93 protein-coding genes, 2 tRNA genes and 1 pseudogene (2 of these 96 cut by a window edge) are annotated in these 115,343 nt (G+C 64.8%); 60 read left to right on the top strand and 36 right to left on the bottom strand.

The window, feature by feature from the left end:
- From FA85_RS04895 to FA85_RS04815, 17 genes are all read left to right on the top strand, one after another.
- Nucleotides 1-1,453 carry the 3' portion of a methyl-accepting chemotaxis protein gene (locus tag FA85_RS04895; protein WP_036111308.1) on the top strand. The gene continues 581 nt to the left of window position 1, outside the view, so 1,453 of the gene's 2,034 nt are visible here — the last part of the coding sequence; the start codon falls outside the window, past its left edge; it ends in the stop codon at nt 1,451-1,453.
- Between the two features lie 4 nt (nt 1,454-1,457).
- The gene (locus FA85_RS04890; RefSeq protein WP_036111311.1) at nt 1,458-8,111 is read left to right on the top strand and encodes an Hpt domain-containing protein; all 6,654 of its coding nucleotides are present in this window, start codon (nt 1,458-1,460) and stop codon (nt 8,109-8,111) included.
- Nucleotides 8,104-9,819: a chemotaxis protein CheB gene (locus FA85_RS04885; RefSeq protein ID WP_036117236.1), complete on the top strand. Its 1,716-nt coding sequence runs from the start codon at nt 8,104-8,106 to the stop codon at nt 9,817-9,819. The genes FA85_RS04890 and FA85_RS04885 overlap by 8 nt, the downstream gene beginning before the upstream one ends.
- Nucleotides 9,816-10,307, top strand: a complete 492-nt coding sequence (locus FA85_RS04880) for a chemotaxis protein CheW (protein ID WP_036111313.1) — start codon at nt 9,816-9,818, stop codon at nt 10,305-10,307. Before FA85_RS04885 ends, FA85_RS04880 begins: the two co-directional genes overlap by 4 nt.
- Nucleotides 10,308-10,479: 172 nt before the next feature.
- Nucleotides 10,480-10,617 carry a hemin uptake protein HemP gene (gene hemP / locus FA85_RS04875; RefSeq protein ID WP_051944201.1) on the top strand — a complete coding sequence of 46 codons (138 nt, stop codon included), beginning with the start codon at nt 10,480-10,482 and terminating at the stop codon, nt 10,615-10,617.
- 89 nt (nt 10,618-10,706) lie between these two features.
- Nucleotides 10,707-11,270, top strand: coding sequence for a hypothetical protein (locus FA85_RS04870; protein WP_051943389.1), 564 nt, complete (start codon nt 10,707-10,709; stop codon nt 11,268-11,270).
- A gap of 162 nt (nt 11,271-11,432) precedes the next feature.
- Nucleotides 11,433-12,704 carry an efflux RND transporter periplasmic adaptor subunit gene (locus FA85_RS04865; RefSeq protein ID WP_036111315.1) on the top strand — a complete coding sequence of 424 codons (1,272 nt, stop codon included), beginning with the start codon at nt 11,433-11,435 and terminating at the stop codon, nt 12,702-12,704.
- A gap of 34 nt (nt 12,705-12,738) precedes the next feature.
- Nucleotides 12,739-13,449, top strand: a complete 711-nt coding sequence (locus tag FA85_RS04860; protein WP_036111317.1) for an ABC transporter ATP-binding protein — start codon at nt 12,739-12,741, stop codon at nt 13,447-13,449.
- 32 nt (nt 13,450-13,481) lie between these two features.
- Complete coding sequence (locus tag FA85_RS04855; protein WP_036111318.1) at nt 13,482-14,789, top strand: ABC transporter permease; 1,308 nt, start codon at nt 13,482-13,484, stop codon at nt 14,787-14,789.
- Between the two features lie 10 nt (nt 14,790-14,799).
- Nucleotides 14,800-16,014 (top strand): ABC transporter permease, encoded by a 1,215-nt coding sequence (locus FA85_RS04850; RefSeq protein ID WP_036111320.1) that lies wholly within the window; start codon nt 14,800-14,802, stop codon nt 16,012-16,014.
- 15 nt (nt 16,015-16,029) lie between these two features.
- Complete coding sequence (locus FA85_RS04845) at nt 16,030-17,331, top strand: ABC transporter permease (protein WP_036111323.1); 1,302 nt, start codon at nt 16,030-16,032, stop codon at nt 17,329-17,331.
- Nucleotides 17,332-17,338: 7 nt separating this feature from the next.
- Nucleotides 17,339-18,550, top strand: coding sequence for an ABC transporter permease (locus tag FA85_RS04840; protein WP_036117242.1), 1,212 nt, complete (start codon nt 17,339-17,341; stop codon nt 18,548-18,550).
- A 75-nt stretch (nt 18,551-18,625) separates the two neighbouring features.
- Complete coding sequence (locus FA85_RS04835; protein ID WP_036111325.1) at nt 18,626-19,960, top strand: sigma-54-dependent transcriptional regulator; 1,335 nt, start codon at nt 18,626-18,628, stop codon at nt 19,958-19,960.
- A 37-nt stretch (nt 19,961-19,997) separates the two neighbouring features.
- The gene (locus FA85_RS04830; protein ID WP_239739762.1) at nt 19,998-21,362 is read left to right on the top strand and encodes a sensor histidine kinase; all 1,365 of its coding nucleotides are present in this window, start codon (nt 19,998-20,000) and stop codon (nt 21,360-21,362) included.
- 52 nt (nt 21,363-21,414) lie between these two features.
- Complete coding sequence (locus FA85_RS04825) at nt 21,415-22,389, top strand: SPFH domain-containing protein (RefSeq protein WP_036111329.1); 975 nt, start codon at nt 21,415-21,417, stop codon at nt 22,387-22,389.
- A 4-nt stretch (nt 22,390-22,393) separates the two neighbouring features.
- The gene (locus FA85_RS04820; RefSeq protein ID WP_036111333.1) at nt 22,394-22,846 is read left to right on the top strand and encodes an NfeD family protein; all 453 of its coding nucleotides are present in this window, start codon (nt 22,394-22,396) and stop codon (nt 22,844-22,846) included.
- The gene (locus FA85_RS04815) at nt 22,839-24,122 is read left to right on the top strand and encodes a threonine/serine exporter family protein (protein WP_079522574.1); all 1,284 of its coding nucleotides are present in this window, start codon (nt 22,839-22,841) and stop codon (nt 24,120-24,122) included. The genes FA85_RS04820 and FA85_RS04815 overlap by 8 nt, the downstream gene beginning before the upstream one ends.
- 4 nt (nt 24,123-24,126) lie before the next feature.
- Here the strand turns inward: FA85_RS04815 and FA85_RS04810 are convergent, their stop codons facing one another.
- Nucleotides 24,127-24,507: a tautomerase family protein gene (locus tag FA85_RS04810; protein ID WP_036111338.1), complete on the bottom strand. Its 381-nt coding sequence runs from the start codon at nt 24,505-24,507 to the stop codon at nt 24,127-24,129.
- 1,024 nt (nt 24,508-25,531) lie between these two features.
- Nucleotides 25,532-25,855: an H-NS histone family protein gene (locus FA85_RS04805; protein ID WP_036111342.1), complete on the bottom strand. Its 324-nt coding sequence runs from the start codon at nt 25,853-25,855 to the stop codon at nt 25,532-25,534.
- Nucleotides 25,856-26,047: 192 nt separating this feature from the next.
- Between FA85_RS04805 and FA85_RS04800 the strand changes: the two genes are divergently transcribed.
- Complete coding sequence (locus FA85_RS04800; protein WP_051943391.1) at nt 26,048-26,953, top strand: hypothetical protein; 906 nt, start codon at nt 26,048-26,050, stop codon at nt 26,951-26,953.
- A 67-nt stretch (nt 26,954-27,020) separates the two neighbouring features.
- On the opposite strand, the gene FA85_RS04795 is transcribed toward FA85_RS04800, so the two are convergent.
- Nucleotides 27,021-28,721 carry a proline--tRNA ligase gene (locus tag FA85_RS04795; RefSeq protein ID WP_036111345.1) on the bottom strand — a complete coding sequence of 567 codons (1,701 nt, stop codon included), beginning with the start codon at nt 28,719-28,721 and terminating at the stop codon, nt 27,021-27,023.
- Between the two features lie 59 nt (nt 28,722-28,780).
- Entirely contained in the window at nt 28,781-29,194 is a 414-nt protein-coding gene (locus FA85_RS04790; protein ID WP_036111348.1) for a DUF4124 domain-containing protein, read from the bottom strand.
- A gap of 159 nt (nt 29,195-29,353) precedes the next feature.
- On the opposite strand from FA85_RS04790, the gene pssA reads away from it, so the two are divergent.
- From pssA to rimI, 3 genes are read left to right on the top strand one after another with little or no spacing between them, the layout of a single operon-like run.
- The gene (gene pssA, locus FA85_RS04785; protein ID WP_036111350.1) at nt 29,354-30,145 is read left to right on the top strand and encodes a CDP-diacylglycerol--serine O-phosphatidyltransferase; all 792 of its coding nucleotides are present in this window, start codon (nt 29,354-29,356) and stop codon (nt 30,143-30,145) included.
- The gene (locus tag FA85_RS04780; protein WP_036111353.1) at nt 30,145-30,609 is read left to right on the top strand and encodes a hypothetical protein; all 465 of its coding nucleotides are present in this window, start codon (nt 30,145-30,147) and stop codon (nt 30,607-30,609) included. The genes pssA and FA85_RS04780 overlap by 1 nt, the downstream gene beginning before the upstream one ends.
- A 7-nt stretch (nt 30,610-30,616) precedes the next feature.
- Nucleotides 30,617-31,090 carry a ribosomal protein S18-alanine N-acetyltransferase gene (gene rimI / locus FA85_RS04775; protein WP_036111354.1) on the top strand — a complete coding sequence of 158 codons (474 nt, stop codon included), beginning with the start codon at nt 30,617-30,619 and terminating at the stop codon, nt 31,088-31,090.
- 6 nt (nt 31,091-31,096) lie between these two features.
- On the opposite strand, the gene FA85_RS04770 is transcribed toward rimI, so the two are convergent.
- A complete protein-coding gene (locus tag FA85_RS04770) occupies nt 31,097-33,580 on the bottom strand; it encodes an ABC transporter permease (RefSeq protein WP_036111356.1) in 2,484 nt (827 codons plus the stop codon).
- Nucleotides 33,577-34,263, bottom strand: a complete 687-nt coding sequence (locus FA85_RS04765; RefSeq protein WP_036111359.1) for an ABC transporter ATP-binding protein — start codon at nt 34,261-34,263, stop codon at nt 33,577-33,579. Before FA85_RS04765 ends, FA85_RS04770 begins: the two co-directional genes overlap by 4 nt.
- Here FA85_RS04765 and FA85_RS04760 point away from each other — a divergent pair.
- The 3 genes from FA85_RS04760 to FA85_RS04750 all read left to right on the top strand — a co-directional run bounded on the left by FA85_RS04760 (nt 34,262) and on the right by FA85_RS04750 (nt 36,739).
- On the top strand, nt 34,262-34,873 hold the full coding sequence (locus tag FA85_RS04760) for an arylesterase (protein ID WP_036111362.1): 612 nt from the start codon (nt 34,262-34,264) through the stop codon (nt 34,871-34,873). The genes FA85_RS04765 and FA85_RS04760 overlap by 2 nt on opposite strands.
- 118 nt (nt 34,874-34,991) lie before the next feature.
- On the top strand, nt 34,992-35,720 hold the full coding sequence (locus FA85_RS04755; protein WP_036111366.1) for a response regulator transcription factor: 729 nt from the start codon (nt 34,992-34,994) through the stop codon (nt 35,718-35,720).
- A gap of 26 nt (nt 35,721-35,746) precedes the next feature.
- Nucleotides 35,747-36,739 (top strand): sensor histidine kinase, encoded by a 993-nt coding sequence (locus tag FA85_RS04750; RefSeq protein ID WP_036111369.1) that lies wholly within the window; start codon nt 35,747-35,749, stop codon nt 36,737-36,739.
- A 46-nt stretch (nt 36,740-36,785) separates the two neighbouring features.
- On the opposite strand, the gene FA85_RS04745 is transcribed toward FA85_RS04750, so the two are convergent.
- Genes FA85_RS04745 through FA85_RS04735 form a run of 3 tightly spaced genes read right to left on the bottom strand, consistent with a single transcriptional unit; the run spans nt 36,786 to nt 40,238 of the window.
- A complete protein-coding gene (locus FA85_RS04745) occupies nt 36,786-37,367 on the bottom strand; it encodes a response regulator transcription factor (RefSeq protein ID WP_036111373.1) in 582 nt (193 codons plus the stop codon).
- Nucleotides 37,364-38,644 carry an ATP-binding protein gene (locus FA85_RS04740; protein ID WP_239709097.1) on the bottom strand — a complete coding sequence of 427 codons (1,281 nt, stop codon included), beginning with the start codon at nt 38,642-38,644 and terminating at the stop codon, nt 37,364-37,366. Before FA85_RS04740 ends, FA85_RS04745 begins: the two co-directional genes overlap by 4 nt.
- A gap of 58 nt (nt 38,645-38,702) precedes the next feature.
- Entirely contained in the window at nt 38,703-40,238 is a 1,536-nt protein-coding gene (locus tag FA85_RS04735) for a peptide MFS transporter (RefSeq protein WP_036111376.1), read from the bottom strand.
- A 285-nt stretch (nt 40,239-40,523) separates the two neighbouring features.
- Between FA85_RS04735 and FA85_RS04730 the strand changes: the two genes are divergently transcribed.
- From FA85_RS04730 to FA85_RS04715, 4 genes are all read left to right on the top strand, one after another.
- Entirely contained in the window at nt 40,524-40,898 is a 375-nt protein-coding gene (locus FA85_RS04730; RefSeq protein ID WP_036111379.1) for a diacylglycerol kinase, read from the top strand.
- A 68-nt stretch (nt 40,899-40,966) separates the two neighbouring features.
- Nucleotides 40,967-41,617 (top strand): LemA family protein, encoded by a 651-nt coding sequence (locus FA85_RS04725; protein WP_036111381.1) that lies wholly within the window; start codon nt 40,967-40,969, stop codon nt 41,615-41,617.
- Nucleotides 41,617-42,519, top strand: a complete 903-nt coding sequence (locus tag FA85_RS04720) for a TPM domain-containing protein (protein ID WP_036111383.1) — start codon at nt 41,617-41,619, stop codon at nt 42,517-42,519. Before FA85_RS04725 ends, FA85_RS04720 begins: the two co-directional genes overlap by 1 nt.
- 5 nt (nt 42,520-42,524) lie before the next feature.
- Nucleotides 42,525-43,019 carry a TPM domain-containing protein gene (locus tag FA85_RS04715; protein ID WP_343122851.1) on the top strand — a complete coding sequence of 165 codons (495 nt, stop codon included), beginning with the start codon at nt 42,525-42,527 and terminating at the stop codon, nt 43,017-43,019.
- Between the two features lie 518 nt (nt 43,020-43,537).
- Here the strand turns inward: FA85_RS04715 and FA85_RS04710 are convergent.
- The 5 genes from FA85_RS04710 to FA85_RS04690 all read right to left on the bottom strand — a co-directional run bounded on the left by FA85_RS04710 (nt 43,538) and on the right by FA85_RS04690 (nt 53,712).
- Nucleotides 43,538-43,798, bottom strand: a complete 261-nt coding sequence (locus FA85_RS04710; protein ID WP_036111387.1) for a hypothetical protein — start codon at nt 43,796-43,798, stop codon at nt 43,538-43,540.
- Nucleotides 43,799-44,358: 560 nt separating this feature from the next.
- Nucleotides 44,359-45,222, bottom strand: a complete 864-nt coding sequence (locus FA85_RS04705; RefSeq protein ID WP_156108690.1) for a hypothetical protein — start codon at nt 45,220-45,222, stop codon at nt 44,359-44,361.
- A 276-nt stretch (nt 45,223-45,498) separates the two neighbouring features.
- On the bottom strand, nt 45,499-48,531 hold the full coding sequence (locus FA85_RS04700) for a TonB-dependent receptor (protein ID WP_036111392.1): 3,033 nt from the start codon (nt 48,529-48,531) through the stop codon (nt 45,499-45,501).
- A 256-nt stretch (nt 48,532-48,787) separates the two neighbouring features.
- Nucleotides 48,788-51,667, bottom strand: a complete 2,880-nt coding sequence (locus FA85_RS22625) for a TonB-dependent receptor plug domain-containing protein (protein ID WP_036111393.1) — start codon at nt 51,665-51,667, stop codon at nt 48,788-48,790.
- 95 nt (nt 51,668-51,762) lie between these two features.
- Nucleotides 51,763-53,712, bottom strand: coding sequence for an alpha/beta hydrolase family protein (locus FA85_RS04690; protein WP_051943393.1), 1,950 nt, complete (start codon nt 53,710-53,712; stop codon nt 51,763-51,765).
- Between the two features lie 131 nt (nt 53,713-53,843).
- Between FA85_RS04690 and lgt the strand changes: the two genes are divergently transcribed.
- Complete coding sequence (gene lgt / locus FA85_RS04685; protein ID WP_036111397.1) at nt 53,844-54,671, top strand: prolipoprotein diacylglyceryl transferase; 828 nt, start codon at nt 53,844-53,846, stop codon at nt 54,669-54,671.
- Nucleotides 54,672-54,684: 13 nt separating this feature from the next.
- Complete coding sequence (locus FA85_RS04680) at nt 54,685-55,479, top strand: thymidylate synthase (protein WP_036111400.1); 795 nt, start codon at nt 54,685-54,687, stop codon at nt 55,477-55,479.
- Nucleotides 55,480-55,511: 32 nt separating this feature from the next.
- Here FA85_RS04680 and FA85_RS04675 read toward each other — a convergent pair whose 3' ends face one another.
- Complete coding sequence (locus FA85_RS04675; RefSeq protein WP_156108691.1) at nt 55,512-56,420, bottom strand: hypothetical protein; 909 nt, start codon at nt 56,418-56,420, stop codon at nt 55,512-55,514.
- A 133-nt stretch (nt 56,421-56,553) separates the two neighbouring features.
- Between FA85_RS04675 and FA85_RS04670 the strand changes: the two genes are divergently transcribed.
- A complete protein-coding gene (locus FA85_RS04670) occupies nt 56,554-58,674 on the top strand; it encodes a TonB-dependent receptor (RefSeq protein WP_239739764.1) in 2,121 nt (706 codons plus the stop codon).
- Nucleotides 58,675-58,761: 87 nt separating this feature from the next.
- Entirely contained in the window at nt 58,762-58,977 is a 216-nt protein-coding gene (locus tag FA85_RS04665) for a hypervirulence associated TUDOR domain-containing protein (RefSeq protein WP_036111405.1), read from the top strand.
- A 109-nt stretch (nt 58,978-59,086) separates the two neighbouring features.
- Here the strand turns inward: FA85_RS04665 and FA85_RS04660 are convergent, their stop codons facing one another.
- Nucleotides 59,087-60,145 carry an SDR family oxidoreductase gene (locus FA85_RS04660; RefSeq protein WP_036111409.1) on the bottom strand — a complete coding sequence of 353 codons (1,059 nt, stop codon included), beginning with the start codon at nt 60,143-60,145 and terminating at the stop codon, nt 59,087-59,089.
- A gap of 83 nt (nt 60,146-60,228) precedes the next feature.
- Here FA85_RS04660 and FA85_RS04655 point away from each other — a divergent pair, with 83 nt between their 5' ends.
- From FA85_RS04655 to FA85_RS04645, 3 genes are all read left to right on the top strand, one after another.
- A complete protein-coding gene (locus tag FA85_RS04655) occupies nt 60,229-60,612 on the top strand; it encodes a winged helix-turn-helix transcriptional regulator (RefSeq protein WP_036111412.1) in 384 nt (127 codons plus the stop codon).
- 108 nt (nt 60,613-60,720) lie between these two features.
- The gene (locus FA85_RS04650; RefSeq protein WP_036111413.1) at nt 60,721-61,209 is read left to right on the top strand and encodes a dihydrofolate reductase; all 489 of its coding nucleotides are present in this window, start codon (nt 60,721-60,723) and stop codon (nt 61,207-61,209) included.
- Nucleotides 61,209-62,141 carry a Nudix family hydrolase gene (locus tag FA85_RS04645; RefSeq protein ID WP_036111417.1) on the top strand — a complete coding sequence of 311 codons (933 nt, stop codon included), beginning with the start codon at nt 61,209-61,211 and terminating at the stop codon, nt 62,139-62,141. Before FA85_RS04650 ends, FA85_RS04645 begins: the two co-directional genes overlap by 1 nt.
- A gap of 86 nt (nt 62,142-62,227) precedes the next feature.
- Here FA85_RS04645 and FA85_RS04640 read toward each other — a convergent pair whose 3' ends face one another.
- From FA85_RS04640 to uvrA, 4 genes are all read right to left on the bottom strand, one after another.
- Nucleotides 62,228-62,983, bottom strand: a complete 756-nt coding sequence (locus FA85_RS04640; protein WP_036111420.1) for an enoyl-CoA hydratase/isomerase family protein — start codon at nt 62,981-62,983, stop codon at nt 62,228-62,230.
- 14 nt (nt 62,984-62,997) lie between these two features.
- Nucleotides 62,998-64,458 carry a DUF4139 domain-containing protein gene (locus FA85_RS04635; RefSeq protein WP_036111423.1) on the bottom strand — a complete coding sequence of 487 codons (1,461 nt, stop codon included), beginning with the start codon at nt 64,456-64,458 and terminating at the stop codon, nt 62,998-63,000.
- A gap of 65 nt (nt 64,459-64,523) precedes the next feature.
- Complete coding sequence (locus tag FA85_RS04630; protein ID WP_036111425.1) at nt 64,524-64,949, bottom strand: acyl-CoA thioesterase; 426 nt, start codon at nt 64,947-64,949, stop codon at nt 64,524-64,526.
- Nucleotides 64,946-67,933, bottom strand: coding sequence for an excinuclease ABC subunit UvrA (uvrA, locus tag FA85_RS04625; protein WP_036111427.1), 2,988 nt, complete (start codon nt 67,931-67,933; stop codon nt 64,946-64,948). Before uvrA ends, FA85_RS04630 begins: the two co-directional genes overlap by 4 nt.
- A 201-nt stretch (nt 67,934-68,134) precedes the next feature.
- Here uvrA and FA85_RS04620 point away from each other — a divergent pair, with 201 nt between their 5' ends.
- From FA85_RS04620 to cgtA, 4 genes are all read left to right on the top strand, one after another.
- Nucleotides 68,135-68,653 carry a DUF2059 domain-containing protein gene (locus FA85_RS04620; RefSeq protein WP_036111435.1) on the top strand — a complete coding sequence of 173 codons (519 nt, stop codon included), beginning with the start codon at nt 68,135-68,137 and terminating at the stop codon, nt 68,651-68,653.
- A 355-nt stretch (nt 68,654-69,008) separates the two neighbouring features.
- Nucleotides 69,009-69,323: a 50S ribosomal protein L21 gene (gene rplU, locus FA85_RS04615; RefSeq protein WP_036111437.1), complete on the top strand. Its 315-nt coding sequence runs from the start codon at nt 69,009-69,011 to the stop codon at nt 69,321-69,323.
- A gap of 20 nt (nt 69,324-69,343) precedes the next feature.
- Nucleotides 69,344-69,601, top strand: a complete 258-nt coding sequence (rpmA, locus tag FA85_RS04610; protein WP_036111438.1) for a 50S ribosomal protein L27 — start codon at nt 69,344-69,346, stop codon at nt 69,599-69,601.
- Between the two features lie 90 nt (nt 69,602-69,691).
- The gene (gene cgtA, locus FA85_RS04605) at nt 69,692-70,759 is read left to right on the top strand and encodes an Obg family GTPase CgtA (RefSeq protein WP_036111440.1); all 1,068 of its coding nucleotides are present in this window, start codon (nt 69,692-69,694) and stop codon (nt 70,757-70,759) included.
- Between the two features lie 214 nt (nt 70,760-70,973).
- Here cgtA and rpsT read toward each other — a convergent pair whose 3' ends face one another.
- Nucleotides 70,974-71,237, bottom strand: coding sequence for a 30S ribosomal protein S20 (gene rpsT, locus FA85_RS04600; protein WP_036111443.1), 264 nt, complete (start codon nt 71,235-71,237; stop codon nt 70,974-70,976).
- 210 nt (nt 71,238-71,447) lie between these two features.
- Between rpsT and murJ the strand changes: the two genes are divergently transcribed.
- From murJ to FA85_RS04570, 6 genes are all read left to right on the top strand, one after another.
- Nucleotides 71,448-73,055 carry a murein biosynthesis integral membrane protein MurJ gene (murJ, locus tag FA85_RS04595; RefSeq protein WP_036111446.1) on the top strand — a complete coding sequence of 536 codons (1,608 nt, stop codon included), beginning with the start codon at nt 71,448-71,450 and terminating at the stop codon, nt 73,053-73,055.
- 100 nt (nt 73,056-73,155) lie between these two features.
- Nucleotides 73,156-74,112, top strand: coding sequence for a bifunctional riboflavin kinase/FAD synthetase (locus FA85_RS04590; RefSeq protein ID WP_051943394.1), 957 nt, complete (start codon nt 73,156-73,158; stop codon nt 74,110-74,112).
- Between the two features lie 48 nt (nt 74,113-74,160).
- Complete coding sequence (gene ileS / locus FA85_RS04585) at nt 74,161-77,019, top strand: isoleucine--tRNA ligase (RefSeq protein WP_036111448.1); 2,859 nt, start codon at nt 74,161-74,163, stop codon at nt 77,017-77,019.
- Nucleotides 77,020-77,094: 75 nt separating this feature from the next.
- Entirely contained in the window at nt 77,095-77,601 is a 507-nt protein-coding gene (gene lspA / locus FA85_RS04580) for a signal peptidase II (protein ID WP_036111449.1), read from the top strand.
- Nucleotides 77,602-77,649: 48 nt separating this feature from the next.
- Nucleotides 77,650-78,591, top strand: a complete 942-nt coding sequence (gene ispH / locus FA85_RS04575; RefSeq protein ID WP_036111451.1) for a 4-hydroxy-3-methylbut-2-enyl diphosphate reductase — start codon at nt 77,650-77,652, stop codon at nt 78,589-78,591.
- A gap of 43 nt (nt 78,592-78,634) precedes the next feature.
- Nucleotides 78,635-78,710, top strand: a tRNA-Thr gene (locus tag FA85_RS04570).
- Nucleotides 78,711-78,811: 101 nt separating this feature from the next.
- Here FA85_RS04570 and FA85_RS04565 read toward each other — a convergent pair.
- Together FA85_RS04565 and FA85_RS04560 are read right to left on the bottom strand one after the other, a co-directional pair.
- Nucleotides 78,812-79,249, bottom strand: a complete 438-nt coding sequence (locus tag FA85_RS04565) for a hypothetical protein (protein ID WP_036111453.1) — start codon at nt 79,247-79,249, stop codon at nt 78,812-78,814.
- A 96-nt stretch (nt 79,250-79,345) separates the two neighbouring features.
- The gene (locus FA85_RS04560; RefSeq protein ID WP_036111455.1) at nt 79,346-80,110 is read right to left on the bottom strand and encodes an SDR family oxidoreductase; all 765 of its coding nucleotides are present in this window, start codon (nt 80,108-80,110) and stop codon (nt 79,346-79,348) included.
- Between the two features lie 113 nt (nt 80,111-80,223).
- On the opposite strand from FA85_RS04560, the gene FA85_RS04555 reads away from it, so the two are divergent.
- The gene (locus FA85_RS04555) at nt 80,224-80,649 is read left to right on the top strand and encodes a winged helix-turn-helix transcriptional regulator (protein ID WP_081907396.1); all 426 of its coding nucleotides are present in this window, start codon (nt 80,224-80,226) and stop codon (nt 80,647-80,649) included.
- Between the two features lie 36 nt (nt 80,650-80,685).
- Nucleotides 80,686-81,234 (top strand): GNAT family N-acetyltransferase, encoded by a 549-nt coding sequence (locus tag FA85_RS04550; protein ID WP_036111459.1) that lies wholly within the window; start codon nt 80,686-80,688, stop codon nt 81,232-81,234.
- 160 nt (nt 81,235-81,394) lie between these two features.
- Here FA85_RS04550 and FA85_RS04545 read toward each other — a convergent pair whose 3' ends face one another.
- A complete protein-coding gene (locus FA85_RS04545; protein ID WP_051943396.1) occupies nt 81,395-81,655 on the bottom strand; it encodes a hypothetical protein in 261 nt (86 codons plus the stop codon).
- A gap of 113 nt (nt 81,656-81,768) precedes the next feature.
- The gene (locus tag FA85_RS04540; protein WP_036111460.1) at nt 81,769-81,951 is read right to left on the bottom strand and encodes a hypothetical protein; all 183 of its coding nucleotides are present in this window, start codon (nt 81,949-81,951) and stop codon (nt 81,769-81,771) included.
- Nucleotides 81,952-82,131: 180 nt separating this feature from the next.
- On the opposite strand from FA85_RS04540, the gene pilV reads away from it, so the two are divergent.
- From pilV to FA85_RS04495, 9 genes are all read left to right on the top strand, one after another.
- Nucleotides 82,132-82,641: a type IV pilus modification protein PilV gene (gene pilV / locus FA85_RS04535; protein WP_051943398.1), complete on the top strand. Its 510-nt coding sequence runs from the start codon at nt 82,132-82,134 to the stop codon at nt 82,639-82,641.
- Between the two features lie 11 nt (nt 82,642-82,652).
- The gene (locus FA85_RS04530) at nt 82,653-83,786 is read left to right on the top strand and encodes a PilW family protein (RefSeq protein WP_036111461.1); all 1,134 of its coding nucleotides are present in this window, start codon (nt 82,653-82,655) and stop codon (nt 83,784-83,786) included.
- A complete protein-coding gene (locus FA85_RS04525) occupies nt 83,783-84,472 on the top strand; it encodes a PilX N-terminal domain-containing pilus assembly protein (protein ID WP_081907398.1) in 690 nt (229 codons plus the stop codon). The genes FA85_RS04530 and FA85_RS04525 overlap by 4 nt, the downstream gene beginning before the upstream one ends.
- Before the next feature lie 20 nt (nt 84,473-84,492).
- On the top strand, nt 84,493-89,988 hold the full coding sequence (locus FA85_RS04520) for a pilus assembly protein (protein ID WP_036111463.1): 5,496 nt from the start codon (nt 84,493-84,495) through the stop codon (nt 89,986-89,988).
- A 2-nt stretch (nt 89,989-89,990) separates the two neighbouring features.
- Nucleotides 89,991-90,413 (top strand): type IV pilin protein, encoded by a 423-nt coding sequence (locus FA85_RS04515; RefSeq protein WP_036111464.1) that lies wholly within the window; start codon nt 89,991-89,993, stop codon nt 90,411-90,413.
- A gap of 1 nt (nt 90,414) precedes the next feature.
- Complete coding sequence (locus FA85_RS04510; protein WP_036111465.1) at nt 90,415-90,849, top strand: DUF4124 domain-containing protein; 435 nt, start codon at nt 90,415-90,417, stop codon at nt 90,847-90,849.
- Nucleotides 90,849-91,454 carry a GspH/FimT family pseudopilin gene (locus FA85_RS20760; protein WP_051943399.1) on the top strand — a complete coding sequence of 202 codons (606 nt, stop codon included), beginning with the start codon at nt 90,849-90,851 and terminating at the stop codon, nt 91,452-91,454. The genes FA85_RS04510 and FA85_RS20760 overlap by 1 nt, the downstream gene beginning before the upstream one ends.
- Before the next feature lie 70 nt (nt 91,455-91,524).
- Nucleotides 91,525-91,599: transfer RNA gene (locus tag FA85_RS04500), tRNA-Val, on the top strand.
- Nucleotides 91,600-91,697: 98 nt separating this feature from the next.
- A complete protein-coding gene (locus FA85_RS04495; protein WP_036111467.1) occupies nt 91,698-92,030 on the top strand; it encodes a lipid-A-disaccharide synthase N-terminal domain-containing protein in 333 nt (110 codons plus the stop codon).
- Between the two features lie 24 nt (nt 92,031-92,054).
- Here the strand turns inward: FA85_RS04495 and metH are convergent, their stop codons facing one another.
- Genes metH through FA85_RS04480 form a run of 3 tightly spaced genes read right to left on the bottom strand, consistent with a single transcriptional unit; the run spans nt 92,055 to nt 96,768 of the window.
- On the bottom strand, nt 92,055-94,754 hold the full coding sequence (metH, locus tag FA85_RS04490; RefSeq protein WP_036111469.1) for a methionine synthase: 2,700 nt from the start codon (nt 94,752-94,754) through the stop codon (nt 92,055-92,057).
- On the bottom strand, nt 94,751-95,833 hold the full coding sequence (locus FA85_RS04485) for a homocysteine S-methyltransferase family protein (RefSeq protein WP_036111476.1): 1,083 nt from the start codon (nt 95,831-95,833) through the stop codon (nt 94,751-94,753). The genes metH and FA85_RS04485 overlap by 4 nt, the downstream gene beginning before the upstream one ends.
- On the bottom strand, nt 95,830-96,768 hold the full coding sequence (locus tag FA85_RS04480) for an ArsR/SmtB family transcription factor (RefSeq protein WP_036111480.1): 939 nt from the start codon (nt 96,766-96,768) through the stop codon (nt 95,830-95,832). Before FA85_RS04480 ends, FA85_RS04485 begins: the two co-directional genes overlap by 4 nt.
- A gap of 165 nt (nt 96,769-96,933) precedes the next feature.
- On the opposite strand from FA85_RS04480, the gene FA85_RS04475 reads away from it, so the two are divergent.
- On the top strand, nt 96,934-98,100 hold the full coding sequence (locus tag FA85_RS04475; RefSeq protein WP_309868540.1) for an acyl-CoA dehydrogenase family protein: 1,167 nt from the start codon (nt 96,934-96,936) through the stop codon (nt 98,098-98,100).
- 128 nt (nt 98,101-98,228) lie between these two features.
- Here FA85_RS04475 and FA85_RS04470 read toward each other — a convergent pair whose 3' ends face one another.
- The 3 genes from FA85_RS04470 to FA85_RS04460 are packed head-to-tail and all read right to left on the bottom strand — an operon-like array spanning nt 98,229 to nt 103,441.
- Complete coding sequence (locus FA85_RS04470; RefSeq protein ID WP_081907401.1) at nt 98,229-101,555, bottom strand: multidrug efflux RND transporter permease subunit; 3,327 nt, start codon at nt 101,553-101,555, stop codon at nt 98,229-98,231.
- Nucleotides 101,556-101,567: 12 nt separating this feature from the next.
- Entirely contained in the window at nt 101,568-102,788 is a 1,221-nt protein-coding gene (locus tag FA85_RS04465) for an efflux RND transporter periplasmic adaptor subunit (protein WP_036111486.1), read from the bottom strand.
- Nucleotides 102,785-103,441, bottom strand: a complete 657-nt coding sequence (locus FA85_RS04460) for a TetR/AcrR family transcriptional regulator (protein WP_036111488.1) — start codon at nt 103,439-103,441, stop codon at nt 102,785-102,787. The genes FA85_RS04465 and FA85_RS04460 overlap by 4 nt, the downstream gene beginning before the upstream one ends.
- Before the next feature lie 270 nt (nt 103,442-103,711).
- Between FA85_RS04460 and FA85_RS04455 the strand changes: the two genes are divergently transcribed.
- From FA85_RS04455 to FA85_RS04445, 3 genes are all read left to right on the top strand, one after another.
- The gene (locus FA85_RS04455) at nt 103,712-108,631 is read left to right on the top strand and encodes an NAD-glutamate dehydrogenase (RefSeq protein WP_036111489.1); all 4,920 of its coding nucleotides are present in this window, start codon (nt 103,712-103,714) and stop codon (nt 108,629-108,631) included.
- 202 nt (nt 108,632-108,833) lie between these two features.
- On the top strand, nt 108,834-109,592 hold the full coding sequence (locus tag FA85_RS04450; RefSeq protein WP_036111490.1) for an NAD kinase: 759 nt from the start codon (nt 108,834-108,836) through the stop codon (nt 109,590-109,592).
- A 63-nt stretch (nt 109,593-109,655) separates the two neighbouring features.
- Nucleotides 109,656-110,591 carry a 5'-nucleotidase gene (locus FA85_RS04445; protein ID WP_036117261.1) on the top strand — a complete coding sequence of 312 codons (936 nt, stop codon included), beginning with the start codon at nt 109,656-109,658 and terminating at the stop codon, nt 110,589-110,591.
- A 507-nt stretch (nt 110,592-111,098) separates the two neighbouring features.
- Here the strand turns inward: FA85_RS04445 and FA85_RS04435 are convergent.
- From FA85_RS04435 to FA85_RS04415, 5 genes and pseudogenes are all read right to left on the bottom strand, one after another.
- Complete coding sequence (locus FA85_RS04435) at nt 111,099-112,049, bottom strand: hypothetical protein (RefSeq protein ID WP_081907403.1); 951 nt, start codon at nt 112,047-112,049, stop codon at nt 111,099-111,101.
- Nucleotides 112,045-112,221: pseudogene (locus FA85_RS22345) on the bottom strand (Smlt3024 family type IV secretion system effector); the annotation flags it as partial. The pseudogene FA85_RS22345 and the gene FA85_RS04435, both read right to left, overlap by 5 nt.
- Nucleotides 112,221-113,042 (bottom strand): hypothetical protein, encoded by an 822-nt coding sequence (locus FA85_RS04425; RefSeq protein ID WP_036111496.1) that lies wholly within the window; start codon nt 113,040-113,042, stop codon nt 112,221-112,223. The pseudogene FA85_RS22345 and the gene FA85_RS04425, both read right to left, overlap by 1 nt.
- 289 nt (nt 113,043-113,331) lie before the next feature.
- The gene (locus FA85_RS04420; RefSeq protein WP_051943401.1) at nt 113,332-114,570 is read right to left on the bottom strand and encodes a hypothetical protein; all 1,239 of its coding nucleotides are present in this window, start codon (nt 114,568-114,570) and stop codon (nt 113,332-113,334) included.
- Nucleotides 114,570-115,343, bottom strand: the end of a protein-coding gene (locus tag FA85_RS04415; protein WP_036111499.1) for a hypothetical protein. Its footprint extends 1,593 nt past the window's final position; the window shows 774 of its 2,367 coding nt (coding positions 1,594-2,367); its start codon lies beyond the right edge, outside the window — the gene reads right to left on this strand; it ends in the stop codon at nt 114,570-114,572. Before FA85_RS04415 ends, FA85_RS04420 begins: the two co-directional genes overlap by 1 nt.

The following is a 115,343-nucleotide window of genomic DNA, read 5'->3' as shown; positions in this document are numbered from 1 at the left end:
GCAGGAAATCCTGCAGGGTGGCGACGGTGCGCAGTCCGCCGCTGACGGCCTGTCGCGCGATGCGCAGCTGTACGGTTCGGTGCTCAAGGGCCTGATCGATGGCAACCCGGACGGCGGTGTCCGTGCCATCTCCGACAGCAATGCACACAAGATCCTGACCGACATGCAGACGTCGTGGGGCGACCTGGTCGATCCCGTCACCCAGCTGGTCTCGGCGTCGCCGAACCTGCAGGACGTGAAGCGCGCCGGTAACCAGGCGTCGCTGGATTCGCAGACCGTGTTGCTGCGTGCGAACGAGTCCGCCGACCAGATCGCCAGGTTGCCGCTGACCCGCCTGTTCCCGAACGTATGGTGGGGCCTGATCGGCGCCATCGGCGCGGTGGCGTTCGCCCTGTTGCTGGTCTACAACCTCGTGCGCGATCAGCGTCGCCGCCTGGAAACCACGTCCGAACTCAATCAGCGTAACCAGACCGCGATTATGCGGCTGCTGGACGAGATGGGCTCGCTCGCCGAAGGCGACCTGACCATCAAGGCCACGGTGACCGAGGACATCACGGGCGCCATCGCGGACGCCATGAACTCCGCGGTCGACGAGATGCGCAACCTCGTCACCACGATTAACGAAACGGCGGTGCGGGTCTCGGCGGCAGCGCAGGAAACCCAGGCCACCGCGATGCACCTCGCCGACGCGGCGGAACAGCAGGCGCAGCAGATCACCTCGGCGACCTCCGCCATCAACCAGATCGCCACCTCGATGGATACGGTGTCGAAGGATTCGGCCGAGTCGGCGGACGTGGCGCAGCGCTCGGTGCAGATCGCATCGCGTGGCGCGGAAGTGGTGCGGGAAACGATTCAGGGCATGGACTCGATCCGTGACCAGATCCAGGAAACCTCGAAGCGAATCAAGCGACTGGGCGAGTCTTCGCAGGAAATCGGCTCGATCGTCGAACTGATCAACGACATTGCCGAGCAGACCAACATCCTCGCGTTGAACGCAGCCATCCAGGCGGCGTCGGCCGGTGAAGCGGGTCGCGGTTTCGCGGTCGTCGCGGACGAAGTCCAGCGACTCGCCGAACGTTCCGCCAGCGCCACGAAGCGAATCGAAACGCTGGTCCAGACCATTCAGTCCGATACCAACGAGGCGGTCAGCTCCATGGAGCAGACCACCGCCGAGGTGGTGGCGGGTGCGCGACTGGCCGAGGACGCGGGTACCGCGCTGGGCGACATCGAGCGCGTCTCGAACGATCTGTCCGCACTGATTCAGAACATCTCCGCCGCTGCCCGCCAGCAGTCGGCCGCGGCAACGGATACCTCGGCGACGATGAACGTCATCCAGGAGATCACCTCGCAGACCTCGCTGGGTGCGAGTCAGACGGCCGAGTCGATCGGAAACCTGGCACAGCTGGCGAACGACCTGCGACTGTCCGTCGCGAACTTCAAGCTGCCGGGCTAATGCAGTGAGACTTCAAGACCATACCGATTTCACTACGCTGCACTGGGTCAAGGCGGAGCTCGACGACGCCTTGTCCAAGGCACGCCAGGCCCTCGAGTCCTACGTCGAGGACTCCCGCGACGCCTACGTCATGCACACCTGTGCCGCGGACCTTCACCAGGTCCACGGCACGCTGCGTATGGTCGAGTTGTACGGCGCCGCGATGGTCGTCGGCGAAATGGAGCAGCTGGTCGCCGCGCTGATCGACGATCGCGTGGCCCATCGCGACGACGCCTATGCCGCGCTCATGCGCGGCATGATGCAGATGCCCGACTACCTCGAGCGTCTGCAGAGCGGTCACCGCGACGTGCCCATCGTGCTCCTGCCGTTGCTGAACGATCTTCGCTCGAGCCGTGGCGAGCAGTCGCTGCACGAGTCGGCACTGTTCACGCCCAACCTCGACACCATGCTGCCGGCCATTGCGCCCGGTGCGAACGATCCCGCGGCGGCGGAAAGCCATCGCGCCGAGATCGCCGAACTGCGCGTGCGTTTCCAGCAGCAGCTGCTGGCCTGGTTCCGCGGACAGGGCAACGAACGTCAGCTGCTCGGCATGCGTGCGACGCTCGACGGCATCGCCGCGCGTTGCTACACCATCGCCGGCCGTCGCCTGTGGTGGATCGCCGCCGGTGTGCTCGAGGGCCTCGAGCGTGGCGTGCTGCGCGCCCACGAAAAGGACGTGCGCCAGCTGATCGGCCGCGTCGACCGTTCCATCCGTGAACTGGTGGAGGGTGGCGAAGACGCATTGCTCAACGGCGATGCGGACGAACTCGCACGCAAGCTGCTGTACTACGTCGCGCAGGCCAAGCCGGGCAGCGAACGCCTCGAAGAACTGCGCCAGACCTATCGCCTCGACGGCTTGCTGCCGCAGGCGGCCGAGGTCGAGCATGCCCGTGGCTCGATGTCCGGTCACAACCGCGCGCTGCTCGACACCGTGTCGGTGGCGATCAAGGAAGACCTGCTGCGCGTGAAGGAATCGCTCGATCTGTTCCTCCGTCGCCCCGATGGCGATCCCGCTCAGCTCGGCCCGCAGGCTGACGTACTCGATCGTGTCGGTGACACGCTGGGCATGCTTGCGCTCGGTGTGCCGCGCCGCGTGGTGGGCGAACAGCGCCGGATCCTCGGCGAAATCGCCACCGGTGCGCGCGATCCCGACGAAGAGTCGTTGCTCGATGTCGCGGGTGCGCTGCTCTACGTCGAAGCCTCGCTCGACGACCACATCGAACGCCTCGGTGCCGAGGGCGAGGAGCAGGTCGTTTCCGACCTCGGTCCGTCGCCGCTTCCGCGCAGCGAAGCACGCCACATTCTCGCCACGCTGATGCGCGAAGCCACGGGCAACACGTCGAAGGTCAAGGACGCGATCGTCGCCTTCGTCGAGTCGTCCTGGGATCACGCCCAGCTGGACGGTACGCCAGAGCTGATGGCCGAAATCGGCGGCGCGATGCGCATGCTGGGCGCTCCGCGCCCCGGCGAACTCGCCGACGGCATTGGCCTGTTCATTCATCGTGAACTGCTCGGCGACCGCCGCGTGCCGAACGGCGCGCAGATGGATCGCCTTGCCGATGCACTGGCGGCGCTCGAGTATTACCTCGAAGCCGCCCGCGAACACCGCGGTGGCCTCGAGCACATACTGGACGTGACGCAGCAGAGCCTGGCCGAGCTCGGCTACTGGCCGCTGCCGACCGCTGAGGAAGACGTAGCCGAGCCGCTGGGCGAAGCCGCGATCGAGCGCATCGAAAGCGAGGCGATCGAGCACATCGCCGTGCCGTCGACCAGCGTCGATGCGGGCGAAACGGTATCGACGTTTGCGGAATCGTTCGATCTGGTCGACGAGCCGCCGACCGAGGCGGAAATCGCCGCGGCCGCCGCGGTCGCCGCGCCCGAAGCGACGGCGCCTGAAGCGACGTCGCCGGTCGCGGCCGCTGCGGAGCCCGCCGCTGCCGCGGGCGAGGAAGACTGGGTCGAGATCGAGGAAGAAATCGAGCAGGAAGTGGGCGGCGCAGGCCATGCCGAGTTCGCCGGCTTCCAGATCACGGTCGACGGTATCGACGACGAAATCCGCGAGATCTTCCTCGAAGAAACCGAGGAAGAGATCAACAATCTCCGCGCCGCGCAGAGCGCGTGGCTGGCCAATCCGGAAAGAAGCGAGTCGCTCGTTCCGATCCGTCGCTCGTTCCATACGCTGAAGGGCTCCGGTCGTCTGGTCGGCGCCCGTCTTCTGGGCGAGTTCGCCTGGAAGGTCGAGAACACGCTCAACCGCGTGCTCGACAAGAGCATCGAACCGCATCCGGGCGTGCAGGCGCTGGTCCGTCATGCCATCGATGCGCTGCCGCAGCTGAAGGCCGCTCTCGAAGGCGAAAGCACGCCGGGTGCGCCGATCGCCGCGATCATGGAAACCGCGGATCGCCTCGCGATGGGCGACATGGCCTTCGTGGAAGATGTCGCGAAGAGCTCCGTACAGAAGGTCCGCACCAAGGTGAAGCGTCGCGTGCCCCGCGACACCATCGCCGCCGTGCCGACCGCCGCTTTCGCCAGCTACGGGCAGACGCCCGCCGAGCCCGTCGAAGCCGCGCCGAGCGAGCCGGTGTATGTCGCGCCGCCGCTGCCGCCGGTCGACGCCGTGCTGCTCGACATCCTGCGTACCGAGGTGGCCCAGTACCTCACGATCATTCGTGCCAACCTGGCCCGCGCCGGCGACGGCGAACTGTTTGTCGACGACGCGCTGCTGCGTGCCGTGCACACGTTGCACGGTGCCATCGGTATGGTCGACATCCCGGTGCTCATCCAGGTGCTCGCACCGCTGGAAGGCCTGATCAAGCGCGTTCGTGCCAGCGGCCTGCCGCTGCGTGTCGAAGGCGTAGACGCGCTGACCGATACGGCCGATCTCGTCGATCACGTGATGGACCAGTTCGACACCCCGGATCCGCGCGTACCGGACGTGGCCGCGCTGGCGGCACATATCATCGCCATGCGCGACGAACAGCCCGAAGCGACGGTCGCGCACATCCTGTACGAGCCCGATCCGCTGCCGCTGGACGAGACGCCCGTCGACGCGGCGTCCGCGACGCCGGTCGTCGCCGACATCGACAACATCGACAACATCGAAGACGTCGTGCCGCACGTTGCGAACGTCGTCGACGACGTCCCGCCGCCGGTCGTGGACGAGGTCTTGCCGGAAGACGACGTGGCCTCCGGGTCGTCGCTCGACACGGAAACCCTCGCCGACGACAGCGTGGAAGAGGATGCTGCCGCTCCGGGGGATCTCGAAGCCGAGCTGGAAGCGATGCTGGCCCGTGAGCTGGCCGAGCTCGAGGCTGCCGCTCCGCCCGCGGTCGAAACGAAAGCCGACGTCGTCGCCGACGTGGAGCCTGAATCCGAAACGTCCGAAGAGCAGGAGCTGACGCTCGCCGAGCTTCAGGCCGACATCGACGCCGAGACGGACAGTCAGGCCATTCCCGGGATCGAGCTGGCGCCCGTCGAGCCGATCGACAGCACGGACGATCTCACGGCCGAGCTGCTCGCTTCGTTCGAACGTTTCGAGGTCGACAAACCGGAAGGCGTGGTCGAGCCGATCGCGAAGTACGACGTCGACGAAGCGGCTGCCTGGCGCGCGCTGGTGGAGGGATTCGATGCCGCGGCGACGACGCCGGCCGGGCCGTCGGTCGACGCGGCAGCGGAAGCCAACGCCGAAGCCGAAGCGGAAGCATTGCCGCAGCCGATGTCGCACGACGGTGACGTGCCGCATACCGACGATGGCCTCGTCGAACCGCGTGTCGAGGATTCGCGTGTCGGGGAGGTCGTTTCCGCCGACGATGAAGTGATCGACGAGACGCCGTCGGAAGAGGATTCGTTTGTCGATCCCGATCCGCTGGCGTCGGCGGGTCCCGACGCGCCGGCAGAGTCGGCTCCCACCGAGCCCGTCTTCGAGCCGGTGGCCGAGGAAATACCTGTCGACCAGGCCGAGGCTCCGGAAGTAGCGCCGTACGCCGCTGACATGGCGGAGTCCGAAGCATCGTTCGAGCTGGCTGAGCCGGAAGAAGCCGCTGAGCCGCGAGCAGTGGCCGAGCCGGACGAAGTGGCCGAGCCGGAAGACGTGGCTCAGCCGGAAGACGTGGCCGAGCCCGCCGTGGCCGAGCCCGTTCTCATCGAAGACCAGTCGCATGAACCGGTCGCCGCGCCGGTGCATACGCCGGTGGACGAGCCGGCACCGGCCCTGGTGCCGGAGCTTTCGCCGTATGCCGATATCGATCCCGACCTGCTCGAGGTGTTCGTCGAGGAAGGCCGCGAGATTCTGGATCACGCCGACGGCGCGCTCGCCGCATGGCGCATCGAGCCGCAGGTGGCGGAACACGTCACCTCGCTGCAGCGCGATCTGCACACGCTGAAGGGCAGTGCGCGCATGGCTGGCCTGGCGCCGGTCGGCGACTTCGCGCATGCGATGGAAGCCCTGCTCGACGCGGTGGCCACGGGCCAGCGCGAAAGCGACCGCGCCTCCATCGAAGCGATGGAAGTCGGTTTCGATCGTCTGCACGGCATGATCCAGAGCATCGCGCAGAACCGCGCGATCGCGCTCAGCGATGCCGACATCGAGCCGTTCGCACGCCTGGCCGGCGCGCCCATCGCACCGGATACGCTGACCGCCGAGGCTTACCGTGAAGAGCGCGAGGCCGCCGAGTACATCCCGGCGACCGAGCCCCTGCCGGAACCGGAAGTCATTCCTGTCCTCGACCACGAACTGCCGGACCTGCTGCCGGAATTCGAGGAAGAAGAACTGCAGCGCGCGTCGCAGGAACAGATCCGTGTCCGCGCGGACATGCTCGACACGCTGGTGAACCACGCCGGCGAAGTGTCGATCTACCGCTCGCGCCTGGAACAGCAGACGGCCAGCTTCCGCTCGACGCTCACCGAGCACGAGCAGACGGTCAGCCGTCTGCGCAGCCAGCTGCGCATGCTCGAAATCGAAACCGAAGCGCAGATCATCGCGCGTTACCACCAGGAACACCGCGATACCGGATCGGCGACGTTCGATCCGCTCGAACTCGATCGCTTCTCGCAGCTTCAGCAGTACTCGCGAGCGCTGGCCGAGTCGGTATCCGATCTGGTCTCGCTGCAGACGATCCTCGATGAGCTTACCCGTCAGTCCGAAAACCTTCTGCTCCAGCAGCAGCGGGTCAACGCGGAACTGCAGGAAGGTCTCATGCAGACCCGCATGTTGCCGTTCGACGCGATGGTGCCCAACCTTCGCCGCACGCTCCGCCAGGCCGCCAACGACGTTGGCAAGCGGGCGCAGCTGGTGGTGGAAGGCGCCAACGGCGAAATGGACCGCAACATGCTCGACCGTATCAAGGCGCCGTTCGAGCACATGCTGCGTAACGCGGTCGCCCACGGTATCGAGACACCGGACACTCGCGAAGCCAACGGTAAGCATCCGGAAGGCACGGTGCGTATCCAGGTGGCGCGCGAAGCCACCGAGGTCGTGGTACGCCTGTCCGACGACGGTGCCGGCATGGACCGCGATGCCATTCGCGCCAAGGCGATCGAGCGCGGCCTGCTGCGTCCGGATGCCCGTGTTTCCGACGACCAGATCCTTCAGCTCACCCAGGTACCGGGCTTCTCCACCGCGGAGAAGGTCACCCAGGTAGCCGGTCGTGGTGTCGGTATGGACGTGGTCGCCAACGAGATCAAGCAGCTCGGCGGCACGCTGGCGATCGAATCGGAGAAGGGCAGCGGTACGACCTTCGTGATGCGCCTGCCGTTCACCCTCGCGGTGACCCAGGCCCTGATCGTGCGCATCGGTGAAACGAACTTCGCCATCCCGATGACCTCGGTCAACGGCGTGGCGCGTGTGGAGCCGAACGAGCTTGCCCACCGCATGGCCGACGAGCAGCCCGCGTTCGACTATCTGGGTGAAGAGTTCGCCATCCACGACCTGCCGCAGCTGCTGGGCGTGCATATCGTCGCGTCGCCGGACGAGGGCGATATTCCGCTGCTGCTCGCTCGCTCGGGCGACCTGCGTGCCGCGATCCGTGTCGATGCCGTGCTCGGCTCGCGCGAAATCGTGGTCAAGCCGGTCGGTCCGCAGGTCAGCTCGGTGCCGGGTATCCTCGGCGCGACGATCATGGGCGACGGTTCGGTGCTGATGATTCTCGACCTCGCGCCCCTGGTGCGTCATGGCATGGCTCGCCGCGCCTTCGAAGCCGAGGCGGCCATCCCGCACGCACCGCGCGCGCAGGACGAGATCCGCGTGAAGCCGCTGGTCATGGTGGTCGACGATTCGATCACCATGCGCAAGGTCACCGGCCGCGTGCTGGAGCGTCACGAGTTCGAGGTGATGACGGCGAAGGACGGTATCGACGCGCTCGAAAAGCTCAATGAGCGCGTGCCCGACCTGATGCTGCTCGACATCGAGATGCCACGCATGGACGGCTATGAACTGGCGACGCAGATGAAGGCCGATGAGCGTCTGGCGGGCGTGCCCATCATCATGATCACCTCGCGTACCGGCGACAAACATCGTCAGCGCGCGTTCGACATCGGCGTGGACCGTTACATCGGCAAGCCGTATCAGGAAAACGATCTGGTCATCCAGATCAACGATGTGCTCGGAGTTCACCATGGGTGATCGTGCGCCCCTGGTGGCGTTACTGTTCGACGACTCAGCGCTGTCCGGACACCTGCGCGACGCGCTGGTCGAGCAGGGCGCGACGATCGTCTATGAATCGGACCTTCGTGCCTTCGCGCCCGCCGAACTGGTCGGTTCGTCGGCCGATGTGGTCGTGGTCGACCTCGACGACCCCAGTGATGACGACCTCGACCGTCTGTACGACACGGTCGAAGGCGGACATCCGCGCCTGGTGTTCAACGATGCGGACGTGAGCCGCGCGCTGGAAGGCTGGGACCGCGCCCGCTGGGCCCGGCATCTCGCGGCAAAGCTGGTCGGCGTGTCACCGATGGATCCGCCACGCCCCGAAGACGCCCGAGCCATCGAACCGCGTGTGGTCGCGATGGCCGGCGTTGCCGCACCGGCCGAAGAGACCTTCAACGAACCCCTGGTCGATGACCTGGCCATCACGGGTACGCACGGTTATCCCGAGGAGCCGATGGCATCCGTCGACAAGCCTGCGCCTGTGTCGATGGATGCCGTGCCGGGTGTCGAGGACGATGTGCCCGACGAACTGGCCTTTTCGACCACGCTGTCCGCCACGGGCGAACACGACGGTGAGGGGGCCGATCCGACGGAGCTCGCCGCCGAACTCGAAGCGCTGCTGGCCGACACCGATGCCTCCGCGATCAGCACGGACGGCCTGGACGAGGTGCCGTCCGCACCGGTCGAACTGACCGAGTTGGCGTCGCTCGATCTGTCCGGCTTCGAGGTCATCGACGAAACGCCGCCGCCGTCGCCCGCACCGGAACGCGAATTCGACCTGAGCCAGTTCTCGCTCGCACCTGAGGACGATGCCCTGCCGGGCACGGCGCAGGCAGGCACGCCGAAGCTGGAGATCGAAGGCCGCGCCACCGAATACGTACCGCCCCCGGCGCCCGAATGGGACCTGATCGACCACGACGCCGTCGTGCCCGAAACGGTGGCTCGCCCGCCCGCTTCGGAGTTCGGTATCGAAACGCTCACGGCTGCGGAATACCTCGCACAGGACATCGTCGACGACGGGACGCACGGCATCGAGGCGGGCTTCACGCTCGAACTGGTCTCGATGGAAGAAGCCATCGCGCCGCGCACCGATGGCGAGTTCTCTCACGAGATGTTCCTCGAAGGCAGCTCGCGTGCCGTGCGCCGGGTGATCGCCCTCGGCGGCGCAGGCGAAAGCGAAGCGTCGATCGCCGCGTTCCTGGCCGCGGTCCCCGCACGTCTTCCCGCGGTGCTTCTCGTCGTCGCGCATCATGACGACACCCAGGCATTCGCGCGTCGTCTGGGCGATCTGCGAATCGCCGGCGAGCAGGACCATACGGCCCACGGCGAGCGCTTGGTGGTGCCGCGCGGGTCGCACGTACAGATCCGCCGCGACGGCAGCGTCACGGTGCGCGAGGACGCCAGCGCGACCGGCAGTGCGGGCCCGTCGATCGACGGTGTCCTGAGCACGCTGGCCGGCGGGTTCGGTGGCGACGCGCTGGCCATCGTGTTCGCCGGTCGCGGGAACGATGCCGTGGCGGGAGCGCAGGCGGTTTATGACGCCGGCGGTCGCGTCTGGGTGGAAAGCGTGCCGGTGGAAGAGGCGCATGGCCACATGGTCGCGGGTATCCGCGAAGAGCGTGTGGCGGCCTATGCCGGCGACGTCGCGGCGCTGGCGCAGAAACTGATCGAGGAATTCCCATGAGCGAGCCGTTACCGCGAGAGATCCGCTGCGTCCTGATTCCCAGCGCGGGCGTACGCCTGCTGCTGCCGAACGCCGCGGTGGCGGAAGTCATTACCCTGGCTGGCGTCGAGCCGGTCGCCGATGCGCCCGATTGGCTGCTGGGGCGCATCGCCTGGCGTGGCTGGAGCATTCCGCTGGTGCGTTTCGACCATGTGGCCCGCCTGCCCGACGACGCACCGCCGCAGGCCGCCCGCGTCGCCGTGCTGAAGGCGCTCGGCAATACGGCAGGGCTGCCGTACATCGCCGTGGTGACCCACGGCTTCCCGCGCCTGACCACGCTCAATGCCGAGCTTCTGTTGCCGACCCACGACGGGCATGACCTGCCGTTCGGTGTGCGTGCGCGGGTGCTCGTCCGGGACGACACCGCGATCATTCCGGACCTCGAAGAACTGGAGCGGACGCTGGCCGGGATGCTTGCCGACGCCCCGCGGCTCGCCGGCGAGGGCTGAAACGACGCCGCCGTCGGGCGGCGTTTTCTCAGCAGAGACCCCATTGCCTGTTGACAGGTAATTGAGAATCATTATCATCAACTCCGCACCCTCAACCGCGGAGCTGACCATGTTGCTGAGAACGCTTCCCCTGACCGACAACGGCGGCCGAGACAAGGTCGTACCCCTTCGCATGGCGACCCCCGTCGCGACGCGGCGCATCGAGAGCAAGAACCTCCTCGACGGTTCGCGTGAGCTCGTCATCGAGCACCAGGGCAGCGAGTACCACCTGCGCCTGACTCGCAACGACAAGCTGATCCTTACCAAGTAAGCGCACTTCTCCCCGACGCCAAGCCACGCGGGACCTCCCCGGACCGCGCAAGCCAGGCCTCCGTTCCTCGTCCCATACCGGGAGGCGACATGTTCGGCTGGCTATCGTCCTTCGGCGTGCTCTCGCGCGCCCGTACCACCTCGACCACGCGCTGGCTGGCGCTGGCACCGCGGACCCTGTTCGAGGGCCTGGGGCAGCTGGGCGGTGTGCTGTACCTGGCACCGCCGCTGTCCGGCTGTGCGCTCAGCGCGCCGGCCGCCGACGGCTGCCTCGTGGAATCGGCCGATCTGGCGCCACTGCTGGTCGCCCGCTACGTGGGCCTGACCTGCGCCATCACGGCGGAAGGGCCGCGCGAGTGGATCGACTGCGTCAGCGCCGAAGGCGACACCGTCGCCCGCATCTATCTGCTGCCCGACACGGACTACCTCGCCTGGGATGGCCTGTTCGCCGACGCCTCACCGATCGCGGCGCCGGCGCGGCGATCGCCGAACCGCGAATGGTTGCGTGCATCGCGCGCGCGCGTGCTCACCTTCACCCGCCGACGGATGAGTGGCTTCACGGTGCTTGGTGCGCGCGACGCATGCATATCCACGCTCGGCCACGGTGTGGCGCGGGATATCGCGATGTCCGAATCCGTGGGCATCGCTGGCTGATGCCTCGCGCGGACGTGTCCGCCACCCGCGGGTGTCCGGACACTTTGTCCGCGGACACACGTCTCACACGCCGGATTCCTTGCAAGGCTATGATCTGATTTAGTATTTCGTGTTGGCACGCCGCTTGCTGCTACTCCCTGGAAATCACCAGGGATACCCAACATGATCCGCGACACCTCCGCACAGGACCGCCTCGTCGAAGTCCGCCCGAGCCATCGGCGCAAACTGCTGCTCGGTGGCGCGGGCGTGGTGGTCATGGCCGCACTCGTTTTCGCGGCGCCGAAGGTCGCGACGATGTTCTCCGCGGATTCGTCGGTCAGCGCCTCGCGCCTCTCGTTCGGCACCGTCACCCGTGGCCCCTTCGTTCGCGACATCGCGGCGGAAGGCAAAGTGGTCGCCGCCGTGAGCCCGACGATGTATGCCGCGTCCGCCGGTGCGGTCGTGCTGAAAGTGCATGCGGGCGACGTGGTGACGAAGAATCAGCCGCTCGCCGTCATCACCAGCCCCGAACTCACCAGCAAGCTCGCGCAGGAGCAGTCGGCGGCCGATGCGATGGAAGTGGAGTTCCTGCGCGCGCAGATCGACGCGACGAAGAAGCGCTCCGAGCTGCAGAAGGCGTTCGATAACGCGACCATCGATCAGACCGCCGCCGAGCGTGACCTCAAGCGCTACCAGAGCGCGTTCGACAAGGGTGCCGTGCCGGCCGCCGAAGTGGAGAAGGCCAAGTCCACGCTGGATAAGGCGGCGATCACCACGAAGCACGCGAAGTCCGACCTGGCGACGGATAACGACAGCCTGACTTTCGACGTGCAGTCGAAGAAGCTGGCCCACGACCGTCAGCTGCTGCTGGTGAAAGACCTCGAGCGCCAGGTCGACGACCTCAACGTGAAGTCGCCCGTCGACGGGCAGGTCGGTCAGCTGTTCATCGCCGAGCGCGCCACGGTCGCCAAGGATGCCCAGCTGCTGAGCGTCATCGATCTGTCCGCCCTCGAAGTCGAGATGAAAGTGCCGGAGAGCTTCGCGCGCGACCTCGCGATCGGCATGCCCGGTGAGATCACCGGTAACGGCAAGGTGTGGGACGGGAAGGTGAGCGCGATCTCGCCCGAGGTGGTCAATGGCGAAGTCGCGGCGCGACTGCGTTTCGACGGCGATACACCCAAGCAGCTGCGCCAGAGCCAGCGCATGTCCGTGCGTATCCTGCTCGACAAACGCGACAACGTACTGACCGTCGAGCGCGGCTCGTTCGTGGACGAAAGCGCCGGCCGCTACGCTTACGTCGTGGCCGACGGCATGGCCGATCGTCGCGATATCCGTGTCGGTGCCAGCAGCATCGACAAGGTCGAGATTCTGGACGGCCTGAAGGAGGGCGACAAGATCGTCATCTCCGGGGCGGACACCTTTGGCACCGCCAAGCACATCGCCATCAGCCGTTAACCGTTCCAACCATTCATCCACCGAGGGAAACGTCATGCTCAAGATGAACCATCTCGCCAAGGTCTACCGCACGGAAGTCGTCGAGACCTACGCCCTGCGCGACTTCAACATCGATGTGAAGGAAGGCGAGTTCGTGGCCGTCACCGGACCGTCCGGCTCGGGCAAGACCACCTTCCTCACCATCGCCGGCCTGCTCGAGACGTTCACCGGTGGCGAGTACCACCTGGACGGCGTCGAAGTGAGCAAGCTCGACGATAACGCCCGCTCGAAGATCCGCAACGAGAAGATCGGCTTCATCTTCCAGGCGTTCAACCTGATCCCCGACCTCAACGTGTTCGACAACGTCGAAGTGCCGCTGCGCTATCGCGGCATGAAAGCCGCCGAGCGCAAGCAGCGCATCATGGACGCGCTCGAGCGTGTCGGCCTGGCCTCGCGCGCGAGGCATTACCCGGCCGAACTCTCCGGCGGTCAGCAGCAGCGTGTCGCCATCGCCCGCGCACTCGCCGGCTCACCGCGTCTTCTTCTGGCCGACGAACCGACCGGTAACCTCGATACGCAGATGGCCCGCGGCGTGATGGAACTGCTGGAAGAGATCCACCGTGAAGGCGCCACCATCGTCATGGTGACTCACGATCCGGAACTCGCCGCACGCGCGCAGCGCAACGTCCACGTGATCGACGGCCAGGTGGTCGACCTCGCTGAAGAACCGCGCTTCCACTCGCATCCCAACGTCGCCCACTCCTGATCGTACCGCCGCTTCTCCGGGGGAATCCGTCCATGTTCAGTTACTACCTCCAACTCGGTATGCGCAGCCTGCGGCGCAACCCGGTCCTCACCGCACTGATGGTGATGGCCATCGGCTTCGGCGTGGCCGCGTCGATGACGACGTACTCGGTGTTCCGCGCGACGTCGCGGGATCCGATTCCACAGAAGTCGGCCGTGCTCTACAACGTGCAGGTCGACAACTGGGGTCCCGAGAATACGGAGAAGGGCGAGCCACCCCCGGCATTGTCGTACCAGGACGCGATGGCGCTGCTGCGGGCACACAAGGCCGAACGGCAGACGGTGACCTATCCGATCGGCATTTCCGTGATCCCGGAAGACCCGAGCCGTCTACCGGTGCGCGAAGGTGCGTACGCGACAGGTGCCGACTTCTTCCCGATGTTCGATGTGCCCTTCATCCAGGGACAGGCATGGACGCTGGACGACGACGAGCGCCATGCCAGCGTCGCTGTGATCTCGAAGACGCTGAACGACAAGCTGTTCGACGGCGGCCAGAGCGTTGGCAAGCAGATCAACATCGATGGCCATCTGTTCCGCATCAGCGGCGTGATCCAGGACTGGGCGCCGCAGCCGCTGTTCTTCGACGTGCCCAATACGAGCGGGTTCAACGATGGCGCCTCGGTGTATGTGCCATTCAACCGGGCTGTCGATCTCAAACTGCCCAATAGTGGCAACAACAACTGTGTCGCCGATCCCGGTGAAGGCTGGGACAACTATCTGCGTTCCGAGTGCATCTGGCTGTCGCTCTGGGCGGAGCTGCCGACCCGTGCCGCGGCGGAGTCCTACCGTCAGTACATCGCCGGCTATGGCGCCGAACAACAACGTGCTGGCCGTTTTCGCTGGGCACCCAACGGGCGCGTGCGTGACGTGATGGACTGGTTGTCGGTGCAGAACGTCGTTCCGCCGGAGTCGCAGGTGTCGCTGGTCGTATCGCTGGGCTTCCTGGTGATCTGCCTGGTCAACACGGTCGGCCTGCTGCTGGCGAAGTTCATGCGTCGGGCACCTGAAATCGGCGTTCGCCGGGCGCTGGGCGCGTCACGGCTGCATATCTACGCGCAGTTCCTGATCGAGGCGGGCACGATCGGCGTCGCAGGGGGCGTCCTGGGCCTGATTCTTACCGGGCTGGGTGTGCTCGGCGTGGGACTGGTCTTCCCCGAGCCCATCGCCCGGCTGGCCACACTGGACCCGATGCTCGTGCTGCTCACGCTCGTGGTGTCGATCGCCGCGTCGATCATCGCCGCTTTCTATCCGACCTGGCGCGCCGCTCAAGTGCAGCCCGCCTGGCAGCTGAAGTCGAACTGAGGATTTCATCGTGCAGATACTTCCCATCCTCGCCGCGCTGCGTCGGCATAAGGCCGGCACCATCCTCATCGCGCTGCAGATCGCGCTGACCCTGGCCATCGTCTGCAATGCCCTGTTCATCGTGCATGAGCGCGTCGAACGGGCGAACCGTCCCACAGGCATGAATGAGTCGAACCTGATCGCCGTGCAGAACCGGTATGTAGGCGCGCCCTCGACCTACCTTCCGATCATCAGGACGGACATCCAGGCCATTCGCGCCATGCCCGGCGTGGAAGATGCGTATGTCACCAATACGTATCCGCTGCGCCGGGGTGGCTGGTCATTGACGGCGCGCACGGCACCGGATGCGACCAAGGGCGGCGCGCAGACCGCGCTTTACTTCGGCGACGAGCACACGCTCAAGACGCTGGGCGTGCAGCTCATCGCCGGCCGGAATTTCACGGCTTCCGAGGTCGGCTCGTTCGAGCGCCAGGAGTCGCCGTCCCCGCCGCAGGTGATCGTGACCAAGACGCTGGCCGACAAACTTTTCCCCAACGGCGATGCGCTGGGCAAGGTCATCTATTACCGAGGCGGGAAGCCGTCGACCATCATCGGCATCGTGGCGAAGCTGACCGTTCCGTGGGTCGACATGGACTTCATGGACAGCGTGACGATCATGCCGCTGACGTTCAACGACGGCGGACAGAGTTTCATGATCCGTACCAAGCCGGGCCAGCAGGACGCCGTATTCAAGAGCGTTCCCAAAGTCCTGTTCGACGTCAACCGCATGCGTGTCCTTCCCGAAAAATACGGCATCCGTACCTTCGAAACGGTACGTGCGAACGCCTATGAGGCGGATCGCGGCATGGCGATCCTGATGAGCGTCGTCTGCGGCGTGCTGCTGGCCATCACGGCGGCGGGCATCGTGGGCCTGTCCAGCTTCTGGGTCGGGCAGCGGCGTAAGCAGATCGGTGTGCGGCGCGCATTGGGGGCGAAGCGCAGCGATATCCTCAGTTACTTCATGACCGAGAACTTCCTGATCGCGCTCGCCGGCGTGGTCGTCGGCACGATGCTCGCGCTGGGGCTGAGCCAGTGGATGTTCACGCATTTCGAGATGAAGCGGCTTTCGTTCACGTACGTCATGGTCGGTGTGGTCGCGCTGCTCGGCCTCGGTCAGGCGGCGGTGTTCGCGCCGGCGTTGCGCGCCTCGCGGGTGTCGCCCGTCGAAGCGACGCGGAGCGTCTGACGCGTGGGTGTATCGATGTTCGCCTACTACCTGGAACTCGCCTTTCGCAGCCTGAGGCGGAGCAGGGCGCTGACGGCGCTCATGATTCTCGCCGTCGCGCTGGGGATCGGCGCGAGCATGACCACCCTGACCGTCCTGCACGTGCTGTCGGGGGATCCGCTGCCGGAACGCAGTGGATCGATCTACATGCCCCGGATGGACCCTCGCGATCTGAGCCACGCGGAGGATACGAAGCTCCCCGTGCAGGTGACCTGGATCGACGGCATGCGCTTGCTGAAGGACCGTCGGGCGGACCGGCAGGCCCTGATGGTGGGTGGCACGGTACCGGTCCAGTCCGACGACCAGGCCATGGATCCGTTTATCGAGCACGCGCGCTATACGACGGCGGACTTCTTCCCGATGTTCGCTGTGCCATTCCGCTACGGGCAGCCGTGGAGCGATGCGGAGGACGAGTCCAGGGCACACGTGGCCGTGATCGGCGCCGATCTGAACGCCCGGCTGTTCGGCGGCACCAACAGCGTCGGCCGGACGATACGCGCTAACGGGGCGGATCTTCGCATCATCGGCGTGCTCGATGTCTGGCGACCCGTGCCGCATTTCTACGATATCTATACCGGCAGCTTTTCGGGCAGCGAAGGCGTGTTCGTCCCGCTCTCGACGGCCCGCGCGCTGGAGATGGGCCGAGACGGTGGGATCAGCTGCTGGGGCGAGGGATCGACCGCCGAAAACGAGATGGAACGTGCCTCGTGCACCTGGCTGCAGTACTGGGTGCAGCTCGACAGTGCGGCGCACCTCGAAGCGTATCGTCGCTACCTCGATGGCTACGCGCACGAGCAGGCGGCGCTTGGCCGTTTTCAGCGTCCCCAGCACCCGGAGGTGACCGGCCTGCTCGCTTTCCTGGAAGAGCAGAAGGTCGTTCCGAGTGACGTCCGCCTGCAGGTGTGGCTTGCCCTCGGATTTTTTGTCGTGTGCCTGGTCAACACCGTGGGGCTGATGCTGGCCAAATTCATGCGACGCGCCGGCGAAGTCGGTGTGCGGCGGGCACTGGGCGCGTCACGGCGCAGCGTGTTTGCGCAATTGCTCACCGAGGCCGGCCTGATCGGTGTGGCCGGAGGCGTGGGTGGGCTGATCCTCGCGTGGGCCGGACTCGCCCTGGTGCGAAGGCAGCCCGATGCGTTCGCCCGGCTGGCTCATCTCGATCTGGCCATGCTCGTCGCCACGTTGCTGCTTTCGGTGATCGCTACGTTGATCGCCGGCCTGCTTCCCGCCTGGCGCGCGTGCAGCATCACGCCCGCGCTGCAGCTGAAGAGTCAATGACATGAACATGCAGATCGGACCTATCCTCTCCACACTGCGACGCCATCGCTTCACCTGCACGCTGCTCGTTCTGCAGATCGCCCTGACGTGCGCGATCGTCTGCAACGCGGTTTTCCTGGTGCGCGACCGGCTGGCGTGGATGGACACGCCCAGTGGTGTCGACGAAGAACGTCTGGTGCGTATCGAAGTGGGTGACATCGGTATCCACACCGACATGCATGCACGCACCCTCGCGGATCTGGCCGCTCTTCGCGAGATCCCGGGTGTGGAAGACGCCACCGTGGCCAACTCGGTGCCTTTCGGCGACCGCAGCTGGAACAGTGGCGTCGGTCTTCAGCGCGATCAGCATGTGTCGAGCCTGAATACCGGCAATTTCTACGGCGAGCGCATCGGCGAGGTCATGGGTGTGCAGCTGGCCGAAGGCCGGTGGTTCCGCCCCGACGAGTATCGCTGGATGGACGATGTCGTCAGCGCGAAGGTCAAGGTGGCCCCGTCGATCATCCTTTCGAAAGACGCCGCCGACCGGCTTTTCCCCGACGGGCATCCGATCGGTCGAAGCGTGTTCGTCGGCGATAACGAGATGCGTGTGGTCGGTGTCGTGAAACGACTGTCGCGCGCCGGGGGCGGCGACCGTGGGCAGGCCGCCTTCAGCACGATGGTGCCGCTGCGGGAGTATCCGGCGATGGGCGCGGCCTTCTTACTGCGAGTGAAACCGGGGGAGGCGGACCGCGTACTGACGGCCGCCGCGGCCAAACTTCGCCAGCTCGACCCGCGACGGGTGGTCACCGGCAAACAGCGTTACAGCGACATTCGCGACGCGTATTTCGCCAGCGATCGTGCCATGGCCGTCTTGCTGGTCGGTGTGTGTATCGCACTGCTCACGGTGACCGCGCTGGGCATCGTCGGTCTGGCCAGCTTCTGGGTTGGCCAGCGGCGTCGGCAGATCGGCGTACGGCGGGCACTGGGCGCGCGCCGGGTCGATGTGCTGCGTTACTTTCAGACCGAAAACTTCCTGCTGGCCAGCATCGGGATTGGCGTAGGCATGGTGCTGGCTTATGGGATAAACCTGCTGCTGATGTGGCAATACGAAGTGCCGAGGCTTCCGCTGGTCTACCTGCCGGCCGGGGCGATCATCCTCTGGCTTCTCGGGCAGGCCGCCGTGCTGGCCCCGGCCCTGCGCGCGGCGGCGGTTCCCCCGGTGGTCGCGACACGTGGTTAGAATGAAGATTCATGCGAAAGGCTTTCAACCTTTTGGTCATCGAGAAGCATCCATGCCTGCATGCCAAAGGTTCACATGCGCTGCGTACTGATCATTGACGACAACCCCGCCGTCGGCGAGGCCCTTTCGCTTGCTCTCAGCCTCCGCGAGATCCGGCCCCTTGTCGCGCTCACACCCGAAGAAGGCCTGGCGATGCTTGGCCGTGAACGGATCGATGTCGTCATTCAGGACATGAACTTCACCGCCGACACCACGTCGGGGGAGGAAGGCATCGCGCTGTTCAAGGCCATCCGCGCGCGTTACACCGACCTGCCGGTGATCCTGCTCACGGCGTGGACGCACCTCGAAGCCGCGGTGGAACTGGTCAAGGCCGGCGCTTCCGATTATCTGGCCAAGCCGTGGGATGACAACAAGCTGCTGGCGACGGTGGAAAACCTGCTGGAACTGGCCGAAGCCAACCGCGAGGCCACGCGCGTCCATGTCGAACGCCGTCGCCGGCGCGAAGCTCTGGAAAGCCGCTACGAACTCGATGGCCTGGTATTCGCTTCCGAGGCCATGAGCCGCACGATCGAGCTCGCATGTCAGGTCGCGCGTTCCGACGTATCCGTGCTGGTGACCGGTCCCAACGGTGCCGGCAAGGAACGCATCGCCGCGATCGTGCACGCCAATTCCGCCGTGCGGCACGGGCCGTTCGTCGCGGTCAATTGCGGTGCGCTTCCCGGGGAGCTGATCGAGGCCGAGCTCTTCGGTGCCGAGGCCGGCGCGTATACGGGCGCCAACAAGGCGCGGGAGGGCCGCTTCGAGATGGCTCATGGCGGCACGTTGTTCCTCGACGAGATCGGCAACCTGCCGCTGCCGGGGCAGATGAAGCTGCTGCGCGTGCTCGAGACGGGCCAGTTCGAGCGACTGGGTTCGGGACGGACGCGACAGGTCAAGGTGCGCCTGGTCAGCGCGACCAATGCCGACCTCAAGGCGATGATCGCCGCGGGCACCTTCCGCGAAGACCTCTATTACCGCCTCAACGTCATCGACGTGAACCTCCCTCCGCTCTCCGAGCGCAGCGACGATATCCTGCCGCTGGCCGGGCATTTCCTGGACGGCAAGGCCACATTGACCGAAGACGCTCGCGAAGCCCTGCTGGCGCACTCCTGGCCGGGCAACGTACGTGAGCTGAAAAACGCCATCGCGCGTGCGGCGCTGCTGGCACCGGACGGTCGCATCGAGCCGGTACACCTCAACCTGCCGCCGCCGTCGGCGAACGCCACGCGCAACCTCGACGAACCCAGCCGCGAGTCGGTCGAAGCGGCCCTGGCCTCGGCGGGCGGGGTCATCAGTCGCGCCGCGAACAGCCTGGGCCTGTCACGGCAAGCGCTCTACCGGCGGATGGAGCGATACGGGCTGGCTGTCTGACGCGCCGCCGATGAGGACGCTCACGCTAGAGGGACGCATGACGATCGTGGTGGCCGCATCGGCCATCGTCGGCGCGCTGGTGTTCGCGGGCGTTTCCATCTGGCCGTTCCCGCAGGTGCTGGCGTGGATGCGCGCGGTGCCTGACAAGACCGGCAAAGTGCCCACGCCGGGGCCGATCGAGGCGTTCGACGGCACCACGGCCCTGGTCATCTGTCTTCTGGTGTTGCTGCCGCTCTCGGCCTGGGTGGCGCACCTTCTGGTCGAGCCCCTGCGTCGTCTGATGCGCGCCCTGGAAAGCGCACTGGCCAGTTATCGCGATGGCGACTTCAGCATCTCGATCGGATCGGGCCGCAACGACGAACTCGGCGACCTGATCCACATGCACAACGCGCTTGGCCAGACGCTGCGCGAACAACGCCAGCATCTCGCCCAGCGCGAGTTGCTGCTGGACACCGTGGTACAGAACACGCCCGTCGCCCTCGTGTTGACCGATGCGACAGGCAAGGTCACCTACGCGAACATCGCGGCGAGGCATCTCTTCAACGAAGGCCGGGCGTTGGCGGGTCTCGACTTCGCGACGGTGCTCGAAGCCATGCCCGCCAACCTTCGCGATGCCGCCGGCGCCGGCGAGGACGCGTTGTTCAATGTCGAGATGGATGGCAGCGAAGAGACCTTCCACCTTTCGCAGCGGGGCTTCCGTCTGCAGGGGCGGCCTCACCGGCTTCAGCTGTACCGTCGCATGACGCGTGAGCTTTCCCGCCAGGAAGTACACACGTGGAAACGGGTCATCCGCGTCATCAGTCACGAACTCAACAATTCCCTGGCGCCCATCTCGTCGCTGTCGCATTCCGGTGCCGAACTCGCACGTCGCGGCGATCTCGCCCGCTTGCCCGGCGTATTCGCCTCCATCGGCGACCGCGCGAAACACCTGCACAGTTTCATTGCCGGCTACGCCAGCTTTGCCAAACTGCCCGCGCCGCAGGCCCGCGAGGTCCCCTGGGCGCCATTTCTCGACGATCTGGCTCTGCACGCAGAATTTCGCCTTGCGGCGCCCTTGCCCGAGCATCCGGGGTGGTTCGATCGCACCCAGGTCGAGCAGGTGCTGATCAATCTGATCAAGAACGCGCACGAGGCCGGCGGGGAGGCCACGGAGGTCAGCCTGGCGGTCCACCACATCGGCCGCGAAACCCTGATCGAGGTGGCCGACCGCGGTCCGGGCATGAGCGACACCGTCCTGGCGCAGGCGTTATTGCCTTTTTATTCGACCAAGCGCTCGGGTACCGGCCTTGGGCTGGCGCTTGCCCGAGAAATTTCGGAAGCCCATGGCGGCCGGATCGCGCTGTCCAACCGCGACGGCGGCGGCCTTCGCGTCACCCTGTTGCTTCCCGCCGGTCCGGCCTGAGTCGCTTCGCCTATACTCCCGGCAAGACACCGGAAATAGGGAGCGAAGGGCCATGGGAAATATCGTCGTCGCGTTCGTCGTCGTGGTGGTTGCCGTCACCGTGCTGGCGAAGCTGATCCGCATCGTGCCTCAGGGCTACGAGTGGACGGTCGAGATGTTCGGCAAGTACACCGGCACGCTGACACCGGGTCTGCATTTTCTGATTCCCTTCGTCTACGCGATCGGTCGCAAGATGAACATGATGGAGCAGGTCCTCGAGGTTCCCTCGCAGGACGTCATCACCAAGGACAACGCGGTGGTCCGCGTGGATGGCGTCGTCTTCTACCAGGTGCTGGATGCCGCCAAGGCCGCGTATGAAGTCGCGAACCTCGAAGGCGCGGCGCTGGCGCTGATCATGACCAATATCCGTACCGTGCTCGGTTCGATGGATCTCGACGAGAGCCTCAGCCAGCGCGACGCGATCAATGCCAAGCTGCTGGGCGTGATCGACGAGGCCACGCATCCGTGGGGCGTCAAGGTCACCCGTATCGAAATCAAGGACATCTCGCCGCCGCGCGATCTGGTCGACGCGATGGCCCGGCAGATGAAGGCCGAGCGCGAGAAGCGCGCCAACATCCTCGATGCCGAGGGCTTCCGTCAGGCGGCCATCCTCAAGGCGGAAGGCGAAAAGCAGTCCGCCATCCTGAGCGCCGAGGGCAAAAAAGAGGCCGCTTTCCGCGAAGCCGAAGCACGCGAGCGCCTCGCCGAGGCCGAAGCCAAGGCGACGACGATGGTCTCCAACGCCATCTCGCATGGCGACGTCAACGCACTGAATTACTTCGTGGCCAACAATTACGTCGAGGCGCTGAAGGAAATGGCCAAGTCGCCCAACCAGAAGACGTTGCTGCTGCCGATGGAAGCCACGGGCATCCTCGGTTCGCTGGCGGGCATCGCCGAGCTGGCCAAATCCTCGCTGGCCACGCAGCAACAGCAGCGCCCGCCGCAGGGCGACGGCACCGTCAATCGCACCCCGCCACTGCCCCGCTGACGCCATGAGCCAGATCGCGCTGCATTACCTGTGGTGGATCGCCGCCTTGCTGCTGCTCGGCGGCGAGGTGCTGTTGCCGGGTTACTTCATGCTGTGGATCGGTCTCGCCGCGGCGGTCATGGGCGTCGTGCTGTTGGCCGTCCCCGGTCTGACCGCGCTTGCACAGGCCGTGATTTTCGTGATCCTCGCATTCGCCTCCTGCTTCCTTTACTGGAAATGGGTGCGGCCGCGGCTCAACCGTGTTCCGGCCGGCAACGAGCGGCTCAACCGTCGTGGCGAACAGCTGATCGGTCAGCGTTACACGCTGTGCGAGCCGATCGTGCAGGGTCGCGGCAAGGCGAAGGTGGGCGACGGGATGTGGCTGGTTACCGGTCCGGATCTCCCCCTGGGTGCCACCGTCGAGGTCATCGGCATCGACGGCACCACCCTGCGCGTGAAGGCGGTGGACGTTGCCTGAGGTCGCACCGCTGACCGTTCCGGTGAGCTTCGCCACCACGGCGATCAACACCCGCATCGCGTTCCTCACCGAGCTGGCGCGTCGCCTGCACCAGTACGGCACCACCGCACCACGCCTGGAGACCGCCATCGGTCGCTCCGCGCAGCGTCTCGGCCTTTCCGCCGAGGTCTGGTCCAGCCCCACCGCGATCATCGTGTCGTTCGCCGATCTGGGGCAGGGCGACGACGGCGTCGCCCAGGTTACGCAGGTCATGCGCCTGCCGCCCGGCGACGTCAACCTCGCGCGCCTCTGCGAGGCCGACCGCATCGCCGACGTCGTGATCGACGGCCGGATGGAACTGCGCGAAGGCTTTCACCTGTTACGTAAGCTGGGTGCACCGGAAACCTTCCGTGCCGAGCTCGGCGTGATCGCGAGCTATGGCCTCTGCGCGGCCACCGTCGTCGGCCTGCTGTTGCACAGTGCGTGGCCCGATCTGGTCACCGCGGGTTTCATCGGCGTTCTCATCGGTTCGATTACCGTCGCGTCGGGCAGCCGACCACGGCTCGCCGCCGCCAGCGATGCGATCAGCGCCATGGTCGCCACAGCCATCGCGATCGTCGTCAGCGCTTACCTGGTGCCGCTGGCGGTCAAGTCGGTGATCCTCGGCAGCCTGATCGTGCTGATGCCCGGCATGGCGCTGACCACGGCCGTGCGCGAAATTTCCAGTCAACATCTCGTGGCCGGTGTCGCGCGCATGGGTGGCGCGGTAGCCACGCTGCTGAAGCTGACCTTCGGTACCGTGGCCGCCAGCCAGCTGTGCGAGGCCTTCGGTATCGTGTCGCGCGATTATTCGCTGCCGCCACTTCCCGGCTGGGCCGACTGGCCGATGCTCGCGGTCGGCGCGTTCTCGTTCGCCATCCTGTTCCGCGCCGCCCGGCGCGACTGGCTGGTCGTGATGGGGGCCGTCATTCTCGGTTATCTCGCCACGCGTTGGGGCGGCAGCATTTCGGGCTCGCTGCCGGGCGCGCCGTTCGGCGTGTTTGTCGGCGGTCTGCTGCTGGGCTCACTCAGCAATGTCTATGCGCGCTACGCCCAGCAACCGGGCGCCGTGGTACGCGAGCCCGGCATCATCCTGCTGGTGCCGGGCTCGGTAAGCTTCCGCAGCGTGTCCTACCTGCTGGATCGCGATGCCTCACTGGGCATGGATACGGGTCTGCTCGGCGTCACGCTGCTGGTGTCACTGGTGGCGGGCCTGTTGTTCGGCGACCTGATCGTCGCGCCGCGCCGTTCTCTCTGAGCCGTCAGCTGGCGTACTGCGCCACGCCGTTGCCAAACGACCAGTTTTCCTTCTTCACCTCGACGAGACTGACGAAAACGTCGCCCGCTTTCACGCCTGGTGACTTGCCCAGGTTTTCCGCGATCGCCTGATACAGCGCTTTCTTCTGGTCGAGGGTGCGCGTGTCGTTGAAGGTGATCTGCACGATGACGATGTCGTCAGTGCGTTCGATACCGAGGTAGTGCGCGTCGTAGACGAGACCTTCCGCATCGTGTTCGGCGATGACCTGGAAACGGTCATCGTGCGGCACGCCGATGCTGACCAGAGCGTCATGAACAGCGTTACCGAGCGCGCTGCGATAGGCGGCATCCTTGCCACGGCGGACATCGATTCGGACGAGGGGCATGTGGTTGACTCCGAGGATAATCCGCCCGGTTTACGCCCGGGGCGGGGGAGCGTCAAGGGTGCGCTTTCGATCTCGCGGGCTCGGCTCGGCTCGGCTCGGCTTGCGCCATCGCGTTTGGATTCGTCGCGAGCGTGTTGTGTCGCGTTGGAGAGCCGGCGGGGGTGACCCTCGAGGCCACGCCTTCGTCGACCCCTCAGGGAAGGGCCGCTACCGCGGCCGTATATCAATGGCCTTCGGCCGGGTCGGGCTTCGCCTGGGGGTTTTCGAGTCGGCTGTCCCTGCCTCCCCGAAAACGGCCGGTCATCCCTGACCGGCCCGGCTTCGCGGCCTTGTCCAGTCGAAGCTCTCGCCTGCGGCTACCGGCCTCGAGGGTCACCCCCGCCGTCTCTTTGGTGTACCGAGGTGGGTTGGTGGTCGAGCGGGGTGTGGCTTCTTCGCTTCGTTGGCTTTTCGCGCGCAGGGCGCGCTCCTACAGGCCGCCATGTATCCCCCCATTGCGGTCGCCGTGCGGTAGGAGCGAACCCTGTTCGCGAACCCTCAGCCTCACTAAGGCGAACGAGGCCATGGGCCCCAGGCAAGCGAGCGTTCCCTGCCAACGAAGCGCACCGCCGCTCGACCCACCCGCAACCTCAGTCCCCCAAAGAGCCGGCGGGTGCCACCCTCGCGTCCGGTAGCCGCAGGCGAGGGCTCCGACTGGAAGAGGCCGCGAGAGCGGGGCCGGTCAGGGATGACCGGCCGTTTTCGGGGAGGCAGGGACAGCCGACTCGAAAACCCCCAGTCGGAGCCCGACCCGGCCGAAGGCCATTGATACACGGCCGCGGAGCGGCCTTTCCCTGAGGGGTCGCCGCAGGCGTGGACGCGAGGGTGGCACCCGCCGGCTCTTCAACGCGACACTACACGCCGCGACAAAACCAAACGCGAAGGCGCAAGCCGAGCCCCCGCTCCAACAAACATCTCGCCAACTCGCCAAAAAAAAGGCCCCGCATTCGCAAGGCCATTTTTCTGGTTTATGTCGGCATGTAAATCACACCAGCAGATCGCTTTCCTTTTTACCGGCCTTCAGCGCGTCATTGAACCAGCGCGGACGCTTGCCGCGGCCCGACCAGGTCTGTTCCTCGTTATCCGGATTACGGTATTTGGCAGCTACCACCGTGCCGGCGCGTTTGGATTTCGGGGCGCGGGCGCCGAAAACGTCGTCGAAGGTGAAACCTTCGGCGCGGATCAATTCATTGATTTTGTCGCGCAGTGCGGAAACTTTTTCCCTGCGCAGCTCGGTTTGGCGGGACTGGGCCTTGGCGATCAGCTCGTTGAGCTGATTGTGGCTGAGGTTCTTGATATCGACGGCCATGGGCATTCTCCCTGTTCTGGTTTCACAGTAAATCGACGTATTAATCGATGCGATTAATTTCACACACGCTCGGGTCGGAATTGTGAACCAAGTGGCGGAATAATGGCAGCTTACCGTGGGACTCTCAGCGCAATCGGAGCCGATTATCGGAATAACCCTACAGCGGCGCCGTTCACTGGAATGGAATAACTCATGTCGATCATTAGCATTGGCGTACGACGTGTTGCCCTCGCGGTCGCCCTGGCCGGCGGTATGAGCCTTTCCTCGCCGGGTATGGCGGAATCCGCCGTGTACGGCGGCGGCCCGTTTTACAGCGGCGGTACGCCCGTCATGGATGACCTCCGGGCATCGGGATTTACCACAGTCATGCTGTGGAGCGTGCATGTGGATACCAACGGCGACCTGCACCTCAACGACGAGCCCCTCATCAGTGACGGCAACTACGTCGGCCCGAACACGGGCTGGTCAGCCGAGCTGGCGACGCTAAAGCAGGCGCCGACGTCGGTGAACCGGATCGAGGTGTCGATCGGTGCCGGCGGTACGACGGACTTCGAGAGTATCCAGGCGCTGGTCAACGGTACCGGAGCGGGAGCGGGTACGGGGCCGGACAGCATCCTTTACCGTAACTTCCAGTTGCTGAAACAGATCACGGGCGCCGACGCGGCGAATTTCGACGACGAGAGCGCCTACGATCTGGCATCGGCGACGGCCTTCGGTCAGATGCTGGCGGGGCTCGGCTACAAGATCACGTTCGCGCCTTATACCAATCGCAGCTTCTGGGCTTCGCTCAAAGCCAACCTGGGCAGTGCCGTGGACAAGATCTACCTGCAGGACTACGCGGGTGGCACGGGCAACGATCCGGCGCAGTGGACGAGCGCGCTCGGCATGCCGGTCATTCCGGGGCTCTGGTCGAAGAACGGCACGGGCTGCAGCGCTGGCGATTCGCCGGCGACCGTGCAGTCGAAGATGACTGCCTGGAAACAGAGCGCCGGTATCCCGGGCGGCTTCATGTGGCTGTACGACGATATCCAGAAATGCTCGGCGCCGGGCCGTACGACGGCGGACTACGCCAACGCGATCAATGCCGCCGTCCAGTAGAGGCGGCCGGTAACCGCGACGGGAGCGCGGCTCGTGCGCTCCCGTCGCGCCTGTCATGCAGTGAGCATTACGCCTCGAGCAGGGCGAGCAGTTCTTCGCGCGTAATGTTGCGCGATTCGGCTTCCGTGCGGGCGCGATACTCGAACGTCCCGGCCTCGAGGCCGCGGCCGCTCACGACGATACGGTGCGGAATACCGATCAGTTCCATGTCGGCAAGCATCGGACCGGTACGGAGTCCGCGGTCGTCGAATGCGGTGTCGATGCCGGCCTGCGACAGTTCCTGATAAAGCGACTCGGCCGCCTCGGTGACGACGGGATCGTTCTTCGGATTGATGACGCAGACCACCACGCGCCACGGCGCCATGGCGTCGGTCCAGATCATGCCGGCGTCGTCGTGGCGCTGCTCGATGGCGGCGGCGACGATGCGGCTGACGCCGACGCCGTAGCAACCCATGTACATGGTGGCCATCTTGCCGTTGTTGTCGAGCACGCGCGCGCCCATGGCTTCCGCATACTTCTGGCCGAGCTGGAAGATATGACCGACCTCGATGCCGCGGGCCAGACGGATCGTGCCCTTGCCGTCCGGGGACGCGTCGCCTTCCACCACCTTGCGGATGTCGGCTACGCGGTTGATGCGTGCATCGCGCTGCCAGTTGGCGCCGGTGAAATGGGTGCCGTCCTGATTGCCACCGCACACGAAGTCGGCGAGCACGGCGGCGCTGCGGTCGACGATGACCGGAATGGAGTCGGGCAGGCCGACAGGGCCGATGAAGCCCGGGCGTGTGCCGGTGGCGGCGAGGATCTCCGCTTCGCTGGCCAGTTCGGAATCGTCCGGAAGCTCCGGCAGGTGGGCGGCCTTCACTTCATTGATGTCGTGATCGCCGCGCACGACGAGCGCGACCAGACCTTCCAGGCCGCGAACGAGGATGGTCTTCACCGTCTGCGAAGCCGGTACGCCGAGGAATGCGGTGATCTCGTCGATCGTGCGCTGCGTGGGCGTATCCACGCGGGTGAGCTCGGCCGACGGCGCGGGACGCTCGATGGCCGGTGCCAGCGCTTCGGCTTTTTCGATGTTGGCCGCGTACGACGAACCGTCGGAGAACGCGATGGCGTCTTCGCCCGAGTCGGCGATGACCTGGAACTCGTGGCTGGCGCTGCCGCCGATGGCGCCGGTGTCGGCGTCGACGGCGCGGAATTCCAGGCCCAGGCGGGTGAAGATGCGCGAATACGCGTCATACATGACCTGGTAGGTTTCGCCGAGCGATTCCGGGGTCAGGTGGAACGAGTAGGCGTCCTTCATCAGGAACTCGCGCGCACGCATCACGCCGAAGCGCGGGCGGATCTCGTCGCGGAACTTGGTCTGGATCTGGAAGAAGTTGAGCGGCAGCTGCTTGTAGCTCTTCAGCTCGTTACGCGCGAAGTCGGTGATGACTTCTTCGTGCGTGGGGCCGTAGCAGAACTCCTGCTCCTTGCGATCCTTGATCTTCAGCAACTGGCCGCCGAATTTCTCCCAGCGGCCGGTTTCTTCCCACAGCTCGCGCGGCTGCACCGAAGGCATGAGCACTTCGATCGCGCCGGCGCGGACCATTTCCTCGCGGACCACGGCCTCGACCTTGCGCATCACGCGCAGGCCCAGCGGCGACCAGGTGTAAAGGCCGGACGCCAGCTTGCGGATCATGCCCGCGCGCAGCATCAGCTGGTGGCTGGCGATTTCCGCGTCGGCGGGGACTTCCTTGACGGTGGCGAGATGAAACTGGCTGAGGCGCATGCGGGCGATTCGTCGGGAGTAAGACGTCGATTATAGGTGCAAGCCCCAGCCAGCGCCGATCACTTGCAGTAAAGCGTCATTTGCGCCTGCGTGGTTTCAATCTGGCGTTTCTTCCCGGCGTCGTCGAGCTGCTGGGAACCGCCCTTGCCGTCATCGACGGAGATGACCTGTTCCTTGCCCAGCACGTCCATGTTCTTCCGCAGCTGGTCGCAGAGCCTGGCGCGGTTGGCCGGGTTGTCGGCGACCTGGGTGCCGGGTGCTGGAGGCGCGGCTTCCGGCTTCGCCGGTGCGGCGGGGGCCGGTGCCGGTGCCTCGACCGTGCCGCTGGTCTTCACCTTCTCGTATCTTGCGTTGTTCGGCGGCGGCGTGTCCGCGTAATGGGTGACGCCCTGAGCGTCCTTCCACTTGTATGCCTGGGCCAGCGCGAGGGGGCAGACCGTGACGAGGAGTGCGAGGACAAGGCAGCGGCGCATGCGTGATTCCGGCAGGTGGGTGGATGGCGCAAGAAGTATCACCGGGCCCCCTGCCACGCAAGCGACCCCTGTCCCGGTTTCACGCACCCCGGCACCGGCGGCGGCCTGACGCATCACGGCGCCTGGGCTACACTGACGGCCCATGTCACGGAATGGCCCATGAGCGATCCGATCCAACCCCGGGGGCCGCGTCACCGCGGCATCTATCTGCTGCCGAACCTTTTCACCACGGGCGCGATGTTCTCGGGGTTCTACGCGATCGTCTCCGCGATCGGCGGGGATTACCAGACGGCCGCGCTGGCCGTGTTCGTCGCGGCGATCCTCGACGGCATGGACGGCCGCGTCGCCCGCATGACCAACACGCAGAGCGAGTTCGGCGTGCAGTACGACTCGCTGTCCGATCTGGTCAGCTTCGGGCTGGCGCCCGCGCTGGTGCTGTATACCTGGTCATTGTCATCCCTGGCTGATTACGGACAGGTCTGGGGCAAGATCGGCTGGGCCGGTGCCTTCATTTACGCCGTCTGCGCGGCGCTGCGTCTTGCCCGCTTCAATACCCAGGTGGGCGTGGCGGACAAGCTCTACTTCCAGGGACTGGCCAGCCCGGCAGCGGCCGCCCTGTGCATGTCTTTCGTCTGGACCATGGTCAAGTTCGACGTGCCGGGGCCGACGGTCGCGTTCTTCGCGCTGCCCATGGCGGTGATCGCCGGGCTGCTGATGGTCAGCAACGTGCGCTATTACAGCTTCAAGGCGTGGCCCAAGGGTGACCGCGTGCCCTTCATCTGGCTGATCGCCGCGGTGCTCATCGTGGTGCTGTTGCTCATCGACACCGCGCGCGTGCTCTTCGCCGTCGCGGTGATCTACACGATATCGGGTCCGGTGATGACGCTGTGGGGCCGTGCGGCCCACCGTCGTCGGGTGCGTCGCCATGCCCGGGCGCCGGGAGGCAGCTGATGGCCGCGATGCCCGCCCGCCACGCGCGACTGCTCAAGGTCATGGGCGTGACCCCATGGCGCCTGCGTGTCACGGAAGCCGTGGAGCCGTCGCCGTTCGAGCCGGCCAACGACCCGGCCGATGGTGAGCGCGTGGCCTGCGTCGTCGTCCTGCCGGCGGGATGCAGCGAGCGTGAAATGGAACTGCTCGGTCGCGCCCTGCGCGCCTTCGGCGCCGTTACCGCGCGTGCGGCGCGGCTGGAGGTCGGGCCCAAGGGCCTCGAGCACGTGCCGGTCGCGTCGGCGTATCTGGTTTTCGGCGATGCTCAGGCGCGAGCGCTGGGCCATCAGTTGCCGGCCGCCGCGCTCGCCGCGGCACAGATCGTCCTCGTCGACCCACCGTCAGCCATCGTGTCCGATGCGGCCGCCAAACGCCGTCTCTGGAACGGCCTGCGCGCTCTGGGCCGCGCGTTCGCACGGACCTGAGCCCGCCATGGTCGCCGTCGCCCGCCCGTCCACCGAAGTCCGCGCGATGCGTCGCGACGACCTCGATGCCGTCGTGGCGATCGAGCACGCGTCCTACCCCTTTCCCTGGAGTGCGGGCATCTTCCGCGACTGCCTGCAGGCCGGTCATAACTGCTGGGTGATCGTCCACGAGGGCGACATCGCCGGGTACGGCATTCTCTCGGTGGCCGCGGGGGAAGCGCATGTACTCAACGTCTGCATCGGTGACGCCTGGCGCGGCCTCGGTTACGGCCGCCGCATGATGCGACGGCTGCTCGATCTGGCCCGCTGGTACGGCGTGGAGCGGGTGTTCCTCGAAGTACGTCCCTCCAACCCCGTCGCCAGGGCGCTTTACGACTCGCTGGATTTCCACGAGATCGGACGTCGGCCCGGCTACTACCCTGCGGAAAACGGGCGCGAAGAGGCCATCGTGATGGCCTTCGACATGCACCGCCCGGACTGAGCCGACTCAGCCTTCCCGCAGCAGCGCCATCGGCGATGTGTTGAGCACGCGTCGCGTCCCGTACAGGCCGATCAGCATGACCACCAGCGCCGCCAGCGCGGCGGCGCCGATGAGCGGCCACAGCGGCGGCACGAAGTTTTCGATACGGAACACCGCCTGGCCGAGCCAGATACCCGCGCCCGTGGCACCGAGTGCCGCCGTCAGGCCGGCGACCAGACCCAGCAGCGCGAACTCGCAGGCCGCGGCCGCCCTCAGTTGCAGGCGGGTGGCGCCGAGCGTGCGCAGCAGAGCGGCTTCCTTCCGCCGCTCCTGTGCGCTCGCCGCCAGGGCGGCCGTCAGCACGAGCGCGCCCGCCAGCAGGCTGAAACCAAGTACCCAGCGCACGGCGCCGCCGACGCGGTCGACGATCTCGCGGACGCGGTCGAGCAGCGCATCCACGTCGATCAGGCTGAGGTTGCCGTAGTCGCGCGACAGCTTCGACAACTCATCCGCGTGGCCGCGGGGCAGATAGAAACTGGTCAGCCACGTGTGCGGAAGATCGGCCGCGTGGGCCGGATCGAGCATCAGGAAGAAGTTGACCCGGAACGAGCTCCAGTCGACCTTGCGGATGCTGGTGATGCGCGCGTCGAGGCTGCCTTCGCCCACCTCGAAACGAAGGGTGTCGCCGAGCTTCAGCTGGAAACGGTCACGCCACGACGTATCGACGGACACTTCGGCCTGCGCCGGCGAGGCGCCGGGCCATGCGCCAGCGACGATCTGATTCGACGGCGGGAGCTCCGCGCTCCACGAGAGGCGCAACTGCTGATCGGCCGAATCGCGGCCCTGCTGGTCGTCGAAGGTGAGTGTGTCGATCGACTTGCCGTTGATCGCGGTGAGCTTGCCCACGGCGAGCGGCATCATGTTGGTCCGGCTCGCACCCATGTGAGTCAGCGCGTTGGTGAAAGCGTCTCGCTGGTCGTCCTGCAGGTTGAGCGCGAACCAGTTGGGTGTATCGGCAGGCAGTTCGCGTCGCCAGCCGTCGAGCAGCGACGGAGCGATCACGGCGAGCAGGAGGAGGGCGCACAGGCCGAGCGACAGCGCGGTGGCCTGGATCAGCGACATCCCGCGTCGGCGTGCCAGCGCCGCAAGGCCCAGACGAAGCGCGGGGTGCGCGCCGGGGGCGACGCGGCGTGCGATGACCAGCAGCAGGGCCGAAAGCAGCGCGGCGACGACGGCGACGCCGCTCAGGCTCGCCGCGAGGATGCCGGCCAGTCTGGCCGAATCGCTTTGCACCCACACCAGCGCGATCGCGGTCAGCAGCGGGATGAGGTACAGCACGTCGAAGCGGCGGACGCGTCGCTGCATCGACTCGCGGAACACGGCGACCGGCGGCACTTCGGCGAGGCGCACGAGCGGCGGCAGCGCGAAGCCGGCGAGCACGGCCAGGCCCATCGCGGCGGCGGCAAAGACCGGTCCCAGCGGCAGGGTGGTCGGAATGTTGTCGAACAGCTGGCGCGCGAAGTACCACGCGCCCTGGGCGAGGCCGATCGCAATCAGCATGCCCACGGCGGCGGCGGGCAGCGCCAGCGCGGTCAGCGTGCTGACCAGCAGCGCGACCACGCGTCGGCGCGGCGTGCCGAGCGCGCGCAGCAGCGCGACTTCGGACGCCTTGCGTCGTGCATAGCGCGACGATGCCAGCGCGATAGCGACACCCGCGAGCAGGGCGGAGAGCAGGGCGGTCAGGCGCAGGAAGGCGCTGGCGCGATCGAATGCCGAGCGCATGCGCTCCTGCATTTTCTCCGGTGTGATCAGGTCGGCGCCCTGGGGCAGGGCGTTCGCTTCCAGCGATGTGCGCCATGTGGCGACCGCCGCCGGCGGACCCGAGACCAGCAGCCGGTGACGGGCGCGACTGCCGACGGACAGGAGCCCGGCCTCCGTCGCGTCGTCGAGATTCATCAGCGCACGCGGCGCGAGAGCGAACAGTTCACCGCCGTCGGGCTGGCGGACGAGTTCGGCGCTGACGCGAAGGTCGCGTCCGCCCACCTGGACGGTCTGGCCGGCGTGGATGCCGAGGCCGACCATGGCCCGGTGATCGAGGAAGAGTTCGCCGCGTCCGGGGCCGTGGGCACTGCGGCCCTTGCCGTCGGCACCACGGACTTCCAGCGTGCCGCGCAGCGGGTAAGCCGCATCCGTCGCCTGGACATCGAGCAACTGGCTGTGTTCGCCCACAAAAGCCACGCTGCGAAAGGCCGCGCCGCGCGATGCCGTGAGTCCGTCGTCCTGCGCCGAACGGAGCATGGGCTCAGGCAATGGCGCCGGCGCGGATACGCCCAGATCGCCACCGATCAGTTCGGCGGCGCTCGCGAGGATGCCCCGCTCGATGCGGGTGGACAGCGTGGCGACCACGCCGAGCGCGATGACGGCAAGCACCAGCGACGCGGCGAGCGTGCGCAGTTCGACCAGATGCCACTCGCGGCGCAGCGTACGCAGGGCGAGCCGTGCGACGTTCATGCAGGAACTCCGAGGCGGCCTTCATGCAGTTCCGCCGAGCGGGCGCAGCGCGCCGCCAGGCGGGGATCGTGGGTGACCAGGATGAGCGTGGTCGCATGCTGCCGGTTCATTTCGAAGAGCAGGTCGCCGATGTGTTCGCCCGTGTGCTGGTCGAGATTGCCGGTAGGCTCGTCGGCAAACAGGATTCGCGGCCGGTGGACGAACGCGCGTGCGAGCGCCACGCGCTGCTGCTCGCCACCTGACAGCTGCGCGGGATAGTGCCGGCGCCGTGCGGCCAGGCCGACCGAGTCGAGTGCGGCGTGGGCGCGTTCCCGCGCCGAGTCGTCGCCTTCGAGCTCCAGCGGCAGCATCACGTTCTCTTCGGCCGTCAGCGCCGGGAGCAGATGGAACGACTGGAACACGAAACCGACCAGACGTCGGCGGATGGCGGCGCGAGCTTCTTCGTCGACCGCCTCCAGTGCCTGCCCGTCGATCCTCACACTGCCGGATGTCGCCACATCGAGACCGGCCAGCAGGCCGAGCAGGGTGGTCTTTCCGGAACCGGATGCGCCAACGATGGCGAAGCTCTCACCGGCGGCCACGCGGAGGTTGACCCCGGAGAGGATGTCGAGTCGTCCCTCCGGGCCGAAAACCGACTTGCTAACATCGGCCACTTCGAGAAGAACACGGGAAGAATCGCTCATGCGTCGTTGCCTGGTCCTGTTGCTATGGGTTTGCTGCGCCATCGCCTCCGCGGCGGATGCGCCACGTAAGGTGCTGGTGCTCGGGGACTCGTTGTCGGCGGCACACAACATTCCGGTGGATGCCGGATGGGTGCGCCTCCTCGACGCTCGCACATCGAAGATGGCGACGCCGTGGACGATGGTCAATGCCAGCATCAGCGGCGAAACCTCACTGAGCGGCCGGAATCGCCTGCCTGGCCTGCTCAAGGCGCAGCGTCCCGGCGTGGTGGTGATCGAACTGGGCGCGAACGATGGATTGCAGGGCTTACCCCTGGGGCAGCTGGCGGCCAACCTCGACGTCATGATCGATGCGGCGAAGGGGGCGGGCGCCAAAGTCCTCCTGCTGGGGATCGAACTGCCGGTCAACTATGGCCCGCAATACCGCGACGGCTTGCGCAAGGTGTATGCGGACGCCGCGGCGAAGCACAAGGTGCCTCTGCTTCCCTTCCTGCTCGACGGCGTGGCGCTGGACCCCGGCCTGATGCAGGACGATGGCCTTCATCCGACGGCAAAGGGCGAGCCTCGCGTCGCGGAGAATGTGTGGAAAATGCTTACGCCGCTACTTAGGTAGACGACGCCACGTGCACGTCCTCGTACGCAAAATGAATGCTCATTTTCGGTCTTCACACGGTACTCACTGGTCCGGCCGTTAACTCTTCACATTTGTGAATCAGCGTAGGAGTGGAGCGATGAGCAACCGCGATGAACAGGCAGGCCTGATCCTTCTGGTCGAAGACAACCGCCAGATTGCCGAGATGGTCGGCGAGTTCCTCGAGCGCAGGGGCTATTCGGTCGACTACGCCGCGGATGGCGTCAGTGGCCTGCACCTCGCTGTTTCGAACAGCTACGACGTCATCGTGCTGGACCTGATGCTCCCGGGCATGGACGGTCTGGATGTGTGCCGTAAATTGCGCAAGGACGGCAAGAAGTCGACGCCGGTCCTGATGCTGACGGCACGCGATACCCTGGAAGACAAGCTGGTCGGCCTCGAGGCTGGCGCGGACGATTATCTGGTCAAGCCGTTCGAGGTTCGCGAACTGGAGGCCCGTCTTCGCGCACTGATCCGTCGCGACCGCCGTCAGGTCTCGTCCGAGGTGCTCAACGTGGGCGACATGACACTGGACACGGCCACGCTGCGCCTTACCCGCGGCGGGCAGGAACTGACCGTCTCGCCGATCGGCCTCAAGCTGCTTGCCATCCTCATGCGCGAATCGCCGCGCGTGGTCAGCCGCCGTGATATCGAGCGCGAGATCTGGGGCGACACGCTGCCCGATTCCGACACCCTGCGTTCGCACCTGTACAACCTGCGCCGCGTGATCGACAAACCGTTCGACCGTCCTCTGCTGCACACGATCCATTCGGCTGGCTACCGCCTGGCCGACCTGGATTCCGAAGTCGCCGCGTCGCAGACGGCATGAGGAACGTGCAGGACCAGGCATAGTCGATGGAAGGCAGCAAATCGCGGGGGACCACCCGGCGGGGCTCGTTCAAGGCCCGTATCGCGGTGGTCTTCACTCTGCAGACCCTCGTCGTGGTCATCGCTTCGGTGATGGCTGCGAACAACGTCGCGCCGATCGGCGCCGCGATCGCCATCATGCTCTCTTCGGGCGGCCTGGCGTGGCTGGCCGTGTCCCGCGAATGGCTTCCGGTCGCGGCCCTTGCCAAACTGCTCGATGGCTGGGATTCGGAACGGCCCGACATGGCGGCGCTGGATGAGCAGAAGGGCAGGAAGTCGGACGGCGACGTCTCCAAGCTCCTGCGCGGACTGCACGGTCTTGCTTCACGGCTCGAAGGCTACAGTGAACGCGAGCGCAACTTCACCCGTGACGCCAGCCACGAACTGCGCAGCCCGCTGACCGTCATCAAGATGTCCTCGGACATGCTGGCCGACGAAACCGATCTGTCGGATTTCGGCCACCGGTCACTGGAACGCATCCGCCGTTCGACCCGCGAACTCGAAGCGCTGGTCGAGGCTTTCCTGATCCTCTCGCGCGAGTCGGATCAGGGTCTGGCCGAGGAAGACTTCATCGTCAACACCGTGCTTCGCCAGGAAGTGGACTACGCGCGGGAGCTCATCGCGGGCCGTCCGGTGGAGCTGATCCTCGACGAACCGGCGACGTTCGCCCTGCATGCGTCGCCGCGGGTATTCGCGGTGCTCTGCGGACAGCTGATCCGGCATGCGCTTCAGCAGACCGACCAGGGCACGATCGTGGTCACCGTCATGCCGGGCAGCGTCAGCGTGATCAACCCCGCCGTCGACACGACGCCCGATCCGGGTACGCGTCGACATGCTTCGGTGAATCCGCACGGTTTCGACCTGGCGATCGCCCGGCGTCTTTCCGACCGCTTCGAATGGCCCCTCGAAACCCGATCGTTGCCGGGTGCGAGCCGTGTCTCGAGTGTCCGCTTCCCGAATCCACAAGCGGTCGAAGCGTAAGGCGTCGGCACGCGTTCCTGCCGCGCCACGATCATCCCGCGTTAAATCACGTCTCGTCCGGCCGCTCGCGCACGGGGTGTTTGCTCAGCTTGCGCTGCAGCGTGCGTCGATGCATGCCCAGACGACGCGCCGTTTCAGAGATGTTGCCTTCGCATTCGGTCAGCACGCGCTGGATGTGTTCCCACTCCAGACGACGCAGCGGCAACGGCGCGTCCGGCGCGTCGACCAGATCGTCGGCATCCATCGGACCCGAATCGCCGTCCAGCAACGCGCGAACGACGGCGTCCGCATCCACCGGCTTGGCAAGGTAGTCATGCGCGCCCCGCTTGATCGCCTCGACCGCCGTGGCGATGGACGCGTAGCCGGTCAGCAAGAGCACGCGGATGTCCGGAACCAGCGACTGCAGTTCGGGAATCAGGCGAAGGCCGTTCTCGTCACCCAGCTTGAGGTCGAGAACGCAGTAGCGAGGCTGGTGGCGGCGGGTGAGCGCGCGCGCATCGTCCACGTTGTCCGTGGCGATGACCTCGAAGCCGCGCGATGTGAGCGCACGCCCGAGCACGCGGGCGAACGTCGCGTCGTCATCGACGATCAGCAGGGGGCGGCCGCCGGGTGGGGCGATATCGTTCATGTATGGTCTCCGATGACCGAAAGGGGAAGGCGCAGGCGCATCTGCGCGCCGTGGCCAGTGTTGCTTGCGGCAAGCTCGCCGTCGAGGCGTTCCGCGGTGGCTTCCGCCAGCGCGAGCCCGATGCCGAGGCCGGTATCCTTCTGCGACAGGCCGAGCGTACCCAGTTCGTCGAACTCGTCAAATCCCGGACCCTCGTCCGTGACGACCAGCTCCAGCCAGGGGCCGACGATGCCGATCGCCAGCGAGACCGCCGTACTCTCGTTCATGGCGGAGGCGTCCGCGGCGTTGTTGAGCAGGTTGATCAGGGCGTGGCGCAGCCCGGGCGGCGAGCGCAGCGCGACACGTCCGGCCCCGGGTTCGACGGACAGGCTGACTTCGGCCTCCGGCCGGAGCAGCTGAAAACGCTCCATGACGCCGTGGATGAACTGGTCGAGGGTGATCCGTTCGGGCACCTGGGACAGCTGCGCCTGGCCGAAAGCGACCATTTCGCGAAGGATGGTACGGCAGCGTTCGACCTGGCCGTCGAGCAGGTCGAGGTCGTCACCCAGCGCGTTGTCGCCCGCATGCTCGCGGCGGATCTCGGGAAGCAGGGTGCGCATGGTCGACAGCGGCGTATTCAGTTCGTGCGCAGCACCCGCGGCCTGCGTGGCGATGGCGAGGATGCCCTCGTCGCGCAGGGCACGTTCGCGTACACGCTGCACTTCGCCTTGCTGCACGCGGATCGCCTTGGCCAGATTGCTGATGAAGACGCCGAGCAGGACCGCCATGATCACGAAGTTGACGCCCATACCCGCGACGTACAGGTCGAAATCCTGGGCTTTATCGCCCAGCGTCGGCAGCGGCAGGTGATAGGGCACCAGCAGCACATAGGCCACACCCGTCAGGATCGCCACCAGCGACACGCCGGCGATGGACAGGGCGGCCGCGGACAGCGCGATCGGTACCAGCAGCAGCGCGACGAACGGATTCGAGGCGCCACCGGTGAAAAAGAGCAGGTAACCCAGCACCAGCGTATCGGCGGCGATGTGCACGATGGCCTCGCCCTCGCTCACCTTCCACGGCATACCGAGGCGGAACGCGGCGGTGGCGGCGAAGACGGCCAGGATGCACACACCGATCATCAGCGGCAGCAGCGGCACGTCGAGGCGGAGCAGGGTGACGCAGGAGAGGATGGCTACGCTCTGACCCGCGATGGCGCAAAGGCGGAGCCAGGCGAGCGTACGCGCTAGTGCGAAGGGACCGGAGCGGGACGATGGCGAATGCAGGGTGTCGCTCACGGGTTATCGATCTCGTTGCAGGAAGGAGGGCCGCCCGCGTGGGGCGGCCCTCACCGTTTTACAGGTCTTCGTTGTGAACCGGCGGAACCGGCGGCACGTTGGCCAGCGCGTGGTTCAACGACAGCTTTTTCATCAGCGGCAGCATGGCCACGGCGATGGCGACGCAACCCACGCCCACGAAGCCCAGCTTGTTGAACAGGCTGGTGTAGATGCGCAGCGATTCCAGTGGGTCGGTGATGTTGTCCGGGATGGCGGCATAGTTGGCCACCACGCTGCCCATGTACTGGGCCACGCCGGAGGCGACGTAGTAGGCGCCCATCATGAAACCGCCCATGCGTGCCGGCACGTAGCGCGCGATCATGGCGAGGCCGAGGCCGCTGACCAGGATCTCGCCCAGCGAATAGAAGCCGTAGCCCCACACCATGTACCAGGAGGAAATTTTGCCGGCGATCGCGGTGGTGGCGCCCAGACCGTACATGAAGAAGCCGACGGCCACGGCGACGAAACCCAGGGCGAACTTGGCGGCGACCGGAAAGTCCTTCCCGCGACGACCGAGGGCGTTGTAGATCCAGACCAGGATCGGCGACAGAACCACGATCCAGATGGCGTTGAGCGACTGGAACTGCTCGGGGATCCACGTGAGGATGTGCAGGCCGAACAGGCTGAAGTCGAGGTCGACGTTGCGCTGCGCGAACAGGTTCAGCGAGGTCGACATCTGCTGGTAGAAGATGAAGAAGAAAATCGTCTGAATGGTCAGCACCAGTGCGGCGATGAGGCCGGCGCGCTCACCGGTTTCGCTGGCGTAGATGAGGTACGCGAAAATGCCGAGGATGACGACGCCCGCGATATAGACACAGGCCTGCGCGACGCTCTGGTTCTGCAGGATGTACGACGACGCGGCGATGATCAGGATGCCCGCGCCGATGATGCCGAGCACGTTCTTCGCCACCGGCGGGTGTTCGTCCGGTGCCGAGCCGACGTGGGCCAGGGTGCGGCGCATGAAGAAGTAATTGATCAGACCGAGGATCAGGCCGATGGAGCAGACGCCGAACGCGGTGTGCCAGCCCAGTGCGTCGCCGTAGTGCTCGCCGACGTAGTCGCGGATCCAGGGCGTCAGGATCATGGAGATGGTCGAGCCGACGTTCACCGCCATGTAGTAGATGGTGAACGCGCTGTCGATCTTGACCTCGTCGCCTTCGTAGATCTTGCGCACGAGGTTGCCGGCGTTGGGCTTGAACAGGCCGTTGCCGAGGATGATCACGCCGAGAGCGACGTACAGGAAATAGGTGTTGTTGGTCGGAATCCACAGCAGCGCGTAGCCGACCATGAGCACGACGGCACCGGTCAGCATGGTACGGCGGGTGCCGAGGAATTTGTCGCCGATCCAGCCGCCGATGGCGGGGGTCGCGTAGATCAGGGCGGAAGCCGCGCCCCAGACGAGATTGGCGTCGACATCGGGGAAGCCGAGCTTCTTCACCATGTAGGTGACCATCAGCACCTGCATGCCGTAGAAGCCGAAGCGCTCCCACATCTCGATGAGGAAGACCGTGCTGAAAGACTTGGTCTGTGAAACGGGCGGGTTCTGGGTTGCCATGTATTTTCCGGACGCATTGGAAACAGCGAACGGGCCCGTAAGCCCGCTCCCATCGCCGTGACCCTGAACGGAGTCACAACCGTTCAAGCGTAATACAAATGGTCCGCCCCGTTGTGTTGCAGCGCCAGAGGGGCGCGGCGATTCGCCACGGACAAGTCGGCCCCCGCCCCATCTAAGTCGGGCCGAAGCCGGGCTGTGGCATCATATGGGACTGACTCACAGCCCCAGGCCGGCTCCGTGCTCCCGACCCTCTTCCTTCCGTCCGTTTTCGGCGCCTGACCCGTCATGGCGACCACCGTCCCGCGCGGGCCGCGGCAGATCTTCGCGGCTTTCCAGTGGTCCATGAAGGGCCTGAAAGCCTGCTACAAGCACGAGGCTTCGTTCCGGCTTGAGGTTTTTCTCGCCGTCGTGGTCATCCCGTTAGGCCTGTGGCTGGGGCAGGGCGGCGTGGAAAAGATCGTCCTGATCACCTTCCCGATCCTCGTCCTGTCGGCAGAGCTGCTCAATTCGGCGATCGAGGCCGTGGTCGACAAGGTCAGCCCGGAATTCCACGAACTGGCCGGGCGAGCCAAGGATATGGGGTCGGCGGCCGTGTTCCTGCTGCTGGTCATGGTCGCCGTCAGCTGGGCTCTGGTCCTGGTACCGCGCTACCTGGGCTGACTCGTCCACGCTTTTTCTTGCGGCTTTGGGTTAAGTTGTGCCCCGCACACCCCAAGGAATCCACCGCCATGAAAAACATCCTCCGCGCTTTCGCCCTCGTCACCCTGGCCGGATTCCTGTCCGGGTGCGGCTACAACGCTATCCAGCGTGAAGACGAAGGCGTCAAGGCGGCCTGGTCCGAGGTACTCAACCAGTACCAGCGTCGCGCCGACCTCGTCCCCAACCTCGTCAACACCGTGAAGGGCTACGCCCAGCACGAAGAACGCGTACTCACCGAGGTGACCAACGCCCGCGCGAAGGTCGGCTCGACCCAGATCACGCCCGAACTGGCCAACGATCCGGAAGCTCTGGCCAAGTTCCAGGCGGCGCAGGGCCAGCTCTCCGGCGCGCTCTCGCGCCTGATGGTCGTCAGCGAAAACTACCCGCAGCTCAAGGCGGACGGTTCGTTCCGCGATCTGCAGGCCCAGCTGGAAGGCACCGAGAACCGGATCACCGTGGCGCGCAACCGCTACGTGCAGGCGGTGCAGTCCTATAACGTGCTGATCCGTTCGTTCCCGAACAACCTCACGGCCAAGGTCATGGGTTACAAGGTCAAGCCGAACTTCAGCGTCGAGAACGAGAAGGCCATTTCCACAGCGCCGACGGTCGACTTCAACGCGGCACCGGCTCCCACGCCCGCCCAGCAGAACCCGGCCCCGGCAGCCTCGGCCGCTCACTGATGCGGCGGTTCGCGGCGCGGCTCCTGCTCGCCGTCTCCCTGCTGGCGCCGTCTGTCGCGGCGCTGGCGGCGGACGACCCCGCGGTGCCTACCCTGTCGAAGCACGTCACGGACCTGACTGGCACACTTTCCGCCGATCAGGTCTCGCAACTCGATGCGCGTCTGACCGACCTCGAAAAACAGAAGGGCGCGCAGGTCGTCGTGCTCATGGTGCCGACGACCCAGCCGGACGACCTCGAGAGTTATTCGCTCAAGGTCGCCGAGACGAACAAGGTCGGTCGCAAGGGCACTGACGACGGCGTCCTGCTCCTTCTCGCCAAGAACGACCGGCGCGTACGCATCGAGGTCGGCTACGGCCTCGAGGGCGCGCTGCCCGATGCCATCGCATCGCGGATCATCCGCGAGTACATGGCGCCGAAGTTGCGCACGAACGATTACTACGGTGGCATCACCGAAGCGCTCAACGCGATCACGCAGATCGTGCAGGGCGAAGCGTTGCCCGCGCCGGTCGCGCCGGACGAAAGCCACGAGCGACGTCGCGGCGGAGGCGGCAGCTTGTTGCTCCCATTGCTGTTCGGCGTGCTGTTTCTTCGCGGCATCCTGGGCCGCGCGTCAATTGGCGTGCGCGCACCGGTGGGCGGCGTGATCACGGGTGGCCTCGCGTGGCTGTTGCTTGGCTCACTCCTTGGTGGCGTCATCGGTCTCGTCGCCGGCGCGCTGTTCATGGCCGTGCCCCTCGGTGGCGGCCGTGACATCGGCGGCGGTGGCTGGGGCGGTTTCGGCGGCTGGGGCGGTGGCGGTGGATTTGGCGGTGGTGGCTTCGGCGGGGGTGGCGGCGGAGGCGGCGGCTTCAGCGGAGGCGGCGGCAGTTTCGGTGGCGGCGGATCGTCGGGGAGCTGGTGATGGACATGCAACGTATCGTTACCAACCTGTTCGGCGCGTGGTTCCAGATCGGGCGGCAGTTTCCGGCGTCGGCACTGGATGCGATCGCTAAGACGGTCGCGGCAGGTGAGGGCACGCATCGCGGTGAGTTGCGCGTGGTGATCGAGTCGCGTTTGCCGGTTTCCGCGGTCGCCTCGGGCGTCACCGCGCGCCATCGTGCCGCGATGTTGTTTTCGCATCTGCGTGTGTGGGACACCGAGGACAATTCGGGCGTGCTGCTTTACGTGCTGCTGGCGGAACACCGCATCGAGATCGTCGCCGACCGTGGTATCTCGCGCGTCGTCGCTCCGGCCGAATGGGATGCCATCACCGCGCACATGCGCGACGAGTTCGCCAACGGCCACTACCGCGAAGCCGTACAAACCGGCGTCGCCGAAGCCGGCGCACTCCTCACCCGTCACTTTCCCAGCGACGGCGAACCCCGCGAAAACCAGCTCCCTGATCGTCCCCTCGTCCTGTGACGAAACGTTCGGAGATGCCGTACCTGTAGGAGCCCGCCCTGCGGGCGAAAAGCTCGCCTCGCGGCAGGGGGCGTCGCCGCCTGCCATTCCTGTCGCTAAGTCCTCCTTCGGCCTTCGCCTACGTGCGGAATCGCTCCAGGAACGCCAGACGCCGACGCCCCTCCGAAATGGTGAGATCGTTCGTACGAAGGGCGGCCGCGGGTACGTCCTCGCACCTTGTCCCATTCCAGCCGCCGTTTCTGTGATCCAAACGGTTGGGAACGCCGTACTTGTAGGAGCCCGCCCTGTGGGCGAAAAGCTTGCCTCGCGGCAGGGGGCGTCGCCGCCTGCCATTCCTGTCGCTAAGTCCTCCTCCGGCCTTCGCCTACGTGCGGAATCGCTCCAGGAACGCCAGGCGCCGACGCCCCTCCGAACGCTGACGCACCCCGGATCGTTGTAGGAGCGAGCCCGCTCGCGAACCCTCAGCGCTCAACATGGCGAACGAAGCGTTGCATCCACCCGCACCGGCGGTTCCAACATCACACCTTGTCCCACGCCATCTTCGCGTGCGCCCGCGCCACACACTGCACACCCATCGTAATCAACGCACCGACACCTCCCAGCGCAAGTAGCGTGCGCTGACGCTCAGGAATTTCGTCTTCCTGCAGCGACTCGACAAGCAGATCCGTGATGCCCCGCGCGTACTGCAACAACTCGTTAGCGTCATTCAACAATGCGTTGACGCTCGCCTCGGGGTCGATACAAAAACTTCCTTCGCCAACCGTTCCAAACTTTTCCATAGTCATCTCCATGCATGCCGCACAAAGCCCCGCTCTGGTAGGAGCCAGCCCTGTTGGCGATTCACCCCGCCCCGAGTTGTGGCACGCCAAAACGCAAAGGCGTGCCACCATCGCTCGCACGATGAGCCTCATCGGCCTGTCCGTGACCGGACGCCGGGCGGTGTGTTCAAGAAGTGGTTCGCAACGCCAGTCGCTGTCTTGCGGCCACACGGCAACGCGCCGGATAGCTACGGCAAGAAAAAACTCAACCAGCAACGGCCGGCGCCGCGGTTCTTCAACCGTGTCTGCGAGATCGGCAGACGGCCCGGTAACCGTTGAGGGGAGTGTCGCCGGGAAGCGGCACGCGTGAGAATGCCTTAGTATTTGGCATAGCCATGGTCAACCTTCTGCGTTGATTAGGGTCAGCGGACCTTGTGGTGGTGGTACACCCCTGGTCCGCGCTCACCGCTTTGAGCGATGGTTGCCTGCGATGCGTGGAATGCGATCCCGCAGGCAACAGATACAAGCTAGCAAAAAAATCGACGTTGCGTCATGAGAATATCGGCCAATTTACCGTCGCGTCAGCGGCCGGCGGGCAAGGCGTACGTTGATCGGGCGGTATTGAAGGGCACGTCGAATGCCTCGACCTTTGCACCCTTCGTGGTCTTTACTACGCGCAAGGGAAAGAAACCTTTCGCAGTGGGATCTTCCTTCACGCTGACATCGTACCTGACGCCTTGCGCGCCTTCGGTCACCTGCGGAATCTTGCTGACATCGGTCATACGACCCTTGATGGCAGTAACGATGCTGTAGAACCCCACAGTCATCTCCTGCCACGTGCCACCGCTGACGAAAATCCAGCCGTAATCACCCGCATTGCTCAGCTTGATCAGTCGCGCCTGTGAGCACCCGCAATCACCCATGCTGCCGTAATCGGTTCCGCTGTCGTAGGCCTCATACGTCCATCCCTGAGCACCTCCGACATGGATCTTGAAAGCGCCCATCAGGCCGGGTTGGACATGGGCGTAGCGGTACGGGCTGTCGCCTTGCATGACAATAACGCTGAACGCATTCAGGTACAGGGTCTTTCCACGAGGGCCATCGACGATCTGCGGCGTGCCGGGACGCATGCAGTAGTCCGTTGATTCACCCTGATCGTTCTTCCACGCAAACGCCCAACAGTTGCTCTGCGCGTCATAGGTCTGGCCATAGGTTTCATTCATCACGGCTTTGACCAGGCCATCGATGTCGTCGCGATTCGCCTGTGCCGACGCGGGTACCTCAACAACGAGCATGCCCAGCGCGAGCGCGCCAGCGATCATCGTGTTCGCATTCATCCAGCTATCGCCTCTCTCCGTTTCGTTCGAAAATGTGGGGCTCGTTTCCGCCAGCAACCAACACAAGCTATCAAAATATCGACCGATCATGTCGCGCAGGTCGGGCACCTCGCGCTCTCGTTCGACGCGTGCTTTCGCTCTTCCATGAACCCAGCGCACCGTCCGAAGGGGGCCGTCGGCTGCCGTGCCTGGAGCGTTTCCGCACGAAGGCGAAGGCCGTAGGAGGACCTAGCGACAGGCATGGCAGCCGACGGCTCCCTCGCTACAGCGCGCAAAGGCAAAAGCGACGGCGAAGCCGAGCCCGCCAGACCACAAAAAAAGGGCCGCCCAACCGGACGGCCCTTCTTCATAACGCGTCACCGAAGCGGCGACGCAACCCAACCTTTACAGGCTGAAGTCGTACTGCACCATCAGACGGAAGTAACGCGGCGTCTGGTAGTAGCTCGGCACACGATAGGTCGACGAATAGAACGTCTGACCCGCGCTCTCGCCGATCTCGTTGATCGCCGTCGGCTTGTCGTTGTTGAGCAGGTTGATCATGTCCAGCTGAACCGTCAGACCCTTGGCCGCGGCCGGGGTGTAGACGACGTTCGGGCTGAGCGTCCAGGTCCACGGCAGACGCTTGGCGCGGCCGCGGCCCGAGATCTTGCCTTCGCAGTAGAAGAACTCGGAGTTGTAGCCCGGGATGCCGCCGACGGTTTCATCGCCGCCGCCGAAGCAGCTGGTCGGACGACCGGACTCGAGCAGACCGTTCACGCCCACCGACCATTCCGGGGTGATCTTGTAGCCGCCGTAGATCTTGAAGCTGTGGCGACGATCGTTCGGCAGGTAACCGGTGGCGCCGGTCATCAGTTCCGGGTAATCGAACGCGCTGGTCGTGCCCGTGTCCATCTGGCCGTTGTCCGAGTTAACCAGACCTTCGGTGTTGCCACGGTTCTTCGACCAGGTGTACGACGCGTTGACGTACCACTTGTCCGACGCCTTCTCGGCCGACAGGGTCACCGACTCGTACGTGCGCTTTGCCTTCGTGCCGAACGCCGTGCCCGGGAGCGTGACGTTACGCAGCTGGCCGCTGCCGTCGAGATCGACGTCCACGGAGACCTTGCTGCCCGGGTTGTAGATGAAGCAGCCCGGCATCGTCGACGGCGGGGTGAACTGGTCGCCGTTGGCGTCCATGTTCAGGCCGAGCGACTGACCGTACGCGTAGAACGGACGCCAGTCGCACGTGTCGTCGATCGCGTTGTTGAGCTTGCGCCACGTCGCCTTCGCGCCGACCACCCAGTCGTTGAAGAAGTCGTTGTCGCTGGTGACGCGGTGCTGGAAGCCGAGGATGTACTCATCCTGCGAGTACGGCTTCAGGTCCTTCGTTGCGACCGAGCGCGGGTCTGGCGTGCTGCCGTTCTCGCCATTGACGATCTGCTGCGGGCCGAGGGCGGCACCCAGGGTCGGCACACCCGTCACGCTGTCGACGCCCGAATAAGCGAACGGCTGCGAGGTGTAGTACGAGGCGGTAGCGGCGCGCAGGGCGACGTTGGCGGCGATCGGCAGCGAGTAGCGACCGGCGGTACCGAACACCTTGGTGGTCGAATCGCCGAAGACGTCCCACGAGAAGCCGAGGCGCGGCTGCCAGATGTTGCCCTGACGGACGAAGTTTTCACCGGCGCCGTTCTTGTTGTTGAACGAGTCGTTGCGCACGCCGATGTACGCGAGGACCTTGTCGCTCACCTGCCAGTTGTCCTGCAGGAACCAGGACTTCTGGTCGATCGCGACGGAACCGCCGGTGCGGTAGTTGTACACCGAGACGTAGTCGTTACCGGCCGGGCCGAGGTTGCCGGCGGTGTCGGTGCGGTAGTAGTACAGCGCGCCGCCCGCGTAGCTCTGGCCGGAGTCGGACTTCCACTTCTCGCGCGAGAAACCGCCGGAGAGGTCGTGGTCGCCGATCTTCCAGTCGAGGTCGACGCGATAGGCCGTGCGCTGGTCTTCGCCGTTGAACCGGTCGATGGTGCTGGACAGATAGCACGACGCGTACGGATCGGTGACGCCGCTGGCTGTGCTGGTGCGACGGTCGATGACGTACGGGCAGCCGGTATTGGCGCCGTTGATGTTGCCGTCATAGGTGGTGCGGGTACCGTCGGCGCTGACATAGTCCGAAGAGTTCTTGCTCTTCATCTTGCCCCACTGCGCGGACAGCGTCAGGTCGTCGGTGAGGTAGCTGGTGTACTTGAAGACGTTGACCGCACCGCCGGTCTTGACGTTGCGACGACCGAGGAAATCCGTGGTGGACGGCTTGCCGTCGTCACCGATGGCCTGGTTGTAGTACTGGTTCGTCGTGTGCTTCGTGTTGTTCATCCCCGTCCACTCGAGGATGTTCGAATCATTGATGTTCCAGTCCATCTTGATCAGATAGAACGGATCGCTGTACGTGTTGCGCTCGGCCGGCTTGGTCGAGGTGGTCGCCTGGTAATTGGTTTCCGTCTCGCGATGCGACTGGAAAATGCCGTAGAAGAACAGCTTGTCCTTGATCAGCGCGCCGCCCAGCCATGCCGAGTAGACGTTGTCGTTGTCGCTGTTCTTCTGGTACGTGCGATACAGCGCGCCGTCCTTGGTGTACGTGGTCGGCTGCTGCTCGCGGCCGAACGCGGGTGTGTAAACCCAGCTGGCGCCGCCCTTCCACTCGTTGGTGCCACGCTTGGTGATCACCGAGGTGACGCCGCCGGTCGAGAAGCCGTACTGCGCGCCGTAGCCACCGGTCTGCACGTCGAGCTGCTGGATGGCCTGGAACGGCACTTCCGAGAACGACAGGTTGTTGTACAGGTTGGTGACGTTGAAGCCGTTGACGTAGTAGCTGTTCTCGGCGACCGAGGCGCCGCCGAACGACGGCAGGTTGCCGAACGCGGAGTCGCCCTTGACGGTGCCCGGGGTCAGCGCGGCCACGTCGACGACGTTGCGCGGGACCGGCAGCGAGTTCAGCTGGTCGGCCGTGAAGCTGGTGCGCGACTCGACCGAGGCCACGTCGATGGCCGACAGGGCGTTGGCGGACACGGTGACCGTGTCCAGCGCGGCGGCGCTGGTGTCGGCCGACGACGCGTTGAAGTTCACCTGCGCGGACTGGCCGGCGACGATGTTGATGTCGCGCGTCGAAACGGTCTGGCCGTTCTGCTGCACGTTGATACGGTAGCTGCCGATCGGCAGCGACGACGCGCGATAGCGGCCGTCTTCGCCCACGACGACGGTGCGCGAGGCGCCGGAGCCGAGGTTCTGGATCTGGATGGTCTGCGAGGCCGCGGCGCTGCCGTAGATGTCGCCGACGGTGCTCTGCGCGTGGACCGAACCGGCCAGCAGGCAGGCGCCGAGCGCCGAGACAAGCGCCGTGCGCTTCAGCACGCCGGAGCGCGCGAACAGGGTGTTGCTTTTCATGAGGTAAAACTCTCCCTGGCCCTGCTTTGCGGCAAGGCTGAACAGCTTGTAGAAGCGCCGCTGACGGCACTCGTTGATGGGGGTATCGAAGGGCCTGGAGTGTGGGGACACTCACGTCGCGCCGACCCTGGGCGCTGTGCGACGTAACGGGAACATAACGCGGCTGTCATATGACCGCAAGGATTTGAGAACGATTCCTATCCGAAATTACGGATGCGATTGGATCGTTCGAAATGCGGTGGATCTTGCGAGTGGCTCAGAACCGCTGCTGGTAACCCACGTAGAAATAACGGTCGACATCGTATGCCGGGTTGTACGGCGGGCTGCCGCCGCCGGCCGCGGAGACGTTGTAGAACAACGGTCCCTTGCGGGCGAAAACGTTATTGATGCCGACGCGGAAACTGCCATTCCACGGTGCCTGCCAGCGTAGCTGCGCATCGTGGAACGCGACGCCGCCCTTATGGCTGATTCCGGTGGCGCCCGTCAGTGCGTTGACCTTCTCGGGGTGATTGCACTCGACATCGGCCGACCAGCAACTGTCGTTGAGTCCGGAGAAATATCGCACCGTCCACGTGGCGCCGAAGCGCTTCAGCGACCAGTCCAGCGACAGGTTGGAACGCACGCGGTAGAGGCCCTGCACCCCATTCATGTACCCGGCCAGGTGGCGCGGCGCGGCGCCGGGGCTGCTGACCTGCGTGTAGTCCTTCAGATAGGTGCTGTCCGAAAGCAGTGCGAATTCGCCGAAGTGGGTGACGGGGAACCGGTAGTGCAGGCCCAGATCGTAGCCTTCCGTGCGCAGCGAGCCGAGGTTGGCCAGGCTTTCGTCGAGCGAGGTGATGGTCCCGTTCGTCGCCCTCGTGAAGCGGCCGCAGTACGCCGGGTCGTTACCGACGTAGCAGAAATTGAGGATGTCACCGGCCAGGATCGGGGTGATGACGTCCTCGATGTCGACCTTGTAGTAATCGAGCGTGACATCCAGACCGTCGATCTGGCTGGGGCTGTAGACCATTCCGGCGGTGCGGGTGATCGACGACTCGGGCTTGAGCGCGGGATTGGCGCCAGCGCTGAACGCGTTCGGGTTCTGCCCGCCGGTCGCCGAGTTGATCTGCGCGCCCGACTGATCGGTCTGGCGATAGCTGGCCGGGACGCCCGAGGCGACACAACGCGCGGCGACGGCGGCGTTGCCCGCGGCGGCACCGTACGCGCTGTCGCACGGATCGAGGAAGCTCTCGAAGCTCTCGCTGGTGCCGGCGTAGAGATCGGCCACCGTCGGCGCACGGAATCCTTCCGCATACGTCCCGCGCAGCAGGAGATCGTCGAACGGCTTCCAGCGGAAGCTGTACTTGTCGTTGGTCCGGCCGCCGAAAGCGGAGTAATGCGAGTAGCGCGACGACACGTTGACCGCCAGCTCATGGGCAAGCGGCAGGTCGGCGAGCAGCGGTACGTCGAGCTCGACGTAGGCTTCGTTGGCGATGTAGCCGCCCGCCGTGGGCGCGCTGGCCAGTTGCGTCGTCAGTCCCGCGGAGTCGGCGGGGTAGGGCGTATACCGGCCGGTCTCGTTGCGGTGCTCGATGCCGCCCGCGACACGCAGGGTGCCTGCCGGAAGGTCGAGCACGCCACCGGTGAGGTTGGCGATGACGTCGTTGGTGCGCGTGGTCTGGTGTGACGTGCCGGTGGAGGTCACGTAGTTCCATGCGGCGTCCGGCGTGCCGCCGGGCCCCGCCAGAATGTTCCAGGGCACGCAGCCGGCCGCGCGATCGGCGGCGTCCGCGCAGGCGAGCCGACCATCGACCGTCGTCGTCGCGCCGAGTGCCTTGCGCGCATGGTCGAGGTCGATGTTGCCGCTGGTGGTCCGGCTGGCACGCGCTTCGGAATAGGCGTAGGTCACGTCCCAGTTCCAGGTGTGCTCACCCCATTGGAACGTGCCTTCGGCGCCACCGTCCAGGTGCATCGTCTTGCTTTTCGCCCAGGTGATCCGGGGAATTTCCGTCAGGCGGCGAAAGAAAGACGTGTCGTAGCCCGGAAACGGGTTATAGGCGTTGTTCGCGTCGATCACCAGCGGTTCGCCGCGACCCGAGCCGCTTTCCAGCGGATAGCCCGCAGCCTGCCAATGCGTGTCGCGCACGCCGTAGCTGGCCATGCCGCGCAGGGTGATGTCGTCGGTCAGGTTGTAGCGACCCGTGCCGAACAGGTTGCGCAACTTGCTGCCCGCGCGGAACGTCATGTCGCGCGTGGTGGCGTATTTGTCCGCATTGCTGTCGACGTCGTACGGATGGTAGTTGGCCAGGTTCGCGGTATCGCCGACCACGCCGCCGGCGTGGTTGATCACGTACGCGGTGCCGGGCGAACGCGGATCGATCACGCCTCCATAGGGGCCCATGCCGAAGCCGCTGTCGGCATGGCGGGGGCCGTCCGGCGAGGCGGTGAGCGAACGCTTGGCATCTCTGAGATCGTCGCCGTCTTCGTAGCTGGCGCCGAGGATGATCGAGGCGTTCTGCGTGCTCTTGCCCCAGGTGAAGGTGCCGTTCTTCTGCGCGCCGTCGCCATGACCGTTGACGCCGTACTGCACGTCGGCCGTGGCGCCTTCAAAGCGGTCCGTGGTGATGATGTTGACCACGCCACCGATCGCGTCGGACCCGTAGATCGACGACGCGCCGTCCTTGAGCACTTCGATGCGCTCGACGATCGACACCGGGATGGTGGAGATGTCGGTGAGGCCACCGAGGCTGGTCGTCCAGCGCCGGCCGTTGACGAGCACCAGGGTGCGCACGGCACCGAGGTTGCGCAGGTTTGCATAGCGACCACCGGCGTCACCGCTGGAGGACAGGGTGTCCTGCGGGGTGACTTCGGGGGTGCCCGCCGAGGGCAGCCGGGCGATGATGTCGCTGAGGCTGGTGAGCCCCGTGGCACGGATGGCCTGGCGGTCGAGGGTGAAGACAGGTTGCGCGGTCTCGACGTCGGTACCGCGGATACGCGAGCCGGTCACCGTCACATTGACCGGTGCCAGCAGTTCCGCCGAGGACGGCGAGCTTTGTTGTGCGCTGGCGGCCGGAGCGAGCAGGCAGGCCCCGAGCGCGATGGCGAGCGCCGCGTGTCGACCTGCGACGTGGCGCCTCTGCCCGGAACTCACTTGCATACCCTGAAGCCTCCCAAGCCCCCGTCACACCCCACTCGGGCCGGACGATCACGCGAAGATAACGCGTGCGACGTGACGGGGGCAACCGGCGGAAGTCACGACCCTATGTTCTTCGCCAGGAACGCCTGCAGGCGGTTGTAGAACTCCTCGATGTTCTCGGGCTTGACGAAACCATGCTTCTCGTCCGGCTTGGTCAGCGTTTCATACGGTTTGTGTGCCGCGTCGAGGGCGGCCTTCATGGCCTTGAACTGGGCGAAAGGCGCGCGTTCGTCGTCTTCGCCGTGGACGAGGAAGACGGGCACGTCGATTTTGTCGGCCAGGTGCGTCGGCGAATTGGCGGCAAGGTCGGCCTGATCGCGGCCGATCACCGTGGTGAGGTAGCTGCGGCCGGATTTTTCGGTTTTGATGTCGCCCTTGTTGTACATCATGTCGAGGTCGTAGACGCCGTCGTAGGCGACCGCGCACTTGAAGACCCCCGGCGCGCGTATGGGCGTCATCAGGGCCGAATAGCCGCCGAAGCTGGCGCCGAACACGCAGACGCGGGCGGGGTCGGCGAAGTGCTGGCCGATCGCCCACTTCACGCCGTCGATCAGATCTTCCTGAATGCGGGTGCCCCACTTCAGAAAGCCGGCTTTTTCGAACTCGCTGCCGCGGCCGCCCGAGCCGCGATAGTTGACCTGCAGGACCAGGTAGCCCCGGTTGGCGAGAAACTGCGCGTCCGTATCGTAATACCAGTCGTCCGAGATGCCGTGCGGGCCGCCGTGGGGCAGCAGGACCATCGGCAGGTTCGCTTCCGGGCGGCCCTTGGGAAAGGTGAGGATCGCCTCGAGTTCCATGCCGTCGCTGGCCTTGAAGCGCAACGGGCGGCGTTCCGCCATCTGCGCGGGATCGATCCACGGCTTGGCGTCGAACAGCTTGCTGACCTTGTACGTCTTCGTGTCGATCAGCATGTAGCGGCCGGGCTCGCGATCGCTGACGACGGCAAACATCAGCTGGCCGCCGTCGCGGCTGAAGTCGACGAACTTGACGAAGCTGCCGGGGAATTTCTGCGACAGGGCCAGATGGAGCTTGGCGATGGGCGCCTGCGGATCGATGTATTCGGCCTTCGGGATGCCGGTGTCGGTCACGGTACCGAAGGGGCGGAGCGGGGCGGGCGTCCACAGGCCATTGGCGGAGACCCAGCCGAAGTCGTCCTTGCGGATCACCTTCAGGTTGCCGCCGTCCTCGTCCTGCTCGACGAATTCACCGCCCTGGCCACCGGGGCTGTACTCGGCATAGATGCGGTTGCTGCTGTTCGCGACGGATGCGACGGGCAGGAACGCGTGATGGTCCGGGTTACGGGCCACTTTCGCCCAGCCCGTGCCCTCGCGGTGATACACGGTCCACTTGAAGTCGTCGCCCGTGCCGAAGGCGTAGTGTGCCGTGCCATCGGGCGCGATCATGAAACGCATGTCGCGGTCGCCGATGTCGGCCATCAGCCGGCGTGCGCTCGATTGCGCGTCCACGTCGTAAAGCGTGCTGTGGCCCTGATCGTTCCAGAGGGTGGCGCGCATGTAGAAATGGCCGTTCGCTTCGATGGGCGCACCTTCGATGGTGCCCCAGCCGCGATCCAGCGAGCGCGTGCCAGCGCGCTTTCCGTAATTCTCGTAGCCGAACAGATAGTCGGCATTCTTGCCGTCGACGTCGATCGCCATCAGTTCGCCCGTGTACGAGGCGGCGCCGATGGAACCGTCGACCTTGCCCCGCGCCACCACGAGCCGGGTGTTGCTTGCCCAGATCATGCCGGCGGGCATTTCGTACGGCGGCATGCGGATCAGCGTGACGGGCTTGCCCATCTCGCCCACGCGATAGATCGCCAGGCCATGATTCTTGCCATCGGGATCGTGATACGCCATCGAGACATACTGCCCGTCCGGAGACAGGCTGGGCTCGGTCAGCGGCATGCGGCGCGCGAAGTCCGCTACCGGAATCAGATTCGCTGCGCTGGCGGCGGTCGTGGCGAGGCAAAGCGCGGCCAGCAGCGGCCGCACGAAACGGTGGTTCATCGGAATCTCCCCTGGTGATGCATCCATGTCGGCACCATCCCCCCGGACGATGCCCCGCGCCGGGATATAGCCCATTCGCGCCGGTACGGCAAGGCGGTACACTTGACGTCTGCGTTTGACCCAGGCCGTCCATGAGCACTCCGTTCGTCGTCAATTTCGATCCCGTCGCCCTCTCGCTGGGCCCTCTTCAGGTCCACTGGTACGGCCTGATGTACCTGGGAGGCTTTCTCGGTGGCTGGTCGCTGGGTGAGTACCGCCGTCGCCAGGGCCGTCTGCCGGTCAGCTCGGAGCGCCTGGGCGACCTCATGTTCTATCTGATGATGGGCGTGGTGCTGGGCGGGCGCGTCGGCTACATGCTGTTCTACACGCCGATCAACTGGATCTGGACCGATCCGGTGGCGCTGTTCCGGGTCTGGGACGGCGGCATGTCGTTCCACGGCGGTCTGATCGGCGTGGTGCTGGCTGGTCTTTTCTGGTCGCGACGCAACGGCATCAAGCTCTTCGACACCATCGACTTCGTGGCGCCGCTGGTGCCGCTGGGACTGGGTCTCGGCCGCCTGGGCAACTTCATCAACGGTGAGTTGTGGGGCAAGCCGACCGACCTGCCGATCGGCATGATCTTCCCGCATGCACCCGACGCCTTGCCGCGGCATCCGAATCCGCTGTACGAATTCGCGCTCGAGGGCGTGGTGATGTTCGTGGTGCTGTGGATCTTCTCGATGAAGCCGCGCCCGCGCTACGCGGTCTCCGGCATGTTCGGCCTGCTTTACGGTTGCTTCCGCTTCATCATCGAATTCGTGCGCGTACCGGACGCACAGCTGGGTTACCTCGCCTTCGGCTGGGTGACCATGGGCCAGATCCTCTCGCTGCCGCTGATCGCGCTCGGCATCCTGCTGCTGGCGCTCTCGCGCCGCGCACCGTACGCGCCTGTCGCGCCGGTGGCGGCGACAGCCACCTGATACCCTCGACGCCATGCAGCCTTACCTCGAACTCCTCCGCCATGTCCTCGACCACGGCGCCGAGAAAGCCGACCGTACCGGCACAGGCACGCGCAGCGTGTTCGGCTGGCAGATGCGCTACGACCTGTCGAAGGGCTTTCCCCTCGTCACGACGAAGAAACTGCACATCAAGTCGATCGTCCACGAGCTGATCTGGTTCCTGCAGGGCGATACCAATATCGGTTACCTGAAGGACAACGGCGTCCGCATCTGGGACGAATGGGCGGATGCCAACGGCGACCTCGGTCCCGTCTACGGACGCCAGTGGCGCGCGTGGCCGACGGCCGACGGTAAGGTGGTCGACCAGATCGCCTGGGTCGTGGAAGAGATCAAGCGCAATCCCGACTCGCGCCGGCTGATCGTCTCGGCGTGGAACGTCGGCGAATTGCCGAATATGGCGCTGATGCCGTGCCACACGATGTTTCAGTTCTACGTGGCCAATGGCAGGTTGTCGTGCCAGCTGTATCAGCGTTCGGGCGATATCTTCCTCGGTATTCCGTTCAACATCGCGAGCTACGCATTGCTGACCCACATGATCGCCCAGGTCACCGGGCTGGAAGTGGGCGACTTCGTGCATACGCTGGGCGACGCGCATCTGTATTCGAATCATCTGGAGCAGGCGACGACGCAGCTGGCGCGTGAGCCGCGTGCGTTGCCGAAGCTGGTGCTGAACCCGGAGGTGAAGTCGATCTTCGACTTCCGCTTTGAGGATGTCGCGATTGCGGATTACGATCCGCATCCGGCGATCAAGGCGCCTGTGGCGGTCTGAGCGGTTAGCCGATCGCGCGTCGCCGCATGGGTCTAGCGCTTCGCGGGCGGTAGCTTCGCGATCAGCCTGGCGCGGAAGATTCCGGCGAGCCGGTGAAAGCCGGCCTCGGTGGGATGCATTTCGTCGTGCCACGACGCGGGATCCGTCAGGTTGCCTCGCAGGTCCACGTAGTCGAAGGCGCCGCCCAGCGCCGCATCCTGTTTCACTGGCTCCAGTACCCGCTCGACGAAGCCGTCGATCAGCAATCGCGCGAACTGCTGCCATGCGGGTAATCCACCGACGATGACGTTGGCGACGTTCGGCCCGATCCACGGTCCGATCGATTTCTTCAGGACGCCCGCCGCGCCGATATCCAGTCCGAGCCTGGCCTCGACGCCGATTTTTATCGGGTAATCGTAGGTGTGCGCGAGGATCGGAATGTTCGGGCGTGCGGCGTGGAAGGCTCCGACGAAGTACGCGTAGGCCTTGCGTACCTCTTCGAAACGGCCGGTCTGCACGACGACGTCGTATGCGGCTTTGGCGCTCAGATTCGATCTCCCGGCGAGCGCGGCATGCAGCCAGGTGTCGACGAAATCGTTGCCGCCCGCACTGAGTAGCACCATGTCGAACTCATAGTGCCTGAACCAGCCGAGCAGATCGCTGACGTTGTCCTCGGTGAACATCGAGCGTCCTGGATGCGCCGTCTGCGGTGCGGCCTGATCGCCACTGCGCTCCACACGGAAGAACAGGCCGCCCTGACCCAGTTGCGGCACGCCATTCGACGCGTCCGCCGGGGCGGGCGAAACGATCCAGTCCAGCAGGTTCATGGCCAGTGGCGTGGCGAACCACGAGTCTCCCTCGCACAGGATGACCGGGATCCTGTCGAGGCGATGCTCGGCCTCGAGCCCCATGTACATCTGGCGGAACTGACCCCGTTGGGACAGTGCGGACGACTGCGACATGGTGGATGTCTCGGGCAAGGGTGCCTGCATTTATACGCCGCTCGTTCCTGTGTAGCGGTGCTGCACCGCAGCGGTTGCCCTGACGCCACGGTTTACATATGCTATTGCGAATTATTCTCATTTAGAGATTGCCGTGACCTGTTACCGCCTGGCGCCCCGTCGCGCCCGTTTCCTGCTGGGCGCGTTTTGCCTCACCACGGCGTTTCAGGCAAGCGCCGCGCCGGACAAGGACACGCCAGATACGTCTTCAGACAAGACGACCACCCGACTCACCGCTGTGAGCGTCGTAGGCCAGTCAGGGGGCTTTCGCAACCAATCGCCGCCCGGGATCGATAAATCGTCGCTCACCATCGAGCAGACGCCGCGTACGGTGACGGTGGTCACGCGCGACCTGCTCGACGTACAACAGGCGCAGACGCTGGCCGACGCGCTTCACAACGTTCCCGGTGTCGTCAGCAACAACTTCGGTCGCCGGGGCTGGGACGACCTGATCATTCGTGGCCAGACCGCGTCGGACTCCCTGTTCGTCGACGGGCTGCGCACGGCGGCCTCCAATCGCGTGGCCGAGCAGCTGTTCGGGTACGAACAGGTGGAAGTCCTCAAGGGCCCCGCATCGCTGATGTATGGCCTCGTGCTTCCCGGCGGCGTGGTGAACATGGTCAGCAAGCGACCGCAGCCGGATGCCTTTGGCAGCGTCGACGTCACCGCAGGGAGCTACGGGCTGCGGCAGGCCAGCTTCGACGTCGGAGCGCCACTATCCGCCAACGGACGTAGCGCCGTGCGCGTGAATGGCCTTGCGATGAACTCCGACGATGCCACGCAGCATGTGTGGTTCCGGAATCGATGGATCGCGCCATCGCTGTCTCTCGATCTGGGCGAGGACACCGACTTCGTGCTTCTGACGAGTCTGCAGGAGCGCCATTATGTCCGGCAGCAGGGGCTTCCGCTCGTGGGCTCGATAAAGGCCGATAAGTACGGCGCCATCCCGCGCGACACCTTCATGGGCGAGCCCGGTCAGGAGCCTTACGACGGGCGTCAGACGCGGGTCGGCTACGCGTTGACGCACCGCTTCAGCGACGGATGGACATTGACCAACAACCTGCGCGTGCAGGATTTCACCCTCGATGGCCAGCTCGTGGCCAATGGCGCGATGAACGCCGACCAGCGCACGGTGAAACGGACGGGCACGGACCAGCATTACAGCGGCAGGACACTCGTGGTCGATTCCCGTCTGATGCGGTCCTTCGAAACGGCACATGTGTCGCACGAGGTCACTCTGGGCGTGGATTACATGGACTCTCGCGAGGACGCTGTATCGCGCACCTGCACGGTCGCCGCCCTCGATGCCTACCTTCCTGTCTACGGTGCCGCCATCGTCTGCCCGGCGAAACCGCGTACCGACACGCGTACCGACGTCAACATGGTCGGCGTGTATGCACGGGATCAGCTCACGGTGGGCGAGGCGTGGCACGTTACCGCGGGTCTGCGTCGCGACCGTACCTGGACGGCGACCGACAACCATCTCACCGGTACGCACGAGAACGACCCCGCGAGTGCCAACACCGGCTCACTCGCCGTGATGTATGACCTGGCCTCGTCCGCCCATCCGTATCTGAGCTACGCCACGTCGTTTTATCCGAACACCGGCACGAACGTGCAGGCTCGGCCCTTCGCTCCTGAGAAAGGCAAGCAGTGGGAGCTCGGCCTGAAGTTCGATCTGATGCAGGGCCGGATGCTCGTGACGACGGCGCTATACGATCTCCGCCGCCAGAATGTCCTGCAGGACGACCCGGTGAACGAAGGCTATTCCATCGCCATCGGGGAGCAGCGCACGCGCGGCGCCGAACTCGGCGTCACGGCCGATCTGGGCGGTGGCCTCAGCCTCAACGGCGGATATGCGTATACGCAGGGGCTGATTACGGACGACGGCGGCGAAGTGCCTTCGACCGACGGGCAGCGCATCAACAATGTGCCCCGTCATAGCGCCACGTTGTTCGCGCGGTACCAGTCGCCCGGCTCGCCCTGGTCCTTCAATGGAGGCTTCCGGGGTGAAAGCTCACGGTTCGCCTACTCGTACACGCTGCCGGGCTATGTCGTTGCCGATGCCGGCATCGCCTGGGATGCGCAGCGCTGGCATCTCGCCTTGTCGCTGAAGAACGTCTTCGACAAGCATTATTACGCCGGCGGTCTTGCGGCCGCGGTCGCGCTGGGCGACGACCGCAGCACGATGTTCAATGTGGGCTATCGGTTCTGACGTTTCAGGCATAAATCATGGCGTGATGACGCGCAATCCACACGGCCGCGGGGATCGTTGTCGCACCGAACCGATCAGGAGTGGCGCATGGCTTCTCTCAAGCGTGGCGACAACGTGCAGTGGGACACCTCGCAGGGTAAGACGAAAGGCAAAATCGTTCGCAAACTGACCAGCCCCTCGACCATCAAGGGGCATAAGGTCGCCGCCTCACCCGATAATCCGGAATACCTGGTAGCAAGCGACAAAACGGGTGCGAAGGCGGCGCATAAACCGGGCGCGCTGAAGAAGGTGCGCGGTTCCTGAGCGAGCCCTGCTCACGTTGCTTCTGTCGTCATACGATCCTCCCGCGCGGCGATGCGACGATGTATCGCCACTGTCGGCGCGGGAGGTTGAGGGCCGTCGCACACGGGGCTCAGGGAATGAACCGCTCCGCCCGTAACCGCGCGAACGCATCGAAGAACGCGTCGTCGGTCGGCTGATAGTCCAGAAAGCCCAGGCGCCGGCTCTTCGACATATCCGTGACCACTTCGATGGGACGACCCAGGTCGGCGTCGCTGTGCCACGCGGACACGAGACGATGCATGTCCGGTTCGGCGAGGCCATGCTCAGCCACGATGCGCTCCCAGACCGGCGCATCCGCTTCCATCTGCCGTTCGAGCGGAACGACATTGCCGTCGAACGGCGCCGCCTCGATGCCGAACCATGCCGCGATCCGCGACCACATCCAGCTCCAGCGGAACACGTCGCCGTTGACCACGTTGAAGGCTTCGTCGGCGGCGGCAGGCGTCGTCGACGCCCACAGCAGGTGCCGGGCGAGCTGGCGCGCGTCGGTCATGTCGGTAAGGCTCTGCCATTGCGCGGCCGATCCGGGAAAGCGGAACGGACGACCGGTGGCCTTGCAGATCGACGCGTACACGGCAAGCGTGGTGGCCATGTTCATGGCATTGCCGACGGCGACGCCGATGACGGTATGCGGACGGTGCACGCTCCAGTGGAAGCCGTCGCGCTTCGCGGCGGTAAATACCTCGTCTTCCTGGGCGTAGTAGAAATTGTCGACATCGAGACGGCCCTGTTCCTCACGGAACGGCGTCTCGGGCAGCACGCCCTTGCCATAGGCCTCGAAGGGTCCGAGATAGTGCTTCAGGCCGGTCACGAGGGCGACGTGCTTCACGCTGCCAGCAGGACGCAGTCCGTCGAGCAGATGGCGGACCATCGCGCTGTTGACCCGGATGTTTTCCAGTTCATTGGCCTGACGTGCCCAGGTGGCGATGAATACATGCGTGGGTGTCACGCCTTCCAGCGCGGCGCGCGTCGCGTCCGCATCGGTCAGGTCGGCCGCGATGGGCGTGACACCGTCACGAGCGCCCGGGCGGCGGGCGAGGGCGGAGACCTTCCAGCCGTTCGCCACGAGGAGTTCGGTCAGGGCGCTGCCGATGATGCCGCTGGCGCCGACGACGAGTGCATGGTTCATGGGGTTACTCTATGCAGGGACATCCCCCAACCATAAAGGCGCGGATGTTCCCTTCCAAGAAGGCACCAAAAGGTAACCCGCTGATGAAACCCGGCTCCCCCGACAGTGAGTGGCTCGAAGACTGCGCGCCCCGGCGCGTACTGGAGCTTTTCGCGACCAAGTGGACCAGCATGATTCTGCATGCGCTGCACGCAAGGCACGGCGGCAGCGCACGTTCGGGGGTGTTGCTGCGCAGCCTGCCCGGCATCTCGAAGAAGATGCTCACGCAAACGTTGCGCGAGCTGGCCGATAGTGGGCTGGTCAACCGTGAGGTTGAGGAGGCGGTCGTGCCGCCCAGTGTGATGTATTCGCTGACGCCGCTTGGCCAGCGGCTGGTCGAGCCGATCGAAATGATCTACGACTGGGCCCGGGCCAACGAAGGCGCCCTCGACGCGCTGCGGCCCCGGGCCACGTCCCGACGCCGTTAGCCTCGCGGAATCAAACGAGCGTTAGTTCCCCCCTTAGCCGGGGAGGACTACCATTCGCACCGCACGGGCGCCGTCGCCCGCCGTTTCCCCATTTTTGAAGGATGCTCCATGGCTGTTCACCTGGTTGCCGCGCTCGACGAAAACTTTGCCATCGGCAAGCAGGGAGGCCTTCCCTGGCACCTCCCCGACGACCTGCGCTATTTCAAGAAGCTGACGACGGACAAGGCTGTCCTGATGGGTCGCAAGACGGCGGAATCCATCGGCAAGGCGCTGCCGGATCGCGTCAATTACGTGCTGTCGCGCAAGGGCGAGGCGCCGTTCCCCGGCCAGATCACCGTGCGCTCCGTCGCCGAAGCCCAGGCCAGCTGCAACCATTCCGGTCTGATGGTGATCGGCGGCGGTGAAGTGTTCCGCGAGGCGCTGCCGTACGCGCGCACGCTGTACCTGACCTGGGTCTACGCCGCCGTGGACGGCGCCGATGTGTTCTTCCCGGGTATCGATTTCAAGGAATGGGCTGAAGTGTCCCGCGTGCACCACGCCGCGGACAAGGAGCATGCGTTCCCCTTCGACATGGTCGAATACGTCAGGAACGTCTGATGCACGTCGTTGCCGGCGTCCTCGTCGATGGCGCCGGACGGATCCTCATCGCCCAGCGCCCGCCGGGTAAACATCTGGCGGGCATGTGGGAGTTTCCCGGCGGCAAGCTGGAAGCCGGCGAAACGCCCGCGGTCGCCCTGGCACGTGAGCTGGACGAGGAGCTGGGTATCGCGGCGGATCCGCTGTCCTTCGAGGCGCTGATCCGCGTTCCCTGGCGCTATGGCGATCGGGACATGCTGCTGGAAGCGATTTGCGTTTACGCCTGGACGGGTGAGCCGCAGGCGCTGGATGCCTCCGCGATCGAGTGGGTCGATCCGCATCGGCTGGACGAGGCGCGTCTGGCGCCCGCCGATCGTCCTATCCTCGCGGCCGTCCGGTTGCCCGCCCACTATCCGATCACGTCGGCGGATGCATCGGCGGCCGTCGCGTCCGCGGCGCTGCATGCCGCCCTAGCGCGCGGAGAGCGGCTGTTGCAGCTCCGGTTGCCAGACGAGTCTGTCGAGGTGACGCGCGGGCTGGCTGCATCGATACAGGACGATCTGCGCCGCTTCGGCGCCACGCTGCTGCTCAACCGCGATATCGAGGGTGCGCTAGGGCTGGGATCGGGCGTGGGTGTACACCTCTCGTCCGCCCAGTTGCGCTCGCTGCCCGAGCGACCGTTGCCGCTCGGGCAGGCGGTCGGTGCTTCCTGCCACGACGCCGAAGAGCTGACGCTGGCCTCCCGGCTGGGATGCGACTTCGCGACGCTGTCGCCGGTCTTGCCGACGCGCAGTCATCCGGATGCCGAACCGATGGGCTGGCCGCGGTTTGCGCGGCTCGCGGAAGCCGCTTCGTTACCGGTTTATGCCTTGGGTGGGCTGGGGCCGGATGATGTGGCCGACGCGCGGATGCATGCGGGGCAGGGTGTAGCGGGGATTCGCGGGTTTTTGTGATCGCGGCATCGCGCGTTTGTACATGCCACCGCATCGCGCGCAGGGCGCGCTCCTACAGGTAGGAGCGCGCCCTGCGCGCGATGCGGTCATTTCGACTTCAGCCGAGCCACCAGGGCCTGCAGCACCGCCTGCGTCTCATCACCGAAGAAGTCGTCGATAAACCCCGGATCGAGCAGATCGGTGGTGTCGCCCCATACCTCCAGCAGATCCGCCCGCGCAATGGCACGCGTGCGCAGCATCGCCTTTGGTGGCAGCTTCAATAGCTCGCCAAGCCAGATCACGGCACGCTGCACGACCTGCTCGACCGCGGAAAGCTCGTCCACCAGGCCGATCGCATGGGCCTGCTCCGCATCCACCATCGTGCCGGATACCAGCAAGCGCTCCGCACGATACGTGCCGACGATGCGCCGCATCGCGAACTGAATCGGCTCGGGCACGGACAGGCCGACCTGAACCTCGTTCAGACCGATCTTGTAGATGCCATGCGCCATGATCCGGTAGTCGCAGAACAGCGCGAGCACCGCGCCGCCCGCCGGGCTGTGGCCGGTGATCGCCGCCACGGTCGGCACCGGCGAGGACGCGATGGCGCCGCAGAGGGCGAAAAACGCGTTCCAGAAATCGGTGACACCCGCGCGATCGCGCTGAAGCAGGGAAGGGACGTCGACGCCCGCCGAAAAGATGCCCTGCGCGCCGGACAGCACGATGCCGCGCGCACCGTTGCCGGGCGCGGCGGCGACGGCCTCGTGCAAGGCCTGCACGAGGCCGGTGTCGAGCGCATTGACCGGCGCGCGCGCCAGGCGGATCTCGTGGATACCGCCGTCGTGCGGAAGAATATCGAGCATCGTCGTATCTCCTCTTACTTCACGTCGCCGGGCGACCAGGTGTAGCGCAGCGTGTAATCGAGCGTGGCTGAACCGTTCGCCGGCACGTCCATGTCGAACTCGAGCCCGTCGGGCGTGTTCTTCGTCGGCTTGACGGACGACGATACGACCGTCCATGCGCGCCAGCGGGCGGGGTGCTCGCGCAGAGTCACGGTGCGTTTCGTATCGCCCGCATTGGTCAGGACAATCCGTGTGCCCTCGTCGATCCGACGCTCCGTGTCACTCGCGGTGAAGGAGGTCTGTTCGCGCTTTGCCGTCAGGTCGAAGGCATTGCCTAGCGTGATCGTCGCGTCCTTGTTCTTTGGCGTGTCATCCAGACGACCTTCGCCAAGCAGCTCGGCGTTGCCGTCGCGGTCGACGGTCAGCACGCGCACATAGCCGGCCGGCAGCGCGTCGAAGGCCTTGAAGCCCACGGTTGATACGATCGGCGTGCCTTCCGGCGGCTGGCCGATATCGCGTTCCAGGCGAGGACGCGAGTTGTAGTAGCGGATGCCCGTGTCGTAGACCGCCTTGCGCTCGCACGCCAGCGTGCGACTGTCGTAGAGCGGAGTCTGCGTGACGCTGCCATCGGGCAGATCCACCGCCGCCGGCAGCGTGTACGTGCGCAGATCGCCGAGCGTAGCCTGCTGGGGCGCGGCATCCTTCATGGCCATGGGAGCCGGTGCCGCGGTGGCGCGGGCCATGAACATCTTCGGCTGAGGCGCGGATTTCGCCCGGTTGGCGTCGCCGGCGACGAGCTTGAGCGAGACGTCCTTCCAGTCGCGTCCGCTTCGGTTCGCGATGCTGGCGGCGGCGTCGAAAGTCATCTTGCAAATGTCGCCCGGCGCCAGGGTCGCGACGTAGGCGCCGCGCCAGCCCAGTCCGGAGGTGGGGTAGTCGAGATGGGCGGTGCTGCTGCCCGCCGCCGACCCCGCAACGCGCACCTGCAGAGTCGAGCCGCGGACGAAGTCGGTAGCGTCGGCGGCGCGCAGTGCGGCGTAGTTCCGGATCAGGCTGGCCTGTCCGCTGGCTTCGCGGATGACCAGCGCATCGCCGCCGCGGACGAGGACGCCGCTGGCGATGGTCTGGCCGCCGTCACCGATGGCGGTGACGTTGCGGCCCACGAGGCCGGCGACCGCACCGTCGAAGCCCTGACCCAGGAGCAGGCGCTGCGAGACCACGCGGGTGTCCTTGTCGGGGAAGCGCAGTGAAAGCGCTTCGCTGTCGAGGGCGGAGGGCAGCCCGTCGATGGCGAGATCCTGCGTGCCACCCTTCAGGTCGAAGACGCGACGTTCGTGGACGACGGCATAGCCTTCGGCGGACACGGCATCGCCGTTGGCCGCGAACAGCTGGTCGCCATCGGCGCGGTACAGCGTGAGCGAGGTGCGCTCACCCGCGGCGAAGGCGGGGAGGGCGACAGCACTGGCGATCGCCAGGACAAGGATGCGACGCGACATGATTCATTCTCTCCATGATTGCCCACGCGGATCATACCGGGGAGAAGTGAACCAGGGCTGCTACATCACCCCGCGGCATCCCGGACCGCCTGCGGAATCGGCACCGGCCGACCGGTCTTCGGATTGATCCAGACCATGGTGACGCTGCCGTCGCAATGGATCTTCGTCGCGTCGTCGCTGGTCACGATGCGGTGCCCCACCGTCATGGAACTGGTACCGATCCGGTTGACGTACAGCTCGACCTGGATGTCCGCCGGCCATTCGATCGGCAGGCGGTAGTTCAGTTCGCTGTGCGCCATCACCGGCGCGCCGTCCTCGCCGTACCACGTGTCCGGGAGCTGCTGCAGCCACTTGATGCGGGCCTCCTGCAGATAGACCAGATAGTTGGCGTTGTTGACGTGGTTGTAAGCGTCCAGATCCTGCCAACGGACTTCCATCGGTGTGATGAAGAGTGGCGTCGGTGCGGGCGGGTTCGAGGCTTCGGTGGTCATGCGCGTTTCTTCTTTTTCGCCGCCGGGGCGGTCTTTGCCGTGGAGGTCTTGGCAGGTGCTTTCGTGGCGGCGGTTTTCGCAGGGGCCTTGGCGGGCGCCTTGCCGGCAGGAACCTTGCCGGCCGCTGGCTTCGCCGTGGCTGGTTTCGCCGTGGTGCGCGCCGGTTTGAGGTGTGTCTTGAGGAACCGTCCCGTGTGCGACTCCGCTGTCGCAGCCACCGTTTCAGGCGTGCCGCTCACCAGGATGCGTCCACCGCCGGCACCCCCTTCGGGACCGAGGTCAACCAGCCAGTCGGCCGTCTTGATCACGTCGAGGTTGTGCTCGATGACCACCACGGTGTTGCCGTGGTCGACCAGCTTGTGCAGCACGTCGAGCAGCTGTTCGATGTCGTGGAAATGCAGGCCCGTGGTCGGTTCGTCGAGGATGTACAGCGTGCTGCCCGTGTCGCGCTTGGACAGCTCCTTCGACAGTTTGACGCGCTGCGCTTCACCACCGGAGAGCGTGGTCGCGCTCTGGCCGAGCTTGATGTAATCCAGGCCTACCGCGCGCAGGGTTTCGAGCTTGCGCGCGATCACCGGCACGTTCTCGAACAGCTTGAACGCGTCTTCCACCGTCATGCCGAGAACATCGGCGATGGTATGGCCCTTGTAGAGAACCTCCAGCGTCTCGCGGTTGTAGCGCTTGCCGTGGCAGACGTCGCAGGGCACATACACGTCCGGCAGGAAGTGCATCTCGACCTTGATCATGCCGTCGCCTTCGCAGGCTTCGCAGCGGCCACCGCGGACATTGAAGCTGAAACGGCCCGCCTGGTAACCGCGCTGACGCGACTCCGGCACCTGCGCATAGAGCTCGCGCAGCGGCGTGAACAGCCCGGTATACGTCGCCGGGTTGGACCGCGGCGTGCGGCCGATCGGTGACTGGTCGATATCGACGACCTTGTCGAACAGCTCCAGGCCCTCGATGGACTCGTGCGCAGCCGGCTGCTCGCCCGCACCGTTGAGTTCCATCGCGGCAAGGCGATAGAGCGTGTCGTTGATCAACGTCGACTTGCCCGAACCGGACACGCCGGTAACGCACGTAAACGTACCGACGGGGATGCGCACATCCACGTCCTTGAGGTTGTTGCCGCTCGCGCCCTTGAGTTCGAGCCACTTGTCGTCGCGCGCTTCGCGGCGCTTCTTAGGGACTTCGATGCCGCGCTCGCCCGTGAGGTACTTCGCCGTCACCGACGCCGGGTTGGCGAGCACCTGCTCGAGCGTGCCTTCGGCGACGATGTGACCGCCATGCACGCCGGCACCGGGGCCGATGTCGAGCAGGTGGTCGGCCGCGCGGATCGCGTCCTCGTCATGTTCGACGACGATCACGGTATTGCCCAGGTCGCGGAGGCGGGTCAGGGTGCCCAGCAGGCGTTCGTTGTCACGCTGATGCAGACCGATCGACGGCTCGTCGAGCACGTACATTACGCCCACGAGACCGGCGCCGATCTGGCTGGCCAGTCGGATGCGCTGGGCTTCACCGCCGGACAGGGAATCGGCCTGACGGTCGAGCGTGAGGTAATTGAGCCCGACATCGTTGAGGAAGGTCAGCCGCTCACGGATTTCCTTCACGATCTTGACCGCGATCTCGCCGCGCCAGCCGGGCAGCTTGAGGCCTTCGAAAAAGGCCAGCGCACGGTCGATCGCAAGCGAGGTCAGCTCGGGAATGGCGTGGTCCGCGACGAACACGTTGCGCGCCGACGGATTCAGACGCTGTCCGCCGCAATCCGGGCAGGGGTGATCGGCGATGTAACGCGCCAGTTCCTCGCGGACGGCGGCGGACTCGGTCTCGCGATAACGGCGCTCGAGATTCGGCAGGATGCCCTCGAACTTGTGCTCGCGGGTGACCTTGCCGCCACGCTCGGTGATATAGCGGAACGGAATGACTTCCTTGCCCGAGCCGTTGAGTACGGCGTTCTGCACCGACTTCGGCAGCTCGCGCCACGGCGTTTCGGGATCGAAACCGTAGTGCTTGGCGAGCGAGACGATCAGCTGAAAATAATGCGCATTGCGGCGGTCCCAGCCGCGCACGGCGCCGCCGGCCAGGCTGAGCTCCGGATGGCCGACCACGCGCGTGCCGTCGAACACCTGGGTCACGCCCAGGCCGTCGCAGGTCGGGCAGGCGCCGACGGGCGAATTGAACGAGAACAGGCGTGGCTCGAGCTCCGGCAGCGAGTAGTCGCACATCGGGCAGGAGAAGCGCGACGAGAACAGCTGCTCGTCGGCTTTCTTGTCGTCCATGTCGACGAGGACGACGATGCCATCGCCGAGGCGCAGGGCGGTCTCGAACGACTCCGCGAGGCGCTGCTTGATGTCGTCGCGCGGACGGAAGCGGTCGATCACGGCTTCGATGGTGTGCTTCTGGCGCAGCGTCAGCGGCGGCACGGCGTCGAGGTCATAGACCTCGCCGTCCACGCGGGCACGGACGAAGCCCTGGGCGCGCAACTGGTCGAAGACCTGCACATGCTCGCCCTTGCGCTCGCGGATGACCGGCGCCAGCAACATCCAGCGCTTCTCGGGATCGAGCGCCATGGCCGTGTCCACCATCTGGCTGACCGTCTGGGCCTCCAGCGGAATGCCGTGATTCGGGCAGCGGGGCGTACCGACCCGCGCGTAGAGCAGGCGCAGATAGTCGTACACCTCGGTGATCGTACCGACGGTGGATCGGGGGTTGTGGGAGGTCGACTTCTGCTCGATCGAGATGGCCGGAGAGAGGCCTTCGATCGTGTCCACGTCGGGCTTTTCCATCATCGAGAGGAACTGCCGCGCATAGGCGGACAGTGACTCGACGTAGCGACGCTGGCCTTCGGCATAGATCGTGTCGAAAGCCAGCGAGGATTTACCCGAACCGGACAGCCCCGTAATGACAATGAGCTTGTCACGGGGCAGGTCGAGGTCGATGTTCTTGAGATTGTGCGTGCGGGCGCCGCGGATGCGTATGCTGTCCATGTGCCGACATAAATGGGGGAAGCCCCCGACTATACCAAGGGTTTTTCGCCTTCATTCCGCGTCGACTTTTGACGGTTCATCACATTTGTTGTTCCCAACGGGTCGGGGCTGCCGAAGGTGGGTCTGCACGATGGCGGAGGTCGGCTACCATGGCCGCCACCCCGGGGAGGGGCGAGTCACCCATCCGAAGAGGAAACACGCATGCGTAAGTGGACAGGGATCGCGGCCGGCCTGATGCTGGCGGCTTGTACGGGTCAGGCGTTCGCCGCGGCGCCGACCGAGCAGCAGGTGCGCCAGCTGATGGACGTGGTCGGCATGGGCCGGATGCTCAGCCAGATGAACAGCCAGATGGCGGGCGTGATGCAGAGCGCCCTTCCGTGCGTGCCGGCCAGCTACTGGCAGGGCTTTGTCGACGCCAACGCGACCAACCAGCTGATCGGCCGCATGGTGCCGGTCTATCAGAAGCACTTCACGTCCGAAGATATCGACGGCCTGTTGAAGTTCTACCGTTCGCCGCTTGGCCAGAAGGTGATCACGCAGATGCCGGCGACCATGGCCGAGGGTATGCAGATCGGTAAGCAGTGGGGTCAGGAGCGCGGTCAGCAGATGATCGCCCAGCTGCAGACGCAGGGCACCCTGAATCCGCAGGGCCAGTGCCCGGCCAGCGGTGCGGCGGCCAAGCCGGCTCCCGCACCGCCCGCCGCCACAAAGAAAAAATAACCCCCTACGCCGTAGGAGCGCGCCCCGCTAAGCGGTAGGAGCGCGCCCCGCGCGCGAACCCTCAGCCCCACCCCGGCGAACGATGCCTTGCACACCATCAGGCCGGCTGTCCGGCCTCACGAAGCGGCTTCGGCTTCGAGCCGGACGTTCCCGGCGGGTCGCGCACGGGGTGCGCTCCCGCAGTAAGTGTATGCCAGGCAAGGTTTTTTCGATTTTGCTGCCGATCAGGCCCTGCTGCACCCTTTCTCCCTTAACCACCTGATTGACCTTGCCTTTTCCCCTTGGCTATAATTCGCAGTTCGCACGACCCGTAACACCCTAAAAAGAACTACATAAACAGCAACAGGAAATAACCATGAGCTACGCAGTCATCAAGACCGGTGGCAAGCAGTATCGTGTGATGGCGGGCGAAATCCTGCGCGTCGAACTGCTCACCGCTGAAGTCGATTCCACCGTCCAGTTCGACCAGGTCCTCCTGGTGGGCGAAGGCGAGTCGATCACCGTCGGCGCCCCGCTGGTCGCCGGTGCCACCGTCAGCGCGAAGATTCGCGCCCACGGCCGCGCGGATAAGATCCGCATCGTCAAGTTCCGTCGTCGTAAGCACTACAAGCGTACGCAGGGACATCGTCAGCATTACACCGAAATCGAGATCACGGGCATCAACGCCTGATCTGCCGGAGGATATGAGTCATGGCACATAAAAAAGGCGTAGGTTCCAGCCGTAACGGTCGCGATTCGAACCCGAAGTATCTCGGTGTGAAGATCTATGGCGGCCAGGCTGTTGAAGCCGGCAACATCATCGTTCGTCAGCGCGGTACCAAGTTCCACGCTGGCGTGGGCGTCGGCCTCGGCCGCGACCACACCCTGTTCGCGCTGGTCGATGGCACGGTTGCCTTCAAGACCCGTGGCGACAAGGGTCGCAAGTTCGTCGACGTCGTTCAGGCGTAAGCCTTCCCCGACGCAATAACGAAGGCCCCGCCCACGGCGGGGCTTTTCGTTTGTAAAGCGGCATCACTTCTTCACCCAGGTTCCCCTTCCATGAAATTTGTCGACGAAGCGCAAATCAGAGTCTCGGCCGGTGACGGCGGCAACGGCTGCGTCAGCTTCCGTCGAGAGAAATTCATTCCCTTCGGTGGGCCGGATGGCGGTGACGGTGGCAGCGGTGGTTCCGTCTGGCTGGTGGCCGACGAGGGCCTCAACACCCTGGTCGACTTCCGTCACATGCGTTCGTTCAAGGCCAAGCGCGGCCAGGCGGGCATGGGTAGTCAGATGTACGGTAAGGGCGCCGACGATGTCGATGTCCGCGTGCCTGTCGGCACCATCATCATCAACGTCGACACCGACGAAGTCATTGGCGATCTTACGGCTCATGGCCAGCGTCTGAAGGTGGCGCAGGGTGGTCGTGGCGGTCTGGGCAATATCCATTTCAAGAGCTCGGTCAACCGTGCTCCGCGCAAGTTCACGCCGGGTACGCCGGGTGAGGTTCGCGACATCAAGCTCGAGCTGCGTCTGCTCGCGGATGTCGGCCTGCTGGGCTTCCCCAACGCCGGCAAGAGCACCTTCATCCGTGCGGTATCGGCGGCTACGCCGCGCGTGGCGGATTATCCGTTCACGACGCTGCACCCGAACCTGGGTGTCGTGCGCATCGGCACCGACCAGAGCTTCGTGATCGCCGATATTCCCGGCATCATCGAGGGTGCGGCCGACGGCGCCGGCCTCGGTATCCAGTTCCTGCGTCACGTATCGCGTACCAGCCTGCTCCTGCATGTGGTCGACATCCAGCCGATCGACGGCTCGGATCCGGTGGAGCAGGTGCGTACGATCGAAAAAGAACTCGCCAATTTCGATGCCGAGCTGGTCGAGCGTCCGCGCTGGCTGGTGATCAACAAGTCGGACGTCATTGATGACGAGGACGAGCTGAAGGCGAAAGTCGATGAGATCATCGCGCGTCTGGAATGGACGGCGCCGTGGTTCGTGGTCTCGGCAGCTGGCGAGATCGGTACGCGTGATGTGTGCCTGCAGGTGCAGCAGTTCTTCGATGCCGAGCGGGCGAAGCAGCGCGATCGCAGCGAAGAGCGCGATGACGTGAGGCTGCGCGGGGAATAAAAGGCAATGCGGGCTTAATGAGCCCGCCCGACCTGTAGGAGCGCGCGCTGCGCGCGAGCTCTTCACCGGGCGCCGGAAGATTGCACGCCAGCGCCCGGCGCTCGGCCTCAAAAGATGTCGCGCGCGGGGCGCGCTCCTACAGGAAGCAAGAAACGGGGAAACAAAAAAGCCGGCGTAAGCCGGCTTTTCTGCAAACAGCGATGTCGCGCAGGCTTTACGCCAGGTCGCGGATCTTCGCGTTCAGGCGGCTCTTGTGGCGAGCAGCCTTGTTCTTGTGGATCAGGCCGCGGGCAGCGTAACGATCCATCACCGGCACGGCGATGGCGTACGCGCTGACTGCGCCAGCCTTATCCTTGGCGTCGATCGCCTTGACGACCTTCTTCAGTGCGGAACGCACCATGGAACGCGCGCTGACGTTGCGCAGACGGCGCTGCTCCGACTGACGCGCACGCTTCTTCGCGGACTTGATGTTGGCCAAGGTGAAGCTCCAGAGTTCGGTTGGTTTTAAGAAAGACGCCCATTTTGATGCCAAACGCCGGGCGCGTCAATAGCTTAGAGCCCGCACGGGCGTACCCGACGGGTGATCGGGCGAGGCGCCCGGGAATTTCCAGACGGCGGACTGTCCTCCGCCGGGGGCGCGCTGTCAAACTAGGGGTTTGGTCCAGCCTCCAAGGCAGCCCCTCCCCGGATGAAAACCCCCAGCCTTCTTCGCGGCATGCTCTCCTTCAGCAGCATGACCATGGTGTCCCGCGTGCTCGGTCTGGTGCGGGACATGGCGATCAGCCATTCCTTCGGCGCCAACGCCGCGACCGACGCCTTCTGGGTCGCGTTCCGCATCCCGAACTTCATGCGCCGCCTGTTCGCCGAGGGCTCCTTCTCGACCGCGTTCGTGCCGGTTTTCACCGAGGTCAAGGAAACACGTACGCATGAGGACCTGAAAGACCTTATGGCGAAAACCTCCGGCACGCTGGGCGGCATCCTGCTCATCGTGGTGGCGCTGGGTGTGATCTTCGCGCCCCAGGTGACGGCGTTGTTTTCGCCGGGCGCGGTGGATGACCCCGCGAAATTCGGCCTCACCGTCGACCTCCTGCGGCTGACGTTTCCGTTTCTCCTGTTCGTCTCGCTGACGGCGTTGAGCGGCGGCGCGCTCAACAGCTTCCATCGCTTCGGCCTGCCGGCCCTGACGCCGGTGATCCTCAACCTGTGCATGATCGGCGGCGCCCTCTGGCTGGCGCCGCATCTGCATACGCCGATCATGGCGATGGGCTGGGCTATTCTGATCGCGGGCTTCCTGCAGCTGGTGTTCCAGTTGCCGACGCTGCGCCGCCTGAATCTGTTGTCCATGCCGCGGTGGGGCTGGAAGTCGCCGGATGTGCGCCGGATCATGACCCTGATGGTGCCGACGCTGTTCGGCTCGTCGGTGGCGCAGATCAATCTTCTGCTGGACACCGTGATCGCGTCGCTGCTGATCGCCGGTTCGCAGAGCTGGCTGTCCCAGGCCGACCGGTTTCTCGAGCTTCCCCTGGGCGTTTTCGGCGTGGCGCTGGGCACGGTCATCCTGCCTTCGCTGTCACGCCACCATGTGGCCACCGACAAGGATGGCTTCTCCCGGGCACTGGACTGGGGTCTGCGTACGACGCTGCTGATCGCGGTGCCGGCCATGTTCGCGTTGATGCTCCTGTCGTTCCCCCTCGTGGCGACGCTGTTCCAGAACGGCCGTTTCACCGCCTTCGACACCAAGATGGCCTCGATGTCGATCACCGCGCTGAGCTTCGGCCTGCCGGCCTTCGCGCTGGTCAAGGTGGTGCTGCCCGCGTTCTACGCGCGCAAGGACACGAAGACACCCGTCCGCGCGGGCGTCGCGTCGCTCGTTGCCAACATGGTCTTCAATGTCGGCTTCCTGGCCCTCCTGTTCTTCCTCTGGGCCACGCCGGAGCAGAAGGCCGGGTCGTGGATGGCGGCGCTCGCCGCCATCCCGGGTCTGCACATGGCGCTGGGCATGGCCAGCGCTCTGGCCAGCTACCTCAACCTTGCGCTGCTCTGGCGCTGGCTGGGTAAGGCCGGCGTATACACCCGCCAGTCGGGATGGGGCCGGCATATCGCGCGGCTGGCCCTCGCCTGCGGGGTGATGATCGCGGTGCTGCTGACCGGCCTGCATATCTGGCCGGAATGGAGTGGCGTGGAGAAGTGGGTGCGCGTCTGGCGCCTGGCCATCCTGGTGGTGGCAGGGGGCGGGGCCTATGTGGCGGCCTTGTTCGCCCTCGGATTCCGTCTGCGCGACCTGCGCGCGCGTTGAGCGGTTCGTCCGGGGTCTCCGCGTCGCATTGTGCGGCGCAATGGGGCCGCTATACTGGCCCGATGGCTTTTATTCCGCATCGATTCCAGGGCGCTCACGCATGACGCTGCGACTGCACCGCGACGTCGACGGACCGTGTCTCGCCCCCCAGGGCAGCGTGGTGGCGATCGGCGCCTTCGACGGCCTTCATCTCGGCCACCAGGCCATCCTCGCCGAGGTCCGGACACGGGCTGAGGCGAAGGGCCTCACGCCGGCCGTCATCTCCTTCGAGCCACTGCCGCGCGCCTTCTTTTCGAAGGAGCCGGTGCCACGTCTGTCCGGCGTCCGCGAAAAAGCGGAGGGCATGACCGCCGCCGGTATCGCCGAACTTCTGTCCCTGCGCTTCGACGAAGCGCTGACCCAGATGTCCGCCGAGGATTTTGTCCGTCGCGTCATCGTCGGCCGGCTGGCTGCCCGTGAAGTCTGGGTGGGCGAAGACTTTCGCTTCGGTCACCGCCGCGGCGGCGACTTCGCCCTCCTGCGGTCGATGGGTGACGAACTCGGCTTTACCGCGCGCGCGGTCTCGCCGGTGATGGTCGAGGGCGAACGCGTGTCTTCCAGCAAGGTGCGCACCCTGCTGGCGGAAAGCCGCTTCGCCGACGCCGCGACCCTACTCGGACGGCCCTTCATCATCGAAGGCCATGTCGAGCACGGTAAGCAGCTGGGCCGTACGCTCGGTTATCCCACCGCCAACGTGCACCTGCCCGACCGGGTCAGTCCCGTGCGCGGCATTTTCGCCGTGCGCATCGGGGTGGGCGAGGGCCCCTGCAGCTGGCCCGGCGTGGCCAGCCTGGGCGTCCGCCCGACGGTGAACGAGGTGGCGGAGCCGTTGCTCGAAGCGCATCTGTTCGACTTTTCCGGCGACCTCTACGGTATGCGCATCGCGGTGGAGTTCGTCCGGAAACTGCGTGACGAAGAAAAATTCGACGGCCTCGACGCCCTGATCGCGCAAATGCGTCAGGACGAGATCGCCGCCCGGCAGGCCCTTGGCATGAACCCCATACTTGTCGATGCATGACGGAACGCGCCTGACGCGCGTCCGCCCCGAAACCCACGGTTGCCAGCGATGACCCAGGATTACAAAAACACCATCAACCTGCCGCAGACGGACTTCCCGATGCGCGGCGACCTTCCCAAGCGCGAGCCGACCTGGCTCGCCACTTGGGAGCGTGTGGGCCGCTATGCGCAGATCCAGGCGAAGGCCGCGGGTCGCGACAAGGTGTTCGTGCTGCACGACGGCCCGCCCTATGCCAACGGCGCCATTCACCTGGGCCACGCGGTCAACAAGGTGCTGAAGGACGTCGTCGTCAAGTCGAAGCTGATGGCCGGCTACCGTGCACCGTACGTGCCAGGCTGGGACTGCCACGGCCTGCCGATCGAAATCGCCATCGAGAAGAAGTTCGGCAAGGCGGGCGACAAGCTCGACGCCGCCGCGTTCCGGCAGAAATGCCGCGAGTACGCGATGGCGCAGATCGACCTGCAGCGCGCCGACTTCAAGCGTCTCGGTGTGCTTGGCGACTGGGAAAAGCCGTACCGTACCCTCGACTTCACCTATGAGGCCGACATGATCCGCGCGCTGGCGCGCATCGTCGATAACGGCCATGTCGTGCGCGGCGCCAAGCCCGTGTACTGGTGCTTCGACTGCGGTTCCGCACTGGCCGAGGCGGAGATCGAATACGCCGAGCGCACGTCGCCGGCCGTCGATGTCGCCTACGACGCCGTGTATCCGAAGGACCTCGGTGCCGAGTTTGGCGTCGACGTGGGCGACGCCATCGTCGCCGTGCCCATCTGGACCACGACGCCGTGGACGCTGCCGTCCAGCCAGGCCGTGTCGATGGGTGGCGAGATCGAATACTCGCTGGTCGAAGGCCCGTCGCGCGATGGCAAGCGGGTGCTGCTGGTGATCGCCTCGGCGCTCGCCGCGAAGGCGCTCGCCCGTTATGGCGTCGAAACCGCCACCGTGCTCGGCCACGTCCAGGGCGCGGTGCTCGAGAACAAGCCGCTGCGTCATCCGTTTTACGACAAGCAGGTGCCGGTCATCCTCGGCGATCACGTGTCGGACGAAGACGGTACCGGTGCGGTGCACACCTCGCCCGATCACGGTGCGGAGGATTTCGCCGTCGGCCAGAACTACGGCATCGGCACGCTCAACTACGTCGACGGTCGCGGCGTCTATCGCGCCGACCTGCCGCTGATCGGCGACGTGTCGCTCGCCGGCACGCACATCTGGAAGGCCAACGACCAGATCGTCGAGCTGCTGCGCGGCCATGGCATCCTGCTCGCTTTCGCCAAGCTCACGCACAGCTATCCGCATTGCTGGCGTCACAAGACGCCGGTGATCTATCGCGCCACCCCGCAGTGGTTCATCGGTATGGAAACGGCCGGCCTGCGCAAGACCGCGCTGAGCTCGATCAAGTCCGTGCGCTGGGTACCGGGCTGGGGTGAAGAACGCATCGCCGGCATGGTCGAGGGCCGTCCCGACTGGTGCATCTCGCGTCAGCGCACGTGGGGCGTGCCGATCACGCTGTTCATCGACAAGAACACGCATGAGCCGCATCCGGACTCCGTCGCGCTGATGGAGAAAGTCGCGAAGAAGGTCGCGCAGGAGGGCATCGACTGCTGGTTCACGCTGGATCCGCGCGAGCTGATCGGCGACGACGCGGACAACTACGAGAAAGTGACCGACGTGCTCGACGTCTGGTTCGACTCGGGTACGAGCCACTTCGCCGTGATCGGCGCGCGTCCCGAACTGCAGGCGGGTGACGCGAGCGAATACAAGGTCATGTATCTCGAGGGCTCGGATCAGCATCGCGGCTGGTTCCAGTCGTCGCTGCTCACGTCGGCCGCCATCCACGGCCGCGCACCTTACGACCATGTGCTCACCCACGGCTTCACCGTGGACGCGCAGGGTCGCAAGATGTCCAAGTCGCTGGGCAACGGCATCGAGCCTCAGGACATCATGAAGACCCTCGGCGCGGACATCCTGCGTCTGTGGATCTGCTCGACCGATTACCGCAACGAGATGTCGCTGTCGGACGAGATCCTGAAGCGCGTGGCGGACACGTATCGTCGCATCCGCAACACGGTCCGTTTTCTGCTCGGCAACCTCGATGGCTTCGATCCGGACAAGCACCTGCTTGCCACGGACGCGTGCCTCGATCTGGATCGCTGGGCGGTGCAGCAGGCGGCCGATACGCAGGCGGCGATCGTCGCCGCGTACGAGCGCTACGACTTCCCGGAGATCGTGCAGCGCGTGCAGAACTTCTGCACCACCGAACTGGGCGCGCTTTATCTGGACATCACCAAGGACCGGCTCTACACGATGCCGACCGACAGCCGCGGTCGCCGCAGCGCGCAGAGTGCGATGTATCGCATCGCCGAGGCGATGGTCCGCTGGCTGGCACCGATCATGACCTTCACGGCGGAAGAGGCGTGGGTCCTGCTGCCCGGCACGCGTGACGAATCGCCGCTGTTCGAGACCTGGTACGAGGGTCTGGACACGCATCAGGACGGTGAAACGCGCGGCTGGTGGGGCAAGCTGCTCGCCATTCGCGAGACCGCGTCGCGTGCGCTCGAGGGCATGCGTAAGGCCGGCCAGATCGGCGCGTCGCTGGACGCGACCCTGACGCTGCACGCGGACAAGGAAACCCAGGTCGCTCTGGCCGCGTCCGCTCCGGAGCTGCGGTTCTTCTTCATCACCTCGGCGGTCACGCTGGCGGACCTCGAGGGTCGGCCGGCCTCGGCCGAGCGCGTCGAGCTCGAGGGGGCGGAGGTGTATGTCGCCGCCGCGGTCAGCGAGGACGTGAAGTGCATCCGTTGCTGGCACCATCGTCCCGACGTCGGTGTCGACCCGGCTCACCCGGAGATCTGCGGTCGCTGCGTCGAGAACGTCACGGGGCAGGGCGAAGATCGCCGCTGGTTCTGACGAGCCCGCCCGACCCGAACCACCCGTGCCGCCACCCTGGCGGCGCGGGATGCTCCGCTTCACATGGCTGAATGCATGACTGTACGTCCCAAACCGAACGCCTTGTCCTGGCTCTGGCTAGCCGCCGCCATGATCGTGCTCGACCAGCTGAGCAAGTGGTGGGCCCTCACGGCTCTGCAGCCGGCCGAGACACCGCATCCGGTGATCCCCGGCATCCTGAACTGGACGCTGACCTTCAACACCGGCGCCGCATTCAGTTTCCTGGCGGACAGCGCCGGGTGGCAGCGCTGGTTCTTCGTCGTCCTGGCTGCCGTCATCAGCGGCACGCTGGGGGTCTGGCTGTCGCGTACGCCGCGGAACGACTGGCGCACGGCGCTGCCGCTGGCCCTGATCGTCGGTGGGGCGCTCGGTAACGTCATCGACCGCCTCCATGCGGCCAAGGTCACCGATTTCATCCAGGTATTCATAGGCAGCTATCCCTTTCCGGTCTTCAACGTCGCGGATTCGTCCATCTGCGTGGGCGCGGCGGCCCTGATCGTGTTCAGCCTGTTCAGCGGCCCGCAGAAGCCCGACGTGCGATAATCGCGGGGTCCGGCGGCTTCGGCCGCCACCGCTCATCTCGAGGTCCCCTTGGACATCCTTCTCGCCAATCCCCGTGGTTTCTGCGCCGGCGTCGATCGTGCCATCGCGATCGTGGAGCGCGCCCTGGAGTCATACGGCGCCCCGATCTACGTCCGCCATGAAGTCGTCCACAATCGGTTCGTGGTCGAGCGCCTGCGCGCCGATGGCGCCGTGTTCGTGGAAGAGCTGGACGAAGTGCCCGACGGCTCCACGGTGATCTTCAGCGCGCACGGCGTGCCCAAGGCCGTCCGTGAGGAAGCCGACCGCCGCGCCCTGAATGTCTTCGACGCCACGTGCCCCCTGGTTACCAAGGTACACATGGAGGTCGCGCGGCTCGGCCGCGCCGGTCACGACGTCATCCTGATCGGCCACGCCGGTCACCCGGAAGTGCAGGGCACGATGGGCCAGTGGAACCGCGCGAACGCGGGTCGTATCTATCTGGTCGAATCGGTCGAGGATGTCGCCGATCTCTCGCCGTCGCAGCCCGACAAGCTCGCCTTCGTCACGCAGACCACGCTCTCGGTGGACGACACCATCGCCATCATCGCGGCGCTGCGTGCGAAGTTCGTCGCCATCGAAGGTCCGCGCAAGGACGACATCTGTTACGCGACGCAGAACCGGCAGGACGCCGTGCGCCGTCTCGCCGACGCCGTGGACCTGGTGCTGGTGGTCGGTTCGATCAACAGCTCCAACTCCAATCGGCTGAAAGAGCTGGCGGAGAAGCAGGGCGTTACCTCTTACCTGATCGACGGCGCCGAGCACATCGACCGCCAGTGGCTCGAGGGCACGACCCGCATCGGTGTCACCGCGGGCGCGTCCGCCCCCGAGAAACTGGTGCAGGAAGTGATCGCGCGTCTGCAGTCGTGGGGCGCGGGCAGCGTGCGTGAGCTGGACGGTGAAGCCGAAAACATCACCTTCGCGCTGCCGAAGGAACTGCGTCTGGCCAGTTGAGGGCTTGCGCCTCGGGCCAAGCTTCCCTAGAATTCCGCTTCTCGCCGGAATAGCTCAGTTGGTAGAGCGCGTCATTCGTAATGATGAGGTCGTAGGTTCGATTCCTATTTCCGGCACCATGATTTCTCCCGAACTGCCGCCGAGCGGTTCCGGGGACAGCAAAAAACCCGCTGATGCGGGTTTTTTTGTGCCTACGTGATCCGCGTCGCCTGCGCGGGGCCTATGCGGCGAGGCGCGGTTCGTTCGAGAGATAGCGCAGACCGATCGCCAGCGCCATGTCATAGCTGGCCATGGTGTCGCCCGGTACCACCACGCTTGCCAGACAGGGATGGCCGGGGACGAGTTCCGACGCATCCGATGCATCGCTGTCGTCGTGCACCTCGATGTAGGGCACGGGCAACGCGGCGAGCGCATCGCGCAGCTGAGCGACATCGCCGTCGGGTACGTCGTTGGCGTCGACATCGATCAGCACCAGGTCCGCATGGTCGGACGCCGATCGTCCGATATGATCCGTCAGCTCGGGAAAGTCACTGCACGGGCGCCACAGCAGGTCGACGCCCGATGCCTGAGCACGCTCCCACAAACGCCACATGGCGTGCTCGGCGCATGTGGCGTTGGTGGGCCCGTGACGCGGTGCGGTGATCACGACGATCGACATCGGTGGCGACTCCATGGAGGGGAGGCCAGTATCCGGGCGTCGTGCGTAAAAACGCTGCGCGAGCGGGGCGCTTTTCGGGTAACGACGTCGTAAAGATTACGTCCGCTGCCTGACCATCTCGTCGTTGAACTGCTTGAAGAAGCCGTCGAACTTGCCGCTTGCTTCAGCGAACCGCAACGGCTTGACCCGCTCGACCAGGATCTCGTGCGCCTCCGGCTGCGATTCGATCAGCGTCATGACTTCGGCGATGAATTCGTCCAACGGCATCGCGTGCGGGTCGTTCCTCTGGTGTTCGCCCATCAGTTCGGTCTGGACATAAGGCGGCACGATCTCCAGCACCTTCACGCTCGTGTCTTTCAGCTGATATCGCAAGGAATTCGTATACGAATGGATCGCGGCCTTCGTGGCGCAGTACGTCGGCGTCAGCGACAGGGGCATGAACGCGAGGCCCGACGACACGGTGACGACGGTCGCTTTCGGCTGCGCCAGCAGGTGGTCGATCAGCGCGGCGTTGAGCCGGATGGGGCCGAGCAGGTTGGTGGTGATCGTCGACTCGGCGGTATCCGTCACACCGGACTTCGTGTCCTCGGGACGCATGATGCCGGCGTTGTGGATGACGACATTGAGGGCCGGATGCTCGCGCTTCACCTGTTCGGCGAAACGCACGATGGCCGCGGGGTCCTCGATGTCGAGCAGGGCGGATGCCATGCCCGGGTTCGCCGCCGTGGTCTCGTCGAGTACCGACTGACGCCGCCCGGCGATGATGACCTGATTGCCATGCGCGTGGAACGCCTCCGCCAGCGCTCGGCCAATGCCCGAGCCGCCGCCGGTGATGAGGATCGTATTGCCCTTGATGTCCATGAGTTTCTCGCTGGTGGGAAGGAAGTTGGCAGGCTAGACTCGTTACGAACCAATGGAAAGTAGGCTCCCAAAAGTTCCATACTTACCATCCGGTAACCATGAGGAATGGCGCCATGTCCGCGACATCGAAATCGAAGCCACGCTACGACGAGCCCTGTCGTGCGTTGGGTGAAGAGCGCACCGAGCCCGAACTCGATGCATTGGTGAGGGACATCATCGGGCGGGTCGCCGACCGCTGGACCATGGTCTGCCTCGAGGTGCTGGCGGACCGTGGTCGCCTGCGGTTTGGCCGGCTGGCCGACCTCATGGGTGACGTCAGCCAGAAAATGCTGACCAAGACGTTGCGCCAGATGGAGGCCGATGGCCTGGTGACTCGCACTGTCTACCCCGTCGTGCCGCCACGCGTCGAATACGAGCTGACGCCGATCGGTCTGAGCCTGGGCGCCGCGTTCTGCAGCGTCTGGTTATGGGCGGAAGAGCATCACGACGCGATCGTCGCCTCTCGAGCCGCTTTTCAGGCGCGCGAATCGGACGACTGATCGGCTACGCTTCGCTTTCCACACAGGGAGTGAGTCATGGAAGGCAGGTTCGAAACCGCGCGGTTGTACGTCGATGGCCTGACATCCGGCGATGCCGCCCTACTGTTTGCCTACCGGGGCGACGAGGCCGTCGCGCGTTACCAGGGCTGGCGGCCTGCGGACGAAGCCGAGGCGGCGGACTTCATCCGCAGGCAAGCGGCTCAGGTGTTCGGTGAGCCCGGCAGCTGGTGCCAGCTGGCCATCCGCGATCGTGTCACCCGGGAGCTTCTTGGCGACCTCGGCGTGCATTTTCCCGCGGGCACGGATGATCCGATCGAGTTCGGTATATCGCTCCGGCCCGAGAAACAGGGCATGGGCTACGCACGCGAAGCCATGGCGGCCGCCCTCGATCGTGCTTTCCGGGAGTGGGGCTACCGCCGTGTCATCGGCTCGGTCGATCCCCGTAACGTCAGCAGCATTGCCTTGCTGCAGTCACTGGGATTTCGCCAGGAGGCCCATCACGTGGAGAGCTACCGTTTCCGCGGTGAGTGGGTCGATGACGTCATCTACGCGCTGCTGGCGCGCGAGTGGTTAGGACGACCCTGACCCGGCGCTCAGTCGCGCATGAGGCCGGGCAAATCGTTTGGGTCCTTGGGCGGGCCGCGCGTCTACCGTTCTATAGCCGGAGGCCATGCATTTTTGCGCCCAAACGGCAGTGCGATATGCACCATCGGGCGCCGTGGGCTCTAATGACGCGCCGGATGACTCAGGCAGCGGCCAGGCGAGCCAGCACGGCGGCGCTGGGGGGCGCGAGGTGGCCCAGGGCGGCAGGCGGGAGGAAACGCCAGTCCGTCAGGCGGCGGGGCAGGCGTGCGTCCCGCCAGGCGTCTCGCAGGCTGAGCGCGGCCGCCTCCGCCGTGTCGAAGCGACCGATTTCCGTCGTATCGCGCAGGGCACGCCAACGGTGTCCATGGCGGACGATGCGAAAGACGGCATTGGCGGCGGTAAATACGTATTGCGCGAGCACAGGAACACTCCAGGTGGACCAGCGCTATTGTGGCCGCCGGTCCGTGACCGCTTTGTTATCCCGAGGCTACGTCGCGGTGTCGGCGCGTACCCCGTTGTGAACCCTGGTCGGGCCTACTTCGGTGCCTTCGCGGGGACGAACGGGGAAACCGGATCGCTGCCATCCATACTTTCCTCGAGGGCGTGGTCGAGGTTGTCGCTGGCCTTGTCCTTGCGCGACTGCTTTTCCGCCGCGGTTTCCTTGTGGTCAGGCTGGCCGTGGTCGGGATGGGTGACGTCCTGGCGGTCGTGGGTCATGGGGTGGATCCTCTGCAGGTGATGTCCCCATGGAGCGCCGATCGGCGTGAACACCGCGTCGGGCGGCCGTCGAGATGCCGCTTATCGGCAATTTCTGACCGCGTGTCGGCGATAACTTGCAGCCGGAAGTGGCTCGACTAGTCTGCAAAGTGCCGGATAGGGTCCAGCAGGGGGTTCAGGGTGAGGAAGTCGCCGTCGCGTCGCGCCGTGGAAGGCGTGTCGCTTATCGAAGTCATGGTCGCGATCCTGGTGTTCAGCATCGGGTTGCTGGGTATCGCCATGCTCCAGATGCGCGGAGCGCAGTTCACTAAGGAGTCGGGCTCGCGCACGAGCGCGATCATCCTGGCGCGTAGCCTGGCGGACGCGATGCGGGCCAATCCCGGCGGGGCTCATCCGGCGGGTGGGGTGGCTAACAGCGCCTATTTGTACGACGGCAAAACCGCTTACACGGCGGCCGACTGCGCCTCCACCACACTGGACACTCCAGCCAATGTCGCCCAACGCGACCTTGCGTGCTGGCGCGTCGCTTTGGGCAATGCGCTGCCCGCGCCGGCCGATAACAAACCGCTGGCCACCGTGACCGCCGACAACACCCTTGGAACGCTGATTGTCACGGTGTCATGGACAGGCGTTCGGGACGACACCGCAGGCGATCCGAACCAGTCCTACACGTTCAGCTACCTCCAGTGACAGGCCGACCGATGCGCAGCGATTCCTATCGTTCGAAAGGTTTTTCCTTGGTCGAGATGATGATCTCCCTGGTTCTGGGGCTGCTTATCGTCGGCGGCATCATCAGTGTGACGATGGGTGCGCGCCAGGCCTACAGCATGCAACAGGGCAATAACTTCAATCAGGAGAACGTCCGCTTCGCCGCGGCACGTCTCGCCTGGTCCCTGCGAATGGCTGATTTCTGGGGTGGCGTCAAACCGGGTGCCATTTCACCGACGACCAACACGACTGGCATCGGCGGAACCGGATGCGATGCCGCGTGGGTGCTGAATGTCGGAGATGCCAGCCACCAGAATGGCATCTATGGTTATGACGGCGGCAACAAATTCCCGATCGCAGGCTGCGTCGACGACGCCAACTATGTCAAGGGATCGGACGTGGTTGTGGTCCGTTATGCGGACACGCACGGTTACGACCCCGCCAAGGGGGCTGATACGCCGTCGTTCGATTCGACCGATCCAAACATCGTCCCGAACCAGACCAGCATTTTCATCGTGTCGGGCGTGGGCCAGCAGGCCGCGCTGCTACGCCGTGACGATGCTGTACCGGCGTCGACCCTGCCTAAGCCGACCGGTCGCTACGTCTATCCGTATCAGCTTGAGATGTATTACCTGCGCCCCTGCGCGGACCCCGGTAGCGACGGTGTGTGTGGCACGGACGATGACGGCGATCGTCAAGCGCGGTCACCGTCGCTGGTCCGGTTGCGTCTGAATGCCGCGGGCGGCGTTGTTTCCGAAGTCGTCGTGGACGGCATTGAGCAGCTGAGCTTCGAGTATGCGTCGCCTGTCGGCGGTGCGCCTACCACCAAGCCCGGCAGATGGGTGAAGGCGTCGGATGCCGTGTGGCCCGCCGTCACACAGGTGCGTGCGACCTTCGTTGCTCGCGCCAGCGCCCGCGACGTTCGCCTGCCGCACGCGGGTACGTTCACCCTGAACGCGCACTGCGCCTACGAAATCAAGAACGACGGTTCGATCGGCCATCCGACGACCACCGAGACCAACCTCTGCAGCAATGCGCCCGACAGTGCATATGGCGACAAACCGCAGCAGTACTTTCGCAGCCTGAATACCCAGGTCGTGCTGCTCCGTAACAGAGTACGAGGATGATCCCGATGCCATTCCTTCCCAAGGCGCGCCAGCGAGGCATCGCACTCTTCGTGGGCATGATCTTTCTGCTGGTGTTGTCGATCGTCGCTGTCATCGCGATGCGTGGCACGCTTTCGGAAATGCGCATGGTGACCAACACGGCACGCCACGAGACCGCCTTCGAGGCATCGGAGGCTCTGCGAAGCATTCCCGTTGCGTTGTTCGACGAGCACGTTTATGCACGTGGTTGGCCCGTGTCATTTAAGGGTGATGTGCCCGACTCGGAGTTCACTTATACGACGGATGTGCCATCGGCGCTTCTGGACGAAGCGAAAAAGGCGCTGCAGAAAGACTGCTCCACCAATGCTCCATCGCTGTTTTACGGGCAACTGCAGCCTGCATGCGGAAGCACCAAAGCCGAAACCCTCTACGACCCGAGTACCTGGCGTCCCGACATGGTGGTTGCCATCTGCGATACCGGAACGCAGTCCTGTGCCGGAAACATCGGCGCATCGGTGGCGATCGTCCCGGACGGCACCACTCTGAGCAAAGGCGCCGGCGGGGCGCAGGCCGCGGGCTACCGCGGGCTGGGCGTCGGCTCGGCCAACGGCGGTGCCGAAATGTTCTTCGAAATTCGAAGTGTCGCGACCGCACCAGGTGACGGTGCCGCGACGACGCATACCCAATACCACCAGATGATCCACTGATGGCGCCGAGGATATCGACGATGAAACGTTCCCCCACAGGCCGTCGCGGTCTGCTGATCGGATTCCTTGTGGCCATGGTAGCCAGCGGTTTCGGCACGGTGCCGGTCGTGCGCGCCGATGCGATCTCCGACGCGGCGACGCAGCGTGCCGCCAATTACGCGCTCGACCCGCCGCTGGGCATCGCCGGTGCCGCGCCTCTGGTCATGCTGAATCTCTCGCGTGACCATCAGTTGTTCTACAAGGCGTACAACGATTTCACCGACCTCGACGGCGATCAGGTGCTCGACACGACCTACAAGAACAGCCTGACTTATGCGGGTTATTTCGATCCGAAGCGCTGCTATACGTACGACGCGGGAAATGGGTATTTCACACCGGGCAATGCGGTGGATTCGACCAATTACTGTAGCAAGCAGTGGTCGGGCAACTTCCTCAACTGGGTGTCCATGACGCGCATGGACGAGGTCCGCAAGATCCTGTATGGCGGTCTGCGCTCTACCGATACGACGAGCAATACCGTGCTGGAACGCGCATTCCTTCCTGCGGATGCGCACTCGTACGCCAAATATTACAATGGCGCGGATATCGCCAAGCTCACGCCCTACGATCCCGCCACCGCCGCGCCATCGACGGGTGCAATGAGTCCGTCGAGTCTGACGTCCAGCAACGGCAGCACCGCTGCGGACGGAAACTACGGCAACGTTTCCATCTGGTCTCTTCAGTTGTCTGTGGGTAGCAAACTGACTGCATCCGTGGGTGATCAGATCAAGGTAGTGACGAGCGACAATCAGACCATCCTGGCTCCCGTCCGGTCGGTCACCGGTTCGAACGGCAGCTTCAAGATAACGTTACACATCGAAAGCAACATGGTGACGTCGACCAGCGCGGGCGTGACGACGAACATGGCTTGTACGGGCGCCAAATGCGACACCACGATCGCGACCCTGCGCAACGCCTCGACCTGGACGGTGTACAACATGAGCCAGCAGGGCATCTCGTTCTGCAACTCGTCGCCCGTGCCCAGTGGCAATCAGTTGTCGCAGACATCCAATGCGAATCCTCTGATCCGCATGGCGTTCGGCGACTATGCGCTATGGGGTTCCAATGAGAAGCGCCAGTGCCGCTGGCTCAGCGAAGACAGCAATACGCAGAATGGATTCGTTGATGGGTTTCGGAGCAACGGAAACCGCAACGCCTACTCGGGTCTGAACTCTTCCGCCGAGAACCCGGCCAACACGTCGACTACCAACAGCGGCGAGTTCATCGCGCGCGTGCAGGTTTGTGTTGCCGGCAAAATGGCTACCGAGAACTGCAAGCAGTACGTCAACGGTTCGGCCACGTCAAACAAGCCGGTCGGTCTTCTGCAGAAGTACGCCGAGACCGGCAACATCAAATTCGGCCTTGTTACACCGACATTCGACCACAATGCGTCGGGCGGTGTGCTTCGGGCGGCCCTGCCCGGGCCCGGAGTAAACGAAGGCGACTTCATCAGCAACGAAATCGATCCGAACACCGGCATCTTTCTGACGGGCGCGACGAACAAGGGCATCATCTCGAACATCAATGCCCTCCGCATCTACGGATACAACTACAACGACGGTAACGCCAACTACGGCGGTTCCAATAACGGTTGTGGCTATCAGCAGATCGGCATTGGCAAGACGGCAGACACCAGCAAGGCCATCGTCGCCGAGGGCAACTGTTCGTCCTGGGGTAACCCCATGGCCGAGAGCTATGTCGAGACGCTTCGCTACCTGGCCGGAAAGCAGCCTAACTCGGCCTTTTCCAGCGGAGCGGAAGACAAGAGCCTGGGCCTTTCCGTCGTCGCGACCTGGCAGGACCCGATCAGCGAAGCCAACTTCTGCGCGGCCCTCAACGTCATCAACTTCAATGCAAGCTCGCTGAGCTACGACACCGACGATACTGCCGGTTTCAATGACCTTGCTACCGGAAAGACGGTGTCCAAGTGGACGGATGACCTCGGCACCTCGGAAGGCATCACCGGGAAGAGCTTTTTTGTCGGCAATGTCAGTGGCTCGACGACCGGGGCGGATCTCTGCTCGGCGAAGACCATTTCGAGCCTGTCCGCCGCTTACGGTATCTGCCCCGAGGTCCCCGCGCTCAAGGGTGGCTACCTGATCGCCGGTGCGGCTTACGGCGCGCATGTGATGCCGATCCGTAACCTCGGCAACGATTCCAGTAACAATCCGATCGTCGCGTCGACCGACAAGACTTCGTTGAGAGTCAACACGTTCGGCGTGCAGCTTGCGACCAACACTCCGCAGATCCGCATCGCGGTGCCAAACAGCAATGGCAAGACCGTAACAATCATTCCGGCCTATCGTCTGTCGTATGGCATCAAGACCGGCGGGGTAACCAACACGGTGATCGGCGGTGGCGCACTGGTCGATTTCAAGGTGCTCAGCCAGACCACGTCGGCCACCAAGAACACGGGTACGCTTTACGCCAACTGGGAGGACAGTTTCGCCGGTGGTGACTACGACCAGGACATGTGGGGCATCATCTCTTACGAAGTGACCGCCAACGAGGTCAGGGTGACTACCCGGCCCGTGGCCGCATCGACGAGCAATGGTCAGGGCTTCGGTTACATCATCTCGGGTACGACCAAGGACGGCCCTCACTTTCACTCGGGCATCTATAGCTTCGGCTTTACCGACCCGGCGACGATCGACGTGTACGACGCTACCGGCACGACAAAACTCAACGGTAATGGTGTGATCAATGGTTCGGGCGGGTGCGCCAGCTGCGATGTCAGTAACGCCGCCACCATGGCCAAGTACGCCATCGGTACTACCAGTGCGGGCACGCTGAGCGATCCGCTGCTGTATGCCTCCAAGTGGGGTGGCTTTCGCGTCGACACGAGCAAGGCGGACGGCACAGACACCCCATTCAACAACATGGATCCCACAGACACCAGCAAGTGGGATTCGACGGGCGCCGGTACGCCGGATAACTACTTCCTGGTGAGCGATCCGGGCAAACTTGAGTCCTCGCTGGACGCCCTGTTCCGCAAGATCCTTGCAAAGATCTCGTCGGGCACCGCTGCCGCGACTGTGTCCTCGAGTGCCAATGGTACAGGCGTGACTTATTCCGCGATCTATGAGGCGGAGCGTACCGACACGAACGGCAAGCGTGCCACATGGCTGGGCTCGCTTACCGGCTTGTGGACCGACCAGTTCGGCCTCCTGCGCGAGGACGGCAATCACAACGGTCAGCTGGATGACTACAACACGGATCCGGTGATCCAGTACGCCTACCAAGCGACGACGCAGCGTACCCAGGCCGTTCGCTACACGAGCAAGAGCGACACCAAGTTCGATCCGGGTACCACGACCACGGTGGAACTGTCGGATCTGAATTACCTGTGGAACGCGGAGAGCGCCCTGTGGGATCCGGCGCTGGTCACGGACACCCAGCGCGCCTACGGCACACCTTTCAGCACGGCAAACGGGCGCTATATCTTTACCTGGATCGATGCCAACGCTAACGGCATCGTCGACGATGGCGAAATCAAGCCGTTCATGTGGGATTCCAAGGGCAGTGACGGTTTTACCTCTACCACATACCGCTTCCTCAATACCGACAAGGTGACGGAAGCGCAGTCGATCATCAGCTGGATTCGAGGTACCGAGAGCAAGGCGCTGCGCAACCGTACGGTGGACTTCGGTACGACCGCGGCACTGAAGGGGCGTGTCGGCCGTCTGGGCGACATCATCAACTCGACACCGCTCGTGGTTTCGGCACCGGCCGAGTCCTACGATTTGCTATACAACGACACGACGTACGCGACGTATCGCACGGCGTATCGCAACCGGCGACAGATGGTCTATGTGGGTGCCAACGACGGCATGCTGCATGCCTTTAATGGGGGGTTCTATAACACCAGTTGCCGGGCATTCACCACCCAGCCCAGCACCAAGGTGTGTACGCCGACCGATCGCGACCCTACCGGCCCGCAGCCCGCGGGCGTGACCCGCACCGCGCATCCTCTGGGCGGTGAGGTGTGGGCGTACGTTCCGGGCAATTTGCTGCCGCATCTTCGCTGGCTGACCGATCCGTCGTATCGTCACACGTACTACGTGGATGGCACGCCGGTCGCGTTCGACGCCAAGGTGTTCCCGACCGGAACGGGCGATTCGGTTCACGTCGGCGGCTGGGGCACGTTCCTCGTGGTGCCCTTCCGTCTCGGTGGCGGCACGATCTCCGTGGATACCTCGACCGACGGGAAGACCACGGCGCCGGTGACATCCGAATCCGCTTACGTCGTCATGGATGTGACCGATCCCGAAAATCCCCCCAAGGTTCTGGCCGAGCTTCGCTTCGCCGGGGCACGTGCGCTGTCGACGCCTGCAGTCGCCATCATCCGCGACGCATCGACTGACGCGCCCAACCAGTTCTATCTGGCCATCGGATCCGGTCCGACGGATGCAAAGCGGGTCGCGTCCTCGGCTAACTTGCGCGTCAATATCTACAACGTGGCCGACCTGGCTGGCAGCAGTCATTCGATCACGCCAGCCAAGTCCTGGGACGCAGGCGCGGACGGTGCGAAGAGCTTTGCGGGCGATCTCATCGCGTCCGATTTCAACCTTGACGGCAAGTCGGAAGGTTTGTATTTCGGAAGCGTGCGCGATGCCGGTACGAATGACTTCGGCGGCGATTTATGGAAAATCGCCATCAATGGCGAGCCGGATGCCAGTAAGTGGAAGGGCGGTGTCATGCTCGCCCTGAAAACCGACGCGGCGCCTAATGGTTTGCCGGTGACCGTGCGTCCGACGCTCGGCAATAACGATCGCGGCGTACCGATGATTTTCTTCGGTACGGGTCGCATGTTCACCACGGCGGATAAAGCGACGTCGATGGCCCAGCGGATCTACGGCATCATCGACAACACCTTACTGGCCAAAACTGACCCGCAGGCGTCGACGGCACCCTCCGCCAGCACGCTGGTCGATGTGAGCGCACTCAATGTCTACGCTTCCGCGGCGGTCGACGGCGTGGCCAAGAATGGGCTGATTCCGGGTGACGTAAACAATTTCACCACCTTGCAGCAGGCCTTCGACGATCCGAAAGTCGCGGGCTGGTACCGGGTGCTTTCCTCGAGCGCCAATAATCCGGCCGAGCGCGTGGTTAGTGCACAATCGTTGCTCGGCGGGCTTCTTTTGACAGCGACCTATGTCCCAGGTACATCGATCTGTACGGGTCTGGGTACCGCTAATTTGTTCGGGCTCAACTACAAGACCGGCACCGCCGATCCGCAGGCCTTCTTTGGTACGACGGGCGGAAAGCAGCTTGCTAATCCGTCGCAGTCGCTGGGCCAGGGTCTGCCGTCGTCGCCAAGCCTGCATGCAGGTAACATCTCGAACGATCCCAACGGCAGCAAGAAAGTCACGGCCTGCACGCAGACCTCCACCGGCGCCATCGTCTGCAAGGACGTCGTGACGCTCGACCCCGTCACCAGTGGCGAAACGTCCTGGCGCGAACCTCTCGGGAACTGATGATGACGCACCAACGGAATGCGCGTGGTTTTACGTTGATCGAACTCGTGATTGCCTTGCTCATCGTAGCGATTCTCGCCGCGGTCGCGATCCCTTCCTACCGACGCTACGTGATACGTGCGCACCGTGTGGATGCTCAGACGGCGCTTGTGGACGTGGCGGCTCGCGAGGAGCGTTTTTACTACACGAAGAACGCGTACTCGGCAAACCTCGTAAGCGACCTTAACGGCAGCGCCGGCATGGCGGGCGATCGCTACACGATCGAGGTCGCCAGCGCGTCGAGCAGTGCTTTCGTCGTAAGGGCCAACGCTCAGGGGGATCAGGCGAAGAGCGACGTGGCCTGCGCCACGCTGACGCTCAACAACCTCGGCGCCCAGGGGTCAACGGGCACCAAGGCCGATGACCCGGCCTGCTGGAGCAAGTGACATGAGCATGCGGCTGATGCCAGCGACGATTGTGCTCGCGCTTCTGCTCACCAGTGCCGCTGCAACGGCGCAGAGCGTGTACAAGTGGACCGATGCCCAAGGGGCGGTTCATTACGCCGACCAGCCTCCCTCTGCGGGTGCGACGGCCAGTACCATCAGGGTCAAGGCGGATGCGAGGGCACCGGTCGCCTCACCCGTTGCCATGAAGGACGGAGATGCGCCTTCATCCGGCGCTCTGGCGCAGGCCGAGGCTGAGGCACGTAAGCGTAACTGCGAACGTGCACGAGCTAATCTTGCGACGCTTTCCAGCGGTGCCCTGCTGGTCGACGGAAACGATCCAGCCAGTGCGAAACGGCTTGACGCCGGCCAGCGCGAGGCGGCGACTCGTACCGCGCAGACGGATATCGGTAACTACTGCGATGGGGGAGGTCGGTAATGACCGTTCACGTCATGCCGCGTACCAGTCGCGGTTTCACGCTCATCGAGCTTGTGGTCACAGTGACCGTGCTCGCCATCCTCGCGGCTCTCGCTGCGCCGAATTTTGCCGATTTCATGCGACGTAATGCGGTGGAGTCACAGGCAAATGAATTTCTCGGCGCGTTGCGTTTGGCCCGTTCCACGGCTATCAGCCAGAACCGCTTCGTGTCGATGTGCCCGAGCAGAAACGCGTCGGCTACCGAGCCGCAATGCGAGGACAGCAACGACTTCAGCGTAGGCTGGATCATGTACACATCGCCGACGTCCGGGGCGGCTTATGCGACCAGCGACAAGCTTGTGCGCGTGGCTCAGGCGGTATCGAACGTATCGTTGCTCGCGCAGAATTCCGGGAAGATCATCACATTCACCGCGCGCGGTGCGTCGCCCGCCGGCGCGCTGAGTCTTTTCCTTTGCGCAAAACGCGGCAGCGGCGCTGCCGGGCAGAGCACCGTGCGTGCGACAGGGCGCCGTTTCGATATCCAGGCATCGGGACGGTCGGGAGTAACCCCGTTGCCCTCATCGGCCGACGCGGACCAGGCCCAGGCTTACTGTAAGCCGACGTGAAAAGGATAGCGAAACGCGGGCGCCCCATTGACGATCGACCGATGGATCCGTAGAATCCCCGGCTCGCGATGGGCGGTTAGCTCAGCGGTAGAGCACTGCCTTCACACGGCAGGTGTCACAAGTTCGATCCTTGTACCGCCCACCATCGGATACTGAAAAACCCGGCCTCGCGCCGGGTTTTTTTTGGCTTTCTCTGTGCTTCCCGCCGGTACAATGCGCCGGTTGCCGCCCCTGGATCCCGCCATGCACGAAGCCCTCGCCGATCTGCACCTGCTGACCCTGACACCCTGGAAGATCATCGGCCTTCTGGGCACGATCCTGTTCACGGCCCGGTGGTTCGTCCAGTTTTACGCCACCAGGAAGAACAAGCAGGTCACCGTGCCCATGTCCTTCTGGTACCTGTCGGTCAGCGGCAGCATCCTTACCCTGGCGTACTTCATCTGGGGCAAAAACGACTCCGTCGGTATCATCCAGACCGCGTTCCCCATGCTCGTCTCGTTCTACAACGTCTTCGCGCATCTCAGGAACCGCGATACGAAGGAACGGGTCAAGCCCGGCGGCGCCGAGGACAACTGACGCGGCGGCGGTCGCGCCGCCCTTTCAGTCGGGGTCGTAGTCCAGATACGGGGCCAGCCAGCGCTCCGCTTCGGTCCGGTCCCAGCCCTTGCGCTTCGCATAGTCGTCGACCTGCTCGCGGGTCAGGCGGCCCACCACGAAGTACTGGCTGGCCGGATGCGAGAAGTACCAGCCCGATACCGCCGCGGTGGGATACATCGCAAAGCTGTCGGTGAGCTGCACGGTGGTGTGCGTCGTCGCGTCCAGCAGATCGAACAGGGTGCGCTTCTCGCTGTGCTCGGGGCACGCGGGATAGCCGGGGGCAGGGCGGATGCCCCGGTAGGCTTCGGCGATCAGGGAGTCGTTGTCCAGCGACTCCTCGGGTTCGTAGCCCCAGAACTCCTTGCGGACGCGTTCGTGCAGGCGTTCGGCGAAGGCTTCCGCCAGCCGGTCGGCCAGCGCCTTGAGCAGGATCGACGAATAGTCGTCGTGACTGGCCTCGAAGCGCGCCACGTGCTCATCGATGCCGATGCCGGCCGTGACGGCGAAGCCGCCGACCCAGTCCTGTACGCCGCTGTCCTTCGGTGCGACGAAGTCGGCCAGACAGAAGTCGGGACGCTCCACCGGTTTGTCGACCTGCTGGCGCAGGTGGTGCAGCATCGCTACCGGCTTGCGCTTGCCCACGCCGGGATCGGCGTAAACCTCGATGCTGTCGCCGCTCTGCGCCGCCGGCCAGAAACCGATGACGCCCTTGGCGGTGAGCCATTTCTCAGCGATGAGCCTATCGAGCATCGCCTGCGCGTCGTTGTAGAGCTCCGTCGCCTGGGTGCCGACGATCTCGTCGGTGAGGATGGCGGGGAACTTGCCGGCGAGTTCCCATGCGTTGAAGAACGGCGACCAGTCGATGTAGCGACGCAACTCGGCCAGATCGTAGTCGTCGAAGACGGTGATACCGGGCGCACGCGGCGTCGGTGGCGTGTACGCCTCCCAGTCGCCCTGAAAGCGTTGCGCGCGTGCCTTGGTCAGGGGTACCAGCTGCTTACCCGTCCCACGGCCCCTGTGGCGCTCACGCACCTCGGCGTATTCGGAGCGCACCTTGGCCATGAAATCGTCGACGAGGTCCTTGCTGACCAGCGACTGCGCGACGCCGACAGCACGCGAGGCGTCCTTCACCCACACGGTGGGCGATTTGTAGTGCGGTTCGATACGCAACGCCGTGTGGGCGCGCGAGGTCGTGGCACCGCCGATCATCAGCGGCACATGAAAATCCTGGCGCTGCATCTCGCGCGCGACCTGGCTCATCTCTTCAAGCGACGGCGTAATCAGTCCTGAGAGGCCAATGATGTCGGCGTTCTCGGCACGCGCGACGTCGAGAATTTTCTGCGTCGGCACCATCACGCCAAGGTCGATGACCTCGAAGTTGTTGCACTGAAGCACCACGCCGACGATGTTCTTGCCGATGTCGTGGACATCGCCCTTGACCGTCGCCAGCACGATCTTGCCGTTGTTCTTCGTCGCGTTCCCCGAGATCTTCTTCTCTTCCTCGATGTACGGAATGAGGTGAGCTACCGCGCGCTTCATGACACGTGCCGACTTCACCACCTGGGGCAGGAACATCTTGCCCGCACCGAACAGGTCGCCGACGACGTTCATGCCGGTCATCAGGGGACCTTCGATGACGTCGAGCGGACGTGCCGACAGCTGCCGCGCCTCTTCGGTGTCCTCCACCACGTACTGGTCGATGCCATGCACGAGGGCATGGGTCAGGCGTTCGATGACGGGCTTTTCGCGCCAGGCGGCCGTCTCCACGGCGACTTCCCCCTTGCCGCCCTTGTACTTGTCGGCAACCTCGAGCAGGCGCTCCGTGGCATCGGCGCGGCGGTTGAGCACGACGTCCTCGACGCGCTCACGCAATTCCTCCGGCAGGTCATCGTAGATCGACAGGCCGCCGGCGTTGACGATACCCATGTCCATACCCGCGGCGATCGCGTGATACAGGAACACGGAGTGGATGGCTTCACGGACCGGGTTGTTGCCGCGGAACGAGAACGACACATTGGAGACGCCGCCGGAAATATGCGACGCCGGAAAACGTTTTTTCAGTTCGCGCGTGGCCTCGATGAAGTCCACCGCGTAGTTGTTGTGTTCCTCGATGCCGGTCGCCACGGCGAAGATATTGGGATCGAAAATGATGTCTTCCGGCGGGAAGTTCACCTCGTTCACCAGCAACTCGTAGGCGCGCGAGCAGATCTCGATCTTGCGCTCCTTCGTATCGGCCTGGCCGACTTCGTCGAAAGCCATGACCACCACGGCGGCGCCGTACTGGCGCACCTTGCGCGCATGCTCGAGAAACGCGTCGACACCTTCCTTCATCGAGATGGAATTGACGATGCCCTTGCCCTGCATGCAGCGCAGGCCGGCCTCGATCACGCTCCACTTGGAGGAGTCGACCATGATCGGTACGCGTGCTATGTCCGGCTCGGAAGAGATCAGGTTCACGAAGCGCGTCATCGCGGCTTCGGAATCGATCAGGCCTTCGTCCATGTTGATGTCGATGATCTGCGCACCGTTTTCGACCTGCTGGCGCGCGACATCCACCGCTTCTTCGTAGCGGCCCTCCTTGATCAGCTTGCGAAACTGCGCCGAACCGGTGACGTTGGTACGTTCACCGACGTTGATGAAGTTCAGGTCCGGCGTGAGGACCAGCGGTTCGAGGCCGGAAAGGCGGGTATATCGAATGCTCATGCGGCTTGCGCGGTGTCCCTGGGCTGACGCGGCGGATACGGCGCGACAGCGGCTGCGATGGCGGCGATATGCGCCGGCGTGGTGCCACAACAGCCACCGACGATGTTGATCAGGCCTTCCTCGGCGAACCCGCGGATCGTCTCGGCCATGCTCTCGGGGCTTTCGTCGTACTCGCCGAAGGCATTGGGCAAGCCCGCGTTCGGGTGGGTGCTGATGGCGCTGCCGGCAATGCGCGAGAGCATCTGTACATGCGGGCGCAGATCTTCCGCGCCGAGTGCGCAGTTCAGGCCGACGGACAGCGGCTGGATGTGTTCGACCGAGTAGAAGAACGCCTCCGCCGTCTGTCCCGACAGCGTGCGGCCGGAGCGGTCGGTGATGGTGCCCGAGATCATGACGGGGACGCGCGCGCCGAGCGTGTCGAACAATTCGCTCAGGGCGAACAGCGCGGCTTTCGCGTTGAGCGTGTCGAAGATCGTCTCGACCATGATCGTATCGGCGCCGCCTTCAATGAGCGCGCGCGCGGCTTCCACGTAGTTGGCCTTGAGCGACTCGAAGTCGATGTTGCGAAAGGCCGGGTCGTTCACGTCGGGCGAGATCGACGCGGTTCGGCTGGTCGGCCCGAGTACGCCGATGACGAAGCGCGGACGGTCCGGCGTGATCGCGGTCATCGCGTCGCAGGCTTCGCGGGCGATGCGCGCGCCTTCGCGGTTCAGTTCGGGCACGAGGTGTTCGAGATGATAGTCGGCCTGACTCACGCGCGTGGCGTTGAACGTGTTGGTCTCGACGAAGTCCGCTCCCGCTTCGAGATACGCGGTGTGTACGCCGCGGATGATGTCCGGCTGCGTCAGCAGGAGCAGGTCGTTGTTGCCCTTCAGATCGCATTCGCCCGGGTGGTCATGCTCGTGCGTGTGCGTGCTGTCGAGGCCGCCGGCGAAGCGATCGCCGCGATAGCCGGCCTCGTCGAGCCGGTGGCCCTGCAACATGGTGCCCATGCCGCCGTCGAGGATCATGATGCGTTCGGCGAGTCCCTTCTGGATCAGGGCGACACGATCGGGATGGAGCCAGGGCAGGGTGCTCATGGGGTGCCTCCGGGCTTGCGGGCAAGCAGACTGATGACTTCGAAATGGGGTGAACGGCGCTCGCGGCTCAGGCGCTCACAGCTGACCACGTCCAGACCGGCGTTCCGCGCCAGGGCGGTCAGGGCATCGCAGGTGAAGCCGAGGTTGCGATGATCGAACGGCTCGACCACCGCGCGGTGGTCGTGTTCGCCAAGGGTGGACGCCAGCACGCGGCCTCCGGGCTTCAGCACCCGCGCCACCTCGCTGAACACGGCTTCGGGACGCTCCGAATACGTGAGGGCGTGCAGCAGCAGGACAAGGTCGAAACGGCCGTCCTCGAGGTCCAGCGCGTGCATGTCGCCCGTACGTACGTCGACATTGCGGAAGGTGCTCAGCCGCTGCCGCGCCGCGTCGACGACGCGTTCCGAACTGTCGATGCAGACGATCGAGTGGGCATGCGGTGCGAGCAGTTCCGCCGTAACGCCATCGCCGGAGGCGATATCCAGGACATCGCCGGTCGCCAGCAACTGCAACAGCGAGCGCGCCAGCGTTTCCCAGGTGCGACCCGGCGAATAATGACGCTCCATGTCGCCGGCGACGGTATCCGCCCAGCCCTCGGCCCGGGCCCGTTGGGCGAGAACCGCGGGAAGCCGTTCCGCATCTTCTTTGAGCAGGGCGTCGCTAAGCGTGTCGCGCAGGGAGGCCACCAGGGCGGCGAGCGTAGGATCCGCCTCGGCATTGGCCCGATAATAGGCCGACACGCCGGCCCGGCGGTCACGCACCAGCTCGGCCTCCTTGAGCTTGGCCAGATGGGTCGACACGCGCGGCTGGGCCAGATGCAGCACGGCCGCCAGCTCGGCGACGGTCAGTTCCTCGCGGTCCAGAAGGGCGAGCAGGCGGACGCGGGTCGGGTCGGCCAGGAGTCGGAGCACCGTGGAGGCCGTCGACAGATCCATCCTGCATCCTTATATCGCGATAGAAAGATGCGTAAGGATGAGGCCCGCCCCGGCCAGCGTCAAGGCCGCATGTTGCAGTGCAGAGCGGCAAGCTCTCGAACGACCGTTAGAATGACCGGCTAGTCCCCACCCCAAGACTTGCCGTCCTTCCGGCCGGCGCGAGGAATGTCCATGGATTTCCGCTTTACCGACGACCAGCTGTCGATTCAGTCCATTGCCCGCGACTTCGCCCAGAAGCGCATCGCCCCGGTCGCCGCCGAGTTCGACGCGAAGGGTGAGTTTCCCCTGGAAAACATCCAGGAAATGGGTCAGCTGGGCCTGATGGGCATCGAAGTGCCCGAGGAATACGGCGGCGCAGGCATGGATCCCGTGTCCTACGTGCTGGCCATGGTGGAGATCGCCGCGGCCGATGCCGCCACCTCGACGATCATGTCGGTGAACAATTCGCTGTTCTGCAACGGGATCCTCAAGAACGGTACGGAAGACCAGAAGCAGAAGTACGTGCGCGCCATCGCGTCCGGCGAGGCCATTGGCGCCTATGCCCTGACCGAACCGCAGTCCGGCTCCGACGCGTCCAACATGCACACGCGCGCGGTGAAGAATGCCGACGGCGACTGGGTCATCAACGGCAAGAAGAGCTGGATCACCTCCGGTCCGGTCGCCCGCTACATCGTGCTGTTCGCGGTGACGACGCCCGGCATGGGTGCGCGGGGCGTGTCAGCCTTCATCATCGACACGAAGCGGGCGGGTTTTCTCGCCGGCAAGACGGAGCCGAAGCTCGGCATCCGCGCCTCGGCCACCTGCGAGATCGAGTTTCACGACTACATCTGCCCGCAGGAAGACATGCTCGGTGAAGAGGGCAAGGGGTTCGGTATCGCCATGGGCGTGCTGGATGCCGGTCGTATCGGTATCGCGTCGCAGGCGGTGGGCATCGCGCGTGCCGCCTACGAAGCCACGCTTCAGTGGTCGCGGGACCGCAAGGCGTTCGGTCACCCGATCGGCACGTTCCAGATGACCCAGGCCAAGATCGCCGACATGAAGTGCAAGCTGGATGCGGCGCTGCTGCTGACCCTGCGTGCCGCATGGACCAAGGCCCAGACCGACAAGAACGGCGGCCGTTTCGGTACCGAGGCTTCGATGGCCAAGCTGGTGGCGTCGGAAGCCGCCATGTGGATCACCCATCAGGCCGTGCAGATCCATGGTGGCATGGGCTACTCGAAAGAAATGCCGCTGGAGCGTTATTTCCGCGATGCCAAGATCACGGAGATCTACGAGGGTACGAGTGAGATTCAGCGGCTGGTGATTGCGCGCTCGGAGACGGGGTTGCGCTGAGCAATCATCGACTCGAGCGGACACGAACGGGCCCCGGTTATGCCGGGGCCTTTTTGTTGAGGCCGCTGCGGCGACGAAAAAAAAGCCCGGCTTTCGCCGGGCTTTTCACAGGTACTTGCCTTCCGACCTTAAGGTCGATCGGTGCCGCGTCGCGGATCCGAATCGAAGGCCCGGACATCGCCGACGTTCGGAGCATGCGGGTGGAGGTTGGTCGGGCCGTTCGGGCCGTCGCCACCACCGTTGCCACCGCCGTGCGGATCGTGGTCGTCGTCATGACCGACGTGCGGCATCTTGTGGGACACCTCATCCAGCTTGTCACCCAGCATGCGGCGAACCGAGGTGTAGAACACCGGGATCAGCAGCAGGCCGAGGATGGTGGCGAACAGCATGCCGCCGATCACGCCGGTACCGATGGCGTGGCGGGAGTTGGCGCCCGCACCGGTGGAAATGGCCAGCGGCAACACGCCGAGGATGAAGGCCAGCGAGGTCATCAGGATGGGGCGCAGTCGCAGGCGGGAGGCTTCCACCACCGCGTCGCGAAGCGTCTTGCCGGCCTGCTGCTGTTCGACCGCGAACTCGACGATCAGGATGGCATTCTTCGCGGCCAGGCCGATCACGGTGATCATGCCGATCTTGAAGAAGATGTCGTTCGGCAGGCCGCGCAACATCGAGAATACCACCACACCCAGAAGGCCAAGCGGCACCACCAGCAGCACGGCCACCGGGATGGACCAGCTTTCGTACAGGGCGGCAAGGCAGAGGAACACGATGACGATGGACAGCACCATCAGCGCGGTGGCCGAATTACCCGCCAGGATTTCCTGGTAGGACTGGCCGCTCCAGTCGTAACCGATGCCCTTGCCGAGCTTGTCGTTGACGATTTTCTCCATGGTCGCCATGGCCTGACCCGTCGACGAGCCCGGCGCGTTGTTACCCACGATTTCCACGGCCGAGTACCCGTTGTAGCGGGTCAGCGTCGGTGCGGCCATCGTCCACTTCGAATGAACCACGGTGGACAGCGGGATCATCCTGCTGTCGGTGGCCGTCGATGCGCTGGCGACCGTGCTCGTCGTCGAGGACGTGCTGCTGGTGGAGGAGGTCAGCGTGCTCGGGGTGTAGATGTGTGCGAACGCGTCCGTACCCATGCGGTAGGGGGCGTCGGCCTGCATCATCACGCGCTTCACGCGGCCGCCGTACTGGAAGTCGTTGACATAGACCGGCGCCAGCGTGAGCTGGATGGCCGTGTAGATGTCGCTGACCGACAGACCCATCGTCTGAGCCTGCGTACGGTCCACGTTGAGTTGCAGCAGCGGAGCGTCTTCCAGCGTGTTCGGACGGACACCCACCAGGGATTTGTCCTGCGCCGCGGCACCGAGCAGCTGGTTACGCGCCTGGGTCAGCTCGGCACGATCCTGACCGGCACGGGCCTGCAGGAACATGTCGACGCCGCCGAACTGCGACAGACCGCGGATGGTGGGCAGGTTGACCACGAAGATCGTGGCATCGCTCACCGCCTGCATCTGGCCATTCGCTTTGCCGAGGAACTCCGGCACAGTGATGTCGCGATCGGCCCAGTCCTTCATGCGAATGAAGACCATGCCGACGTTTTCACCCTGACCCACGAAGCTGAAGCCGGAAATCTGGAAGACACCCTCGACTTCCGGGTTCTTCAGCATGATGTTGCGGATCTGCTCCTGCACCTTCTGCGTACGGGCAAGACTCGAGCCCGGCGGGAGCTGCACGATCGCCAGCGCATAACCCTGGTCTTCGTCGGGGACGAAGCTCGACGGCAGCCTGGTGAACAGGAAGCCGGCCAGCGCCGCGATCAGCACGAACACGATCATCCAGCGCGGACCATGGCGTACGGCGGAGTCGATGTGACCCGAGTACGTATGCGTGGTCCAGTCGAAGACCTGGTTGAACTTGCGGTAGACGACGTTCTTGCGCTTGTCCGGCTCATGCTTGAGCAGGGTGGCGCAGAGGGCCGGCGTGAAGGTGACGGCGAGGAACGCCGAGAAGCCCATCGAGACCGCGATGGTCAGTGCGAACTGCTTGTAGATGATGCCGGAAGCGCCGGGCTGCAGCGCGGACGGAATGAACACCGCCGCCAGCACCACGGTGATCGCCACGATGGCGCCGGTGATCTGGCCCATCGCCTTGCGCGTGGCTTCCTTCGGAGGCAGGTGCTCCTCCGTCATGATGCGCTCGACGTTCTCGATCACGACGATCGCGTCGTCGACCACGATGCCGATGGCCAGCACCATGCCGAACAGGGTCAGCTGGTTGATCGTGAAGCCCAGCGGCGAGAGGCCGATGAACGTACCGAGCAGGGCGACCGGGATGACCAGGGTGGGGATGATCGTCGCGCGGAAGTTCTGCAGGAAGATCAGCATCACCAGGAAGACGAGGATGATCGCCTCGACCAGGGTATGCACGACTTCCTCGATCGAGATCACCACGAACTTGGTGGACTCGTACGGGGCGAACCACGTCACGCCGTCCGGGAAGCTCTTGGACAGGTCGTCCATCTTCGCGCGAACCGCATTGGCGACGTCCAGCGCGTTGGCGCCGGGCAGCAACTGCACACCGAAGGCGCCGGTGGGGATGCCGTTGTAGTCGGTGGCGAATCCGTAGGTCTGCGGTCCGAGCTCCACGCGCGCCACGTCCTTCAGGCGGACGACCGTACCGTCGTTGTTCGCACGGAGGATGACGTTGGAGAACTCTTCGGCCGAGGTGAAGCGGCCTTCCGCCGAGACGGTGGCACTGAAACCCTGACCGTCGGTCGCCGGATCGGTACCGAGCGAACCCGCCGCGAACTGAACGTTCTGCGCGGCCAGTGCCGACTGCAGGTCGGTGGCCGACATGCCGTAGCCGCGGAGCTTGTCGGGGTTGAGCCAGACGCGCATGCCGTACTCGGCACCCAGCTGGCGGGTGCTGCCCACGCCGGGAATACGAGCGACCTGATCGAGCACCTGCGAGGACACGATATCCATCAGGCGATGGCTGTCGATGGCCTTGTTGGTCGAGGTCAGGGCGATGAACATCAGGAAGTCGGGGTTGGCCTTGGCCACCACGACGCCCTGCTGGGTCACTTCCGACGGGAGGCGCGGCGTCGCCAGCGACACCTTGTTCTGCACCTGGACCTGCGCGATGTCAGGATCGGTGCCGGTGTCGAAGGTCAGCGTGACGGTGGCGGTGCCCGACGAGCTGGACTGCGAGCTGAAGTAGATCAGGTGGTCGATACCCGTCAGCTGCTGCTCGATCACCTGCGTCACGGTTTTTTCGGTCGTATCCGCGCTCGCACCCGGGTAGGTCGCCGTGACGGTGACCTGCGGGGGAGCGATGTTCGGATACGACTCGATACCCATGTTCAACAGGGAGATCGTGCCGCAAAGGCTGATCAGGATCGCCAGCACCCACGCGAAAATGGGGCGGTCGATGAAGAAACTCGGCATGACGAAACTCCCTTACTGCTGGCCGGCCGGCGCGGCGGGGGCGCCTGCCTGAGCCGGTGCAGCAGCTTGCTGGGCGGGGCTGGCCTTCACGGGCGAGTTTTCCTTCGCCTTCGGCACGCCCTGAACGATGATCCTGTCACCCGGCTTCAGTCCGCCGGTGACGACCCAGTTGCTGCCCGAGATGCGATCGGTCTGGACCGGGCGACGGACGGCGGCGGAGTCGATGGTCTGCTCCTTGCCGTTCGCGTCCTTCACCGTGGCCTTGTCGACGACCATCACATAGGCCGAATTGGCGTCGCGCAACACGCCGGCCTGAGGCACCAGGTAGACGTTGTGCAGGCTGCCGAGGTTGGCCTTGACCGTCACGAACTGGCCCGGGAGCAGGCGCGTGCCGGTGTTGTTGACCAGGGCGCGCAGGTCGACGGTGCCGGTCTGTGGGTTCACGGTGGCGGACGAGAAGTCCATCGCGCCCTGCTCGCCGAAATCGGAACCGTCCGGGAGCTGGATGCGGACCGTGGACTGGCTGGTGTCGCTGAGCGTGACATTGCCCTTGGCGGCGGCCCCGCGCATGGTGTCCAGGTCGCTGACGGACATGTTGAAGTTCACGTAGACCTTGTCGATTTCGTCGACCTGGGTCAGCAGCGTGGTGTCGCTCTGGCCGACGAGTGCGCCTTCCGTGACCTGCTGGCGGCCGGCACGACCGTCGATCGGGGAGACCACATCGGTGAAGCCGAGGTTGATCCGGGCCGACTGGACGTTGGCTTCGGCCTGCTTGACCGAGGCGTTGCCGGTGCGCTCGTTCGCTTCGGCCGTATCCAGATCCTGGCGGGAGATGTAGTTCTTGCCGATCAGCCCGCGCGAACGGTCGGCCGTGGCCTTGTAGTTGGCCGCGGCGGCCTTGGCCGAAGCCAGGGCGGCAAGCTGGGCGTTGAGTTCGGCGGTCAGCGGCTGCGGATCGATCTGAAACAGCTTCTGGCCGGCCTTCACGTCCGTGCCCTCGTCATACAGACGCTTCAGCAGGATGCCCGGCACGCGAGCGCGCACATCGGCGGTGCGGAAGGACGAGACGCGACCGACCTGATCCTGGACGAGGGGAACGTCCTGAGGCTGGACGGTGATGACGCCGACTTCGGGCGGAGGCGGCTGCTGGGGCGCCTCCTGCTTGTGGCAGGCGGCAAGCGCCGCGGTGAGGCCGAGGGCCATCAGGGACGTGCGCAGAGGCAGGGGATTCATGAAAACTCCGTTCCTATTCCAGGTTTCTTAATCTTTCGCGGCCGGCCATCCGTGGGGATGTCGTACGCGTGCATAAATACGGTCACCGCATGTCTCGCCCACTCGTTCTGCGCCTTCTGGCCCCTCGCCCGCATGCCGAAGAGGCGACGATCCCCCTCGAGCCCATGCAACATGGCCAGGAACAGCTCGGCGGCCACCTCCGGGTCGTCCCGGCGCATCTCTCCCGCATCCATCGCTTCAGCCATGCAACGCGACAAACGCACCGCGACCGTACCGATCGCCGTGCGGAAGAACGTCTTCGCCGCGGCCGGGAAGCGCGGTGCTTCCGCGATCAGCATCCGGCCCAGCGCGACGTGCTCGTGATCCATCACGTAGGTATGGTGCGCCTCTGCCAACGCATACAGCGTGTCGGCCAGACCGCGGCTCTCGGGTGCGAGGCTCGCGTGCAAAGGGTGGGCGAGTTGTTGGACGGCGGCGTGAAACAGGGTGTCCTTGTTCTCGAAATGCGCGTACACGGTCTGCTTGGACACGCCCGCCTCGCGTGCCACCGCCACCATGCTGACGCGGTAACCGTCGCGCAGGAAAAGGGCGCACGCCGCCTGAAGCACCCGCTGCTGGTGATCCGAAGCGGGGCGTGACTCCAGGTGCGACATTAACTTTACCTGCTGGACTATACCGTCCAGTTTAGAATCTCCCTCGGACCAGCGTCAACGGGCAATAGCGCCATTCGCACGCGAATTGTTGCGTTGCAGCTTCGCTCGAGTCCGAAGCCATGCTGTCCGTTTTCCGAAACAGTGCACGGATAATGTCGCGGCGCAGTGAAAAAGCACCTTATCCGTTATGTCTGACGGTGTGGCTACATGCCACGTGTGGGAGCTATGCTTTCACGGATTTCTTTCCCGTCCCCACATCGATATCCGCCCATGAATGCGATTCGCACCGCCGAAAGCGGCCAGTTCGAAGCCCTCGTCTTCGATGAACTGAAAAAGATCGACTACCCCGCGGAGCGCCTCAACGAGGCGCGCTTTTTTATCCAGGCCTTCTTCGAGCGCATCGCGCCGGCCGATCACGCGCTGCACGCCCCCGACCGCTGGGCCGCCCTGATCGCCGACCTGCTGACCTTCGCGCGTGAGCGCACGCCGGGCAAAGCGAAGGTCCGCGTCTACAACCCGGGCCTGTCCGGCACCCGCGCCGTGGTCGAGGTCGTCACCGACGACATGCCCTTCCTGGTCGACACCGTCTCGATGGTGGCCGCCGCGCACGCCGACGTGCACGCGATCATCCACCCGGTCGTGCCGGTGGTCCGGTCCGCCGCGGGGGTGCTCGAGTCGATCGGCGCCGGTGAGAAGACCGAGTCGCTCATGCGTTTCGAAATCGACCGCATCGACGACACCGAACTGGAGACCCTCAGGGCCAACGTCGAGACCGCGCTCCACGACGTGCGCGAGGCCGTCGACGACTGGCGTGCCATGCGCGGCAAGATGAACGAGATCGCCGACGATCTTGGCAGGCGCTCCCTGCCGTACACCGCCGAGGAGGTCCGCGAGGCCAGCGACTTCCTGCGCTGGGTCGCCGACGACCATTTCACCTTCATGGGCTACCGCGAGTACGAAGTGGCGCCGGGGCAGGGCGACGAGGTGCTCAAGACCGTCGAGGGCTCGGGCCTGGGCATTCTTCGTGCCGCGGAGCGCTCGCTGGCGCCGCGATCGCTGCGCACCCTGGTGGCCAGCGAACTGCCGCGCTCGGGTTCCACCGACGCCATCATTCTGACCAAGACCAATGCCCGTTCGCCGATTCATCGCGCGGGCTACATGGATTACATCGGCGTCCTCAAGTTCGACGACAAGGGGCGCCCGGTCGCCGAGCAGCGTTTCCTCGGTCTGTTCTCGTCCAACGCGTACATGGCGCACCCGCAGCATGTGCCCCTGGTGCGCGACAAGTGCGAAGCGGTGATGAACCGTTCGGGCCTGAAGCGCGATTCGCATTCGGGCAAGGCGCTGCGGCACATCCTCGATACCCTGCCGCGCGAGGAGCTTTTCCAGTGCAGCACGGACGAGCTCTACGCGCTGGCCACCGGGCTGCTCGAGCTGGCACAGCGCACGCGCACGCGCCTGTTCATCCGCCGCGACAGCTACGGCCGGTTCTTCTCGTGCCTGGTGTTCATCCCGCGCGACCGGTTCAATACGACGGTTCGCGAACGTGTCGAGAACGTCCTGCGCGACGCGTTCCACGGCGAACACGTGGATTCCGCCGTACTCATGGGTGAAGCCGCGCTGGTTCGCCTGCACGTGGTGGTTCGTCCGCGCATCGGCGACCACCCGGTTTACGACGCCGTGAGCATCGAGTCGCAGATCGCGTCGATCGCGCGCAACTGGTACGACGACCTGCGCGATCGTCTGATCGCGACGGTGGGCGAGCAGGAAGGCATCATCCTGGCCAACCGTTACGGCAAGCTGCTGCCGGCCGGGTACGTGGACGAGGTGTCGCCGCAGGTCGCCGCCGCCGACGTGCGCGCCCTGGCCGGCCTCGACGGCCCCGATGCCATCAGCATGTCGTTCTACCATCCGTCGCACCGTCCGGAAGAACTCCGTTTCAAGGTGTATCGCTCGGGTTCGGATATCGCGCTGTCGGAGGTCCTCCCGCAGCTGGAAAACCTCGGCCTGCGCGTGCTCACCGAGCACATGTATGAAGTGAAGGCCGGCGACAGCCGCCTCTACATCCAGGATTTCGAAGTGCAGCCGGTGGGTCGTCTCGCCTTCGAGGTCGAGCAGGTCGGCACCTTGTTCGAAGACGCCTTCGAACAGATCTGGCGCGGCAACGCGGAGAACGACGGCTTCAACCGTCTCGTCCTGGGCGCGAAGCTCGGCTGGCGTCAGGTCGCGGTGCTGCGCAGCTACACCAAGTACCTCCAGCAGGCGGGTGTCGCGTTCTCGCAGGCGTACATGGAAGACGCACTCAATCGCTATCCAGCCATCGCGGGCCTGATCGTCGAGCTGTTCAACGCACGCTTCGACCCACGCCGCGAAAGCCTCGACGCCACGGAGCGCGCGTGGGCCGAGAGCATGTTGTCGCACGAGATGCACACGCTGATCGGCGCGGAGATCCTGTCGGCCCAGCCAGGTCTCATCGGCAACCTCATCGCATCGCTGTCGCGTCCGCGCGACGAGCAGGTGGCAGCGGTCGAAGAAGCGATCAACGCGCTGCTCGACAACGTGTCCAGCCTCGACGAAGACCGCATCCTGCGCAGTTACATCGCGCTGGTGCACGCCACGCTGCGTACCAGCTTTTTCCAGGCCTGGGATGGCGTGTTCCGCCCGTACATCAGCTTCAAGTTCGATTCGCACCAGGTGCCCGATCTGCCCAAGCCGGTGCCGTTCCGCGAGATCTTCGTCTACGCGCCGCGTGTCGAGGGTATCCATCTGCGCTTCGGTGCGGTGGCACGTGGTGGCCTGCGCTGGTCCGACCGTCGCGAGGATTTCCGTACCGAAGTCCTCGGCCTGGTGAAAGCCCAGATGGTGAAGAACACGGTCATCGTGCCGGTGGGTTCCAAGGGTGGCTTCTTCGTGAAGCGTCCGCCCGTCGGTGGCGATCGCGATGCGCAGCTCGCCGAGGGCATCGCGTGCTATCGCATGTTCATCAACGGCCTGCTCGACATCACCGACAACCTCGTCGAGGGTGCGGTGGTACCGCCGCATGACGTGATCCGCCACGACAACGACGATCCGTATCTGGTCGTCGCCGCGGACAAGGGCACGGCCACGTTCTCCGATATCGCCAACGCGATCTCGACCGAACACGGCTTCTGGCTCGATGACGCCTTCGCCTCGGGCGGCTCCAACGGCTATGACCACAAAGGCATGGGCATCACGGCGAAGGGTGCGTGGGAGTCGGTCAAGCGCCACTTCCGTGCGCTGGGTCGTGACTGCCAGACCGAAGATTTCACGGTGGTCGGCGTGGGCGACATGTCGGGTGACGTGTTCGGCAACGGCATGCTGCTCTCGGAAAAGATCCGCCTGCTGGCCGCCTTCGACCATCGCCATATCTTCCTCGACCCCAACCCGGACTCGGCGACGTCCTTCGCCGAGCGTGCGCGCATGTTCGCGCTGCCGCGCTCGTCGTGGGAGGACTATGACAAGTCGCTGATCTCGGCCGGTGGTGGCATCTGGCCGCGTACGGCGAAGTCGATCCCGGTTTCGCCGGAAATCAAGGCCGTGCTGGGTATTCGCAGCGACGCGACGCACATGGCGCCGACCGACCTCCTCTCGGCGATCCTCAAGGCGCCGGTGGATCTGCTCTGGAACGGCGGTATCGGCACGTACGTCAAGGCGACCAGCGAGACGCACGCGGACGTCGGTGACCGCGCCAACAACGCGCTGCGCGTGAACGGCAACGAGCTGCGCTGCAAGGTGGTGGGCGAAGGCGGCAACCTGGGTATGACGCAGAAGGGTCGCATCGAAGCCGGCCAGGCCGGGGTGCTCCTCAATACCGATTTCATCGACAACTCCGCCGGCGTGGATACCTCGGATCACGAGGTCAACATCAAGATCCTGCTCAACGACGCCGTCCAGCGCGGCGAGCTGACCTTCGAGGGCCGCAACAAGCAGCTGGCCGAGATGACCGATGAAGTCGGCCGCCTCGTGCTGTGGGATAACTATCGTCAGAACCAGGCCATCACCGTGATGGAGCACCAGTCGGTGCGTCGTCTCGGTTCGATGGCTCACTTCATCAGCACGCTCGAAGCCGAAGGCATGCTCGACCGTGCGGTGGAATCGCTGCCGACGGCCGCCGAACTGGCGGAGCGCAAGCTGCGCGGTCAGGGCCTGACCCGCCCGGAACTGTCCGTGCTGCTGTCGTACGACAAGATCCGGCTGTTCCAGCAGCTGCTCGATTCGGACGTGCCGGAAGATCCGTATCTGTCGCGCGAACTGGTCCGCTACTTCCCCGTGCCGTTGCACGAGAAGTACGCCGAGCACATGCAGCGCCATCGCCTGAAGCGCGAGATCATCGCCACCGCGGTGACCAACTCGACGATCAACCGCATGGGCGCGACGTTCATGATGCGCATGCAGGAAGACACGGGCCACGGTCCGGCGTCGATCGCCAAGGCGTACACCGCCGCACGCGAAATCCTCGATGCGCGAGAACTGTGGGCCGAGATCGAGAAGCTCGACGGCAAGGTCGCGGAAGACACCCAGATCGACGCGATCCTGCAGATCTGGTCGCTACTGCGTCACCTGACCCGCTGGCTGCTCAACCGTCCGGGCGGCACGCTCGACATCGCCGCCAACGTCGATCGTTTCGCCAGCGAAGTGACCGTCTTGCGCAAGGCGCTGCCCGATGCCCTGACCGATACCGGCCGTGGCGACTTCGGCGCGAGCCAGGAGAAGTGGGAAGGCCTCGGCGTCCCCGGTGAGCTGGCGGTTCGTCTTGCCCGCGTACCGGTGCTGCGTGCGGCGCTGGACATGGTCGAAGTGTCGAAGCAGAGCGGTAAGGACATGGCGACGGTCGCTCGTGTGTTCTACGAGCTGGCCGAGGCACTGGACCTCGACTGGCTGCGTGGGCAGATCGAGGCCCTGCCGGTCGAAGGTGCCTGGCATGCGCAGGCGCGTGGTTCGCTGCTGGACGAGCTCAACGCCCAGCATCGTGCCCTGGCCCTGCAGGTGCTTTCGGTCGCCGGTGACCGTACGGACATCAGCCCGGTCAAGGCCTGGCTGGAGCGGGACGATGCCACGCTGAAGTACACCCGCGCGATGCTGGCCGAGATCCTGACCCAGAATGCGGACTACCCGATCGCCTCCGTCGCGGTTCGCCGTCTGGCGCAGCTGGCGCAGATTCCGGTGTAAAAAGGCGGGCTCCCATCGGGGCGAGGCATCGCCTTCCTGGTGGGAGCCACATCGCCGGGGGACAACGCCGGTCCGGTGGGAGCCCGCCTGCTGGCGATCCCGCGGCAGCGGGAAACCCCACAGGAACCTGCGGCAACTTCAGCCTATCCGACCCCGCCATTTAAGGACTAAGCTCCGGACTGGATCCGGAAGCCCACACCTCATGCGCCTAGCCTTTGTCGCCAGCGAAACCGAAGTGGCCCAACGCGCCCGTGCGGCGCTCGTCAAACGCTACAAGGGCGTCGAACCCGAAGACGCCGAGATCGTCGTGTCGCTCGGGGGCGACGGCTTCATGCTTCGCACCCTCCACGCCCACCGCACCCTCGGCCTGCCGTTCTACGGTATGAAGCTGGGTCGCCTGGGTTTCCTGATGAACCAGCACGACCTCGACCACCTGCCCGAACGTATCGAGCGGGCCCACCCAGCCGTTCTGCATCCGCTGGAGATGCACAGCGTCTGCTGCGATGGCGTCGAGCATCGCGCGCTGGCCTTCAACGAAGTCGCCCTGCTGCGCCAGAGCAACCAGGCGGCTCATCTGACGGTCAGCCTCAACGGCGAGATGAAACTCGACGAGCTCGTCTGCGATGGCGTCCTGGTTTGCACCCCGGCCGGCTCCACCGCGTACAACCTGTCCGCCCATGGTCCCATCCTCCCCCTGGACGCCAACGTGCTGGCCATGACGCCGATCAGCCCGTTCCGTCCGCGGCGCTGGCGCGGCGCGATCCTGCCGCACGCCACCCGCGTCACGTTGCACACCAAGGATCCGAACAAGCGGCCGATCAGCGCCACCGCGGATTTCCACGAGGTGCGCGACGTCCGCTCGGTCGAGATCAAGCAGTCGCGCCGGAACGCGGTCCGCCTCCTGTTCGATCCGGAGCACAATCTCCAGCAACGCATCCTCGACGAACAATTCGCCCCCTGACCGGAGGCGAACCTGTAGGAGCGCGCCTTGCGCGCGATGGCCTTTAGCCCCAACCTCCATCCCATGAACGCCCCCGAAGAAAGCCAGAACGCCCACAACGACGCCTCAGTCAGCGACAACCGCCTCGTCGTCGCCATCTCCTCGCGCGCGCTCTTCGACATGGAAGACAGCCACGACCTGTTCGAGCGCGACGGCCTCGATGCCTACCGCGCCTTCCAGATCGAGCACGAGAACGACCTGCTGAAGCCTGGCGTGGCTTTTCCACTGGTGCAGAAGCTTCTCGGCCTGAACGCATTGTCCGGCGACGTCCCGCCGGTCGAGGTGATCCTTCTGTCGCGCAACTCCGGCGACACGGGCCTGCGGATCTTCAACGCGATCCAGCATTACAAGCTGGGTATCTCGCGGGCGGCGTTCACCAGCGGTGCGCCGACCTCCGATTACATCGCCCCGTTCCGGGCGGATCTGTTCCTCTCAGCCAATGCGGAAGATGTGGGCCGCGCGTTGCGGGCGGGCGTCGCCGCCGCGACGATCCTCCCGTCGACGGCGCCGCAGCGCTCCAGCGAACAGCTTCGCATTGCCTTCGATGGTGACGCCGTGATCTTCGGCGATGAAGGTGAGCGTGTCTCGAAAGAGCAGGGCCTGGATGCGTTTCATCGCAGTGAGTCGGAGCTTTGGGCCGAGCCACTGTCGGGCGGCCCGTTCCGTGGTTTCCTGGCCGCGCTGCATCGCCTGCAGGCCGCGTTCCCGGCGGAGACCTCGCCGATTCGTACGGCGCTGGTGACGGCGCGTTCCGCCCCGGCGCACAAGCGCGTGATTCTTACGCTTCGCCGCTGGGGTGTGCGTATCGACGAGGCGTTGTTCCTCGGTGGGCGTGACAAGGGGCCGTTCCTCGATGCCTTTGGCGCCGATATCTTTTTCGACGATTCCCCGGCCAACGTGGAGTCGGCGCGTCGGCACGTAGCGACGGGGCATGTGCCGCACGGGGTGTCGAACAACTGAGTCCACTTCTCCCCGGATGCCGGGATCAGAGACCCATCACGGGCCCTGTCCGGGTAACGGACGCTTGCTGACTTGCTTGCTGCATGGAGGCATCGAGGGCTTGCTGTTGTAAGGCGGCATCCCATTGCTGACCTTGGGCGAGGCTCCGCTCCATAGGCGGTGCGGGTGAGGCCAGGTCGAGTGTGGCGACAGACCCCGGGCGGATCCCCGTGCACACGATGCTCCGCCCCTGAACCTCGACGTCACACAACTCACTTGCGTCGCGTATGTTCGATTGACGCGCGACAAGCGCCATCTGCGCCGCTTTATCGTTCGGAACTTCCATGGGGAGCTGCATCGGTGACGTCCTTCATCTCGGTAAACGACAGGGTCGTGCTAACTGTCCGTAGCCGTCGTTCCCTGGAAGCTGGGCAAGATAATTCCGATACAGCTCGCGGTTGCCTTGCACGGCGTGGCTTCTGAGACTCTCGAGGTCGGAGCTGTCGAGTGTGTGCGGTTGCTGCGACATTAGCGAACCTCTCGGTCTTTGAGTGTTTTTCTGACGAACGCCTCGAGGCGTTGCCAGTTCGGCATCACGACCCTCAGGTAGCTGAGAGTCACCACGACGCGATACTCGGGAATGAGGAACTGGTGCCTGCAAGTCGATCGGCTGCCTCCGTCTCGTGCATCGACAATACGGCCGTTTTCGAGCCGCGCGCCGTCCTGGATCAAATGAGAGGAACACTCAATGAAGGTGGTCGGCACTCCATGCGGTCCCATGCGGACGAACCAGTCGGCATTCTGGCTCGGCGTTGGCGGCCGCGCTCGCTCTCCATACCGCTTCATGTAGTAAATGCGGAATCTGTCGAAGTCGACATAATAGGGAGTCAGCCCATAGATGGGGTTTTGTTCGATCCGTTGATCGAGATTCGTCGCCGGATGCATGCGCTGGCGTGGATCACCCGGATCCACAGGTTCGACGGACCTGCGGAGGTGCGTCTGATACTCGGCGTCGGTAAGTTGCTTCACCGGGTCGAGGTCGATGGCGATGTTGTTGAGGAAGTGCTCTGGTGTGTCGTGATAGTCGATGCCCATGGGAAGTGGCTGCAACGAAGGCCACTGCACGTTCAACATTAGCCCACCATCGGAATCCGGCACCGATTGCTGGTAGTACAGGTTTTTCGGAAAACGAAAGCGGTGAGGCCCGAGCTTCGCGTCAACAGTCGGTACGGCCGCTTCGGTTTCATCGGGGGGAGCTAGCGGAGCAAGCGATGATGTCGAATCTCCGGGATGCACAGGCGCCGCGCTGAGCGCCGCAAAAAGCGCAATCAAAGACTTGGAAACAGGCATGGCCTCTCCTTGGTCGATCGTCTGGGGGGCGGCGTGTTCGGCCTCCGCGATGAGGTCAAGGTACGGCAAATGACGGGCGTCGGCACCGACGGGGTCGCCACGATCTGCTCGCCCGCGGGCGGTGCGCATATGCGTTTGCTGTGGCGCCGGGCATGTTGTCATTCCTCACAACACCAAGTGCAAGCCGCCGCTACCCGTCATTTCCGGGAAGCTCGGCGAGGTACTTCCAATAAAGCTCACGATTTCCCATATTGGCGTATATGGGTAGGACGTCGAGATCTTTATTCGTCAGCCCATTCATTATTTCGCCTTCGTTGCTTCCAACGTCTTACGCACAAACATCTCCATTGTTTGCCACTCGGGCAAGATCACCCGAGGGTAGCTGAGGGAAACGAGCAGTCCGTACTCAGGCACCAGAAATTGATGCCTACACGTCGCGCGGCGCGAACGGCCTGGGATGTCGACAATTCTCCCGGATTCGATCCGCACTCCATCCGTTTGAGCGACCGGGGTGCACTTGATTACCGTTGTCGGGATGCCATCCACGCCTATGTGAACATACCAGTCGTCATTCTGTATGGGGTCGGGAGGTCTGACGTGAGTGCCGTAGGTCGTGATGTAGAAGTCTCGAAATTTCTCGAAATCCACCGAATAGCGTGTCAGGCCGTGAGATGTATCGCCTTGTATTCGTGCGCTGAGATCGTCAAGGACCTTTTCGCTCGGTGTGGGTTTCTCCGGGTCTAATGGCTCGATCATTCGGCGGAGCAGTGCGCGGTACTGGTCATCTGAAAGATGCTCCACCGTCGATAGATCAATGCTTATGTGGTTGATGAAATTGTCGTTGCTGTCGTGATAGTCGACGCCGAGGGGGAGCGGTCGCAGATGAGGCCACTGTACGTTGAGCATCACCCCGCCATCCGCATCGGGTCCCGATTGCTGGTAGTACAGGTTTTTCGGAAAACGAAAGCGGTGAGGCCCGAGCTTCGCGTCAACGGTCGGTACGGTCGCTTCGGTTTTATCGGGGGGAGCTAGCGGAGCAAGCGACGATGTCGACTCTCCGGCATGCACGGAAACCGCGCTGAGCGCTGCAAGAAACGTAATCAGAGACTTGGAAACGGGCATGGCCTCTCCTTGGTCGATCGTCTGGCGCGGCGGCGTGTTCGGCTTCCGCGATGAGGCTGGTCGGCGATGCGGGTGTCGACGCGAGGTGGCCGTCGTCGCGATGGGCGGCAACGAACTGCTTCAATGCATCGGACTCGCGTCTCGCCAGCGCTTCATCGCGTGGCGCATGGACCACGCAGATCGTGAAACGGAGGTCGAGTGTGATGTCGTTGTTGCCGCAGCGATGCGACGGGGCATGTGCCGCACGGGGTGTCGAACAACTGAGTCCACTTCTCCCCGGATGCCGGGATCAGAGACCCATCACGGGCCCTGTCCGGGTAACGGACGCTTGCTGACTTGCTTGCTGCATGGAGGCATCGAGGGCTTGCTGTTGTAAGGCGGCATCCCATTGCTGACCTTGGGCGAGGCTCCGCTCCATAGGCGGTGCGGGTGGGGCCAGGTCGAGTGTGGCGACAGACCCCGGGCGGATCCCCGTGCACACGATGCTCCGCCCCTGAACCTCGACGTCACACAACTCACTTGCGTCGCGTATGTTCGATTGACGCGCGACAAGCGCCATCTGTGCCGCTTTATCGTTTGAAATCTCCATGGGGAGCTGCATGCGAAGTGACGCGTAGAGCGGGTCCGAATGGGCGCTCGGTAGACTTGTTCGCGGGTGGGCGTCTGCCATCGGATGAGGCGATCCGATCAGCCGGCCGGGGTCGTCGGGATGGAAGTCCTTACGAGCGGCCTCCCTTTCCAGGCGAAGACTCCGCGTATCCTCCAGCTCCCGCAGCAGCCTGGGATCGGTGACGTCCTTCATCTCGGTATACGACACGGTCGTGGTCGGTTGCGCACTAGTAAATTCGCTCCAGTCGCCGTTGCGGTCGCGCCCGAAGAAATGATCGTTCCGCCCGATGACGTTGGGTTCCATGTGAGACCTGTCGCCGATGGCCGAGGTCCAGGCCGCGGCCATGTCTGCGCCGTATGAGGCGCGCTCCGCTGCTGACATGCCTGCCGCGCGCGCCATGTCACCCAGTGTGGCTGCGCCACGGCGGGTTCCCATGAGATCGTTGTCCAGCATGGTCTTCCAGATTTTCTCGGACTCTTCCGGACCGTTCGCGCCGTGATGGCGAGCGGCTTCGAGCAGCTTGCGCGGCGTCCATGCATTGGGATCGATATGAATTGCGTTAAATGACAGGTCGTGAGCGTCCTGCACGAGCTTGCCGGAAAGGTTGAGTGCTCCTTGAACGTCACCTATTTCCATTCTTTCCTGACGGATGTTGAAATCGTTCTGGATCAGTTTTACACCGAAGTCATCCCACTCTCGCTCGCTCAGCACTCTTCCGCCGTGCTGCTGCGCGTAGTGCTGAGCGTACGCATTGGCTGTGGCGCCGGGCATGTTGTCATTGCGAACTACGCCTAACGCTAAGCGCCCATAGCCATCGTTTCCGGGTAGTTCTGCAAGATAGTTCCAGTACAGCTCACGGTTGCCCGCGGCCGCGTACCCGGACAGAACATCGAGATTTTTTTCCGTCAAGCCGGTCATCACTTCACCTCACGCGCTTTCAATGTCTCGCGGACGAATGTTTCCATTCGCTGCCACTCGGGCATGACTACTCTGAGATAGCTTAAGGTCACTGACAGCCGGTACTCGGGCACCAGGAATCGATGTCTACATGTCGCGCGGTGCGAACGATCTGAGATATCGACGATTCGCCCCGACTCGATTCGTACGCCATCCGGATGCGGCGCGGGTGTGCAGGCGATGACCGTCGTGGGAATTCCGTCTGCCCCCATGCGGACGTACCAGTCGTCGTTCTGCATGGGGTCGGGCGGCCTGACGTTGGTTCCGTAATTCTTTATGTAGAAATCACGGAACTTGCTGAAATCTACGGAATACCTCGTCAGGCCGTAGGAGGTTTTTCCTTCGATTCGTGCATGGAGATCTTTGACGATACGCTCACGCTCGGTTGGATTGCCTGGATCCATTGGTTCGATCGCGCGACGGAGCAGGGCGCGATACTGCGCGTCTGACAGCCGGTCGGCTGTGGACAAGTCAATACTTATGTGATTGATGAAATTATCGTTTGTGTCGTGGTAATCGACGCCGAGCGCCAGCGGCTGCAGAGAGGGCCACTGCACGTCGAGCATCACTCCACCATCTGGATCAGGTCCAGACTGTTGGTAGTACATGCTCTTCGGAAAGCGGAAGCGGTAAGGTCCGAGTTTTGCCTCGACGGTTGGTACGACGTCCCTAGCTTTGTCGGCGGGAGCTGGCGGCGAAAGCGATGTTGCTGCCGCGCCGACTACGACGGGAGC

This window comes from Luteibacter mycovicinus (genome assembly GCF_000745235.1).
Taxonomy (GTDB): Bacteria; Pseudomonadota; Gammaproteobacteria; order Xanthomonadales; family Rhodanobacteraceae; genus Luteibacter; species Luteibacter mycovicinus.
Note: the sequence above shows the minus strand (reverse complement) of the source record. Positions and strands in the feature narration are given on the sequence as shown.

Bases quoted from the DNA above. Each gene is read 5' to 3' on its own strand.
- FA85_RS04885 (WP_036117236.1), top strand. From the start codon at position 8,104: ATGGGTGATCGTGCGCCCCTGGTGGCGTTACTGTTCGACGACTCAGCG.
- FA85_RS04880 (WP_036111313.1), top strand. From the start codon at position 9,816: ATGAGCGAGCCGTTACCGCGAGAGATCCGCTGCGTCCTGATTCCCAGC.
- hemP (WP_051944201.1), top strand. From the start codon at position 10,480: ATGGCGACCCCCGTCGCGACGCGGCGCATCGAGAGCAAGAACCTCCTC.
- FA85_RS04870 (WP_051943389.1), top strand. From the start codon at position 10,707: ATGTTCGGCTGGCTATCGTCCTTCGGCGTGCTCTCGCGCGCCCGTACC.
- FA85_RS04865 (WP_036111315.1), top strand. From the start codon at position 11,433: ATGATCCGCGACACCTCCGCACAGGACCGCCTCGTCGAAGTCCGCCCG.
- FA85_RS04860 (WP_036111317.1), top strand. From the start codon at position 12,739: ATGCTCAAGATGAACCATCTCGCCAAGGTCTACCGCACGGAAGTCGTC.
- FA85_RS04855 (WP_036111318.1), top strand. From the start codon at position 13,482: ATGTTCAGTTACTACCTCCAACTCGGTATGCGCAGCCTGCGGCGCAAC.
- FA85_RS04845 (WP_036111323.1), top strand. From the start codon at position 16,030: ATGTTCGCCTACTACCTGGAACTCGCCTTTCGCAGCCTGAGGCGGAGC.
- FA85_RS04840 (WP_036117242.1), top strand. From the start codon at position 17,339: ATGCAGATCGGACCTATCCTCTCCACACTGCGACGCCATCGCTTCACC.
- FA85_RS04835 (WP_036111325.1), top strand. From the start codon at position 18,626: ATGCGCTGCGTACTGATCATTGACGACAACCCCGCCGTCGGCGAGGCC.
- FA85_RS04830 (WP_239739762.1), top strand. From the start codon at position 19,998: ATGACGATCGTGGTGGCCGCATCGGCCATCGTCGGCGCGCTGGTGTTC.
- FA85_RS04825 (WP_036111329.1), top strand. From the start codon at position 21,415: ATGGGAAATATCGTCGTCGCGTTCGTCGTCGTGGTGGTTGCCGTCACC.
- FA85_RS04820 (WP_036111333.1), top strand. From the start codon at position 22,394: ATGAGCCAGATCGCGCTGCATTACCTGTGGTGGATCGCCGCCTTGCTG.
- FA85_RS04810 (WP_036111338.1), bottom strand. From the start codon at position 24,507: ATGCCCCTCGTCCGAATCGATGTCCGCCGTGGCAAGGATGCCGCCTAT.
- FA85_RS04805 (WP_036111342.1), bottom strand. From the start codon at position 25,855: ATGGCCGTCGATATCAAGAACCTCAGCCACAATCAGCTCAACGAGCTG.
- FA85_RS04800 (WP_051943391.1), top strand. From the start codon at position 26,048: ATGTCGATCATTAGCATTGGCGTACGACGTGTTGCCCTCGCGGTCGCC.
- FA85_RS04795 (WP_036111345.1), bottom strand. From the start codon at position 28,721: ATGCGCCTCAGCCAGTTTCATCTCGCCACCGTCAAGGAAGTCCCCGCC.
- FA85_RS04790 (WP_036111348.1), bottom strand. From the start codon at position 29,194: ATGCGCCGCTGCCTTGTCCTCGCACTCCTCGTCACGGTCTGCCCCCTC.
- pssA (WP_036111350.1), top strand. From the start codon at position 29,354: ATGAGCGATCCGATCCAACCCCGGGGGCCGCGTCACCGCGGCATCTAT.
- FA85_RS04780 (WP_036111353.1), top strand. From the start codon at position 30,145: ATGGCCGCGATGCCCGCCCGCCACGCGCGACTGCTCAAGGTCATGGGC.
- rimI (WP_036111354.1), top strand. From the start codon at position 30,617: ATGGTCGCCGTCGCCCGCCCGTCCACCGAAGTCCGCGCGATGCGTCGC.
- FA85_RS04770 (WP_036111356.1), bottom strand. From the start codon at position 33,580: ATGAACGTCGCACGGCTCGCCCTGCGTACGCTGCGCCGCGAGTGGCAT.
- FA85_RS04760 (WP_036111362.1), top strand. From the start codon at position 34,262: ATGCGTCGTTGCCTGGTCCTGTTGCTATGGGTTTGCTGCGCCATCGCC.
- FA85_RS04765 (WP_036111359.1), bottom strand. From the start codon at position 34,263: ATGAGCGATTCTTCCCGTGTTCTTCTCGAAGTGGCCGATGTTAGCAAG.
- FA85_RS04755 (WP_036111366.1), top strand. From the start codon at position 34,992: ATGAGCAACCGCGATGAACAGGCAGGCCTGATCCTTCTGGTCGAAGAC.
- FA85_RS04750 (WP_036111369.1), top strand. From the start codon at position 35,747: ATGGAAGGCAGCAAATCGCGGGGGACCACCCGGCGGGGCTCGTTCAAG.
- FA85_RS04745 (WP_036111373.1), bottom strand. From the start codon at position 37,367: ATGAACGATATCGCCCCACCCGGCGGCCGCCCCCTGCTGATCGTCGAT.
- FA85_RS04735 (WP_036111376.1), bottom strand. From the start codon at position 40,238: ATGGCAACCCAGAACCCGCCCGTTTCACAGACCAAGTCTTTCAGCACG.
- FA85_RS04730 (WP_036111379.1), top strand. From the start codon at position 40,524: ATGGCGACCACCGTCCCGCGCGGGCCGCGGCAGATCTTCGCGGCTTTC.
- FA85_RS04725 (WP_036111381.1), top strand. From the start codon at position 40,967: ATGAAAAACATCCTCCGCGCTTTCGCCCTCGTCACCCTGGCCGGATTC.
- FA85_RS04720 (WP_036111383.1), top strand. From the start codon at position 41,617: ATGCGGCGGTTCGCGGCGCGGCTCCTGCTCGCCGTCTCCCTGCTGGCG.
- FA85_RS04715 (WP_343122851.1), top strand. From the start codon at position 42,525: ATGCAACGTATCGTTACCAACCTGTTCGGCGCGTGGTTCCAGATCGGG.
- FA85_RS04710 (WP_036111387.1), bottom strand. From the start codon at position 43,798: ATGGAAAAGTTTGGAACGGTTGGCGAAGGAAGTTTTTGTATCGACCCC.
- FA85_RS04700 (WP_036111392.1), bottom strand. From the start codon at position 48,531: ATGAAAAGCAACACCCTGTTCGCGCGCTCCGGCGTGCTGAAGCGCACG.
- FA85_RS22625 (WP_036111393.1), bottom strand. From the start codon at position 51,667: ATGCAAGTGAGTTCCGGGCAGAGGCGCCACGTCGCAGGTCGACACGCG.
- FA85_RS04690 (WP_051943393.1), bottom strand. From the start codon at position 53,712: ATGAACCACCGTTTCGTGCGGCCGCTGCTGGCCGCGCTTTGCCTCGCC.
- lgt (WP_036111397.1), top strand. From the start codon at position 53,844: ATGAGCACTCCGTTCGTCGTCAATTTCGATCCCGTCGCCCTCTCGCTG.
- FA85_RS04680 (WP_036111400.1), top strand. From the start codon at position 54,685: ATGCAGCCTTACCTCGAACTCCTCCGCCATGTCCTCGACCACGGCGCC.
- FA85_RS04675 (WP_156108691.1), bottom strand. From the start codon at position 56,420: ATGTCGCAGTCGTCCGCACTGTCCCAACGGGGTCAGTTCCGCCAGATG.
- FA85_RS04665 (WP_036111405.1), top strand. From the start codon at position 58,762: ATGGCTTCTCTCAAGCGTGGCGACAACGTGCAGTGGGACACCTCGCAG.
- FA85_RS04660 (WP_036111409.1), bottom strand. From the start codon at position 60,145: ATGAACCATGCACTCGTCGTCGGCGCCAGCGGCATCATCGGCAGCGCC.
- FA85_RS04655 (WP_036111412.1), top strand. From the start codon at position 60,229: ATGAAACCCGGCTCCCCCGACAGTGAGTGGCTCGAAGACTGCGCGCCC.
- FA85_RS04650 (WP_036111413.1), top strand. From the start codon at position 60,721: ATGGCTGTTCACCTGGTTGCCGCGCTCGACGAAAACTTTGCCATCGGC.
- FA85_RS04645 (WP_036111417.1), top strand. From the start codon at position 61,209: ATGCACGTCGTTGCCGGCGTCCTCGTCGATGGCGCCGGACGGATCCTC.
- FA85_RS04640 (WP_036111420.1), bottom strand. From the start codon at position 62,983: ATGCTCGATATTCTTCCGCACGACGGCGGTATCCACGAGATCCGCCTG.
- FA85_RS04635 (WP_036111423.1), bottom strand. From the start codon at position 64,458: ATGTCGCGTCGCATCCTTGTCCTGGCGATCGCCAGTGCTGTCGCCCTC.
- FA85_RS04630 (WP_036111425.1), bottom strand. From the start codon at position 64,949: ATGACCACCGAAGCCTCGAACCCGCCCGCACCGACGCCACTCTTCATC.
- uvrA (WP_036111427.1), bottom strand. From the start codon at position 67,933: ATGGACAGCATACGCATCCGCGGCGCCCGCACGCACAATCTCAAGAAC.
- FA85_RS04620 (WP_036111435.1), top strand. From the start codon at position 68,135: ATGCGTAAGTGGACAGGGATCGCGGCCGGCCTGATGCTGGCGGCTTGT.
- rplU (WP_036111437.1), top strand. From the start codon at position 69,009: ATGAGCTACGCAGTCATCAAGACCGGTGGCAAGCAGTATCGTGTGATG.
- rpmA (WP_036111438.1), top strand. From the start codon at position 69,344: ATGGCACATAAAAAAGGCGTAGGTTCCAGCCGTAACGGTCGCGATTCG.
- cgtA (WP_036111440.1), top strand. From the start codon at position 69,692: ATGAAATTTGTCGACGAAGCGCAAATCAGAGTCTCGGCCGGTGACGGC.
- murJ (WP_036111446.1), top strand. From the start codon at position 71,448: ATGAAAACCCCCAGCCTTCTTCGCGGCATGCTCTCCTTCAGCAGCATG.
- FA85_RS04590 (WP_051943394.1), top strand. From the start codon at position 73,156: ATGACGCTGCGACTGCACCGCGACGTCGACGGACCGTGTCTCGCCCCC.
- ileS (WP_036111448.1), top strand. From the start codon at position 74,161: ATGACCCAGGATTACAAAAACACCATCAACCTGCCGCAGACGGACTTC.
- lspA (WP_036111449.1), top strand. From the start codon at position 77,095: ATGACTGTACGTCCCAAACCGAACGCCTTGTCCTGGCTCTGGCTAGCC.
- FA85_RS04565 (WP_036111453.1), bottom strand. From the start codon at position 79,249: ATGTCGATCGTCGTGATCACCGCACCGCGTCACGGGCCCACCAACGCC.
- FA85_RS04560 (WP_036111455.1), bottom strand. From the start codon at position 80,110: ATGGACATCAAGGGCAATACGATCCTCATCACCGGCGGCGGCTCGGGC.
- FA85_RS04555 (WP_081907396.1), top strand. From the start codon at position 80,224: ATGTCCGCGACATCGAAATCGAAGCCACGCTACGACGAGCCCTGTCGT.
- FA85_RS04550 (WP_036111459.1), top strand. From the start codon at position 80,686: ATGGAAGGCAGGTTCGAAACCGCGCGGTTGTACGTCGATGGCCTGACA.
- FA85_RS04540 (WP_036111460.1), bottom strand. From the start codon at position 81,951: ATGACCCACGACCGCCAGGACGTCACCCATCCCGACCACGGCCAGCCT.
- FA85_RS04530 (WP_036111461.1), top strand. From the start codon at position 82,653: ATGCGCAGCGATTCCTATCGTTCGAAAGGTTTTTCCTTGGTCGAGATG.
- FA85_RS04525 (WP_081907398.1), top strand. From the start codon at position 83,783: ATGATCCCGATGCCATTCCTTCCCAAGGCGCGCCAGCGAGGCATCGCA.
- FA85_RS04520 (WP_036111463.1), top strand. From the start codon at position 84,493: ATGAAACGTTCCCCCACAGGCCGTCGCGGTCTGCTGATCGGATTCCTT.
- FA85_RS04515 (WP_036111464.1), top strand. From the start codon at position 89,991: ATGACGCACCAACGGAATGCGCGTGGTTTTACGTTGATCGAACTCGTG.
- FA85_RS04510 (WP_036111465.1), top strand. From the start codon at position 90,415: ATGAGCATGCGGCTGATGCCAGCGACGATTGTGCTCGCGCTTCTGCTC.
- FA85_RS20760 (WP_051943399.1), top strand. From the start codon at position 90,849: ATGACCGTTCACGTCATGCCGCGTACCAGTCGCGGTTTCACGCTCATC.
- FA85_RS04495 (WP_036111467.1), top strand. From the start codon at position 91,698: ATGCACGAAGCCCTCGCCGATCTGCACCTGCTGACCCTGACACCCTGG.
- metH (WP_036111469.1), bottom strand. From the start codon at position 94,754: ATGAGCATTCGATATACCCGCCTTTCCGGCCTCGAACCGCTGGTCCTC.
- FA85_RS04485 (WP_036111476.1), bottom strand. From the start codon at position 95,833: ATGAGCACCCTGCCCTGGCTCCATCCCGATCGTGTCGCCCTGATCCAG.
- FA85_RS04480 (WP_036111480.1), bottom strand. From the start codon at position 96,768: ATGGATCTGTCGACGGCCTCCACGGTGCTCCGACTCCTGGCCGACCCG.
- FA85_RS04475 (WP_309868540.1), top strand. From the start codon at position 96,934: ATGTCCATGGATTTCCGCTTTACCGACGACCAGCTGTCGATTCAGTCC.
- FA85_RS04470 (WP_081907401.1), bottom strand. From the start codon at position 101,555: ATGCCGAGTTTCTTCATCGACCGCCCCATTTTCGCGTGGGTGCTGGCG.
- FA85_RS04465 (WP_036111486.1), bottom strand. From the start codon at position 102,788: ATGAATCCCCTGCCTCTGCGCACGTCCCTGATGGCCCTCGGCCTCACC.
- FA85_RS04460 (WP_036111488.1), bottom strand. From the start codon at position 103,441: ATGTCGCACCTGGAGTCACGCCCCGCTTCGGATCACCAGCAGCGGGTG.
- FA85_RS04455 (WP_036111489.1), top strand. From the start codon at position 103,712: ATGAATGCGATTCGCACCGCCGAAAGCGGCCAGTTCGAAGCCCTCGTC.
- FA85_RS04450 (WP_036111490.1), top strand. From the start codon at position 108,834: ATGCGCCTAGCCTTTGTCGCCAGCGAAACCGAAGTGGCCCAACGCGCC.
- FA85_RS04445 (WP_036117261.1), top strand. From the start codon at position 109,656: ATGAACGCCCCCGAAGAAAGCCAGAACGCCCACAACGACGCCTCAGTC.
- FA85_RS04435 (WP_081907403.1), bottom strand. From the start codon at position 112,049: ATGCGCACCGCCCGCGGGCGAGCAGATCGTGGCGACCCCGTCGGTGCC.
- FA85_RS04425 (WP_036111496.1), bottom strand. From the start codon at position 113,042: ATGCCCGTTTCCAAGTCTCTGATTACGTTTCTTGCAGCGCTCAGCGCG.
- FA85_RS04420 (WP_051943401.1), bottom strand. From the start codon at position 114,570: ATGACCGGCTTGACGGAAAAAAATCTCGATGTTCTGTCCGGGTACGCG.